The organism is Nostoc sp. UHCC 0870, assembly GCF_022063185.1.
Lineage (GTDB): Bacteria > Cyanobacteriota > Cyanobacteriia > Cyanobacteriales > Nostocaceae > Trichormus.
Genome location: NZ_CP091913.1, coordinates 6149871 through 6265213 on the forward strand (window position 1 = coordinate 6149871; position 115343 = coordinate 6265213).

Below are 115343 nucleotides of genomic sequence, written 5' to 3' on the forward strand. Positions count from 1 at the left end.
TATATAAGGTTTGCTCACCTTCTATAGTGACGACATTAGCAACTAAAAGTCCGTCGGGGCGTAATGCTTGCCAACAAATGTCAAATAATCCATCGGCTGTGACTCCACCACCAATAAAGATAGCGTCTGGTTGGGGTAAGTCTTTCAGGGCTGATGGTGCTTTCCCCGCAACGATTTTTAAATTGGGAGTACCCAAAGCGGCGGCATTATCAGCAATATATTGCAGTCTAGTAGAATTTTGTTCAATAGCGATCGCCTGACATCTAGGATGAGTTCGCATCCATTCTATCGATATCGAGCCACAACCCGCCCCTACATCCCAAAGTAATTGTCCTGGTGTGGGTGCGAGGGTAGAAAGAGTAACAGCCCTAACTTCCCGTTTCGTTAGCTGTCCATCATGGTGATAAGCGTCATCTGGTAATCCTGGTAGCCTAGATAAAGGTATAATTCCAGCATCAGCAAGACAATGTACTGCGATCGCATTTAAATCTGCAATATCTCCTGTCTCCAATTTTGCGGCTGTCCCTGTGATTATCCTTTCATGAACACCACCCATCCGTTCCAAAACAGTGATTTGACTGCTACCAAAACCGCGCTGTCTGAGAATTTCAGCCACAACCCCCGGCGTATCTTTCCCTGCACTCAAAATTAACAACCGCGCACCAGGATATATATAATACTGAAGCAAAGCCGGCGGACGACCGCATAAACTCAAAGTTTCCACCTCAGTTAAAGACCATCCCAACCTAGAACAAGCGAGACTAAAAGCTGAAGGTGCAGGGATAATCGTCATTTCCGAAATGGGAATATGTCGTATCAAAGTAGCACCCACCCCATAACAGAGAGGATCACCACTAGCCAAAACACAAACCGACCTACCGCGACGCTGGATAATTGCGTCTATAGAACTACTAATAGGAGAAGACCAAGATATTTTCTCCCGTTCATCATCAGTAGGTAACATAGCCAAATGGCGATCGCCTCCCACAATTATCTCAGCACCAGCCACCAGAGAACAAGCGATCGCACCCAATCCCGCCAACCCATCCTCACCAATACCCACAACAGCCAGCCATTTCCCCCTCACGTCGCTTCGCTCCGAATTCAAAATTCAAAATTCAAAATTAATGACCCTCATAAATAAATTTAGGGGTTTACATCCTTTTTGCGGTCATAACCTCCTCTTAGCGCACCTCCGCGTTAACCTCCGCGCACCTTTGCGTTTCAACCCCCACCATATCATGGTAGACTAGCAAGGCTTGAGGTTGGGAAACTCTGGTGAGATTCCGGGACTGTGCCGCAGCTGTAATAAAAACACAAAAAAGTTTTTGAGTCAGAATGCCAACTTCAAGATAATTCGTAATTCGTAATTCGTAATTCGTAATTAAAGGGTTTGAATCCCCAACTAATTCGATTACTAATTATTTCAAGAGATCGTCGTCTACTCCCTGCGTCGCACGGGGAAGGAGTTGGAGTCTTGCTGTCTGGTTCTACACCTTGTCCTGGTTTATTTTATGCCACACCTGCCCAAGATGGAATACTATCTCGCATTAGAATACCAGGTGGAATAATTAATAGTAAACAATGTCAGGCGATCGCAGATATCGCCGACAAATACGGTGGTGGCTACATAGACGTAACCAACCGCGCCAACCTGCAAATCCGAGAAATTCGCGAAGGGATAGAACCTGAAGTCCTCCAACAACTCCAGGACTTAGGATTAGGTTCTAACAACAGTGGTGTAGACCAAATCCGCAATATTATGACCAGTCCCACAGCTGGTATTGACCCTCAAGAACTCATCGATACCCGTCCCTTTGTTCAAAACTGGGACAACTACATTACCCAACATTCCACCTTATCAGGACTATCCGCAAAATTTAGCGTTTGTTTTGATGGTGGTGGTTTAGTTTCCGTTTGCGATCGCCCCAACGATATCACATTAGCAGCGATCGCCATAGACAACAAAACCTACTTTCGCCTCTATCTCAGCGCAGGCGCAAAAGGAAAACCCCCCACCGACACCAGAATTATCTTACCCCCCGAACACTCCCTAAAAGTCCTAGCCGCCTTCACTCAAATCTATCTAACTCACTCTCATCCTCTCTGCGCCTCTGCGCCTCTGCGTGAAAAAATCAATCCCCATACTCAACGCAAACCAAGACTAAGAGAAGTAATCAATCACCTAGGCTTAGATAATTATCTCCAAGAAGTCGAGCAGAGATTACCATTTTACTGGAAGAGAAAAGACCTCACCCCAGAACAAAGGTCAAATACCCAATATCACCACATTGGCATCCATCCCCAACACCAACCAGAGTTATATTACATCGGCATAGTCTTACCCCTAGGTCGCCTAGAAACGCAGCAACTACGCGGTTTAGCCGACTTATCCGAAAAATACAGTCATGGAACACTCCGACTTACCCCCTGGCAGAATTTACTACTAACAGACATTCCCCAACAAAAACTTACTGAGGTTCAAAGAGAAATTACTGATTTAAAATTAGATGCCTCACCAACTAACATTAAAAGTGCCTTAGTAGCTTGTTCTGGAAATCAGGGGTGTGCAGCTGCGGCGACAGATACCAAAACTCACGCCCTAGCATTAGCAGACTATCTCCAATCCCACGTCACCTTAGAACATCCCGTAAATATCCACCTAAGCGGCTGTGAAAAATCCTGCGCCCAGCATGGTAAAAGTGATATTGCTTTACTCGGTGTCAGTGAGGAACGCTATCAAGTCTATGTGGGAGACAGTAACCAAAAATTTGGACGTGAACTCTATGATGATGTAAGCTTTACCGACTTACCCGCTCTCATGGAGCAGATGTTAAATGTGTATAAAAACAAACGCTTAAATCCCGCCGAATCTTTTGGGGAATTTGCCAACCGCTACCCACACACCCAACTACAACAGTTATTCTCTCATCCCAACTCCATGCCTGAATACATCCGTGATGCCAATGAAATCTACCGTAATTCCTTCGCCATCATTCGTTCGGAAGCCAATCTAGATATACTACCCGCAGATGTAGCTAAAGTTGCAGTGCGTCTCATTCATGCCTGTGGAATGACGGATATCGTCACAGACCTAGGATATTCAGCAACGGCGGTACAGTCAGCCAGGGAAGCACTAGCAGCAGGCGCACCGATTTTGTGTGATTGTCGTATGGTAGCTGACGGAGTAACGAGGAAACGTTTATCTGCCAATAACCAAGTAATCTGCACCCTCAACGAGCCAGAAGTCCCAGAATTAGCGAAAAAATTGGGTAATACTAGGTCGGCGGCGGCTTTGGAATTATGGCAACCTTACCTAGCAGGGGCAGTAGTCGCCATTGGTAACGCACCCACAGCATTATTTAGATTACTAGAAATGTTAGATCAAGGATGTCCTAAACCGGCAGTGATTTTAGGTTTTCCCGTGGGATTTGTGGGTGCAGCCGAATCAAAAGCCGCATTGGCAGCAGATAGCCGCAATGTACCATTTTTAACTTTACATGGTCGGCGCGGTGGCAGTGCGATCGCCGCCGCCGCAGTTAACGCCCTCGCAACGGAGGAAGAATAATCATGACAGATAAAGGTCGTCTATATGGAGTTGGTGTAGGGCCAGGAGATCCAGAACTATTGACCCTGAAAGCCTTGCGGCTATTGCGTGCTGCACCCGTGATTGCCTATCAGTCAGCCACAGATAAAGAGAGTATAGCGCGAGCGATCGTTTCCCAATATCTCACAGGGGAACAAATCGAAGTAGCCTATCACCTCCCCCGCGCCTTAGAACCAGAAAAAGCCCAGGAAATTTACGACCAAGAAGTTGCACCCATCGCCGCACATCTAGCAGCCGGACGGGATGTAGTAGTAGTGTGTGAAGGCGACCCGTTTTTTTACGGTTCATTTATGTATGTATTTACACGCCTATCTGAACACTACGAAACGGAAGTCGTCCCCGGAGTATCTTCATTAATGGCGTGTGCTGTGTCCTTGGGTGTACCGTTCACCTACTACAACGATGTTCTCACAGTTTTACCTGCACCCCTCCCAGCCGAAGAACTCACCACAAAATTACTGACAACCGATGCAGCCGCCATTATGAAACTCGGTCGCCACTTTACCAAAGTGCGAGATATCCTGCATAAATTAGGACTAGCATCACGGGCGTTATATATTGAACGGGCAACAACAGCACACCAAAGGATTGTACCCATAGATGAGGTTGATCCGGCTGAAGTACCTTATTTTGCCATGATTGTCATACCTAGTAAGAATAGGTTATAGAAGTTTCAGTAAAAATTAATTTCTACAGCCTGTTTGATCAACTAAGTAGAACGACTTGAAAAAACCAAACTATGTAAAGTAATGTAATGTAAAAAAATTGTATTTAGTTCGTAGTAAGGACTTTAGTCCTCTCTGCGAGACGCTGCTCGAACACTACAAACCTTTAATTATTTACACCGTTCTACTTAATACCAGCGAAAAATATTTAGTATTTTTGTACTATGTAATAGCAATTATTTGTTAATATAGTATGTATACGCGCTAATATGAGATTTATTTGCTATGTTAGTGAGCTTGATTCAGTTTGCGGGTCTGACCTATGATTAATTGTCTAGATGTAGCTCGCTACTTTATTGTGAGAGCCTACGAAGATGGTATAGAAGCAGAAATGACAAATATGAAAGTTCAAAAGCTTCTGTACTATTCACAAAGCTTGCATTTAGCCTTGTATAATCAGCCATTGTTTGATGAAGAAATCCAAGCATGGCGATATGGGCCTGTGTGTCCGCCAGCTTACAGATTTTACAGTGAATTTGAGGCTCAACAATTACCCATACCTAGTCAAGAATTTTTATCCCAGATTCCTCATGAGCAGAAAAAGCTTTTAGCAGAAGTTTGGGAATATTTTGGTGGTTATCATGCTTATCGACTTAGTGGTATGACTCATTTGGAATTTCCTTGGAAGAAAGCGCGTAAGGGTTTACCTGATGATGCTGGTTCAACAGAGCCAATTTTGTTGGAAGATATGAAGGCATTAGGTTGTAAAAAGCTTGATTTAATAGAGCGTGAAAATCCTGCTTATGAATTTGTAATGTCTAAAGTGTTGGAAGACAGTTGTAATTCAGAATCCTCAACTCGTATTGCTAAAGGAGAAGTGCGTGACTGGCTCAACTCCCTTCTCGATTGAGAAATCTGATAATTTTCAGCGTTCTTTTAAAAAACTTGCAAAGTTTCATGGAACTGGTTTTGTAGAATTAGTCGCCCAGGTTTTGGAAGATTTGCTAGAAGACTCCTATCCCTACAACTGCCGTCAAGAACCTTTACCTGGAAAGATTCGACTACCTGAAGAATGGACATTTCATAAGTTAGAACTGAGATTTTCCAAAGGAGCTTCAGGACAAATTAGATTGATGTATTTGGTTAATGCTACTACTTCTACAATCAAGCTTGTTTGGATTTATAGTCATGAGCAGTTTACAAAACGTCCTGGTGATGCAGATTTGAAAAGTGTTATTCAAGAAATACTAGACTGCTAAAACTATTAACTAAAATATAAATTCCAAAGCTCAATAACTTTCATGAACAAGGTTGCACCTGCTGTTATAGTCTTAAGTCAAAATAGTGTTACACTAGCCCGCAAAATCATCACCGTCTTACCAGGAGCAACACTCTACGGGTTAGCAGGACGTACCTGTGATGTTGATATCAGCTTCACTAATTTCGGCGACACACTGCGGGAATTGTTCGCCCAAGGTACACCCCTAATTGGGATTTGTGCGGCGGGTATTCTTATCAGAACCCTAGCACCCCTGATTTCCGACAAACGCCAAGAACCGCCAGTGTTAGCTGTAGCTGAGGATGGTAGCGCGGTTGTCCCGCTTTTGGGGGGACTCAATGGAGTCAATGATTTAGCGCGGCGCATTGCTGAGGTCTTAGATACCCAAGCAGCAATTACCACTACAGGCGATATCCGTTTCCGCACTGCGTTGTTATCTCCTCCCCCTGAGTATCATTTAGCTAACCCAGAGGATGCTAAAACATTTATCTCTGATTTATTAGCAGGGGAGCAGGTAAAGTTGGAAGGAACTGCACCTTGGTTAAGTAATAGTCAGTTACCCATTGACCCCAAAGGCAATTTAACCATCCAAGTCACAGAACGCTGTGTGATTCCTACAGCTAACTGTTTGGTTTATCATCCTAAAAATATTGCGATCGCCATTACTCACCCTGATGTTACTCTAGACTTAGTACAAGCATTACTAGCCAACGCAGACATCGCCAGCGCAGCCATCGCCGGCATATTTGCACCCATCACCATTGCCGCCTATGCAAACATACACACCATAGCCGACTTCTACGGTGTGCCGACGCGGTTCTTCCGTGAAGACTTAGCAGCAGAAGCATTAGCCTTAACAGCGACAGGTAGAGATGGTAAATTACTTAACTCATTATCGCAGATAGCGATCGCCTACGATGGGCGGTATGCGATCGCTATTTCTCCCCAACCCATAGACCCCAACACCATCGGTCAACCCCAGGGAAGGTTAGCAATTATCGGTACAGGCCCCGGTAGTTCTCAATGGATGTCACCGGAAGTCAAAGAAATTCTCAAATCTGCCACTGACTTAGTAGGCTACAAAACTTATCTAGATTTAGTCGGTTCTCTCGCAGCAGGAAAACAACGCCATGAGTCAGACAACCGCGAAGAAATTGCACGGGCGACAATGGCCTTAGATTTAGCAGCTAATGGACGCTATGTAGTCGTAGTTTCTTCCGGCGACCCTGGCATCTATGCAATGGCTACGGCTGTATTTGAAGTTTTCGACCACCACCACAAACCGGAATGGGACAGTATTGATATTCACGTCGCACCCGGAATTTCCGCCATGCAAGCCGCCGCCGCCGCCGTTGGCGCACCCTTGGGACATGATTTTTGTACGATTTCCTTATCGGACATTTTAAAACCTTGGTCAATTATTACACAACGGATTGCGGCTGCTGCTGAAGCTGACTTTGCTATTGCCTTCTATAATCCTGTTTCTAAAGACCGGACTTGGCAATTAGCTGATGCCAGAGATATTTTACTCCGTTACAGAACCCCCAACACTCCCGTAATTTTAGCGCGAAATCTCGGCAGGCCAGGACAGACGGTAAAAGTAATTACCCTTGACCAGTTAACACCAGATGTTGCAGATATGCGGACAGTGATTATTGTTGGTTCTAGCCAAACTAAAATCATCAACCGCATTGATGGTAGTGTTAGCGTCTATACACCCAGGCGGTATTACAAATAATTCGTAATTCGTAATGGACTTCTCTACGAGACGCTACGCGAACGTCCCGCTACGCTCTAAGCGTAGCTATGCCGCAGGCTTTACGTAATTCGTAATTAAACACCAATGCCCTATGCCCCATGCCCAAAATTGTTTAATTTTGAATTTTGAATTTTGAATTTTGAATTGATTAGCCCCATGCCCATATTAAAATTTTATGTATTAAATAATGCACAGATGCGTAACAATGAAATTATAAATCAAAACAATGTAACACGATAATTCATTATAAATTCTTTTGGGCTAGGTGTTGGTTATCGTCAAGGCTTTTCAGCATCACTATGACACACATCTTACACATATAGATTAATAATAACTGTTTTAGGGTAGGCATTGTTACTTTTAGGTTGTTGGCAATGCTTACTTTACCCTGAACTGAAACATTAACACAGCTTAATTATAGTAATTTTGCTCTATTTCTGGCATAGATTGCCTTAATAAATTCTGATTTTTACCAGTTAATTATCAATTAATTAGAGGCTTTGTAGCTAACCATAAATTACATTACAAGCCTTTCTCCATAGCTATAAAATACAATATTTATGTTACTTTTTCATACGAACAAATATTGAATTTAATAAAATAATCCGCAATTATAGTCATGGGAAGAGAGAAATAAAGCTCAATTTTCCATCAACATAACTTTACTAACAAGGAATTAATCCAATGGCTGAAATTAAAATCAACCAACTAAACATTGAAAATAATCCAGAAATAATTGACCTGAAAGCAGAAGCTGCACAAGGTAATTCCGCAGCTATTGTTGCTTTCAAAAGCTTACGTGGAGGTCTTGCTACTCGTAAGGCTTGTTGGTGTGTTCAACATGTGTTCTAAGAGTTTGTATCGAAGAATATTTGATACAGTTTTGAGAACCATAAAAATGGAACTCATTTTCTAAAACAACATTAATTTTATCCACAATAGCAATTTTTAGAGCTGTTGTGGATAAATTTCATCAAAATCACTAATTAAGCCAGGATGTAGTTTTTTGCCATAAGTAACATATTTTAGGTTTTTTAAATTTTTATTGTGGAGGAAATTTTACTATGTTGATGCTGAATAGGTTACCTGTAAATTGGTTAAATCGACCATATATTGATTTAGGTGACTTTAATATTGGTGCATTTCATCTCTATGGAATTGAGTTTAATTATCGTAATTTAGTTAGTGAAAAACCTATTAGCACAGGGCCATTTCAGCATAATGTTCAGGTTAATCTTCCTCCATCCTTTAGAGACAGTTTGTTAAGAGAAACTGGCTTATTACAGTATCAAGTTAAAAATCCTTTAGAACTAAGCACTGAGTTACGCACAGAAAGATGGCATAAGCTATGTGAATATTTGACACACTATCAAGAACTACCAACCGTGATGAAGTTCAGAGTTATCAGTCTGTTAAAAGGTCTATGTTTAGATGAGGCGGTATTAGAATATGTACCGGAGATGTCAGCTTCAGAAATAGCGCAAGATCCTATATTAGCAGCCTTGGCTTTTTCCCGATCCATGTGCAGTTTAATGATTAATCTTGATTCTGGCACAGTTCAAAACTTAAGTGAATTGGAACTGATTGCTAATTATGCTCCATCTGGAACTCAAACAAAATTTGGTGCGGCTCTTCAGTTGGTAGTGCAGTATGCAAAAACATTTAGGAATTTAGCACAGGCGGAATATTGGAGGGAAATAGCTACCCAAGAACTGAAGAATTTAAAATCGTCTTTGGATGAGTTTACCTATACTCGCCTACTGAGTATTTATTACAGAGCCGTGGTTTTTGTACCGCTTATCAAGAATGATCAACAACAAGTTATTCAGGAAATGGATCTGAGTGAATCTTATGGAAATAGATTAATTTTAATTGCTAGTAATGACAATGAAAAAATAGTAGCTGATGAAAATCTCAATATAGTTTTTGAGAGTAGAACGAAAGAAGCCTTGTGGCTTGGTGATATAGATTTAGCCGAAGAGCGATCGCAAAAACTCACCCAGATGGATAAATTAGATCCTAGATACCGTCTAGAGTTGGGAGAAATTTACATCAAGCAGGGTAAAATAGCAGCAGCTGCTCAGATGTATCGTTCCGCAGCCAGACTAGGGCCACCAGGAACAGAGATAGCTTGGTTTATGGCAGGTCAATGTCATGAGCAACTAGGTGAAATAGATATAGCTTGTGATTGTTACCTCGCTGCTATACAGATGGATTCATTAGCTATTTCTGCTGTAGAGCGACTTAATCTTTTAGCTCCGCGTTTGGGGGATTTAGCTCTTACCCAATGGAGCAATATCCGCTTATCAGAATTACGAGAACAGCAAGAAATTATAGCCAATCAACCCACAACTTCTTACATACCAGAAGCCTCTTCTGAGTTGAAGAAAGCCGCAGAAAAAATCATGGTTTAGTCATTTTGTAATATATCTGCCTAACATAGCTCAATACGGTTCGGATTAACCCAAAATTCTCATGTAGAGACGCGATTTATCGCGTCTTTTAACACTAATTATCTACACTAATAAACCTTAAAGGTCAAAAAAATATCCAAAATGTAGTGGCGTGACCAGACTAAAATGTTGCAATAGAAATTAGTTTTATCCGCGTTCATTGGCGTTTATCTGCGGTTAATTTTTCCAATCTAATGCACTATTTTAGCCTAGACAAGCCACTACTAGCAGTCACTAATCAAGCTGAAGAGTAAGTTCAACTTGCTCACTTTGGGTTTTAAGCCATTCATAATACAACTGTGCAGAAATTTCTTGACGTAACTTTTCATCTAGTTGTCTTTGCACAATCTCCTCTACAAAAATTAAATGCACACCTTTAGCTGTCACAATAGGCTTTAAAAGCTGTGGGGGTTTAGCTGCAAACACAGCAGTAGAAACTTCCACACTTAAATCTTGACGATGAACTAACCCTATATACCCACATTTACGCCGTAATTCTACATCTTGAATATATTTGTGGGCAACATCAAAGAAGCTCGTTTCATCTTCTTTAATTGCATAAAAAAGTTCCCAAGCTAAATCTTCATCATCTAACATCACCTCATACATAACTGCACCCTGATAATCTAGTTGACGCTCATAAAAGTATGGTTCAGCTTGATTTGTAAATAAATGAGCGGACAACTTACTAGAAAGTAAATTTATATAGACAATATGTTCAAAATCATCTAAAGATAAATGATTTTTTTCTAGCCATTTCCAAGTCTCTTCAGCATTGAGAAGATTATTCATCAATCGCATTTGATCTGCTGCTTTTTGTAGTTCTTCTGTTTCAATTTTGATACCTAATTCAGCCGCAGACTTTTCAATAATTGTTCGCGTGATAATCTGCTGAATAATATCAGGTATATGACCTAATATTTTTATTTGCTGCACAAGATCATTATTGGTGATATTAATAGATTGTGACATAATATTTTTCCACATTTTATCAATGAAAGTTTACAAAAAGTCTTTGATTGGATATCTTACCCATAGATAAATTGATGGTCTTCTATGGGTTTCATTGTCAGTCAACATTCAACACAAATATTAGTGAGGAATCAATTAAAATTTCAAACCACCTGCTTGTAATTGTCTGAATGGGTCAAGTAGAAAATCAATAATTCGTCTTTGACGCACAATTACTTCTGCCCTTGCTGTCTCTCCTGGACGAAGAGGAATGCACTTATTATCACTCTTAATACAATGCTGTTTGAGAGCAATTTCTAAGTTATAAGCTGCAACTTTTCCATTAGCAGTATCCACTTCTGTAGTAGTAGGAGAAATACTAATTAATTCTCCTACTACTACACCATACTTTTGGAAAGGATAAGCATCAAATTTGAGTTTGACTGGTAATCCTTTCCGCAAAGAACCACTTTCTGTAGTTGGCATTTGCGCCCGAATTATTAATGCTGAACCAACAGGCGCAATTTCTGCTATCATTGTTCCCGGTTCAACTACAGCACCAGCTTTAGCAATAGGTAATTGAAATATACTTCCGCTCTCTGGTGCTTTCAATTCCCGTTGTGCTAATTGAATATTTAAGCCTTCAATCTGTCTTTGAGTTTGGGCAATTTCTGCATTGAGTGTGGTAATTTCTGTTTGGAGATTTTTTTGTTGTTCCTCAATTCGTAACAAGGCTAACTGAGCCGAACGAGTTAAGGTTTGATAACTGCGTTGTTGTTCATTCAGGCGTAATTGTGCTTGGGTAATATCCGCCTTTCCTTGTTTGACAACTCGCTCATAACTACTCTGCTGTTCTGCTACACGTAGCTTGGCTTGTTGAATATCTGACTGACTTTGTGCAAACAATTTTTGCTTTTCTTTCGCTAGTTCTTGCTTTTCCACAAAGTTAACTTCGGGGATGACTCCTTCTTGATAAAGTTTACGATATCTGGCTTGTTCTTGTTGTGCGATCGCCAAACTACTCTGCATTAAATTACTTGCTGTTTTACTATGCCCAAAATTTTGTTTAGCCTGATTTACCTGAGTCATTTTTTCGGATTTTTGTAACTCATAGGCATTAGTTAAAGCAATTAAATTTTGACTTGCTTGGTCTATTTGGGACTGCTTTTCTAATGCTTGAGATTGATTTTGTTGCTGCTGAGTAGTGAAAGCAACTACCAACTGATTCTGAGAAGATTTTAACTGTGATCGCCTGTTTAATTGCCCCTCTAATTTATCTTGTATTTGTCGTAATTCTGCTTGAATTAAATCTGTATCTAACAACAGTAAAGTCTGTCCTTGATTAACTACCTCACCCTCTCTGACTCGAATTTCCTTCACAGTTCCAGAAACCGCACTATCTAATCTAATTGTTTTACCTTGAGGTTCAACTCTACCCGCAGCCGTTCCTGTTTCATCCACCTGAGATAACATCGCCCAAGGTAAAACCACAGACACAAACACCACCAAAAAATACAGTAAACCCCTAGTCCAAACCTGCGGTACACTATCCAATAAATCCTTAGTAGCAAAAGACCAATCTGTATTAGCCTCCACTATCGATGCAGATATTACCTCTTCCTGCTCAACTTCATCTGTCACTCTACCATTCCATAAATTCGCCATAATCTCTCCTAAAAAACTCTCTACCCCTGCTTCCCTACCTGCCGATTCTTACTCCTTACCTCCAAACTGCTGCTGATTGAGGTAGAAATAATGTCCACGCTTCGCCATCAACTCCTCATGATTACCACTTTCAATCAACATACCTCTATCTAAAACCAAAATCAAATCTGCATTTTTGATAGTAGACAGACGATGGGCAATTACTAAAGAAGTTCTTCCTTGAAGAATAGTTTTCAAATTCTGTTGGATAATTCTCTCTGACTCAGTATCAAGATGGGAAGTAGCTTCATCTAAAATCAACAGTCGAGGATTACCTAACAAAGCCCGTGCGATCGCAATTCTTTGCCTTTGCCCACCAGATAACAACCCACCACCTTCACCAATTTGAGTTTCATAACCCATAGGTAACTTTTCAATAAACTCATCTGCACCAGCTAACTTAGCGGCCTCTATAATCTCAGCTAAACTTGCTTGAGGATGTGCCAAACTAATATTTTCTCTGATTGTATTTCCAAACAAAAAAGTATCTTGATCAACTACTCCCACCTGCTGACGTAGGGAATGTAAAGAGATATTATTCATATCATGACCATCAATTAAAATTCTGCCCTCTGTAGGTGGATATAAACCTAAAACTAACTTAGAAATTGTCGTTTTTCCAGAACCACTACGCCCTACCAAAGCAGCCATCTGTCCCGGTTTAATTGTGAAACTCAGATTTTCTAAAATATTTATATCACTTTCTGCATGATAACGAAATGTGACATATTCAAAGCAAATATTCCCTTGAATTATCGGTAAATTTTGCTTTATTTCTATTCTTAAATCCTCTTCTAACTCTGTATCTAACACATCATTAATGCGTTCAGCAGCAATAATCACTTCCTGTAACTCATTCCACAGCACAGTTAATCTTTGAAAAGGGCGAATAATATTACCCAGCAACATATTAAATGCTACTAATTGCCCAATGGTTAATTGCTGTTCAATGACTAAATATGCTCCATACCACAATAAGGCAGTAGATACAACAGCTTCAATCGTATTACTAAAAATTTGCAATCGATTGCCAATCATTTGTCCAGAAAAACTGGTTTTCACTGACTTTTGTAACAACTCTTCCCAATGCCAACGGACAGTTTGCTCCACTGCTGTCGATTTGACTGTACTTATACCAGTCAGTGCTTCAATTAAATAACTGCTTTCTTTCGCTACCGCCTGAAATATTTCTCTAGAAATCCTTTGTAAAAATGGTGTAGCTATCAACGCTAATAAGAAAAATGGCGGCACAATTATCAAAGATAGCAAAGCCATGCGCCAACTGTACCAAAACATTAATCCTAGATAAATTACAACAGTAATTAAATCGAGGACAATTGATAATGCCTCCCCAGAAAGAAATCTTTTGATTTTACTGTTTTCTTGTAAACGAGAAATAATATCTCCTACATAACGGGTTTCAAAAAAATTCAACCGTAGCTGCAAAACGTGCCGAATAAATGCTACCACTAAGGCAACATCTATCCTATTAGCAGTGTGGTCTAGAAGATATTGCCTTAAGCCAATTATGGCTACACGAAAGAGACTAAAAATCATCAAACCCAACCCTACTGCCGTTAAGGTGAGTTGTGAACCTTGTACTACTACGCTATCTAAAATTAACTGGGTAAATAGCGGGGTAATCAGTCCAAATATCTGAATAAAAATGGAAGCAATAAAAACTTCCAAAATCACCACATAATGGGGCTTGACTAACTCAAAAAATTGCCAGAATGGTGTGGTAATTTCTTGAGCATCTTTAAATAAAGCTGTAGGTTCTAATAACAGTGCATAACCAGTCCAGTCTGCTTGGAATTGTCGATGTGTCAGAGTGCGCTGACCAATAGCAGGATCGGCAACAATTACGTGTTTACTGTTAATTTCATAGACAACGATATAGTGCTTCCCTTCCCAATGGACAATAGCAGGTAGTTTTTGCTTTGCCAATTGATTAAAACTAGCTTTCACAGGCCTAGTATTCAAGCCTAAACTTTCCGCAGCTACTGTTAACCCGCGCAGAGATGCCCCATTCCGGTCAACATTAGCAATATCTCGCAAGCGGTTCACACTAAATTGCTTACCCCAATAACGCGCCACCATCACCAGACAAGCTGCGCCACAGTCAGAAGAACTCTGTTGGGCAAAAAAAGGAAAGCGTCGAGTTACTCGTTGTAATAGATGACGAACTCTTTGGGTAGGAGTTGGAAAGTAAGCCTTGTTAATCTTTTTCTCTAGTTTGCTCTTAGTTATAGATGGTGCTGGTGTCGGTAATATTTTCTGTTGGTCTTCTTCATTAGACTTGACCAATAAAGAATTTACAGCTTGGGCTTGAGTTTTTAAATATTGATTGATTTCGGGATATTTCCCCGTCAAATGAGCAACAATTTCACCTGGAATCAAACACAGGTGGAGATTTTTACTGGCCCTAGCTGTGTAAGGAATAAAGTTGTCATCAGGAAACAAGGTAAAATGCCCAAATACTCCTCCAATTTCTAAGGTACTAATTAATTCTCCCGTCTCATCTAATAACCTAACTTTGCCAGATAAAACTATATAAAGACCACTATTAACCTCACTTCCTGGAAAAAATTTCCCTATTGTCGGTTCTAAATATTGAAATTTCTCTTCATAGGTTTGTAATTCTACTTCTGAAACAGGATAACCAAGGGTATTTCTCAGCAGTTCTAAGGAAACGCTGGTCATAGATGAATTTTGCACCATACAGTTAGGATTTAAGTAGAACGATTTGAAAACAGGAAAATATGGTAAGTAATGTAAGAAGATTGGCCTTGAGTTTCTAATAAGGACTTCAGTCCTTATTAGAAACCTTTAATTATTTATGCCGTTCTACTTAGTCTCGAATTTTATGAAGTGAATTGGTAATATTTCACCGATATCTAGAAGATTTTCAGAGGAAATATCTGTAATAAAAATTTGTGAACTTTGAGCGTTTGGTATTGTATTATCTGGTAAATTTCTGGTTTTTGGTTTGGTTGATAATCCCATTTGTTTGAGTAAGCGTTTGATATGACAATCACTGACTTTTACTCCAAACTCTTGGGTTAAATGTTTGTTTAACCAGTTCGCTGTCCAGCGTCGAAAACCATAACCATAATCACGAGGATCAGCATTTACTAGCTCTTTTAAACGTTCTAAGTATTCTTCATTAACCGCTTTAGGACGACCAATTCGTGAAGTTTCCCATTGGTGTGCCATACCACTACGGGCAATATGTATCCAATGTCTTGCTGTAGCTGCACAGCATCCTAATGTACGACAAATTTCTGTTTGTGATTTTCCTTCATCAGCCAGCAACATAATTTGGATACGCTGGCGATATAACTCAGGTAAATCTTCTTCCAGATTTTTTAACAATAGCTTGCGTTGAAATGGAGTTAAAAATTTACCAGACATACTTTAGCCAAAAAAAATTAGATGTTATTTCTACTAATCAGTAGCTATGCGAGAATTTACGCAAACTGCAATGAAAATTAAAGCTTGATGAAGATGTTTTACTCCACCACAGGCGATGATCTACAAGATACTGCATAAACGCATAAATCTATGTATAACAACGTGAGGTGAATCCTATGCGGCTAATGACGCAAAAAATACGTTATTGTTGCCTAAATTTGCAATCATTACTGACTAGAAGCAATTTTTATTTAGCATGAAATGACATCAAAGGATCGATAAACTCCACAATACAGAGTACAAAAAGTGTAGTAATTTTGCATTCGCCTTTTATGCTCATCAAAATGCACCATTCATAACTTTCTAGTAGATATTTATGTAATAAATATTGCAGAAAACTGCATCATGAATCATGATGAAACATTTATGTATGCAGAGGATTAGAGGCGTAATTATTTGTATATTTTCTTGGATGATATGGTATCTTTTGAATGTAATAGTGTACTTATCTTTGTAAGTACACTAAGGCTAGCGATCCTATCGATGCAACTCATGCACAGGAAAACTGATATCAAATTACTATGTTTAATCAGTACTAAATATGTGCAATTAAATCTCATAACCGTTTAACAAATCCTGACAACCCATCAATTATCTCTAACCGCCCACCTTTTCCCTGTGTTTCTGGAAAATAGCTGACAGGGGGTGTGTTACCCGCTAGGAGTGAAAGCAACATTTTTTCTTCTTCTACACCCCACTCCCTAGTACCGCTACGCGGAAGTCAAAAGTCAAAAATCAAAAGTCAAAAGCTCTATATCTTAAGGCTTTGAACGATTGATAATGGTCTGTTTATTTACGCCGTGCTGTACTAGTTGTCTTGCAACTGACTTCTACATAAAAACTTATATAAACAATAGATTTTTATATGGAAATAAAATACTAATTTATATTTAATGATTTTTCAATTTGGTATATGTTATTTATCATTCAAATCAGGTATAGCAACTAGTAAACAAAGCTTTGTAACCCTGGGATAATCTGTAATTCAATTAAGTGTTAAATGCTAGATTAAATTTCTACTATTCCCAATTTTTTATTTTCCATCCCCCAGGATGATCCTAATTGGAGATAATAGAGTTAAGCTAGATTACGCTACTATTGTTGCCAAAATGTTTTTTGTAACTTAAATAACAAAAAAAGTACATGATACTAGTACCGCAAGGCGGAATTCAAAATTCAAAATTCAAAATTCAAAATGAATACAGCGTAAGCGTTTCATTGATTTGGAATGGTCTGTTTATTTCCGCCGTGTTGTACTAGTCAAATTCGGTAGATGGCTGTTGATAATTATATATATTCTTTTTAACAGCGTCTCTACATAAGGGTTTTTGGCTTATCTCAACTGTATTGAAACATAAGCCTGATGACTGATAACTAGTTTAAATAATACTCTCTATGAGCTATTACCGCGCATTGCTATTAGTAAATCGTCATGCCCGCCAGGGACAAAAAAGTCTCTTGGAAGCAATTAATTGCCTGCAAACATTTGGCTTGGAATTAATTGAAGAATCTACAGAAAATCCCAAACATTTGGCTCATATTATACACAAATATAAAAATCATGTAGATTTAGTCATTGTTGGTGGTGGTGATGGTACTCTTAATGCCGTAGTAGATGCTTTAGTAGAGACTCAGTTACCTTTAGGAATATTACCTTTAGGAACTGCCAATGATTTAGCGAAAACTTTAGGGATTTCTAACTCTCTACCAGAAGCTTGTCAAACAATTGCCTCTGGGGAATTACGGCGGATTGATTTAGGATGGGTCAATGGTAAACACTTTTTTAATGTTGCCAGTTTAGGATTGAGTGTAAAAATTACCCAAAAACTGACCAAAGAATTGAAACGACGCTGGGGAATTTTGGCGTATGCAGCTACAGCATTACAGGTAATTTGGGAATCTCGACCCTTTAGCGCAGAAATTAGGGTGCAAGATAGATGCTTTCGAGTAAAAACGGTGCAAATTGCTGTGGGTAATGGTCGTTATTACGGTGGTGGTATGGCTATAGTTCACGATGCCAAAATTGACGACCAAAGATTAGACCTTTATAGTTTAGAAATTAAACATTGGTGGCAAATGATTCCGTTGCTACCTGCGATGCGAAATGGGAGACATATTCATCGGCAAAATGTCCGCGCCTTGTATGGACAAGAAATGGAAGTTTATACTCGCAAACCCCGGCCGATTAACACTGATGGAGAAATTACTACATACACTCCTGCTAAGTTCCGTGTTATTCCTAAAGCTGTAGCTGTTTTCGTACCGCCAGTTTAGGGAGACAAGGGAAAGGGCGATATTTATCCCAATGCCTAATAACTATGTCTGCGGTAGATAGCTAAAAGAAAATCTGATATGCTGAGGAATTATAAGGAATGATGACGGGTGCATTTGTATTTCAACTTAATTCTCGTTTAGCTATCTATAGCGGGGTATTGTGGCAACTCACATCAACTCACGCCAACTTCATGTGAGATTTTCTCAAGAGATTAAATTACTACTACAAAAATTAGCCGAACAGCATTTGAGTCTCGGTGATATTCTAGCGGAGACTTCCGAAAGGGGTTTTAGCTTAGTCATAGCTTTATTAGTTTTACCCTTTTTATTCCCCATGCCGCCGGGTTTAGCAGGGCCTTTTGGTGCTGCGTGTTTACTGTTATCTATACAGATGATACTTGGTAGGCGATCGCCTTGGCTACCTAAAAGAATCGCCCGCTATAAATTCCCTCGCCCTTTTGCCCAGTTAATTTTACAAAACCTCCGCCGTGTCACCAAAATATTAGAGAAAATTACTCGCCCTCGTTTGACTAAAATCGCTGAACATCCCTTGACTTGGCGAATTAATGGGTTCTGTATCTCTTGGTTGACACTGTTACTCATGTCACCAGTTCCGTTTACTAATCCCATTCCTACCGTTGGCATTTTACTGTTGGCAGTAGCTACTATTGAATCCGATGGGTTACTGATTTGCGTGAGTTATGGCATCACTATTTTAATTACCATACTATTTGGATTTATTTGTTATGCCTTGTGGTTAGCACCTAGTTGGCTACCATTTTTATTACCAAAATAAAAGCCCCCAGCCAAAGACCGAGGGGCTTGCTTTTAATTAAGGTGCATCTACTGATTTAATATCCATCTGGTTGTTTGCAGTATCGGGAAAAAATGCTGACAATCGAGAAATATTACTTATTTTGATCGAAATCTACTCATAAAATATTCTTACTTTAAGGGGATTTTCGCTTTTTGAAATACCTGTTCAGCTGTAAATTGCAATTCTGGTAATAAAGAATCTTTAATTAGTTCATCTCCCATATAAGTCTTTGGTGCTGCATCTGGATAAAAAACAGTAATGCTTCTGGCTTTGCTGTCTAAGACCCACACTCGCAGCACATTGGCATTTAGATAGTGTTGCGCTTTAGCCGCCATTTTTCCAAAGGTTTGTCCAGGAGAGATAATTTCAATCACTAAATCAGGAGGTACAGGACAAGCTTCATCTTCGTTCCAGTCAGCAGGTAAACGTTCATGAGAAATGTAGACAATATCAGGTACTGGAATCCAATCTATTCCCTGCTTTTTTAATAAAACAGCCCATTCAGGACAAACGATTCCCTTTTCCTGAGTTAATTCCTCAATTAAAGAGAGAATGACGTGAGTAAGCTTGGCATGAAAAAACTTTGGAGACATTTTAGGAATTGATTTACCATCAACGAGTTCGTAGGTGGTATCTCCCTCACCTGGGGGGAGATTTAAGAACTCTTGTAAGGTCAATTGATTGTCAGCTTGGAGAAGCATAGCAAAAACCAGAGGGCGGCTAATTTTAATTTTAATGTGGTAATCTACGTTGCCTCTAAAACTTGGCGAATGATCTCTGTTGGTACTTCGTCGGTAATTGTGACTACACCTAGCTGGGTGGGTAGAATAAACCGCACTTTACCATTTTTAACTTTTTTATCTAGTTGCAGTGCATCAATAATACCTTCAATATCTAAACCTTCTGGTAACTTTGTCGGTAAGCCTGCTTTTTGAATCAGGGCATTTTGACGTTCTGTGTCTTCCTGTTGCCACATTCCCAATTTCACAGCAATTTGTCCGGCTGCTATCATGCCAATAGCGACAGCTTCACCGTGATTGACTAACCGATAACCAGTCAAGCTTTCTACAGCGTGACCAATGGTGTGTCCATAGTTAAGAATTGCCCGTAGTCCGCCTTCTTTTTCATCTTTGCCCACAACTTCGGCTTTAGCTTGACACGAACGGGTGAGAATAGCATTGATTAATTCTGGTTTGATGTAGCGCAATTGATTGAGGTGTTTACTGGCTTCCATTTGGGCAAATAACTCCGCATCCCAAATTACACCGTACTTAATTACTTCTGCCATCCCTGCCCGAAATTCTCGCATGGGAAGGGTTTTTAGCACATCTGGGTCAACTAATACTAAACGTGGCTGATGGAATGCCCCAATCAAGTTTTTGCCGTGGGGATGATTTACGCCTGTTTTACCACCAATTGCCGAATCTACCATTGCTAGGAGGGTTGTAGGCACTTGTACAACGTTAATTCCTCGTAGCCAACTAGCAGCAGCAAAGCCAGTCATATCACCAATTACGCCTCCCCCCAAAGCTACCATCGTAGAGGAACGTTCTAGGCGATTTTCTAGGGCGATATCATAGAGTTTTTGAATAGAATTGAGGGTTTTGTAGCGTTCTCCGGCTGGTAGGCAATAGCTAGCCACTTGAAACCCAGCAGATTCTAGAGAATTTATGGCTCTTTCACCATAATGCTTAAATATAGTGGGATTAGAAACCAGCAATACTTTTTTGCCTAGTTTCAAATCAGACATCTGTTGACCAAGTTGTTCTAAACTTCCAGATGCGATCGCAATCTCATAAGACTGCTGTGGTAGATTTACATTAATTACAGAAGTCATTACCCAAACCCTAACAAGCACAGTGGGCTGTATTTTACCGCATTTTGGAAGAGTGCTGAGTTGTGGCTTGTGACTTGTGTCAACTCCAGATTTTGGTTAAATCCAATACAAACCCAGGTAAAACATCCTCCCCTGACAAACTCACAGGATGATTTAGCACTTCCACATCTTGACCTGGGCGATAAATTTCTACCTGTTGATTTTTGCGATCGATTAACCAACCTAAACGCGCACCATTATCTATGTATTCTCTCATCTTGGCGCGTAACTTTTCTATAGAATCATTTTTAGACCGTAGTTCTAACACGAAGTCAGGACAGATGGGGGCAAAGGTTTCCTGCTGTTCTATACTGAGAGCATCCCATCTGTCTTGACGTATCCATGCAGCATCAGGAGAGCGATCGCTATCATTAGGTAGATGAAAACCACTTGAAGAGTCAAATGCTACACCTAATTTAGTCTGGCGATTCCACAACCACAGTTGTCCAGCAATATCCAAGTTTCTGTATCCTGTATCGCTGCCGGTTGGCGGCATAACAATTAACTCTCCCGTAGCAGTTCGTTCTAATTGTAAATCTCTGTTAGCCAGTGCTAACTGCACAAACTGCTCATGCGAGACTGTCAGTGTCAGCGTAGGTGGAATATTAACCGCAAGGGTTGGGGATAAGTTAGTTTTTGTCATTTGAGGGTAGGAAGCAGTGGTTTGACAAGCTCACCAACCAGGCAGGAGGGAATATAGTTTTAGTGTAGTTTATCTTCCTTCTAAAATCGTTTCTCCTTCGGAGACGCTCCGCGAATGTGCCGCTTCCCTCTCAGGTCTAAAGACCCTGATTTTCCCTCATCCCGCGAAGTCTTATGATTCAATATAGTTAGTGAAGTATTGTGGAGAAACATAAATGTTAGCAGTAGTATCTTATATCCTCTTCTTGGCTTTGTTCATGGGCATAGCTGTGGGAATGCTGTTCGGTCTGCGTTCTGCGAAGATTCTTTAAGAATTAAGGGTATAGGGGTATAGGGGTATAGGGGTGTAGGGGTATAGGGGAAAGAACAAATATAAAGAATTTCTCCATTACACCTTTACACCCTTACACCCTTACACCCTTACACCCTTACACCCTTACACCCCTATTTGACTAGCTACCCGATTTGCTCTTTGGGACGGGGGACGCATTTCTAAGCCGAATAAATTCAGCATTTCTTGGTCTGCATCGTAGTCTGGACAGGGGGTAGTGACTGTTAACATCTTGTTGTCGTCGCTGGAAAAGATGGAGTTAGCCCCCGCCATGAAGCAGAAGGCTTGTTCTACTTGAGACAGTCTCGCCCTACCAGCACTTAAGCGCACGTCGGAAGTTGGCATAACTATCCGGGCTGTGGCTATCATCCTGACAATATCCCAAATGGGGACATCTGGTTGGTTTTCTAAGGGCGTACCTGCTACTTGGGAGAGAATATTAATTGGTACTGATTCTGGATGAGGATGGAGGTTAGCCAGGGTGTGTAACATGGAAACACGATCCTCGACGGTTTCGCCTAAACCAAGGATACCGCCGGAACATACGGTAACATTGGTTTGCCGGACATTTTCGATGGTATTTAGGCGATCGCTATAAGTTCTACTAGTGATAATTGTGCTGTAATATTCTTCAGAAGTATCTAAGTTATGGTTGTAAGCATACAGTCCAGCTGTTTCTAATCGTTTGGCTTGGTTTGCTGTTAGCATCCCCAAGGTACAGCACACTTCTAAACCCATGTCAGTGACATCTTTGACCATATCTAGGACTTGATCAAATTGAGAATTGTCGCGCACTTCCCGCCATGCTGCACCCATGCACACACGACTAACACCTTTTTCTTTAGCATTTTGGGCGATGTTAAGGACTGTTTCTTTATCTAACAGTGCTTGGGGTTTGACTTCGGTTTGATAACGGGAAGATTGGGCGCAGTAGCTACAATCTTCTGGACACCCACCGGTTTTAATGGATATCAGCTTACAGACTTGGATTTGTTTGGGGTTGTGATATTGACGATGAACGCTAGCAGCTTGATAAATTAGCTCTAGCAATGGTGTATTATAGATTTCCCGAATCTCTACTTCTTGCCAATCGTAGCGTATTCCCGACATTAGCATCCTTCTTCTCGACTGGATTGATTAACAGCTGTCTTCTTGTTATATCCCCTAACGGACATCTTTTGGAGTAAGGGATGGGCTACAGCAATCGCCAGCAATATCCATAGCCAAGATTTGAGATATTTGATCAACCAGAATAAGGAATGCCGAGAAAATTTCTGTAACCTCAGTGACAATATATCTTAAATTTTGTAACCAAATATGAAATCAGAACTACCCATAATTACCAGCGATCGCCTACTATTGCGAATAGGTATTCAAGAAGATATACCCAAAATTCTCAATTATTTTATAGAAAATAAAGATTTTCTCACCCCATTTTATCCTACTTGGGCAGATCATTTCTTCACAGACGAATATTGGGAATATCAACTAGAAAATAACTTTTTAGAGTTTATTCACGACCAGTCTTTAAAACTATTTCTTTTTCCCAAAAAACAACCCACAGAAGTTATTGGCACTATCAACTTTAATAATTTTATCAGGGGTGCTGCCCATTTTTGCCATGTGGGTTATAGTCTAGCAGAGACTGCCCAGGGTCAGGGTTATATGACCGAAGGATTACGGGCATCAACTGACTATATTTTTCAAGAATTCAATTTTCACCGCATCATGGCGAACTATATGCCCCACAATCAGCGCAGTGGAAACGTTCTAAAAAGACTAGGCTTTATTGTAGAAGGTTATGCCAGAGACTATTTATTAATTAACGGTACGTGGCAAGACCATATTTTGACTAGTCTAATCAATCCTTACTGGCAACCAAATGAGTATTAAAGCAATTCGCAATTACGAATTACGAATTGCAAATTTATTAATGGTCTGTTTTATCTGGACGACCGTTATTTAAAGGTTTTTTTCTACTTTTGTTTGTTTGAGTTACTTTTTTATTGGATGGTTGCTTGGGATTAGGTTGTTGGCTAGACATAGGTAGAATAGTGTAATTTATGACAAGTTTATCTACATCTAGGATACGATTGTTTCCAGAAGATTGTCAAAAATTTTACACAATAAAATAGAGACGTAAACTTAATTACGTCTCTAAATTGAAGAAAACCCATTACCGTAAATCTTGTTTAGTTGGAGAAGATTGAGGAAGATACTCAAACCGTTGATTAACTTTCTATGGAAGAACTACAACAGAGTTACTGAGGTTTCCAGAAATCAAAATAATTGATTTAAAATTTTATATCAAGCGAAGGAAGAAAAATCTAAATTGGGCGGTATATCTTGAATACGTCCTGGCCCGATCGCCTGCAATGCTTCTCTTAAAGAAATATCACCAGTATACAAGGCACGCCCGACAATTACCCCTGTAACGCCTTGAGGTTCTAAAGCCAACAAACTTAATAAATCGGTGACAGAACTGACTCCCCCAGAAGCAATCACTGGAATGGAAATTGCGCCAGCGAGTTCACGCAAAGCTTCCATGTTAGGCCCTTCTAGAGTTCCATCGCGGTGAATATCAGTGTAAATAATAGCTGCTGCACCTAGTTCTTGCATTTGTACAGCCAGTTGGGTAGCTAAAACCTGTGAAGTTTCTAACCAACCGCGAGTTGCTACTAGTCCGTTACGGGCATCAATACCAATAATAATTTTTTCGGGAAACTCTTGACAGAGTTGTTGTACTAGTTGCGGTTGTTCTACAGCGACAGTACCGAGAATTGCCCACTGTACACCTAGATTAAACACTTGTTGCACACTAGCTTGATCGCGTAAACCACCGCCAATTTCAATTGGTACAGAAATTGCTTGAGCGATCGCTTCAATTGCCCCCAGATTTACTACTTTACCTGCTTTTGCACCATCTAAATCTACTATGTGCAGTCTTGTCGCACCTTGATCCGCCCATTGTTTAGCCACATCAACAGGATTCTCGCTAAAAACCTGTGAGCGATCGTAGTCTCCCTGATAAAGTCGCACACAGCGACCATCTAGTAAATCAATCGCTGGAATTACATCCATATAAATTCGCCCCTGTTTAATTAATAATTATTGGGTACTGGGTATTGGGTATTGGGTACTGGGTACTGGGGGGATGCTTAACACTTCTTCCTGTCCCCTGTCCCCTGTCACCTGTCCCCTGTCACCTGTCACCTGTCCCCTGTCACCTGTCACCTGTCCCCTGTCACCTATCCCCTGTCACCTGTCCCTGTAATTGCTTAATTGCTTGCCGAAAACCCAGGACAATCAAAATATTAGAAAGCGTCAAAAAAACTTCCGCGCCACCGTGTAGCCAATCTATGTTAGCTAAAGCTTCGTGGTAATGGATTTTGGCATATATTCCTGCCGGAATCGTCACAGCCACAAAAACCAGAGTGCCGTAAAATCCATATAATGCTAGACGGGGCATTTGCGGACTGCGGCTGATAAACCACAAGAAACCCAAGTAAGGAAACAGTGACAGGGCAAATAGGGTGTCTTTAGATATCATTGCTCTGATTTAATAGGTTTTGATTCAAAAGAATTAGCTACTGTCTTGGGAATACGGGAAGAACGCCAAATCAACACAGCCGCAGCCCAAAGTGTAAAATTACCAACTAAAGTCATGGTAGCTTGCAGCGTTACCAACCATTCTAAAGAGTCTGGATTGTCGAAATAATGCCAGGTGCAAGCACACATAGCACTTATCAAAGCTGGTAACATTGCCAAAGACAATCCCCACCAACTGCGGTTTCCTGAAAGTTCGCCATAAGTCCAGATTAACCAAATCGCGGCAATCCACTCAATAACGCTAGAAATATGAATAATCCAAGTAGGAATTGAAAGAGCATTCATAAATAAAATCAATAGTCAATGGTCATTAGTCATTAGACTGTAACTCAGCACCGGCTAAACGCCGCGCTACCGCTAACAGCACTCCTGACTCCTCACTCAGCACTCAGCACTCAGCACTCATCTCATCTTCTCACACGCCAATTCAACTTTTTGTACCAAGATTACTGACATCTCATCAACTAGGGAGAAAAAGTTGATAACCTTAAATCCAACAGCCAAAATTTGCAATGGGAACGATGCGATCGCTATTATCTGGGTATTACGGCAAAGGTAACGGTGGTGATGAAGCTTTATTAGCCACACTTCTGCAAATGCTACCATCTCATGTTACACCTGTGGTGCTTTCTGGTAATCCAGAGGAAACGCGCGATCGCTATAATGTGGAAGCGCACGATCGCATGGCTATTGTACCCGTACTCCAAGCTTTACGTTCCTGTGATGCTTTGATTTGGGGTGGTGGTAGTTTAATTCAGGATGTTACCAGCACCATCAGTCCTTTTTATTATGGGGGATTGATGGGGTTAGCGCAGAAAATGGGTTTGAAAACTATTGCTTGGGCGCAAGGTATTGGCCCTTTGGTACGTCCGCAAACGCGCTGGATGGCAAGGCAAAATTTTGCTGGTTGTACTAAAGTTAGTGTACGCGATCGCGCCAGTGCTGCTTTATTGTCTGATTGGCAAATTCCCCACATCCTTGCACCTGATCCGGTTTGGGCTTTAGCATCTAAGCCTTTACCAGAACTTGAGAATTTACCTACGCCTAGAGTAGCGGTGACTTTAAGACAGCATCCCCAATTAACTCCTACACGCCTCACTAATTTAACTCGTGCTTTGGTCGATTTCCAAAAAGCGACTCAGGCTTTCATTTTATTACTGCCATTCCAAAAAAGTGAGGATTTAGGAATTGCTCAAGCCATACAACCACACCTTGCAGATGTCAGCCAGATTTTGTGTCTCGAAGATCCGCAGATATTAAAAGGTGTGTTTCGCGGTGTCGAGATGGCAATTGGAATGCGGCTACATAGTTTAATTATGGCTGCGGCGGAAGGATGTTGCTGTTTTGCTCTGAGTTATGATCCCAAAGTCAACCGCCTCATGGAAGATTTGACAATACCTGGTTGGGATTTGGCAACTTTACCAGATGATCCCCATTTTATTAGTCAAACTTGGTTAGAACATTACACAAATAGTCAGCGAATTTCACCAGAAAAAATTCAATTTTTAATAGATGGTGCATTAACACATCGTGATTTGTTGCACCAGGTTTTTACTTAGCACCGCTTTGGCTAAAATCTTTGTGAATTGAGGGGTGAAGTTTAAACGCAGAGGGGCGCGGAGGTAGGCGCGGAGGTACGCAGGGAATTAGCTACTAATTGATGAAATGCTGTACTTGGTAATTGTATTTTGGAAAAGTTTTACTGGTGCGTAAAATGTCAGCCTTTCGCATTTTACGCAACCAGCGATAAACTTGGGCAATATTTAATCAATTGTTATTGACTGAGGGCCAGTAGCTTTACCGTTATGAGCTTCCGTTGTTTGGGTAGAATTACTGTTAGCACCTACTTGTTTATCTAACCAACTTTTAACGGGATCATCTGCAAGGTTGAGTCGCAGCACACCAGAGACAAACCCCCCAAAAAAGGAAGCTGGGTGTTGAACCAGTTGCTTGAATATTGGTGACAATTCATCTATGAACATTCAGACTCTCCTGCAATTTTTGCGAAAATTAGCATTTATTCACTAATCGTAACGTGTAAATTTTGCTTTGTTTCAGAGCATCTTATGATTTGCTGAATAGTAAAGCTGATGTAAAGCTCCTACTCTGTCTTGAGTGTGCGGTAACGGCTGTGGGCGTGGTGGTTTCGGGGCTGTGGAACTTTGAGGAAGACTGTTCTAGTAAAGAATAAGGAGCTAGAATGCTCCTTAAGGCTTAGTTATGGCTTAATTCTTTCGTCATTTGGTGGCTCTAAAGATTTTTGTTCTGGGACAGGACGACTATCTCTTATTGATACATTCTGAGGAATAAGTTTTGACGACAGAAAAATCAATAAAACGATAGCTGTTACCACAATTTCTACCCACAGCAAAATTTTATCCGCACGGTAAACCCCTCTTTTGGTGGCGGTTACACAATTCCTATTTTGCTCTAAATTTACCAAAACATCCTCGTTTCTAAACGCTTCTAAAACTTCTCTGTTCATTAAAGCTTTCAAGGTATCCGTTGGTAAGTATTGCTGAATTTCAATTGTGTAATAAATAACGCCTTTTTCCCATCTTTTATCCGTAAGGGAATAAACGATTGCTTCTCTGGGTTTACGAAATAAGTAGGGGCGCATTTCTCCAACCTCTAGTCCATTTAGATCAGTGTCGTCACTGTTTAACAGTCTCTTAATATACTCGTAGACAGATTTGAAATCGGGGTTTTGGTCAATTTGAGAAGATACATTGACCTGGACGTTTGAATTTAACGATCTAGTCATACAATGTTTGTGATTGATAATTTGCTGCTTAGATTTCTAGGCAGTATTTTTTTAGATGTGCCTAGAAGTGACTATATTGATTGAAAACTTCTTTGGCAAAGTTAAACAGTGTTGTGTACTCGCCACCACCTACGAAAAGTGCAAAGTCGAATTTCTTAGTGCAATTTATCTTGTTGCTGCCGTGATTTGCACTCACGCTGATAGAAGTAAAGTTTCCTAGAGTGTACCTTTGAAAGCAGTGGCATAAAATTTGCATACCACTGCTAGGGTTAGATTAATTAGGACTTTGTTCAGGCATCATGCACTTATCAGAGTCACAGCCTGCGGGGCCGACTTCCATTAAATCGCCGAAGTCGTAGCGACTTAAAACAGTGTAGAAATCATCGGTTTTGCGGCGTGATGCTACTGCTTGCAACATCTGCTCATACTCCTGTTTGGAGATTGGCTCAAATGGCAAACGGGGAAAGGTTTGATGATCATCAAATCTAGCCAGTAGTGCCGCACTCATGTAACCTTCATCGTTGTGAATTGCTTCCCAAATGCGAGTTCCTAGAGTTTCTACTTCGTGTTCTCGCAACTCGATAGTTGCAGAGGTGTTGTGAGTGACGTAGAATTTCTGCACCTGCATATAGAAATCCATTTGGGCGATCGCATTAAATTTGCTGATATCAATTACATCAGCACCAGGTAAATCAGCCCAAGATACAGCCACAGGGATTTCTACTAGCCATTCAGTCACCCGTGGATCAAACGGATCATCCAGTAAATTCCCCTTTTCATCTTTATCTGATTGGGAGGGAATGATACTGTAACCGTATTCCAGACAAGCTAAAGCCACTGGGTCATTTTTACGGCAAGTGATGCGGCGAATAAACCGTTGCGCTTTGGGGGGATGCCATCCGGGACTAGCACCAGTTAACAGCGATTTTGTGCCACTGGGTTGGACAGTTGTACAGCGATTTGGGCGTTTGATATTATGGCGATCGCAATAATCCCAAACCACACGCTGCACAATCTCTTTCCAATCAGTTAAGTATTTTGCTTCTTTGTATTTAAATTCCAATCCTTGCGGTGTTTCCGGTCTACCTGCTTCCCACCACCGCAACCAATCCACACCAAAAGCATGGACAAAAAAATCAAATAAACCAGTGAAAGAAACCCCAACAATTGGGTCTAATTCCCGACTATATTGATAGCGTGGTTCTTGGAATTGATGATTTAAAAGTGCTGCTACAGATAATGCCCCAGCCGTGAAAGCTTCCTCTTGTTCTTTATGGTTTAATGGGTCAATTTGATTGAGATGTATCTCAGCCAAGTTGCAGTGGAAGTCCGCTCCAATTATCTCACCACAATTATGAGCAACGATACCATTAGCATCAAATTGAGAAGCCCCTGGGACAGTACAATCATAAACTGCTTCTAACCCATCAGATACAATTTGCTTAACTTTAATAGCAAATCTCTCTTTATTTAATTTTCTTTTGTACCCACCCAACAATTCCTGTAAGCGCGTGACTTTTTGAGGTTCTTGAAATCCCACAATCTGCTCAAAGAAATAAAGATTATCGTTGGAGATTACAAGCTCATGCTGTGCTTTACAGGCATACAATTCTAGTTCACGATTACTATTTGGAAGAAGACGATAAGCTTCAGGACGACGTTCTTGATAAATAGCAGAGATAATTCCTAAGCGTGCCAGCATTCTCTGGACAATCTGCAAAGTTTTCAGATTACTTTGTGCTAGTCTGACACTCACACCTTTTTGTTGATTACCTTGAACGCTACCATCAGCATCAAACAAACCACGTAAAAAACCACGATAAAATTCATAGCTAGCTTGCTCGATTTTATCGGTTGGCATCTTGTGTTCTAAAGTTACACCATAATTAGCTGCCAATTTCGCTAAACCAGATGAGTTAATAACTCGATGTTTTAGCTGTTTATGGTAGCAACCAGAATCAGTATTACCTGAATAATTTACTGCATTTTTGAGTAAGGTAACGGCATATTTTCCCATTTCCTCTTGACTATCTTGCCAATATCTCAAATAGGCTGTTTTACCCCATTGTGTTGACGCAATGCTGCCGTCACCAATCAGATTACCAATTAACCAGCCTTCATCAAAAGTTCCGAAACTATCCCAAGGTTGTACACCACGATGGTTATGAACCAAAATATAGTCACCAGGGGATAAATTTTGAGCTTCTACCCACTCTGTATACTGTTTTTTCTGAGTTTGGGCTGTCACTTTAAGTAGCTGATGATTTTCTGTTAAACGTAATTCATAGCCCTCCTGAGTAATCACTTTGAAAATAGGTTTGACTCCAGTCAACCAAAAGCCATCATTTGTAGTGCTGAATAATTCTCCGTTGACATAGACACTCAACTGTTTACCTATCAAGTCTTTAACTTGTCGCGCACCTTCTTCTGTATGAATCCAAGTGTCAGCAGTAATACAGGGATTTAATCCGTATCTACTTAAACGGTGTTCTAGCTCTTTTTCATCAAGATGAGGGTGTCGTTTTTGTAACCAGTCTTTAGCTGTCCCTTGTTCGTAAGCTTTTAAGAAATCAACTTTCAAAGCTTGTGTAGTTAACAAATCACAGTTAGCTCTAGCAACAGCTTCACCAGCCCACTGAATTGCGCCTTCACCACTGTAATATTGTTTACGAACAGCATCAACACACTCTTCTAATGTTGGCTTGCGGTGAAAAACTCTTGTGTGGTTCGCCATCCGTAAAGAATCACGCTCAGGGTCAATGCGCCAGTGTCCATTCTCATCTTGTTGCCATAGGTTATCTTTGGCAGATGCCCCTAATTGATCTTCAGATATGAACTGACGCATACCCGCGCTTCTACGGATATTGCCAGCAACAATTGTTACAGCAGCTTCGTCAATCAACAAACAGCATTCTACAGAATTTAATTGTCTACCGACAGCTTTGTTGAGAATGGCAGCACAACGCTGATATAATCCGGGTAATTTCACAGGATTCGCCACACCACCGAAACCTTTCAAGGTTTCCCCGGCTTGACGTACATCACTAACATCAACCGTTACTTGGACTTCATCAGTAAATCTTTCATCTGTGGAGAGTTCTAAGATAGTTTGGTAGGATGCCACCCAACCTTCCCGGCTATCTCCCACATGGATCGTAACGCTGTCACCTTCTATATGGGTTTGTGTATATTCACGACGTAAATCTTTAGTTGTATTACCAACATCTCCCTGTACAATCACATGAAGACGATTACGGATGGGGGGCAGTTGATTAATATATTGCGGTTCTATGACTGCTCCCGTCCCGCAGCCCATCATGGCTAGATTCATCATCAACCCGAAGGCTTTCCAATCCTGGAGATTGGTAGAGGTGCAATTATACGCACCAGAAAAGTTTTTTGGTTTGGTGATCCAATCTGTACCCCCTACCCACAACCAGCGACCACTGGGTAAAGATTTAAGTTGGCGTTGTGTTTTTTCTAAAGTTCTGGCTTCTTCTGGAGTCAGTTTACCTAACTCCACTAAACCTTGGATAGTGCGATCGCACACTTCATCCCAAGTTTCTCTTAAACCTGCCGTTGTGCGGCGGCTATAAGTTCTAAAAAATACAGGATTAGCTGCTGGTGCAGTTTCGGGAAACTTTGCACCCTGACGTTTAATTTCCAGCTCTCGAACCATATCAAAAGTGTTGTTGCTTGTGAACAGATTACGACTATACGCCAAGTGGATGGAGGATAAAAGCTTGAAAATTTTTCCACTTTACGCTATGTCATGACTGTAGAAATTGCCACATATATTTATGGTGTATAATGACTTTTCCTACCCAGAAAGCTTATATACTGAGTTGCAATTATTAACAGTATTGAAATATAAAAATCATGGGTATGGGAAAAATTTAGCTTGTCCGCGATCGCAATTCAAATCAACAATTGGGAATATCAAACAATTAGATTCAACTAAAAGATTGCCAATTGTCCGACTTTGCGCTAAATCTTGGTCTGGATCAATTGCAACAAAACTTAATCATGTCACTAGCTCCTTGGCGAAGTGCGATCGCCCACGCCCTCCACCGCAACCGTAGCCTTGTTTACGCCCGTTATCTGCAACTAGCAACAGTCAAAGCTAACGGTCGTCCAGCTAATCGTACCGTCGTCTTTCGTGGTTTCTTGGCAGAAAGCAATCAGCTAAAATTTATTAGCGATCGCCGTAGTGATAAAATTGACCAGATACAGCAGAACCCTTGGGCAGAGGCTTGTTGGTATTTTCCTAACACGCGAGAACAATTTCGGCTTGCGGGTAACTTGACTTTGGTGAGCAGTGATGAATCTGATCCACATCTACAAGCAGCCCGGATTGCTATGTGGCAAGAATTAAGTGATGCTGCACGTTTGCAATTTGCTTGGCCTGATCCGGGTGAACCCAAAGCAGAAAAAGCCGCCTTTGAACCGCCACAACCTGATCGTGATCAACCAGTATCCAATTTTTGCCTACTTTTACTAGACCCCATACAAGTAGACCACCTAGAATTACGTGGCGAACCTCAAAACCGTCGTATTTATGACTGTGATGAAAATCAAGCATGGTCTACCCAGGAAGTTAATCCGTGAAGTACTCCGGCTTGCTTTGCTGAAGCGTATCGCTCAATAAAACAACCATCATCGTTTCGCGTCTCATTCGCCGTTGCCACGTTGGGTATATCACAAAGATATTCGGGACTAAACCCGATAATGGTCTTACACAGCGTCTCTCGGTTTGCACCGTTTATCTCCTCATGGGGAGAACCCGCGCAGCCGTCCGCCTCCCGCAGACAGTTTGATTACTTTCTCGTACACCTCTGTATGGCTTATCTTTTACGGCAGAACGTAATCACGCCAACCAGTGACCGAGGTCTTTCCCCCTTTCTCTCGCTCTTAGACTTGGTAAGCATATTACTGCTACTGTGACCGTTTGTTATGAGTCGAGTGGGTGGGTCAACAACCACTATAATGGTAGCATATCTATATTGTATTTGCTACCATGACACAGATTAGCTTGAGGTTATCTCAAAGAGAAAAAGAGCATCTAGAAAAATATTGTGAATTGACCGAAAGAAATCAAACAGAGATATTGCGCGACATGATAAGAAGATTGTCAATCAACGGGGTATTGAACCCCCTTGATTGACCTGCTATCCATCCCCACCTCATAGGAGGATGGGGAATTCCGCAGAACTTGTTAAATGGAGGTAAGGCAGCAGAGCCGCAGTAAGTCTTTGCCGTTCCCGCAGGGTGGAGCAGAAGAGCAGAGGAGATTTGACCCAATACCTAATTAACCATTTTGAATTACGAATTACGAATTACGAATTACGAATTACGAATTGTTTAAATCCCTGCTCCATCAAAAAACTGCTGTATTGCTTTATCTCTGAGGCTACATACAGGAGCGGCTTGTAATGCTTCACCGTCTTTAACTATGTAACTTACCAATACAGGAGTTTTAGCCGTAGATTGTTGACGCTGTAGAGTTTGTATTTGGTCTTCCAGTGCTTCTATGCGATCAACCAAAGCGCGGATGACTTCTGCTTCAGAATCTGGTAAATTGCTGTGTTCTAGAGGTGCAACACGGACTCCTGAACGATAAACAATCCGACCAGGTATCCCTACAACTGTGCAATCTGAAGGAACATCTCGCAAAACAACAGACCCAGCACCAATGCGGACATTATTACCGATGAGAATATTGCCTAATACTTTAGCACCTGCGCCGACAACAACATTTTCGCCCAAGGTAGGGTGACGCTTGCCGCTTTCTTTACCCGTTCCTCCCAAGGTGACACCTTGATAAATCAGGGCATAATCACCGATGATGGCTGTCTCACCGATTACTACTCCCATACCGTGGTCGATAAATACACCCTGTCCGATAGTTGCACCTGGGTGAATTTCAATACCAGTCAAAAACCGAGCTATGTGAGAAATGAGACGGGGAATAAAAGGAAGAGCAATGCTGTGCAGCCCGTGAGCGAAGCGATGAAACATCAGGGCTTGTAAACCGGGGTAACAAAACAAGACCTCCAGCCAGTTACGGGCAGCCGGGTCACGTTCAAAGATAATACGAAAATCGGCACGTAGTGTAGAGAGCATCGGGATAGTACCCTCGGAAAGTACAACAAGCTACTTTCCCATCATATCGTTCTAGATGTCCAGTCTTATCATGTTATGTTTACCTATTACATTCCCATTTTCCTGTCAATATCACTTGCTCTAAACACAGCGATCGCGTCAGAATAGTAATTAAAATCGCTTAACTTCTCTTCACAATGGTGCTAACACAGCTTAATCAAACAAGTTCCCCTCAACCGACACCGCCAGAACTGCGGGGATATGATTATGACTTGGTAATTGTCGGCGGTGGAATTGTCGGCTTAACTTTGGCTTCGGCTTTAAAAGATTCTGGCTTAAATATCCTGTTGATTGAAGCTAAAGTCGCATCACTAGCAGTCACCAAAGGGCAAGCCTACGCAGTTCATATGCTATCGGCGTTAATTTACCAAGGCATCGGCATTTGGGATAAAATACTGCCTCAAATTGCTAAATACCGCCAAGTACGGCTTTCTGATGCTGATTATCCTGATGTAGTAGAGTTCGCAACTACCGACATTAGTCAGGACACACCAGAATTAGGTTATGTAGCAGAACACCAAGCACTGTTAGAACCTTTGCAGGAGTTTGTCCAAAATTGCCCGAATGTAACTTATTTGTGTCCGGCTGAGGTAGTGAGTACAAAGTACCAGGCGGACGAGGTAGTCATAAATATTAAAATTGGTGAACAAGTAAAAACAGTTAAGAGTAAATTACTTGTAGCAGCTGATGGATCGCGATCGCCTATTCGCCAAGCAGTTGGAATTAAAACTCACGGCTGGAAGTATTGGCAGTCTTGCATTGTAGCCTTTGTTAAACCAGAAAAATCGCACAATGATACTGCCTATGAAAGATTTTGGACGAGTGGCCCCTTTGCCATTTTACCCTTACCAGGGAATCGTTGCCGGATCGTCTGGACAGCCCCCCATGCAGAAGCCAAAGCCTTGTGTGCTTTAGATGACGAGCAATTTTTACAAGAACTCAGCCGCAGGTTTGGCCAGCATATGGGCAAATTAGAATTATTAGGCGATCGCTTTGTGTTTCCAGTACAACTCATGCAAAGCGATCGTTATGTCCTACCTCGCTTGGCTTTAGTAGGTGATGCTGCACACAATTGTCATCCTGTAGGTGGACAGGGGCTAAATTTAGGCATTCGGGATGCAGCCGCCTTAGCGCAAGTCATCCAAGCAGCGCATCAAGCAGGTGCAGATATTGGTAATCTTCAGATACTCAAGCAGTATGAACGTTGGCGACAAAAGGAGAATCTGACGATTTTAGGCTTTACGGATTTGTTAGATCGGATGTTTTCTAATCAATTTCCGCCAGTAGTGTTTGTGCGTCGCTTGGGTTTATGGTTTTTGCAACGTGTACCTATACTGAAAGTCTTTATGCTCAAATTGATGATTGGGTTAAAAGGAAAGACTCCAGAAATAGCCAAACAATCAAATTAACTGCCAAGCCGATTTTTGCAACTGAGCCTCAATCATATTGTGCCAGTGCTGCAATTTTTCCATAAATGAGGGCTGTTGTAAATCCGAAAGCCAAAGAATCAAGGCATCTTCACCGTTGTCTTGGTAATAACGCCGTCGCCGCCCTGCTGTTTTGAACCCAAATTTTTGGTATAAAGAGATTGCTGCTTCGTTAGAAGCTCGGACTTCCAGAGTAGCTAGTTCTAAATTGCGATCGCTAGCTGTTTTCAGCAAAGCATAAATTAAAGCCTGCCCCAAACCCTGACGTTGATATTGGGGATGAACTGCCACAATTGTAATGTGGGCTTCCTCTAAAATCGACCAGAAGCACCCCATACCCAGCAGTGTTTTGCTGGAGTGGGGCGCGAATATTCCCAGTAAATCACTATTGGGACTATCTAGTTCTCTTTGGTAGCCTTCCAGTGTCCAAAGTCCCCCAAAACAGGCTTGATCTAATTCTAAAATTGCACTTAGATCCTCTGAGGTCAATGATTTGAGTTTTAAGTTAGAAGATAAAATCACTTTTATTGGGATAAGAATACAAACCCTTTGTAAACTGGGATCGGGAGACTTACTCACGCCCATAATTTAAACAAGGACAATCTATATAAATATGGTATCGACTCACCCTGCTGGGGTTCAATATGCTGGAACGCAGTATTTACCTCAAAGCCAGAGCATAAATACAAATACTTCGCCCAACCAAGAACTGTTACCTCTAACTGCCACAGTTAATAGTGATGGTTGCTTGGAAATCGGTGGGTGTGATGTCACAACCCTAGTTCAGCAGTTTGGCTCACCTTTGTATATTTTAGATGAGGAAACCCTCAGAACAGCCTGTCAACAATATCGAGATAGCTTTCAAAAATATTATCAAGGCGAATCTCAGGTACTATATGCTTCCAAAGCCTGGAATTGTCTGGCTGTTGATGCGATTATCGCCTCGGAAGGGTTAGGAATTGATGTCGTTTCTGGTGGTGAACTTTATACAGCTCTAACTGCTGGGATTAGTCCTGAAAAAATTTACCTCCACGGTAATAATAAATCCCGTGAAGAACTGACTTTTGCTATTGAGTCTGGTGTGACAATTGTTGCCGATAACTGGTATGAATTACATACCTTGGTGGAGATGTTGCACGCAATGTCTATACCACCAATCCGGCTCATGTTGCGGCTGACACCAGGGATTGAATGTCATACCCACGAATACATCCGTACAGGACACCTAGATAGTAAGTTCGGTTTTGATCCCAACGATTTAAATCAGGTGTTTGAGTTCGTTAGCCAACAACCAAATTTAAACTGTGTAGGCTTACACGCTCATATTGGTTCGCAAATTTTTGAGCGTCAACCCCATCAAGATTTAGCGGCTGTAATGGTGCAGTGGTTAAGAGATGCGGGTAAATACGGTTTAAATATCACCGAATTAAATGTTGGTGGCGGTTTGGGCATTAAATACGTAGAATCAGATGATCCACCAAGCATTGACGAGTGGGTAAAGGCAATTTGTGAAGTTGTGCAAGCAGCTTGTGCAGTCGAAAATCTCCCTTTACCAAAGTTACTCTCAGAACCAGGGCGATCGCTTATTGCTCCAGCCTGTGTGACTGCCTACACCATCGGTTCATCTAAAACAATACCGGAAATTCGTACCTACGTCGCCATAGATGGAGGTATGTCTGATAATCCCCGTCCTATTACCTACCAGTCAGTTTATCGCGCAGTCGTTGCCAACAAATTGTCTGCGCCTATCACAGAAACAGTCACAATCGCTGGTAAACATTGTGAATCAGGGGATATTTTAATCAAAAATGCCCAACTGCCAAAAACTCAACCTGGGGATATTCTCCTAGTTATGGGAACTGGTGCGTACAATTACAGTATGGCATCCAACTATAACCGTTTACCCAGACCGGCAGCAGTTGTAGTCACAAATGGCGAAGCAAACTTAATTTTGCAACGGGAAACTTATCAAGATTTAATTCGACAAGATTGCTTACCGGAAAGATTGAAGTGTTAGTGATTAGTCATTAGTTATTTAGTCATTAGTTAAGTCAAGGGTTTATGGGATTTTTCCCGGAATAACTGGCTTTTAACTTAAAATTTCTTTGATTATTCTGGAGAAGCAAGCTAAACAAAATGTCCCAACCAGAAGAAAAAAGTTAAGAAACAGTGTGTGAAAGTTCATGAGTTAATAAATATTGACTAATGACTATTGACTAATGACTATTGACTAATGACTATTAACTAAAAGTATTAAGAGTAATCCAGATGTCATGAGAGATTGGTGGAAGCAATGGCTGGCAAACCTAGGATGGTCTCAGTCCTTGCTGCTGGGGACTCTGGATATTGTATTGGTGCTGGCGTTGACTTACGTGATACTAGTTATTATTAGTGAGCGTCGCACACTGTGGATGGTGCGGGGTTTCATTGTTTTAATGCTAGCCTCAGCACTAAGCGGCAGGTTTGGTCTACCACTCTTAAATTTTGTTCTAGAAAAGTTAGTGATTGGCTGTGCTGTAGCAATGGCAGTTGCTCTTCAGTCAGAATTTCGCCGATTTTTAGAACAATTGGGACGAGGTGAATTCCGGCAATTGTTTCAACCATCTAATCTGACCATTCCTAAGTCTGATAGTGTAATAGATGAAATTGTGGAAGCGGTTAAAGAACTCTCTAAAAACCGAATTGGAGCTTTACTAATTTTGGAAACAACTGGCCCCATTGACGAACGGGATTTTTCTGTACCTGGTGTCAAGCTCAATGCGGATGTTTCTAAGGAACTGATACACACAATTTTTCAGCCGAAGACCCTGTTGCACGATGGCGCAACATTAATCCGTGGTTCACGGATTGTATCTTCGGGTATAATATTACCGCTTTCGGGACGCACAGCCTCGCGCCAATTGGGTACACGCCACCGGGCGGCGATGGGAATTACTGAGCGCGTCGAAAATTGTATTTGTGTCGTTGTATCAGAAGAAACTGGTTCTATTTCCCTAGCGGAAAGGGGAACTCTAAATAGGCCATTGACAATTAGGAAGCTCAAAGAGTCTTTAGAGGCTCGATTGTCCCCAACTGTAGATCGGGAAGCGGTAGCTCCCGGTTTGTTAAGCTTGGGTCTTCAGATTGGTAATAAGGCACTAAAACTAGCTTCACGTTTACTTGGATTACCCTCGACCGCTTCTCAAGACAAAAAATGACAATACAACAAACTGAACTGCAAGAATTGCCCCTGGACTTGAAACGAGAACTACTGCCCAAACACGTTGCAGTAATTATGGATGGCAATGGTCGATGGGCTAAACGTCAAGGTCTACCGCGAATTATGGGTCATAAGCGCGGAGTTGATGCCCTCAAGGATTTACTACGTTGTTGTAAAGATTGGGGGATTCAGGCACTAACAGCTTATGCCTTTTCCACAGAAAACTGGAAAAGACCCCAAGAAGAAGTAGATTTCTTGATGACGCTGTTTCAGAGAGTGTTACGTCAAGAGTTGCGAGAAATGGTTGAAGAAAACGTCCAGATTCAGTTTGTAGGCAATTTAGCAGCCTTACCGCGATCGCTACAAGCGGAAATTTCCCGTTCAATGGAAGAAACCAAGCATAATCGCGCTATCCGGTTTTCTGTGGCGACCAATTACGGCGGAAGACAGGAGATTTTACAAGCCTGTCGGGCGATCGCCCAGAAAGTCCAGCAAGGTCTCCTCCAGCCCGATGAAATCTCTGAAGAAGTATTTGAACGCCACCTATACACAGCCGGAATTTCCGACCCAGATTTGCTAATCCGCACTAGTGGAGAAATGCGCCTCTCCAATTTCCTCCTCTGGCAAATGGCCTATGGAGAAATTTACATTACTGATGCCCTCTGGCCAGATTTTGACCGCACTGAATTTCACCGCGCCTTGTGTGCTTATCAGCAAAGGGAGCGAAGATTTGGTAAGGTTTAGAGATAGGTGATAGGTGACAGGTGACAGGTGACAGGTGACAGGTGACAGGTTTAGAGATAGGTGATAGGTGACAGGTGACAGGTGACAGGTGATAGGTGACAGGTGACAGGGTTGACAATGTAGCATATTGACTTATGTTCCCACTCAGCACTCACTACTCACTACTCACTACTCAGCACTCAGCACTCAGCACTCAGCACTCAGCACTCACTACTGCTAAGGGCCAGAAAACACGGCTTGTTCGATATCTTCTCGACTCAGGGAGTATTTGAACGCGCGTTGGATATCTTGTCCATTTTCCCCAGCTTGAATATATCGCACGATAATTTGCTCGATATCCAGCCAGAGTTCAGCTTGCCAACTAGGTCGTTGTATGCGCCAGCAATGTAGTTGTGTATCATCTTGTTGACAGCCTTGCTCTTTTAACCACTGCTCAATTTGTGGCAGAGGATGACTGTATAAAGGCGTATCTGAGGGAAGTATAGACATAAAAATTCAAAATTGTTTATTAGTCAATAGTCATTAGTTACTTTACCAGTCCCCATTGCCCCTTATCCCCAGAGGGGGACCCGAGTTCCCCAGTCCCCAGTCCCCATTACCCCTTATCCCCAGAGGGGGCCCCGAGTTCCCCAGTCCCCATTCCCCAGAGAAGAAATCGGTTGTTGTAGTGTAACTGTGGGTTGTGGTATCTGGGTTTGTAAAGCTTGATCACCACGAGTTAGGCCAATAGTGACTGCTAGCAGTAAACAACCTACCAAAGTCACAGCTAAAATAAATAAAGCAAAAATTTCGCCAGATGAAAGGGGGCGATCGCTGGCATCTAAGTAAGCTGATTTTGAGTAATCATAAGCAGAAGAGACAGGATGATGCAAATCAGGCGGTGCTTGAATCACCCCAAACCGAGAATAACCTATCTTGATGTCATAATTTAAACGCCTTTCGGGATTACTCAGGGTGGCGTAGGCTTCGTTAATTTGCTGAAATTTTGGGGTAGCGACAGCAGGAGGTAATTCTGTGCTATCGGGATGATAGCGTTTACTCAGTTCCCGATAAGCGCGACGAATATCGATAACTGATGCTGAGGGATGCAGCCCTAGCATAGAGTAATAGCTGGGTTTATTGCTTTGCGGCATTGCCCCATGTTGATTCACAGCTGTTTGATTCACCTTGCAATCAAGTTTCTTAATATTGTAAACCTGCCACTCTCACTAAGTTACGATAAATTTTAATGACTGAACTGAGTGTATCAACTACCCGATGACTAAATCCGCAGATGTCAGCACCAAAAAATTAATCAGCCTTGCACCCGACAATTGGGTAAGATGGGTAACTCAAATGCCTGATATCGTTGCGGGAGAAATTCTCAATTCCGAATTTCAGTGGATTAGCCGAGAGAGTGATATTTTAGTCCGTGTCACCAGTTCTGAACACGGTGAATTTCTGGTTCTCAACGAATTGCAATTACGCTACCAACGCCAAATGCCACGCCGAATGCGTGCTTATGCAGCATTGGCGGAAGAAAAATATAATTTACCTACTTACCCGGTTTTAATCAATATTCTCAAAACGAGTAACGAAGAAATACCTACAAGCTTTACATCAAATCTGGCAGGGTTGCGAGCAATCCAAGATTATCGGGTGATTAACCTTTGGGAAGTTGATGTGAATATTGCCTTGAAACAACCCTTACCATGCTTATTGCCATTTGTTCCCATTCTCAAAGGTGGTGAGGATGAGTCTCTCATTCGAGAAGCATTGCAAATTCTCCGTGCAGATGAACAGTTAAACCAATTAGAAACAGTCTTAGCTTTTTTTGCTACGTTTGTTTTAGAGAGTTCCTTAGTTCAAGAAATTATGAGGTGGGATATGACTGTATTACGTGAATCACCCTGGTATCAAGAAATTTTGCGTGAAGGTGAAGCACGAGGTGAAGCACGTGGGGAAGCACGAGGCGAAGCACGCGGTGAAGCACGCGGTGAACGGCGTGGAATAATATCTAGTATCGAAATTAATTTAGAGGCGAAATTTGGCGAGGATGGCTTGCAATTGCTGCCACAAATCAATCAAGTTAGTGACGTAGCACAATTGAAAGAAATTTTACGCCATGTTATTACAGCAATCACAATTGAGGAATTACGTCAACTGCTGTAGTACAATTTAACAGGTGAATTTTTCAAAGCACAATCTTAACCTAATAAATCAGCGCGGGGTTTAAAGGTTTCAATTTGCCGTAGCTTTTCGTATAGTTCTCGTTCTTCCTGGCTAATGTTTTTCGGGGTAACTATTTGGATTTCGACCAATTGATCACCACGTTTACCATCTTCGGTGGGATAACCTTTATTAGCCAAGCGGAATCTTTGACCAGACCTGACGCCTGGAGGGATGGTCATTTTCACAGGGCCATCTAGAGTGGGTGCTTCTACCTGTCCACCTAAGACTGCTTCAGTGGGAGTTACTGGCACTTGGCAAGATATGTTAGAACCTTCAACTTTAAATAATGGATGAGGCTCGACGGTAATTTTTAAGTAGAGGTCGCCGCCACCGATGCCTTGATTTCGCAGGCGGACACTTTGCCCTGTCACCATACCGGGGGGCATATTAACTTCTAGCGATCGCCCGTCTTCTAGTCTAATGCGTTCTGTTCCACCTTGATACGCTTTTTCTAATGGTAGGGTTAACCTAGCTTCGATATCCCGACGAGTGGGACGCGGTGGGTTTTTAGGAACTGTGTATTGAACTTTACTTTTTGGGGTACGGAAGGGATCAGTATTAGTGCTGCTACTTGCCCCATTTCTAGTGTCTTGGCGAACACCAACACCCACAACTTGATTAATAAAGTCCTCAAAATTAGCAAACTGGCTAGGATCTACATTTTGATTGGGACTGCGTTCTGCTGTCCGTTCCCAAGCTTTAGGTTTTGGTGTTTGTTTGCTAAAGCCTTTTTGCTTCCAGTAGCGGCTAAATTGGTCGTACTGCGCTCGTTTAGCGGTGTCGGAAAGAACTTCGTAAGCTTCCCCAATATCTTTAAATTTGTCTTCTGCTGCTTTGTTGCCTGGGTTGAGATCAGGGTGATATTGTCTAGCTAACCGCCGATAATTCTTTTTAATGTCCTCATTGGTAGCATCTTTATCTACCCCTAAAATTTCGTAGTAATCTCGAAAATTCTGCAAATTCTGCATATTCATTTAATTAACTTTTAAATTTTAGATTTTAGTAATCGTTAACTAGTAATGGATAATATCAATTACTAATTACCGATTACCAATTACTAAATCCGAATTCAGGAAATAGGGGTGTAGGGGTGTAGGGGTGTAGGGGGCAATGTAGATTATATGTTCCATGCCCAATGCCCCATTCTCCATTCTCCATTCCCTTTATAACCAATCATCATCTTCATCCCAATTATCTTGGTAACTTGGCCGGGCAGAACGACGTGGAGGGGGACTACTATCGTAGGTAGAACGGCGATCGCGTTCATAATCTCTGTTATAGTCTCGCTTGTAAGAGTCGCGTTCAGAGTAGCTGTCTCGATAATTATCTCTAGAAACGTCGCGATCGCGTTCTTTGTCTTTATCCCCTGTAAAGATGTCCCGAATTGTGCCGAATAAATCGTCGTCTTCGTCCTCAGCATAATACTCGCGGACTTCCCGATTCAGTTCATACAAAGCATCTTGCAAGTCAACATAGGCTTGATCGATGCCGCGATCGTCATCTTCTTTGAGACTTTCCCGCAGTTCTCGGCTAATATTATCAATGCGTTGACGACGGTTGCGGGCAAACTGCATTCCAAATTCTAAGGCGACTTCTCTTAGCTGTCGTTCGCCTTGCAGAATCAATGCTTCAGAACGGGTGCGCTTTTCTACCCTTTCTTTGCGTTCCCGGTCAACATCAGCATATTTTTGAGCATCCTGAATCATCCGATTGACTTCTGATTCACTCAAGGTAGAAGCACCTTGAATCGTGATACTCTGTTCTCTGCCGGTGGTTCTATCTAAGGCTGTCACCTGTAAAATCCCGTTAGCATCAATATCTAAGGACACTTGAATTTGCGGGATACCTCGTGGCGCAGGTGGAATACCGTAGAGTTTAAACCTTCCCAAAGATTTATTATCAGCTGCCATGTCCCGTTCACCTTGGACAACGTGGATTTCCACGCTATTTTGGTTATTTTCTGAGGTGGAGAAAATATCAGAACGGCGGACTGGGATAGTGGTGTTGCGGGGAATCAGCTTTTTCATTACGCCGCCAATGGTTTCTAAGCCCAAAGATAAAGGCGTAACATCCAATAGCAGCACATCTTTAAATTCCCCAGCCAGGATACCTGCTTGAATGGCTGCACCCATCGCCACGACTTCATCAGGGTTGACATTTTCGCTGGGTTCAATGCCAATCATATCCCGCACTAGTTGTTTCACCATTGGCATTCGTGTAGAACCACCAACTAACACGACTTCTTCAATGTCGTCTGGACGCAAGCCTGCATCTTTTAAAGCCCGTTTAACTGGGGTGCGGATACGTCCTAATAAGTCAGCACACAAACCTTCAAACTGGGAACGTGTGAGGCGGGTTTCTAGATGTTTAGGGCCGTCTTCCGTAGCTGTGATGAAGGGTAAGTTAATATCCGTGACGCTAACGGCAGAAAGTTCGATTTTGGCTTTTTCTGCGGCTTCCATCAAACGTTGCAAAGCTTGGCGATCGCGTCTTAAGTCTACACCTTCGGCTTCTAAAAACTGCTCTGCTAACCAATCAACTACTTTTTTATCAAAGTCATTGCCACCTAGTTGGGTATCACCACTGGTAGATTTAACTTCAAACACCCCATCGCCTACTTCCAGAATTGATACGTCAAATGTTCCACCACCCAGGTCAAATACTAAGATGGTTTCTGTGTAACCCCGATCTAAACCATAAGCTAGGGATGCGGCTGTCGGTTCGTTGAGAATCCGCAACACTTCCAACCCAGCAATCCTACCTGCATCGCGGGTTGCCTGCCTTTGGGAATCATTAAAATAAGCCGGAACTGTAATTACTGCCCCTGTGACTTGTGCGCCTAAGTAGGTGCTGGCATCGTCTGCCAATTTTTTCAGCACCATTGCCGAAATTTCCTCTGCGGCAAAGTCTTTATTGAGGCGGGGACAGGCAATCTTGATATTACCTATGTCGTCTTTACGAATAGTGTAGGGTACACGCTTCGAGTCTGGGTTTAGTTCGCCGTACTTGCGCCCAATAAAGCGTTTAACTGCAAAATAAGTATTTTGTGGATTGAGGACTGTTTGCCGTCTTGCCATTTGCCCAACCACCCGTTCGCCTTCTTTGCTGAAGCCAACTACGGAGGGGGTTGTTCGCATTCCTTCTGCATTGGCAATCACCACCGGCTTGCCACCCTCCATTACGGCGACTACTGAGTTGGTTGTACCCAAGTCGATGCCGACTACCTTGCCCATGCGTTACTCTTCTCCTAGTGTGACTTATACATATATATATTATGATTGGGCGGAACTACCTCTAGCTTAGTGCTATGGGGTAAAATTGCCTCAATGGTATAATTAAAGATCATCGAAGCAAAAATTGGAGGAATTAAAGCTTGAGGAGTTAGTTGCAAGACTAGGATAGCATTCACCATGCTGAGTATGTCCTAGAACCCTGAAATCTTGTAGTCCATTGACTTAACTTCATTGCCGCTTTAAGTTGGGAAATCCGCCCTATAAGTATTTCTTTTTTGTTTTATCCCTACATCTTGACACTCCCCAGCCTAAAGGCGTGGGGATTCTACATTCACAGACTCGCCGTTAGACGACAGGCCTCGGCCAATCGCCCAAGAGGGCAAATCTCCTGTAGCGTAAGTTCCGGTATGCCCTACCGTACTGAGTCCTAATCTCAAAATATTGATTGCTGCGTTGATGTCTCTGTCTTCCACATATCCGCAATGTGGACAAACATGAGTCCTTGTAGACAGAGATTTCTGCACTTTCTCGCCACAGTTAGAGCAATTTTGACTCGTATTATAGGGAGGAACAGCAACTGTTACTTTCCCATATTTCTGACCAAAATATTCTAACCACAGGCGGAAAGTTGACCAACCAGCATCACTAATTGATTTAGCTAGATGTCGATTACGTACCAACCCTTTGACATTTAAATCTAGCCTTCGGCAACGGCTTCGCCGAACATAGGCTACCAAATCATTAGATTGGATAACGGAGTACGCTAATCTCTTGCAATACTCTTTTCGTTGCCTACTTACTTTCAAATGTTTACGGGCATATCTATTTCTAGCTTTGTGGTAATTGTTGGATTGCCTTGCGCGAGCTTTCTTCTTTTCTTTGCTGAACTTTTGAGACTTTTTGCGATTTGCACGGTTTAACTGTTTTTCTGACTTGCGGTAAAACTGGGGGGATGGTTCTACATTGCCTTTATTATCAGCAATGAAATACTTCAATCCCAAGTCAATACCCACTAATTGATGTGAGGGTTGAGTTTCTATCCTGGCATCAACGTCAACTGCAAATTGGGCGTAATAGCCATCTCTACGAGACGCTACGCGAACAGCACGACGTACCAAACGGACACGCTTAATCTGCTTGATGTCGTAGTAATTCAGGTCGTAAGTCCCTTTTAGCTTCAGAGTACCAATCCCTTTCTTATCTGAGAAAGTGATCGACTTACGAGTAAGAGTTAGCTTCCATCCCGTTGATTTATATTCAACTGAACGGCAGTTTTTCTTGAATTTAGGAAACCCCTTTTTACCTTTGACCTTCTTTTTACAGTTATCGTAAAACCGAGAAATTGCACTCCAAGAACGTTCGGCCGCCGATTGTCTCGCCATTGAGTTAAGTTCGTCAGCAAAAGGAAATTCCGCAGCTAATACAGCACAATATTTATTCAAAGCATACTTATCTACCTTTGAATCCTTGTTATCCATCCAATAGCGCAAGCACTTATTTTGAATGAATTGGCTGGTACGGATTGCTTCGTTTATTGCCTGATATTGCTTTTCTTTACCTTTAACTTTAAACTCGTAAACAATCATGGCTTTCTCCTGGCAAAGACGCTCCGCGTAGATTGCTTTGCTACACAACGCTACTGCGAACCACAAAATGGTACGACCAATTAACCACACTCTTATGCTACCATAAAAAGATAAAGCCGTCGTAGATGGTTACTGAGCCTGTCGAAGTAACGACGGGGTTTTCAACCCAAATTTTCGATAAAATTTGAGATTAAAACTCTTCTAAACACTTGAATTTACAAGAGAGATTACATAATTACCTCCGAGAGATAGCGCGAGAACGCGATCCTTATATGGCGACTGCGGGACATTTCTTTGTCCAAGAATACATCCGTCGAGAATTTTCTCAATGGGGAAGTGTGGAAATCCACACCTTTGCTGTCAACAATAGAAATTTTCATAATCTCATTCTTAATCTACCTGCCCAATCTACACCCAAAAAACAGAATTTACCTCCAATTTTAATTGGCGCGCATTATGATGCTGTACCGGGAACGTCAGGGGCTGATGATAATGCTACAGGTGTGGCGGTTCTGCTGGAATTAGCGAGGAAGTTTGCAGCACAGCCAGCTAAATATCCTTTGCGCCTGGTGGCTTTTGATATGGAGGAATATGGTTTGTTGGGTAGTGCTGACTATGCAGCCTTACTGCGACAACAAAAGCAACCTTTACGCTTGATGATATCTCTAGAAATGTTGGGATATCGTGATTTTACCCCTGGCAGCCAAAGTTATCCCCCTCCTTTAGAACGCTTTTATCCAGATACTGGTGATTTTATTGCTTTAATTGGCAATTTACGCACAATTCCTGATTTAATCGGCATGAGTCGCAGTATTCGCCAAGCTGGGATATCAAGTCAGTGGCTACCAGTGCCAAACAGAGGTTTGATAGTCCGTCAAACCAGATTAAGCGATCATGCACCGTTTTGGGATGAAGGTTATCCAGCCATGATGGTGACAGATACAGCTTTTTTGAGAAATCCTCACTATCATCAACGTAGCGATACAATTGCTACGTTAGATTTTGATTTTCTCGTGGGTGTCTGCGAAGGGTTGGAACTGGCTATTAGGAGGGTGTAGGGGTGTAGTGGTGTAGGGGTGTAGGGGTGTAGGGGTGTAGGGGTGTAGGGGTGTAGGGGTGTAGGGGTGTAGGGGTGTAGGGGTGTAGGGGTGTAGGGGTGTAGGGGTGTAGGGGTGTAGGGGTGTAGGGGTGTAGGGGTGTAGGGGTGTAGGGGTGTAGGGGTGTAGGGGTGTAGGGGTGTAGGGGTGTAGGGGTGTAGGGGATACAAGGGAGAAATATTTACCCCATCAAAATTTTTGAATTTTGAATTTTGAATTGATTAGCCCAATGCCGATTTACAATTCAGGAGGTAGAAGGGATAATTGGGGATCTTCGGGCGATCGCACATTCAAAGATAAACTGATTAAATCATCAATATTGCGTTTCATGGTCTGACAAATTGCATCTAACGGCAAATCATTGGCATCATAACCAAAGGGGTTTTCTATTTCTAAGCCAATGGCTTCAATCCCAAATAAAGTAAAACTCACTAACGCTACAACTGCGCCTGTCCACCATTCTAAACTCTGTACCATCTGAAATGGTAAAAGCAAGCAATACAGTAATAATAATTGCTTCAAATGAATGGAGTAAGCTAGAGGCATGGGTGTTTTTAAAATCCGTTCACAACCCCCCAAACTATCTACTAAATTGTTTAATAATTCTTGTATTGATATTAATTGATATGAGTTGAGGCAATTTCGACTATGCTGTCTTTGTAAATAATCTCCAATCCAAAAAGCGATTTCTAAGGGCGGATTATTCATATTTATAAGTTTAAAATATTTAGAGGATGACATTAATTCTTCTAACTCATTATTTACTGGTTCGCTACGTAAATGTAATTTGGTAGCTACAGCAAAAGCCACTAATAAATATAAAATCCCAATTTTATTTTCTTTATCTTTTGGAGATAGTTCCTCAACAGATACTAAAATTTGCCTTGATAGATTACGGACGTTATTTACTATAGATCCCCAAAATTTTCTACCTTCCCAAAATCGATCGTAAGCTGTATTGGTACGAAAAACTAATAATAAACCTAAAACAATACTAGGAATAATAGTTCCTAAAATTGGTTGAGACACAGGTAATTTTAAATAATAAAGTATGGAAACTAAAACTCCAAATAAGCCACAGCCCATAACACGTTTATATATTGATGAAATAACTGAACCTTTAAACTGAGTAGCTATTTGCAACCATTGCATTTTTTCAAACTTCATGAGATATATAGGACTCATATTTGATTTTTGAACAGATACGTAGGGGAGCTAGTTGTGTCATAAATTATCCCTGGAAGCTTATCGGTCAAGAATAGCGACGTGTGCGGAGGATGTCAACGTCCTAAAATTATATCTGAAGACTATTGCTTGACCTAAATGAATACCCAAAAAAGTTCCCACTCTCCAGATATTTACTCGATTTTGAGTCAAACTCAACGCTTGCGAGTTAGCGATGGAGAGATTAAACCCGTTTTAGATGGTTGGTCGAATACTTCACAGTTGCTCGTACTTATTTGGTCGCAGTTGGGAGATTTTGATAATTTAGAATACGCTTGGTGGCTACGAAGAGAACAAAAAAAGATCGCAGCAAGAGGAATCACAATTCGCGCTATTGGAATTGGAAACCGCAATTCTGGGGTCAAGTTTTGTAACTATACGGGATTTCCTCAAGAATGGTTGTTTGTGGATACCAAAGCAGAAATACACGCTTTGTTAGGTCTTTATCACGGTTTATCTATACAATTCCCTATGCTATCAACGTCACAAAAAGCTTGGCTGAATTTAATGCTCATGTGTGCTGGGATTGGTAGTCCCGGAACTCTGAAGGAAGTTTTTCGGGGTTATAAGGGTGATAAGAAAGCTCCTCAGTTAATTGCTGATGAGGAAGTTGTGAGCGGTACTCCCTTACCACCAATGAAAGGTTCTTTTTTCAAAGCTGCTGGAGGAAAAGGCTTTCAGCGTCCTTTTGAACTAGCAACCCTGCGCCTGAGAAACATGACCGAAGTTTTGAGTAACTGGAATACTTATGTACCAGATTCATCTTATTTGACACAACGGGGAGGAACTTTTCTATTTGATTCTCAAGGAAAATTAATATATGAACATCGCGATTGCGGTATTCTTGGTTTTGCTGAAAACATGAGCAATCCCTTATCTTTTTTGTTTGATACCTGAATAGTATGGGAAAGATGGTAGCTACGTTTCCTATACTATTCAGGTGTGTGGCAAATAATACACCATGACTACGCTTTCTTCATTCTAGTGCGATCGCAATTTTCGGATGCAGATACCCACAAGAACTAATACTGGTTAAAACAATACGACTCATACCAATTTTAGATTTGAGTTTCTGGATTAAAAGTCAGTAAAAAGCGATACCTTCAGTAAGCTACGCTAAGACACTTTACCGAAGATATCGCTTTGCTTATATCCTTTTAAACCTTGGTGCGATCGGTCAAAATTTCATAACCAGTTTCAGTTACTAAAACGGTATGCTCAAACTGTGCTGACAATGAATTATCCACAGTTACGGCTGTCCATCTGTCTGATAAAGTGCGGGTGTGTTTAGAACCAGCATTCAAAATTGGCTCAATCGCCAACGTCATCCCGGCACGTAGTTTAACGTTGGGCATTTCCCGTGTACGGTAGTTAAATACTGAGGGTTCTTCGTGTAAGTTCCGTCCTACACCATGTCCGGTAAATTCTTCAACTACGCTAAAGCCATTAACTTTGACATGATCTTCAATTGCGCCGGCTAAATCAAGCAGATATGCACCTGCTTTGACTTGTTCTATACCTTTATAAAGGGCTTCTTCAGCAACGCTAATTAGTTTAGCAGCGTCTGGGGTAACTTCACCCACGGCAATTGTAATGCAGGAATCACCATGAAACCCTTGATAATAAGCACCTGTATCTACTTTTAATACATCCCCAGCACGAATGACTTTTTTGGGACTGGGGATACCATGCACCACTTCATTATTAATGCTGGAACAGATAGAACCAGTAAAACCATGATATCCCTTAAAGCTTGGTGTCGCGTCCATTTCTCGGATGCGTTTTTCTGCATAAGCATCCAAGTCGGCTGTTGTCATTCCTGGCTTGACTAATTCCGAAATTTCTTTGAGGACAGTAGCAACAATTTTTGCTGATTGCCGCATAATATCAACTTCACGCGGTGATTTAATTTCAATCCCTCGGCGTTGTTTACTGGATTGTGTAGGCTTAGGTGCTTGAGAAAGCAAGTTGGTGAAAATGTTCATGGGAAATTAATAATTACTTGCGCTTTGCCGCTAAATTTGTAGTGTTTATCTAAAGTTTAGTTGAGAAATAATATCTATATTTAAGTTAGCTTATTTTTTGTTGCCACTATTGTCTATTTACCAGCGATCGCAATTTCCCCTGTCATCCCTGCTTCTGTGTGTCCAGGGATAGAACAACGCAAGCTATATTTTCCTGGTTTCATTGGCACAAACACCCATTCAGCTACAGCACCAGGCTTGAGTTCCAGTTCATGAATTGCGCCTTTAATTTCTACTTTTCCCGCTTCGACTTTTTGCGTCCAGATAACATCAGCAAAATCTTTGGCTGTAAAGTAGTGTTTCATTTGACTAGGATTAGTTAGCTTGAGTTGATAACGTTTCCCGGCTACAAAGTCCAAGTGATTTGGCTCAAATTTGAGTTCGTTAGCAGAATTGCCTAAACTCACTGTAATTTCTGTAGCTGGTATTTTCAGCAAATCACCAGTAAGATTTGCCGCGATCGCCAGATTAACATGACTAAAAAGCAACCCTAGAAGCAATACCAAAATTACACAGCCACGCTGAATTAATCTCAACCCAGTATAAAAAATCTTCATCAACATTATGAACAAAATAATATAGGGACGAGGCAAAAGTTCTTTAATTACGAATTACGAATTACGAATTACGAATTACGAATTGATTTCCATTATCTAACACTTTGGTTAGCCAACATAGCAGGCCCGGCGGTAACTACTACAATTTGGTCAGGGTGCAGTAACTCACGGGCGGCTTGATTAACTTCATCGAGAGTAACTTGCTGAATTTTTTGCGTGTAAGTATGTAACTCTGTTTTATCCAAACCATACACCTGATTCATCAAGATGTTACTAGTTAACTCTTCTGGGTCTGCCAGAGAAACATTATATGTGCCAATGAGGGTACGTTTAGCCATCTCTAATTCTGTGGTTGTAACACCGTGCTGATGGATTTGTTGGAGTAATTGACGGGTGCTAGCGATCGCTTGATTTGCATCTTCTGGACTGGTTTGCATTTCAATCCAAAATGTCCCAAAGTCTCTTTCGGCTTGGAAATGACTATAAATTCCGTAGGTTAAGCCTTGGCGATCGCGCACTTCTGCACCTAGGCGACTCGATAGGGTGTCTCCTCCTAAAATTTGATTTAAAACCAAAGCTTTGTAAAATCTGGGGTCTTGGCGTTTGATACCTGTATAACCCATGTAAGTAATAGCTTGTGTTTTACCGGGGACAATTGGGTTTACCCGGACAAGACTGCTGGGGTTTGAGACTTGGGGATATTCTATGCTGGGTGTTTGACCACTCACGCGCCAATTACCAAACTCTGCTTGAATGAGCGATCGCACTTTGTCTGGGTCAAAATCTCCCACGACTACTAACACCATGGTATCTGGACGATAGTATTTACTTTGGAAAGCAACAATATCTTTACGTTTAATGCGTCGCAGAGTCTCCTGTGTCGGAAACTTGTGTAGGGGATGTTTTTTCGGGTAAATCGATTGTAAAAATATTCTTTTGGCTACTTCCGCCGGATTATCTAAGTCCGATTTGAGGTCTGTTAAAGCTTGTTGGAGATTCAATTCCAACTCTTTTTGCGGAAATGTACTATTTTGAACGGCATCTGCTAAGGTTTTGATTAAAACAGGTAAGTCTTCAGCCAGACTATTGCCCTCAATCTCCACACCATTGCGGTAAGCTGCAAAGTCCAAAGTCGCTCCTCTGTCTTCCAAAGCTTTGGCTAAGGTGGAAGCATTTTTAGTTTTAGTCCCACTCATCAAGCCATCGGCTACCAGCATGGCTAATCCAGCTTGTTCACCTGGGTCAAATTCTGTACCTGCTTGGATATGACTACTTAAGGTAATGGTGGGTGTACTGCGATCGCTTAATAATAATACCTGTAGGCCGTTAGCTAAGGTAAATTGCTGTGGTAATTGGAGGGGAGTGTTTTGAGCATCAGTCTGATCAGTATCTATGACTGGTAGATACTGCATCATTTCGGCGGGTGGAACAGGTGAATTACCAGATAAATTCTCTCTTGTGTGTGGCGGTGACTGTTTTGTGCCAATTTCTTTGGCTTGAGTCACAACTGGTTGAAAAATACCCACTGTTCGGGCAGATTTTGCCAGATATTTGTTTAATACACCCACAACATCTGCGGCGGTGACTTGACGAACGGCTGCTAAATAGTGATCTGTAAAGCGATAATCACCCGTAGTTGTCTGATCATTACCTAACTGCATAGCTTGATCAGTGATATTACGGTTACTCAAGATTATGGCAGCTTCTAACTGTCTTTTGGCTCTAGCTAATTCTGTGGCTGTTATACCTTTTTGGGTTAACTTGGCGATCGCATTATTCAACACCGAATCAATTTTTGTCAAATCTTGGTCAGGATCGGCTGTGACTAACAACTCATACCAACCTGCTTTATGTAAGCTAACCACTGAACCTGAAATATCATTTGCTAATCCCGATTCCACCAACGCTTGATAAAGTCGGGAATTTCTTCCTTCTGTCAAAATGTAGTCAGCAATCTCTAAAGCTGGTATATCTTGGTGATTTGCCTGTGGTAGTGGATATACAGCTTGTAATAATGTGGCTGACCCTGGTTCTCGCAGGACGATTGGCGATTGGGGACTTTTAACTGCATCTGAAACAGTCATTTCTTGACCTAACCCCCTAACCCCCTTCCCTACATTCGCGGAGCGTGTCGCAGACAGGGAAGGGGGAATATGTAGAGACGTTGCATGCAACGTCTCTACAGTTGTAGGAGAAGGGTTTGAGATATTCTGACTTTTAGGAATATTGCCGAAGATTTCTTTGACTGTAGCTAGGGTTTTTTCGGCTTGACAATCGCCAACAATGACTAAGACTGCATTGTCAGGATGATAAAACTGGCGATAATACTGTCGTACTTCCTCAGCCTGGAATTTTTCCACATCTGCCTTAGTCCCACCTACGGGCAAACCATAAGCATGATTGGGAAATACTGACCGTAGGATAGCACGATTGAGGCGATATTCTGGGCTATTTTCGTACCCCTGCAACTCGGAAATGACTACCCGCTTCTCTTTTGCTAGGTGTTCAGCATCCATCAGCGCATTTTTCATTCTATCTGCTTCTAAAACTAGCATTGCTTTCAGCTTGTTCCGTTCTACAGTTCCGTAATAAGCTGTTTGGTCATAACTCGTAAAAGCGTTTGAGTCACTACCTAAAGCACTAAACAACCAACCAAATTGAGTCGGACGGCTGGTTGTACCTTTAAACATCATATGTTCTAGTTGGTGGGCAATGCCGTTAACTCCTGATGCTTCATGGCGTGAACCGAACTTGTACCACACCTGCACACTCACCACTGGTGCTGTATGTACTTCTTTGATAAATACAGTTAGACCATTGTCTAATACTGTCTGATGAACATTTTCTGTTAATTTCAAATCTTGAGGATTTTTGGTTACTAATGTTACTTGGTGATTCACTCGATTAGAAGTAGTTATATTTTGACTCTCAGCAGGTGTATTGCCAAGAAATAATACCGCAACTAATGAAATACCCAACAACAAAAAATAGGAACGGTATTTATAGCACGCAGATAAGACAGACATTTAGTTTGGTAGATGTACTGAAATTAATTAATTTATTTTTAATGCCGAGAATCTTCTAATTCTCTTGAGAATATGTTACCTCGGCAATATGAATAATGTATATAAAAAGACAAAATAAACAACACAAACTAATTAAGTTGGGTTAAAAATCGGATGAATTCCAAGGGTAAGCCATCCGTATCAGCAATAAATGCTACTTCCAAGATGCGATCGCCTATTTGCTGCTGAGTCGGTTCTAAAAGAATTTTTAACGGTGGTAATTCTGCTGTCAATCCTACACGTTCTTGTAAATTTTTCAACCATCCCGGTAAATCTGGGGTAATTTCCGTTAAATCAAATGACAGGTGATAGTATCCCACATAATGTTCATCACCAAAGGCATCCGGGGCTGGTTTTGGTTGGGGAATTTGAATCAGTTCAATTCTGCCGCCCAAGCCTTCCATCCAGCACGCTAGGGTGTAGCCTGTAGTGAAGCGTTCACAGACACTAAAGCCTAGTATTTCATAAAAAGCGATCGCTTGATGGATATTCGCAGTCCGAATAGAAGCGTGGTGCATTTCAATTCAAAATTCAAAAACTACTAGTGATTAAGGATAGGGAAGGGGAAATTACAAAATCAATTTCACCCCTACACCCCTACACCCCTACACCCTTACCCCTCAAATTTACTCAAATAATCTGAAATAAGGGTAGCGCACGGGAACACCGGGTTCTTTGTCTAAATCGAAATTAATCACTTCCCAGCAATCATCTTCGGCTGGTTCGGGACTAAATTCTACAGGTAAGCCGTATAGTCGTGCAGATGATGCTTCCTGCTGTCCAGAACGCCAAGGTGTGCTGCGTTCTAGATAGCCACTCATCAACTCCTGATAACGTCTGGCGATGATCACTCGTGTTGCTCGATAGCCTTGGGTGTATAACTTATCTAAGGCTTCGTGGATTTCAAACCGAATGCCATCAGGATGAGTGTGCTGTCTATACCATTCGTTGTTCCACCGTCGCCAATGTCGCCCAGATTGTAGATGAACTAACTCTCCAGTTTTGGGGTTAGCTTCAAATGCGCCATGACGGGGGCATAAATAGGTATCAGTCAGTGTCAATGCCGGAATGGTTTGGCGACAATGGGGACACTGTATGTCAGCACCAAACATAGGGTACTGCAAGCCTGGATTCATCATGAAGTGCGTACAAACATAGTTTCGTCTTCACCAGCACCAGAGGGTTGGATTTTACACTTCGGCTCTACCAACCTGAGAGTTTTATTCACTGCTGCACATGAACGATGTGAAACAAGAACAATTTTCACTTTTGTCTTCCTCCACTTGGATGATTGACACTGTGATATTCTGGTTTTGCAACCAGGCTCTCAGAATGGAGTTTCTCCAGTGTTCCTGGGTACCATATTCCTATTCTATCGTGTCTATCTCTTCTTACTGGCCTTCTCCCGATTTTTCTCAAGCCGCCTTCATTGCATCCAATGCTGTTGTTATGGGTTCGGTTAACATAGCAGCCGGAGTCAGCATTTGGTATGCAGCAGTAGTGAGGGCAGATGTAGAACGCATTGACATTGGCGAATGCACAAATATTCAAGACGGGGCAATTTTACACGGTGATCCTGGTTTGCCCACGATTTTAGAAGATCATGTGACTATAGGACATCGTGCTGTAGTCCATTCTGCCCACATTGAACGCGGCTGTTTAATTGGCATCGGCGCAGTGGTTTTAGATGGAGTTAGAGTAGGATCTGGTAGCATCATTGGTGCTGGTGCAGTAGTAACCAAGAATATACCCCCCTTATCTTTAGTTGTGGGCATTCCCGGCAAAGTTTTACGTCCAGTTACACCAGCCGAAGCCGCAGGACTCATTGAACACGCCGAACGTTACAAAAAGTTAGCCTTAGTACACGCTGGGAAGGGAACGGATATTGGGTTTAATTCGTAAGGGTTTAGAGGTGTCAGTACAATTCGCAATTCGCAATTCGCAATTAATGCCCACGGATAAATCCGGGGGCTTGAACCAATCAAAGTTTAAAATGTTTCTATCCATAAATAAATTTAGGGGCTTGTACCATCAAGGAATAATTGGTCAGGGTGAAGGAAAATCCCATTCCCAATGCCCAATTCCCATTGATTTTTGACTAACTACTTAAACTTTCTTTACAAAAGTAGCTAGCAAAATTGCCCACTTCAGCTAAAAATAAAAATGAGGGTAGTTGACAAAACTTTAATTTCTACTTGATAGAGGGGTACTAAAAATGGATAATCTTGATTTTCGTGTAGTGGTTGTTTTAGCACCAATCGCTGTTGCTGGTGGCTGGGCTGCATTTAATATTGGTGCTGCGGCTATCAGACAAGTGCAAAACTTTTTGAATAGAGAAGCCTAAACTCTAGTTTAAGATAACCAATTTAACCGACTGTTATCTTCACGGAAACAGTCGGTTTTGTTGATTTTGGGGACTGGGGACTGGTGTTACTTGTTGTACTTAAAATACTGGATTAGCTGTACCAATTCAGTGATACAATCTAAAGAAACTGCAAAAACCTAGCTTATGGTAGCCCAAATCACGCCACTAGACATTTGTTGGCAACCATTGCCTGATGATTTTCAGCTAGAGGATGAACCAGTGGAAAATACAGGTCAGCCAATCCTGGCTGGTGCTTTGCGTGAAAGCTTAGAAATTAGTGGGTTCATCCAAGAGCAAATGTTAATCGCATCGAATTTTGCGATTTGTGCCACAGTCAATGGGCAATTTATTGCTAAAGCACCAGATTGGGTGTATACTCCCCGTGTAAATCAAATAGTGGGCGATCGCACCAGCTATACTCCTTACTTAGAAGGAGAAATCCCGGCGATAGTCATGGAATTTTTATCCCAGACGGAAGGGGAAGAGTATTCATCAAAGCGCACCTACCCGCCGGGGAAGTGGTTTTTCTACGAACAAATTTTACAAGTTCCCATTTACATCATTTTTGATCCAGATGGTGGATTGTTGGAGTTTCATCAACTAGAAAATGGACGCTATGAGTTAAAGCAACCAGATGAAAATGGTCGCCATTGGATAGCGACTATGGGATTATTTTTAGGAACTTGGCGCGGGACGAAAGAGGGGAGAACTGGTTATTGGTTGAGATGGTGGGATGAATCGGGTAATTTGTTACCTTGGGCTGTAGAGATGCTGGAACAAGAACGCCAGCGTGCGGAACAAGAACGCCAGCGTGCGGAACAGGAACGACAACGTGCTGAACAGGAACGCCTGCAAAAAGAACGCTTAATAGCCTATTTACAATCGCAAGGGATTGATCCTAATAGTTTACTCACTGATGGAACAGAAGGTTAGGCTGTTGTTAATTCATCAGGGACTTCCAGATAAAAAAATATCCAAACTGTAGGGTGCGTCAGTGCAATAGAACCTAACTATACTCAGAAATTATTCATACTGACGCACCCTAGCCAACTATCAATTGCGGATAATTTATTTTTTGGTGTTCCCTAATCGTGAATATAGATTCTCTACTGCAACCATTTCAACATTTTGGCGTTAACCTGGGACTTTCGCGCATTAACAGACTCTTAGCTAATTTGGGCAATCCCCATCACCAAGTCAGTGTGATTCATGTTGCTGGGACAAATGGTAAAGGTTCAGTTTGTGCTTATTTGTCCTCTGTGCTGACTCAAGCAGGTTATCGTACAGGACGCTACACCTCTCCCCATCTAGTGAATTGGACAGAACGTATCTGTCTGAATGAACAGCAAATTTCTGCTGAGGAGTTTTACGAATTATTACTAAAAGTAACGGCTGCTGCAAAGTTAGATAGTGAGTACCCAACTCTATTTGAAGTTGTTACGGCAGCAGCTTGGTTATATTTTGCCCAGCAACAAGTTGATATAGCGGTGGTAGAAGTGGGACTGGGGGGACGCTTGGATGCTACTAATGTGATATCTGAGCCGCTTGTGACGGTGATTACTTCCATTAGCCGGGAACATTGGCAGCAGTTAGGTAATACTATTGCTGAGATTGCAGGGGAAAAAGCGGGTATTCTTAAGCCTGGATGTCCTGCTGTGGTTGGAAAATTGCCACCGGATGCAGAAGATGTGGTGCGATCGCTCGCTCAAGAATTACAATGTCTATTAATTACGCCTCAACCCGCGAGTGAAATACATCCAGGATGGGCGGAGTATCAATCAATTCACAATTCAAAATTAATTAAATATCCTTTACCTTTACAGGGGCAAATTCAGTTAAATAATTCTGCTTTGGCTTTAGCTACTTTAGAAATATTGCAACAAAAAGGTTGGCAGATTTCAGAGGAAGCAATTATCAACGGGATGGCTAAAACTAAATGGCCAGGGCGGATGCAATGGGTTAATTGGCACAACCATAAATTATTAATTGATGGCGCACATAATCCAGCCGCCGCTCAAGTTTTACGTAATTATGTAGATACTCTGAATACTCAAAATATAACTTGGGTAATGGGGATGCTATCTACTAAAGACCATGCCGATATTTTTAAATTTTTATTAAAACCAAATGACAGATTATATTTAGTCCCAGTACCAGATAATAGTTCAGCCAATCCCATAGAATTAGCCAAGTTAGCTAATGATATCTGCCCAGATTTACAAGATTGTCAGATTTATCCAGATTTAATATCATCACTAACAATAGCTGTTTCGGCAACAGATAGTTTAGTGGTTTTGTGTGGTTCTCTTTATTTAATAGGGCATTTTTTAGGAAAAACATAACTTCTAGCTGAATTGATATTTGTGTCAATCACCCTGCTTTATAACCCCAATGTCTGGAAGAAAGCGGGGTTGTTAACTCTTATCAATGATTAATAAATATTTGCCCCTCATACCGTTTCTTAACGAAGATGAGCTTTATTCTGGACTGTAGAGACGTTGTATGCAACGTCTCTACATCATTTTTTTGTGCAACTTCATATGATAATTGGTATCTCCTTACCCCGATATTCAAATTACGATGAAGTAAAGATGGCTAATCAACGCATAGCTTTATTAAAAATTTGTATTAGCCGTGTTCATCTCCCATGATTTTTGGGAAACCTGAGCTTAGTAGTAGAAATGGAAAAGTAGAAATTTGGAGGGGTTGCAACTAATAGGTATCTTTTAATGTAATTACCAACATAGCGAGTATTACGGCAAGATTAAAAATAGACCTCTTGCATAAATGCTTAACTTGTCATGTTGAGCGAAGCGAAACATCTCAAAGAGTCTACATTTCATTCAGAATGACACATCTAATTTTCGTACTTTTGCAAGAGGTTTAATCATAAGTCAGAATTAACCCAAGCTTTATCTCTGAATACATACTCTAAATTCTGCCTTAAATGTAGGATTTAACTCAATAATATTTTGATTAATTAAGAGGATAAAAAATGCTAAAAATTATTCTTGGACATAGTGATGACCCTGATGCTCAAGGAGCAATTGAAGAAGTTTTAGAACAATGTGTTAGTGATTTAAGTAATTTAGCAGACATTCCACCCAAAGCGGGTATTTTGTTTGCAGCTATTGATTTTGATCATGCTTTGATTCTTCAAGAAATTAACCAAGTATTTCCAGGAATTGACTTAATAGGTTGTACTACAGATGGTGAAATATCTTCAATTTTAGGGTTTCAACAAGATTCTTTAACATTGATGCTTTTTTGCTCCGACACTGTAGAAATTCGTGCTGGTGTGGGATATGGAGCAAAAGAAAACCCTTTGACTGCGGCTCACCAAGCTGTGCAACAAGCAACTGAGAACTGCACAACAGCCGCTAAATTATGTATACCTCTACCAGCTAGCTATCTAATAGATGGTTCAACGACTAATGGCGGGTTAATTCTCGAAGGATTGAAGTTGGCTTTGGGTTCTCAGATACCAATTTTAGGTGGGACAGCCGGAGATCAATTTAGATTTCAAACTACTTATCAATTTTTCCGCAACGAAGTTTTGACAGATGCTTTACCTATTCTGATTTTTTCTGGAGATATTCTCTTATCATATGGTACTGGCTGCGGCTGGCAACCAATTGGACGCAAGAGTATTGTTACGAAAGCTCAGGGAACAGTCCTTTACGAAATTGATGGTGTATCAGCACTAGAATTTTATCAGCGATATTTAGGCGATCGCCAGCCAACGGCGGAAAATCCTTTAGCAGTGTATGAAGGCGATAGCGATCGCTATTATATGCGAGTCCCGAATACAGTTGATTCTCAAACTGGCAGCATCAATTTTTTGGGAGATGTACCAGAACAAGCCATAGTTCAGATGACAGACTTCAATCGCGATGAAATTCTTCATGGCGTTGAGACTTCACTTCAAACTGCCTTAGAACGGTATCCTGGAACAGAACCAGATGCCATCTTGCTATTTTCCTGTTGCTGTCGTCGTTGGTTATTAGGCACAAAAGCTAAAGAAGAATATCAACGTGTAAAAACAGAACTCGCCAAAGCAATACCTATTTGTGGATTCTATACCTACGGTGAATTTGCACCCCTAGAAGCACAGGGTTCAACTTACTATCACCAAGAGACCTTTGTTACCCTGCTGCTAGGAACAAAATAAAGGATTATGTCAGAGATAGACTACGAGAGCAGACTTAAGGAATTAGAAAAAACTGTTCGGATTCTGAAAAAAAAACTAGACCGTTCTGAGGCTGATCGTGAACAATTGGAGAATGCCAGTGAATTGAGAGAAGCAGTTCTCAAAAATGTCATTCGAGAGTTGGAAGAATCACAAACTGCTTTAGAAAATCGGAGTAAAGAGCTAGAAACCACTCTTGGTAATCTTAAAGCTTTACAACTCAAACTAGTGGAATCTGAGAAAATGTCTGCTCTCGGAGTTTTAGTTGCCGGAATTGCTCACGAAATTAATAACCCAGTCAGTTTTATTTACGGTAATTTGAATTATGCTAATGATTATTTTCAAGATTTACTAAGTTTAGTAGAACTTTATCAGCAGTATTACCCCGAACCAGTAGCTGCGATTGAACAAAAAATCCTCGCAATTGAGCTTGATTTTCTTAAAGAAGATTCAGAAAAACTTTTCCAATCTATGACGGGAGGCGCAGAACGCATCTGCGAGATTGTTAAATCACTACGGACATTCTCTCGCCTAGATGAAGCCGATTTTAAAGCAGTCAATATTCATGATGGTATTGACAGTACATTAGTAATTTTAAATAACCGTCTCAAACCATCACCTGATAATTTATATGGTATTGAAATTATTCGCAATTATGGGAAATTACCATTAATAGAATGTTATGCTGGACAACTTAATCAAGTATTTATGAATATCCTGGCTAATGCAACTGATGCTTTAGAAGAGCAAGTTATCAAGCACAAACAAAAGCATAATCAAGATTTATTAACTCCTAAAATTAATATTTGTACTAAAGTTATTGATCATGATTGGATAGAGATTAGTATTGCTGATAATGGTCTAGGCATTGACGAGCAAGTGCAGGCAAAATTATTTGATCCATTCTTTACAACTAAAGATGTTGGTAAAGGTACAGGGTTAGGTTTATCTATTAGCTATCGTATTATTATTGAATTGCATGGTGGTAAATTAAAATGCCATTCCCAACCAGGAGAAGGAGCAAAATTTATCATTCAAATTCCTATTCGACAATCTACACTCCAGTAAATAGAATGACGTAATTAAATATAAGATAGACCTAACCCCCAACCCCTTCCCTTGTAGGGAAGGGGGAATATATAGAGACCGCCAACATTCCATTTCCTAACCTACGGGAACGCTGGCGCGAACGCTTTGCTCAGGACTGCATACTCTTACAGAGTTCGCGGTAGCGTTGCGTAGCAAAGCAAGCTACAACATGACATCGAACAAACCTTTTCAAACAACATCTTACAATTCACAACTTAACTCACCGGCTTTTTGGCTAAAGCGGCTGTTTTCTCTGTAGTCTACAGGGCAATCAATGACGGCAGGAACGTCTTGGGCTAAGGCTTCTTTGAGTATAGGAATTAAATCTAAAGCTGATTCAACTCGATAACCTTTTAAGCCCATACTTTCGGCTAATTTGACAAAATCTGGGTTGCCAAAATGCACAAAAGATGATTGTCCTTTACCAAATTGATTCTCTTGTTTCCACTCAATTAAACCGTAGCCGCCATCATTAAAAATTAAGGTGACAAATGGTGTACCAACACGCAAGGCTGTTTCTAATTCTTGGCAATTCATCATAAAGCCACCGTCGCCGGTTGCTGCTACAACTTTGCGGTTAGGATGCACAAGTTTTGCCGCTAAAGCACCAGGAATTGCTATCCCCATTGCAGCGAAGCCATTAGAAATTAAGCAAGTATTGGGACTATGACAATGATAATGGCGAGCAATCCACATTTTATGCGCGCCTACATCAGAAATTACAATATCATCTGGCCCCATGACTTGCCGCAAGTCATAAATTAATTTTTGCGGTTTAATGGGATATCCTTCATCGTTGGCATATTGTTCGTAATCAGCCCGAATTTCTTCCCGTAAACTAATGGCGTAGGGTTTGGGTTTTCCTTGACGATCTGCTACTTTTAAAATCTCAGCGAGGGAATCAGAAATATCCCCAATTATTTCTACATTGGGAATATAACTGCTATCAATTTCGGCGGAACTTGCCCCAATATGGATGATGGGAATATTCCCTTCTGGATTCCATTTTTTGGGTGAAAATTCAATTAAATCATAGCCGATCGCAATGACTAAATCTGTATTATCAAAACCACAGGTAATAAAATCTCTTTGTTGTAATCCTACTGACCATAAAGCCAAAGGATGAGTATAGGGAATCACACCTTTACCCATGAAGGTATTAGCAACAGGGATATTCATCTGGGTAGCAAATTGCGTGACAGCATCACTAGCTTGAGCGCGAATTGCTCCATTTCCGACTAAAATTAGGGGGTTAACTGCCTGAGAAATCGCGGCTGCGGCTGCCCGAATACTAGCAAAAGAAGCGTAGGTTTTCTCGATATTATCTTTACGCAATGGTTTGCCCTCTACGGGCATTGCGGCAATATTTTCTGGTAAATCTATATGCACTGCACCGGGTTTTTCTGTTTGCGATCGCTTGAAGGCTTTCCGCACAACTTCTGGTGTAATACTCGGTCTGACTATCTGTTTATTCCACTTAGTTACAGGGGCAAACATTGCCACTAAATCTAAGTATTGGTGGGATTCAATGTGCATTCTATCTGTTCCCACCTGTCCAGTAATTGCCACCAATGGCGCACCGTCTAGATTTGCATCTGCTACACCAGTCATTAAATTTGTTGCCCCAGGCCCAAGTGTAGAAAGACACACTCCAGCTTTTCCTGTCAATCGTCCGTAGACATCGGCCATGAAGGCCGCACCCTGTTCATGACGTGTGGTAATAAATTTAATAGATGAATGTTTAAGTGCTTCTAAAACGTGCAAATTCTCTTCGCCAGGGAGTCCAAAAACATACTGTACCCCTTCATTTTCCAAACACTGTACTAATAGTTCTGCCGTATTCATTTTACATTCCTCATGTGGTTGGGGACTGGGGACTGGGAACTGGGGATTGGGAAGAAAAAGCAATACGTAATCCCCAGTACCTAATACCTAATCCCTATTTGACCCAAACTGTTTTAACATTTACGAACTCATGTATGCCTTGAATGCTTAGTTCTCGTCCATACCCAGAACGCTTAATGCCACCAAATGGTAGTCGGGGGTCGGATTTAACTAAGCTGTTAATAAATACTGCGCCTGCTTCTATTTCTGTAATTAAGCGATCGCGTTCTTGGTCGTTGGTTGTCCAAGCACTTGCACCTAAACCAAAGGGTGTAGCATTTGCTAGTTTAATCGCAGTATCTATATCTGGCACACGGAATAATAAAGCTACTGGCCCAAAAAATTCTTCTTGGGCAATCTGTGAGTCAACAGGGATATCTATGATAATGGTTGGTGGATAAAAGTTGCCAGGCATATCTGCTAAAGGATGCCCACCTGTTAAGACTTTTCCCCCACTTTTGACAGCAACTTGTACTTGTTGGTGTAAATCTTGGAGAAGATCAGGTGTTGCTAAAGGGCCTAAGTCGGTGTCGGGAAGCATGGGATCACCAACTTTTAAGGCTGTGAATTTTTCTAACAGTAGTTTCTCAAATTTATCTGCGATCGCCTCGGCGACAATAAAGCGTTTGGCTGCAATACAAGATTGACCATTATTTAACATCCGTGCGGCTGTCGCGGCGGTTACTGCTGTTTCTAAATCAGCACTTTCTAAGACAATAAATGGGTCACTTCCTCCCAATTCCAAAACTGTTTTTTTAATCTGTTTTCCTGCCGCCGCCGCTAGGGATGCACCGGCTGGTTCGCTTCCGGTTAAAGTAGCGGCTTTTACCCGGTCATCTGCCATTAAATCAGCAACTTTAGCTGCACCGATTAATAAAGTCTGAAATGCACCTTCAGGAAAACCCGCCCGTTGCATGATATCTGCAATAGCTAAAGCGCACTGTGGCACATTAGAAGCGTGTTTGAGTAAGCCGACATTACCCGCCATCAGTGTCGGCGCGGCAAACCTGAACACCTGCCAGAAGGGGAAATTCCACGGCATAACGGCGAGAATTATACCCAATGGTTGGTAGCGGACAAAACTATGACTAGCATCAGTTTTTACCGAGACATCAGCCATAAAATCGGCAGCATTTTCAGCGTAGTAACGGCAAACTAAAGCGCATTTTTCGACTTCTGCGATCGCAGCTTTGTAAGGCTTGCCCATTTCTAGAGTCATGATTTTAGCGAAATCAGCCTTGTCTTGCTCTAGAATTGACGCAGCTGCATTTAACCACTGCGATCGCTGTGTAAAACTCGTCTGACGGTACTGTATAAAAGCCTGTTGTGCCAAATCTAATTTAGTGGCAATTTCTGCATCATTGAGTGGCTCAAAGGTTTTGAGCGTTTCCCCAGTAGCGGGATTGATAGTGGCGATCGCCATTGCCTGACCTCCCGTTTTAAAATAGCTTGAGGTAGCTTCTTAGTTTTACACACATCTCTTGAGGAAGCCACCACCCAAATTCTAGTCTTTTGGCAAAGGCTTAGTCTCTCCAACTTAAAATCTCGCAATTAAAATTACACTAATTTTCTCAGTAATAATCTAATATCTTCTCTGTGTTTCTGTGTCTCTGTGTTAAAAAAATTCTCTTTTCACCACAGAGACACAGAGACACAGAGATAAATAGTTAAAATACTTAACCCTAAATCATCGGACTAATGATTAATAATTGCCGTTAAATTATGCAATTTTGTTTGATAAATTTTGACTGATCTATCAATACCTTTAAAGCGATAATCTCCCATTTCTTGGAAGTCTTCAGGTTGTGAAAGTAATTGATAGGTAGCTTCACTAATAACACATTCACTAGGAGGACAAACTGCTTCCATTCTTGCGGCTAGGTTAATAGTAGCACCTAATGCTGTGTATTCTACCCTTTGGGAACTCCCGACATCTCCTACAACTGCTTTACCACTGTTAATCGCAATGCGTAATTGTAAGGGTTCATGCCAGAAACCGTTGGTATTGAGATGTTCTAGGCGAATTAGCATACCTTTAGCGGTGGCTGTGGCGCGATCGGCGTGATCGGCTTGCGGTTCGGGTGCGCCAAAAAATGCCATGATACAATCACCGATGTATTTATCTAAAGTGCCGCCACAAGCAAACACTTCTTGTAGCATTTCTTCAAATAAATTATTTAATAATTGCGCGATCGCAGTTGGTGTTAATTTCTCAGAAATAGCAGTAAAACCAACTAAATCTGCAAACAAAATACTAATTTCACTTTCCGCAGGTGATAAACGACCATCTGGTAAACCACCGACAGAAATCAAATGCTGCACAACTGCCGGTGAATGATAGCGTTCTAAGCGATGACGAATTACTTCTTCAGTTTTGAGTTTTTCTACAAGTAACCAACGTTGTACACTCGATGCTACAAGATTAGCTAAAGCCGAAAAAAAGCTGAGTTCTTCTTCACCATCTTTTTCCCAATGATAAGAAGACAAATGAGCATCAGCATAAAGTACACCCACTACTTTATTTTCATCCCATAAAGGGACAGCCATAGCACTACGAATACCTTTGAGTAAAATGCTTTGTTCACCAGAAAATCTTTCATCTTTTTGGGTATCAGCAGTTTGAATTACTACTTTTTCTTCAAAGACTTTTTGGCAGATACTCCGACTAATCCAACTACCATCGGCTAAGAGATATTGCTGTTGAGTTTGGTTTCTAGTACCAGCATTGATTAACTCTAAATTACCGCAACCATGTACATCAATTAATAAAGCCAATCTATCAATACTACTAAGGTAGCGAAATACAACTTGTTGAACTTGAGAAAAAATTTCTTCTATAGATGCAGCTGCACAAAGGTTTTTGGCTATATCTACTAAGTCTTTGAGCCTGGCAATAGTTTTATTTTTATCGCTAATATCACCATCATTACTATTCGCTTCTATCCACTGCTGTTGTAGTTGTTTGACGTTACGAAAAATCGTTCTTTGCTCAGAATTATCTGAAATAGTTACTGGTTTAAATGGTGGCGGGGGAAGCGGCGAGTTAAATAATACCACCAAATTTACATTACCCAACCAAATTACATCACCATGTTGTAACTTTTGGGCTTGGCTGACAACTGTTTGATTAACCTGTGTGCCGTTTTTACTACCCAAATCCTCAACTATCCATGTACCATCAGCCGTTTTTACGAGTTGGGCGTGCTTGCGGGAAACCCCCCCAAAAGGTAGATATAAGTTACATTCTGGCAAACGACCTATTGTGAATACATCTTGATTCACGGTGACAGTTGTTTCTATATCTCCCTGTTTTAAGTGTAAAGTCAGTTCAGTCATGGGTGTGATTTGTCTATTTTGGGGTTGGGAGCGCAAACATATCTGGTTTGCAGGATATTTATGAACTCTTTACCATTTCTTTATGGCATTGTTCATGGCGATCGACAAGTCTTGGTATTAAATTTTACATATATATCTGTTCTTTTCAGGATTTTTTGGATAATAACCCCGGTTTCTTAAAGAAGTCGGAGTTCTGTATTGACTTACACAATTTTTCCCACTCACTCAACTGAATCTTCATTATTTGCCAAAATAAATGTATATTTACATTTTCTTCGTAATATCTTTACACAAAAAATATATATAATTAGGGCGAAATATAAATGGGTGAATAATATTAGAAAAGCACCATCTATTTTGCGTCTCTATCAAGCATTTTATATAAGACTCATGTTTGATTTTTAAACAGATAAATAGTTCAGTAGGGTGTGTTAGCGACAGCGTAACCCACCTTCCCCAACGCCTTCGGTGCGTTACGGCTTACGCCTAACACACCCTACTTCTACTTAGATTGTTTCATTAATCAAATCGGATTCCTATATGCTCATTATTGATAATTAATAGCCAAGCATTAATTCACACATCGCTTACTGCTCAACAGATATTGAAAGATGAATCATCAGCAGAAATATTTACAACAATATAATTGGCTAATGTGCAGTATTAGTATTTTAGCTGTATTGCTAGCTACACTTTATCCATTTGATTTTTCAGGTGTAGATAATTTTTCGTTAACTGAACTTATTCTCAGTTTTAATAACTCTAGCTCTTTTCAAGATCAGGTAAATAATATTTTGTTATTTATGCCTTTAGGTTTTAGTTTAGCCAGGCTATTACAAAATCTGAAAACGAAAAGTCTATTACAAGTTTTATTCGTTATATTAGCAAGTTTTAGTTTGTCATTGACAGTAGAGGTATTACAAATCTTTTTACCTTCTAGAATGCCGACACCTGCGGATTTGCTCAATAATAGCCTAGGAGGATTTTTTGGTTTTATTTGCTTTTACTTGTGGAATAGAAAAAGTTTTAATATGACCGTGGAGAGAATAAAAACTAGTCGAGTTAGTCAATCTAATCAGCAAATATTAGGATTTTTTGGAGGATATCTCTTTGTAACTTTGTTGATTTCACTATTATGGCAAAGCACCACTAATTTAAGTAATTGGGATGTTAATTATCCACTAGTAATTGGTAATGAAAGAACTGGTGATAAACCGTGGGAAGGATATATAGCTGAAATTCATATTGCTGATCAAGCTCTATCAAGGAATCAAATAGGACAGGTTTTAACAAACACCAATTATTTTGATCATATTGGCGATTCCTTATTAGCTCACTATCAATTCACTGGGAAATGTTGTAATCAAGACCAAACGGGACAACTACCTAAATTAATTTGGCAAGGTGACTCTATAAATCAAGATGAAAGTCAAGGTGTATTTTTGAGCAACAATCATTGGCTAAAAACATCTGCACCTGTTACAGAACTAAGCAAAAAAATCAGTCAAACCTCAGAGGTGACTATTAGTGCTATTGTGGCGACAGCGCATACAGAACAGGATGGTCCAGCCAGAATTATTTCTATTTCTGATAATTCCTTCCAACGTAATTTAACTGTAGGACAAGAGGGTAATAGCCTAGATTTTCGGATAAGAACACCCATTACTGGAGAGAATGGGTCAGAGCTAAACTTGAATATACCTAATGTTTTTGTGGACAGCAAACCACATCATCTAGTTATTACTTATGCTAGAGGAACTATTCAAGTTTATATAGATAACCTACAGAATGTTCACTCTTTTAACTTACTAGAGTTAATTCCCAAACAACAAAGAATTTTCTACTATGCACTAACTTTTATACCCCTAGGGATCGGCTTAACTATCCTCACTTTCTTAACACAAAGAAGATTCATCTTTTCTAAAGTTGTTTATAGTGGAATATTATTCCCTTCTTTAATCCTAGAAGTTGTTTTAGTCAGTGAAAGTGGTAAACATTTTAGTATTAAAAACTTGTTAATGGGAATAACATTTACAGCAGGAACGATGCTGTTCTTGAAAGCAAGAGCCTCTCAAGTAAAATTGAAAAACTAACCGTCTGTACAAGAACCCCACCCCCAACCCCCTCCCCGCAAGCAAGGAGGGGGCTATGATATACCTCATCTGATTAAGAAACGCTATATAGGTTGGGCGGTAATTCCAAAGGTAGTGTTCCTAGTAAACCCTTGCGATAATCTGTTAAAAGTTCCCTAGCAGTTCTTTCTACATCACCTTTATGACGATATTCGGCTAAGGCGTGTAAGTAAGCTTCTCCTGTGTGGGGGATGGGGTCGAGTTCGTAACGAGAGTACAAGGGTGATCTTGGTAATAATTCACCCGCTTGCTCTGCTAAGGAATTTAGTAAATCTACGAATGCTGCGGCTACTAGCTGATTATCGTAAGCGGCTTGACCAATATCATCGCAAATTGCCAATTTTATGGCTGCTTCTTGATTACCCATCTTCAGAGGGATGACTCCAGGTGCATCTAATAATTCCAACTGATCGGAAATTCGCACCCAGCGTAGTTGACGCGTCACCCCAGGACGAGCCGCGCTTTCGACAACGCGCTTTCCTAATAAACGGTTGATTAAAGCTGACTTACCAACATTAGGAAAACCAATCACCACAGCGCGCACAGGACGGGGTAACATTCCGCGATCGCGTCTTCTTTGGTTGAGTTCTACCCCTGCTACTTGGGCAGCTTTAGCAACTCCAGTCACACCTTGACCGTGTTGAGCATTGGTACAATAGGGTTCTTCTCCCCGATTTTTAAAGTAATTTATCCACAGCGATCGCACTTGGGGCGGTATCATATCCAAGCGATTCAACACCAAAACTCGCGCCTTGTTTCCCACCCACTCATCAATTTGGGGGTGGTGTGTCGCCAAAGGAATCCTTGCGTCTCGTACCTCAAAGACCACATCTACCCGCGATAGGTGTTCTTTGAGATTCTTTTCCGCCTTGGCAATATGACCCGGATACCACTGGATCAAATTTAATTTATAGTTATTTGTTAAGCCCATAGTTGAGGGATTGGGGATTAGGGATTGGGGATTAGGGATTGGGCATGGGAATAAAAATTTCTCCTCTATGCCTCTACTTATCTACTGATTATCGTAGATTCAAAGGTTTAAGACCCATACGTCTACAGGTAGCATATTTCTAGTGGGGGTTTAAATCCCCAACGGAAAATTCTTTAATTTTGAATTTTGAATTTTGAATTTTTATTATCCCTTATGGCTTTGATGCAAAATCAGACGATTACCATCGGGGTCATAGGCGTAAATTTCCCTACCGTGGGAGGCGATCGCAATTTCTCCTGGTGGGGGATAACCTAAATCTGTGAGGTGGGCGATCGCGTCTTCTAAGTTATTTACCTCTAAACACATACTCATTTTACTTGTAGCTGAGTGTTGAAATTCAGACTCGTGTGTTTTTTTGGGCTGAAAAATCCCTACTCTTATACCAGTAAGTTGGAACTCAGCATATACATTTGGTATAAAAGTGATTGGTTTTTGTGTCAATAAATTAGTATAAAAATTGGCTAATTTATCTAGATTTAGGGTTGCTATAGTTAATAGTGCATCCTGATAGGAAAAACTCATATTTGTTAATTATCCAAAATTATCACGTTTTCACCCTGATGTAAGCTGATAAAAACTCCAGTCTTTAAAAGAGTAAATTATCGCAAAATCTTCCGAAAGATAGCCTAGACAAGTTGTAAATATAAAAGTTACAGGCCTTTTTTGTGTTATAAAACTCACAGAAAATTATATTATTGGCAGGCTACTCTATGGAACTAGAAAAAATAGGACGTTTTAAAGAGTACGGCGAACTTATACTTGAAAAAATTGATTCTGTTCCTCAAAATCCTTCTAAACAAGAAGATTGGATTCCTACTAGCTTAGATGAATGTATTTTACGTCTCCGGGAAGCTGCGGAGAAAACTGTAGGTCTTGCTACTTCGCCTGTAAAAATTGGCGTGATGGGAGAGTTTAGTAGTGGCAAAACTTTACTTTTAGGCAGCTTAATTGGCTATGGCGATGCTTTACCCATTAGTGAGAATCCCACTACAGGTAACGTCACCGCTATTCATATCATCCCCCAAGCGGGCTTCTCAACAACACAGGTGGGTAACTTTACTGTGGAATATTTGAGTCGGGAAGGGGTGAATGAGTGCTTGCGCTTCATGCTGGGGGAGGCTAACCGCCGCACAACAGCAGCCGGACTTCCCCCCATACCACCGGCTAAACTCAACTCTGGGAAAGACATTCTTAGCTGGTGTGAGGAAACTTGGAATATCAGCAATAATTTGGAATTACGTTACCTGCTGCGGGAGTTGGTGGTTTTTCTCCGCGCCTACAGTTCCTATGAGGCGTTGTGTGGTAGACGCTACGAAATTGATGCAGCTACGGCACGGGATGGGTTACAGTTAGCAGAACAGCCAATGGCTATCCAAACTCTTAGCTTTGAAGAGTTACCGCCAGCGCATATTCGTTTACCGAGTCCACCGCAAAACTTACCCACCAAGTTATTACAAAATAGTTTTCCCTTAATTCGGCGTATTGATATTGAAGTGAGAATTTCCCAAGAAATTTGGGATGTTACAGGTGCTGATAAATTTATTCTGTTAGATTTTCCGGGTTTGGGTGCGGCGAATTCTGGCGCGAGGGATACCTTTTTATCACTGCGAGAATTGGCGGAAGTGCAGACAATTTTGGTACTCCTGAATGGTAAATCACCGGGGAGTGATCGCGCGAATAAAATTTTTACGATGATGCAACAACAGCGTCCTGGACAAGACCTCAAGGATTTAATTCTGGTGGGGGTGGGACGTTTTGACCAGTTACCTTTAGAAAGTGAAGGCGGTGAACGGGAATTAGACTCACTAATTAATGACAGCCAAACCCCCCACCTCACAGCCGATATGGTGTTGCAAAAACTCAAAGTTTTGCAAACCACTATTGACGGCGCGAGTGCTTTTACCATCAACAAAGACCGCATCGTTTTGCTATCCCCCCTATTGGGACTTGCGGAGTTAGCCAAGCGTTCTAGTAGTGTGAAAGCAGGTTCAACAGAGTTTTTGGCAAACTTAGATTATCCTGAATATCTGGAGAGATCGAAGCGACTGCAACAAAAATGGCGGCGGTTGAGCGATCGCCTGTTAGAATCAGATGCACGTCACCATTTAGGGCGTAAGTTGGGTTACTTTGCTCAAGATGGGGGTATCGCCAAGCTGCGGGAATTAATTCAAAATCACGTTGCGAATCATGGACTGAAGCAACTGTATGAAGATACCCGTCGCGCGGCTGAGAATTTACAATTACAACAAGAGAACCTCAAAGGTATTATTGCCGAAATTCACGCCCAAGGTATTCCTATTGGTGACTCTCAGGCTTTAGTTGATTTTAGAAATGCGATTGAAAATTTAGATAAAACCTATCGTAATTTCCAGAAAGATTTAGGTACACAACCACTCAAAGACCGTCGGGGAACAGTGGTTAGTGATGTAGTCAAAGACGAACTGACTTTTAGAGTTATTAGTTGGAGTCAGTGGACTTTATTATTTAACAAAGTCAACAATGGCATGATTACATTAACAGAATCTAAGGGTGCAGCAGGTAAATTATTTGACCGAGGTAATAGAACAAATAATAGCATCCCGACCAAAAGCGATGACTTTTATCCAGCCTTTGCGAAGACTGTGCAAGAAGTTGAAGAATTTGCCCGCGATCGCATCCGTCAGGCTGTAGTAGACTTACTCAGTAAATTATCTCACCAAATTGCCCCAGAGCGCGATCGCCTCTTGGCAATTTTGACACCAGAAATGGAACAAGAAATTGAAGCGAAATTTGGGACAGAAGAAGCTGATTTATTTTACCAATTACTGTTAGGATGCGACCCCAATAAATGGCAAGACGTAATTTTAGAGGAGATTAATCAACAAGATAAATCTCTCATTCCTGAAGTTATGTTTCCTCTGGCGCGTCAGGATGAAAAACACAATATTGGTCAAATCTTTGATTGGTCGCCAGAAAAAAATCAAGGTCTACCTAGGTCAGCTAATCACCAGTTATTTGTATTAAGATTGCGTGATGAAATTACAGCGAGTGCTAGCTTACATCTTGTACAGTATGTCAGCGAAGTTAATCAACAAGTTAATGCTGAATTAGAGGGGATTTTGGATCAAATTATTCCCACTTTGCAAAACATCTCCAAAAAAGATAGCTTGCTAAGATTTATCGCGGCTGGTGACACCCAATCAGGTGTAGCAGTCCCTACTTGGCTACAGAATCTCACAGAAATTGCTAACATTTCTGATTCCCTAATGGCTAATCAGTAAACAGTAATCAGGAGTTATTTACAACCCTGATATAAAGCTGGTTTTATTCTGATTTCTGTTACCATTCTTAATTCTTAATTTTGAATTTTGAATTTTGAATTTTGAATTGGTAAGTTCCGCCTTTTAAGGAAGATAAAAAATGCCTGTAGAGATTCAACTTGTGCCTCGCTTTCAAGTGCGGGTTAATCATAAGAAGTATTTAGAATTACCAAGTATTCAATTACTTGGTTCTGGAAACAACGTACCTCATATTTCCCGAATCAACTGCACAGTTAAAGGCATACCAGGCGAATTAGCAACCAAAATTCAACAAGCGTATAAAAAGTTTGATTCTGATATTCCCAAAATCTCCCAAATTGGTCAATTAGAACAGTATCCTTGTAAATTAGATCAACCTCTTACCAAAGAAATCAATTGTCATTTACGGGTAATGGTGGAATATTTTGATTCTGACAATTCAGGAAATCCACTGTTATCTGTACGGCAAAAAGTAGCAGCTTATTGTCATCTGTGGTCACTACCTATGGAACAAAAAACACCAAATAATCTGGGGTCAAATCCGTTTGAACTTCCTAGTCCAATATATAGCGAAAAACCTACCAACGTTAAACCCAAAAAACGCTTTCCTGGATGGTTGGCGTTAGATTTCGGTACATCAAATTCTACTGTGACACTTTTTGACCCCATTGAAGTCCCCATTGCGGAGGTTTTACCAAAAGAACAGGAAATCAGATTACGCGATCGCCTGTCACAATGGTTGAGTTCTCCCGCTTCCATTGCTTTACCAGAGGTAAACGAAAGTGAATGGGAAAAATTTATTGTTGATATTAGTAAAAATCTCGAAATCGAACCCAGTAATTTAAGTGAAGTTTTTAGTAGTGATAATAAAGGTAGATTTTTAGAAGCAATTCGCCAAATCGAACTATGTTTAGGTAATAGCGATAGATTCCGCCACGCCGTCAGCAAAAAACTTTACCAGATATATCATGAGGTCTTCCGCGTCCCGACTTTAGAATCACAGAATTTAATCCCGGTAGTTTTAGATATTGACCGCCGAGATACAGAGATACCCAGTGAGTTAGAAGTTTCCAGTTTAGAAAATTTAAAACTGCGGATGGGGAGAGAAGCTAGGGATAATCGAAAAAAGGCGATCGCGCAAGGTACTAGCAGTTCATTAAAAGAAATTATCAGCAGATTTCACCATTCCCCCAAGCGTTATTTTGGACAGGATCGGAATTTTTCCGTGATGTTGGATGGAGAAGAAGATATTATTAATGTTAACCAACTCATCCAAGCAGCATGGGCGCATTTAATCGAATTAACGGAAGATTATCGTCAACGCGCCAGACGCAGATTTTCGGAAGGGGAATTTTTAACAGCAGTTGTAACTTACCCCACCGTTGCACCTCCTGTAGTTAGGAAGGAAGTCAAAGAATTAGTCGAACAGTTGGGGATTGATGATGTTCAAACCGCCTATGATGAAGCTGTATCTGTAGCTATCTTCTTTTTATGGCGAGAATTTGGCGGAAATCTCAACATTGGGATTGAATCTTTTAAAACCCGTTGTCGCCAAGAAAATAATAAATGGTCACAAAATGTTCTAGTTTTAGATATTGGTGGCGGAACAACAGACTTAGCATTAATTGAACTCACCTTAGAAGATAAAACCCCCTACTTTGCCAATAATGAAGACCGAGGTTTAGGGGGACGTTATTATAAACTGACTCCGAAATTGTTGGGTTCTTCTGGACACTTACAGTTAGGTGGTGAGTTAATTACACTCAGGGTGTTTAGATTATTGAAAATTGCGATCGCTGATTTTTTATTAACAGCAGTCACCAGAGGCGACATCGAAAGCGACAAACTAGAAGATTTAATCAACGCCGAATTAAACGAACGCTTTTTAGAACAAGGTAAATTTAAAAGCGGAAGTTTATTAAAATGTGTCGATAAAGAAAACCCCGAAGGTGACGCAGCCTATAAAGATGCGTTAGATACCGCCGAAAAAGTCATCCCCACCCGTTGGCAACAAGCACCCCAACGCCTGCAAAGCTTTTACACCCTTTGGGATCATGCGGAAACTGCTAAACTCAAACTGGGGCAGAAACCAGCAATTGAAAATTCCCTATTAACCTTCACAATTTCCGAACAGCAAATTGCCGAACTCCTTACCCAAAGCGCGATTAAATTCCAGGTAAAAGACTCAGAAAATATTTGCGTCACCTTAGACAGCCAGCAATTTGAACGCGCCGCCGCCTCAGCCATCAAAGAAGCGATCGGAATTGCAAAAGGCTTAATGGAAAGCCGATTACGTCCCGACGACAACAATATAGATCCCTGGAATACCCATAAAGTTGACTGGTTAATCCTCTCCGGTAAAACCTGCAATCTTGACCTAGTACAACGCCAAATTTACCAAGAATTTAGCAAATCCCCCTATTTTGTTTGGAATCCCGAACGTATTACCTTTGTTTTGGAGTACACCAAACTAGCCACCTCCGCCGGTGCTTGTTACGCCGAGAAACTGCGGAGACTGCGATTTGACCCCGAAGAATCGAAAGGATTGCTACGAAAAGGCGCAAACCAGCTAGAAATAGACGTTAAAAACCTATTTTATTATCTACCTTGCAACTTCAAACGCAAAACCCAAAGTAACGACCTCCTCACAGTCTTCAAAGCTGGACAAGAACTCTATCAACTTTCACCCTCAGAAAACGTCGCCAAAGTTCGCACAAATTGGGTAGGGACACAGTTAACAAACATCATTTATCGCCAAGACTACGAAGCCGGAGATTTACGCCTGTGGGGTAGCTTCGACGGTAAAAACCTCATGGGACAACTGGGGATGGAAGAAGCGGAATTTCTCAGAAAAATCAAAGTCCAGTTTGAGATTGACCAAACCCTGCAATTTAACATCCTACTGTGTCAAGGAAATCCCCACTATTTAATAGATGTCCCCGGAATTGATATCGGCGCAGCATTATCACAGTTGTCAGAAACATCATTATTTGCTGACGGTAAATTGAAATGGAACATCGCCGTCGAACGTCCTGATAAAGACTTAAGCGATGGTGATATCGCCGTCAACGTCATCGAATCAGCCACAGTAGATCAACCAGAGGCTTATCATTTGGTCTTTGAAGTAGACAAAGACGGTAACAAACCCCTGCAACAATTCCATTATCTGCGCGATGGTACATCCCAACCAGGAAACGGTTTAATCAGTAACCCCCTACCCCCCTTCCCCCACGCTAGCCAGCACACCTTTTATATGTACCAAACCGATGTCCAAACCAACACCAAAAAATGGATACGCATCGGCGCATTGCGTAAACCCGATGTCAACACAGATTACCCTTGTCAATATCGCGTCACTATTGATAATCGAGGTATTTTGCGTATTCATGCTGGTGACGTACCTTACTGGACATCACCTCATTTAGAATGTCTCACACACGAAGGATGTGTTTATATCGCTGAACTGGACTTACAACCCAATGAAGTTGATAAAGAACGTGATCCCTTTTGCGGTATACATTAGGAATTATTTCGCGCAAAGGCGCAAAGGCGCAAAGGGTTTCTTGGCGGCTTTGCGTGGGATAAAAAAAGGTAATACTTATGCAGTATCTCTACAAGTTATTAGCAATAGAAAATTCAGAGTTAGCCCAGTTATTGCGGTACAGTCTGTATGGACTCGAAGCTTCGCTAAAACAAGCGCAAGCAGAATATCCCCATGACCCTGGTGCTAAGGTGTGCGATGAGGTGCTGCAAGAAATTCATCATCTGCTACAAGTAAAGGAAGCGGCGATACCTGTGGTAGGCTGCGTTAACGCACTCAACTCAACAGAATCAAAGTTGGATTATCTCCGCGCCGCATTTGAATCTGACTCAGAACTCAGCTTATATCTAGGAGACGCACCCCTATACAGTCAAACAGATTCTGACTTGTGGAACGAAATCCATCGCAAACTGTTGCGAGTTCCCGAAGATTTGGCGGAATTTTGGCGACAACGCGCTTTAGACTTAGCGCAAGAAGTGGGTGCGTTAGCGCAGTTTACCGGAGGTATCGATAATTCTCAACTCTATCATTTACCCTTCATCAGAGACGAAATCATCTACCCCGGACTCAGTGGTACGGTGATTTCCCCAGGATTATGCTTGTCTCAAAAAGCCCTTGAGCAGACTAAAATTATCCCAGAATATGCTTCTGAGGAATTAACTTTACTAGCGAGTTTCCTAGTTTTATTAGTTAAATTTATTGAAATTGAACCAGAGTTACATCATGCTTTAAAGAGTGTATTTAGCTTTGACGTGATTCCTCTACATTCCCAGCCAGAACAAAAAATACAATATCTTGAAGCTTTAGGCGATCGCTTCCACCGCACCAAAAAAGCCGAAGAAACTACCGATCCCTTGCTAATGCTACGCGCCTGGATTGACATGGATGAAGCCATCCACTCCTTAATCTTCGTCCCCCCAGCCGAACGTTATTCTTGGTGGGGTAAACTGCAACAAGAATCAAGACGCGCTTTAAAAAAAGTTGTGGCGATCGCAACTAATGCAGGTTACGAAGTGCGAATCCGTCAACTAACAGGAATCTATGCTGACATTTGTGCATTAACCAAAGATGACTTACAACTAGACTGCGGCGGAATCCCCGGTGAAGTGTTAACCTGTCTGCGAGTCTATGCCAGAATTAACAACGAAGAAATTCCCGGACGCGTCATCTTTCGTTCATCACGCTAGAAAAATTTATACTATTGCACTAGGATTAACGGCAGTAATTTCTGAATAACGGGTAATTGTTTCAATTTCTTCTCTATGAACTTTTTCTAACTCACTCTCCAAAAACCTTGATTGACTGTTCATAAACTTTGCGTTCCTCCGCGTGAACTCTGCGCCCCTCTGCGTTTAAAAATAATACCCTCAACCCCCAGCAAGCAAAGGTAAAATAAACGCCGCCACAATTCCCAATAACACCATTACCTCAACAACCCTCAAAAGCAAATTATTCCCCGTCCCAAAATTAGCCGATAAATTACCCCACCAACCACGCAAACCATTCAACCAATGACTAGGGGTATCTTCTGTGCGTACCTTCAACAAAAACATCGAAACTAATAAAGGTACACCACCCACCTTACTAGACATCAAAACATGAATAGCCAAACAGAAAATTATCACAACCCAAGCAATCAGATGCAGATAATACCAACTGTGATTTAACTCTCCTGTAGGTAGCCATTCTTCCTTCATCATTCTGCCAGAAATCAAAGCTAAAACAGAAGCTATCAACATGAGAGTATTAGCGATTCTGTGCAAACTCACCCACCAAATCGGTCTACCAAACTCAGTTAACTTTTGTAAAGAATCTTGTTGTAATAGTCGTTTGTTCCCAGCATGAAAACTATAGAGTGCGATCGCCGGAAAAACTACCAAGAAAAAAACTGCCAATGTACCGTGAATATCTATAATGGCATTGATGCGAGGAATTAGGATTTTACCAAATCTGCCATCAAAAGTATTGTAAACCAAAAATCCTGTAATCATGGCGGCGATCGCTAAAATGCCAGTTAAACCATGCAGAATACGTAACAACAATGGTTGGTAGGGGGTAGAACGAGACATATAAACTATTTAAATACCGATGAAATTAATATACATTTATTTAAATATTTGTCAATTTATGCTTAAAAGCCCTCTCCGCTATCCTGGCGGTAAATCAAAAGCTATCAATCAGATAGTTGAATACCTCCCAGAAAGTTTTGCTGAATTTCGTGAACCATTTATAGGTGGTGGTTCAGTCTTTATTTACTTAAAACAAAAGTTTCCTCATCTGAAATTTTGGATTAATGATTTGAATCAAGAGTTATTTCTATTCTGGAAAATTGCTCAATCTGATATATCTCGATTAGTTGCAGAAGTACATCAAATTAAAGCTAAATATAGAGATGGTAAATTATTATTTAAAGAATTAACCAGTGTTGATGTTAATAGCCTATCTGATTTAGAAAGAGCCGTCCGCTTTTTTGTACTTAATAGAATTACTTTTTCGGGAACTGTAGAATCAGGGGGATTTTCTCAAGAAGCTTTTCATAAAAGGTTTACTTATTCTTCTATAGAAAGGTTAGAAAAATTAGCAAGTATTTTAACCCCAGATATTCAAATCACTAATTTGGATTACAGCGAAGTAATAAATGCAGATGGTAAAAATATATTTTTATTTTTAGATCCGCCATATTTTAGTGCTACCAAATCTAAACTATATGGTAGGGATGGTGATTTACATACATCTTTTGATCATCATAGATTTGCGGAAATTTTACAAAAATCTCACCATCAATGGTTAATCACTTATGATGATTCACCACGAATTAGAGATAACTTTAAAGATGCTCATATCTACGAATGGGAGTTACAATATGGCATGAATAATTATAAGCAAGGACGAGCAGCCAAGGGCAAAGAGTTATTTATTAATAACTATAAAATTGTCAATAAAAATAGCATTAATAATTCAGCTTTACAATTGCAACTTGATATTTTGACTTAACGTTCCCCCTGCGGTCTTTCCGGGAAAGTGATTAAAAAAGAAAAAAGGTAAAAGAATAATTTCTTTTACCTTTTAAATTTCCGTGTTTACTTTGAGGATTTAGTCGTCGTCATATTCGTCATCGTCATCTTCTTCTTCTTCCTCATAGTCGTCGCCTTGGTCATCTTCTATGAGATCATGAATTTCATCTGCGATTAAGTCATCATCATCTAGAATTGCCCGACGATTGGTAAATCCAGTATCCAAACCAGGCGTATCTAAATTGTAGGCACGAGCTGTGCGGTCATCTAGCACCATATCCAGTGGATCATCAGTTTCATCTAAAACACTGGTGGTATCTAAAGTCGCGTAATCATCAATCATACCGGGTTCATCGTAGGTATTGTAACCAGTTCCCGCCGGAATCAATCGACCGATAATTACGTTTTCTTTCAAGCCACGTAACCAATCAGATTTACCTTCAATCGCCGCTTCCGTGAGAACCCGTGTGGTTTCTTGGAAGGATGCAGCAGAAATAAAGCTATCAGTATTCAATGATGCTTTAGTTATCCCTAACAATACTGGGGTGTATTCCGCCCTAGCACCGCCAGTAATAGCCATAGCTTCATTTACCTGTTCAACTTGGCGTAATTCCACCAACTCACCAGGAAGCATAGTAGTGTCACCACCATCATCAATCCTGACTTTGTTGGTCATTTGGCGCACAATGACTTCGATGTGTTTATCGGCAATATCAATCCCTTGGGATTGGTAAACCATCTGCACTTCGTTCACTAAGAATGTCTGTACCTTTTGTAAGGCGTGGCTGGCGCAAGCATAAATTCCGTCTTCTGAACCTAGGCTAAAGAAGACTTCGAGAATTTCATGGGGGTTAGAAGGCCCATCACACAATGGTTGTCCAACAGTCACAGGAGAACCATCTGGCATGGCTAAATTTTGTCCAGGGCCTAGGGGGTAATCGGTAACTACACCATTGGCTTCTACGACTTTAACAGCGATCGCTTCATCGCCATCACCGTAAACTACCTTGACTTCCCCACTGCGTTTTGCCAAGATACAAGCTTCTTTGGGTTTCCGGGCTTCTAGCAGTTCTTCAATCCGAGGCAAACCTTGAATGATGTCCCCGGTTTTCGCCCGTTCAAACACCAACAGCACTAAGTTATCGCCCCGTTGTACCAAGTCGCCGTCTTCTATCTGCAACACTGCACCAGGACTGACTCGATAAGGACGACCCACGCGGATAGTCACCGCATAGTTTTGGGTGCTGAGGGCTGAGTCTTGAGTTGTGGAAGTGGCGGCGGCATTTTTGACTGAGACAACTTGCCCAGATTCTTCAGCTAAAACTCCAGGGGCAATTTCTGTCCCCGCGACGATTAAGCTACCCGCTTTTACTTTGGGTTGGACGCTGGTATTCACTGTGATCATGTCACTGTGACGCAGTACCAAACAACGACGCACAGCTTCAGTGCCTTTCTGCACACCCCGCACAATCCCACCTTCTTTGGACAGGATTTGGGTACTTGCTACCACAGAACCAGGTGCGATCGTGTCGCCATCTTTTACTTGTAAGGTAGTGTGGGTACTACCTTGGGTGGCATCAGCCGCAATATCACGACGGATGACCAATGATTCCAAAATTACCAACTGCAAGCGTTGAATTTCTGCGTTTTCAGCATCAGAGACTAATTCAATATCTGCTGCTAGGGGAGAAGCATTATGTTCTTGTTCGCCATCCTGCTCAATTTCCAAAACTAATTGGGTACGTAGCAGTTCCACACCTTCTACAGACTTAACGCGTTCAGAATCTTTGTAAGGCAAACGCTGTACTGCCCGCAACTGAATCGAACGTCCTGTTTGTTGGCTAACAGAGGTAGTGGATGGCACATCAGGATTATTCGGTACAGCAAACTCCACAACTGGACGGCTTAATAATGCCGGGCCTTCTGGTGACTCCACATACTGGATGTAACGTAGTTCCGTGAAAATTCGTCCCAACAATTCTTCACCAGCCGGCAGAAATGTGTCATCACGCCCAACCACTGCTTCTGGATCATCTACCATCAGCAATTCCCCTGGCTTCACCACCACTTCCCGCAAAATGTCATTTTTCTGGGTGACTTCAACTACACCATTGTTTTGACAGAAGATGTCTTTCACGACCTCAGTGCCAGCTTCGACATACTGACCATCTTCTACCAACAGCAAGGAGATGTCTTTGTTGACTTCGTGGGTTTCTTCGGGAATCCACAACATTGTGCCGCCCTGTACCACTTCATAGCCCAGCTTGGCTTTACCTTTCTTCTGGACTTCTACACCTGCAAATTTCAAGAAGCCGCCTGTGGTGGTACGGTAGTGATCATCAATCAACTCAGCTACCACTTGACCATTTTGAACTTTTGTGCCTGGTGTGGCCCGCAAGTTAAATACTTGGTTATTGGCAGTGGTGACTAAGTAATTATTGCGCCCCTGGGAACTTTGAACGGTAACTGTAGCTTGGTCTAAAACCACAGAAGCCGTGATAATCTCTATTTCCCTGGTACTCTTACCTGGAGTAGCTTCTGGTAAACGGACGACACCACCGTGTATAGTTGTTAATTTAGTTGCTGCCAAAACGCCGTTAGTTTCTACTGCGTCGCCGTTTTTGACTGCCAATTCTGCCCCTGGTGGTAAGTTATAAACTTCCCCAGACAAAATCCAAATCAAACCACCTCTGGCGGCTGTGATGGTGGTGTTGCCTTGACGGTCTGTTTTTTGTTCAGGAACTACTTCCGCAAACTTCACTTCCCCAGCCAAATCAGAAGCCACATCTTTCACGGCTTTTTCTGTATTGGTACGGGTAGTACGTGCGCCTAGGGCAACTTCTGCCAGTAACTGACCAGTTTTTATTGACTGCCCATCAAATAGATATAGTGTAGAACCTTGGGTAAGATTAACTTCTTGGGGTACTGGGGTTTCAGACCCTTCCTTACGTGGTTCTAAAATCAGAATCCCGTTACTTTCCACGTACAAGGCATCTTCCCCGTGGCGGGTACGATAGGGTCTTGTCCGCAATTTTTTTGGCAGCTTAACAGTACCATCAACCTTGGAACGCACTTGTTGCGCTACTTCCCCCGTGAACACACCGCCAGTGTGGAATGTCCGCATGGTTAACTGTGTTCCAGGTTCACCGATACTTTGAGCCGCGATAATCCCCACCGCTTCACCCAAGTCTACCATCTTAGCGTGAGCCAAACTCCACCCGTAGCAGTGTTGACAGACGGAACGGGCTGCTTCACAAGTTAGCGGCGATCGCACCACAACTTGTGTCACCCCAGCTTTTTCAATCTCTTTGGCTAAGTCGTCAGAAATTGGAGTATTGCGGGGTGCAATTACTGCTTTTGTCGTAGGATGTATGACATCTTCTCCTATGACCCGTCCTAGTAAGCGTGTAGATAGCTTGATTAGGGTTTTGCTACCTTCGGTCATCGCCCGGACGGGAATCCCTCTAGTCGTGCCACAGTCAATTTCCCGAATGATCACATCCTGAGATACGTCAACTAGACGGCGGGTCAGATAACCAGAGTCGGCGGTACGTAAAGCTGTGTCTACCAAGCCTTTTCTCGCACCGTAAGACGAAATAATATATTCCGTTACAGTTAGACCTTCGCGGAAGTTGGTTTTGATAGGTAAGTCAATAATTTCCCCTTGAGGATCTGCCATCAGTCCCCGCATCCCTACCAATTGCCGTACCTGAGAGATATTACCCCGCGCCCCAGAGAAGGCCATCATATACACGGAGTTGAGGGGATTAGTCTTTTTAAAGTGGACAACTACTTCATCTTTCAGGGCTTCACTAGTACCGTTCCAGGTATCAATTACCTTTTGGAAGCGTTCTACTTCTGTAATTTCTCCCCGTTGGTAACGAGCTTCGGTCGCCAGAATTTCTTCCTCAGCCGCCTCCAACAGCCTCTTCTTACTAGGCGGAATCATCAAATCATCAACACTGATGGAAACCCCGGCTCTAGTAGCGTAGCGAAATCCTAAATCTTTTAGTTTATCCGCCATCACCGCAGTTCGCGCCGTCCCATGATGGGTAAACGCCCAAGAAATCAAATTTCTCAGTTGACCTTTGTCAACGACGCGATTGCGAAAAATCATTTTTTCGTTAGTCATTAGTCATTAGTCCTTAGTCTTGAGTCCTGAGTTATGAGTCCTGGGTGCTGAGTAAAAAACACTCAGCACTCAGCACTCAGCACTCGTTACTAACTGGCAAGTGCTTCTTGAATCGCTTTATTGTAAATAACGCGACCTGGAGTTGTGCGTATATACTGAGAAAGTAAATTTCCCTGGGCATCTTGTCTAACGCGGCGGAACTTGTACATTACAGTCCGAGTACCATCTTCGTTATTTGTAATTTCCAGAGGTTCTGTATCTGGTTCGTCAGATTCTAGTTCACCATCAAACCGCACATAGATATAAGCGTGCAGGTCAATTTGCTCTTGCTGGAAGGCCATAATTACGTCATCCAGCGAAGCAAAGTATTTACCTGCGCCCTTAGTAGCATTGGGGTTTTCCGCAGTTAGGTAATATGCCCCCAATACCATATCTTGGCTAGGTGTGATAATGGGTCTACCCGTGGCTGGTGACAAAATGTTGTTAGAAGCCAGCATTAATAGCCGCGCCTCAGCCTGACTTTCCAAAGACAGTGGTACGTGTACCGCCATTTGGTCACCGTCAAAGTCGGCGTTAAAGGCTGGACATACCAAAGGATGTAGTTGAATCGCTCTCCCTTCCACCAAAATCGGCTCAAAAGCCTGAATACCCAAACGGTGCAGCGTTGGCGCACGGTTGAGCATGACGGGGTGTCCTTCAATTACCTCTTCCAAGACATCCCAAACACTGGGGTCATTGCGAGATATCAACTTTTTCGCAGCTTTGATATTATTCACCATGCCACTGCGAATCAGGCGATTAATCACAAATGGTTGAAATAGCTCAATGGCCATTTCTCTGGGCAACCCGCACTGGTGAATCTTCAGCTTTGGCCCGACCACAATTACAGAACGGCCAGAGTAGTCAACCCGTTTACCCAACAAGTTTTGCCGGAAACGTCCTTGCTTACCCTCAATAATGTCAGACAAGGATTTCAGGGGTCGGTTGTTTGCCCCGACTACGGTACGTCCCCGCCGACCGTTGTCAATCAAAGCGTCTACCGCTTCTTGCAGCATCCGCTTTTCGTTCCGCACAATAATTTCCGGTGCGAGAATTTCTTGCAGTCGTGCTAAACGATTATTCCGGTTAATAACGCGGCGATATAAATCATTCAAATCGCTGGTAGCAAATCGTCCGCCATCCAGCTGCACCATTGGGCGCAAATCTGGAGGAATTACGGGAATGACTGTCATCACCATCCACTCTGGCTTTGAACCAGTAGCAATGAAGTTGTCAATCACCCGCAGGCGTTTAATCAGTTTTGCCCGCTTTTGCCCTTTGGCATTGCCAATTTCTTCCCGGAGGTTTTCGGCTTCCTGTTCTAAATTAATGTCAGCCAACAAGCGCAATAATGCTTCCGCACCAATGCCTACTTCTACACCTTGCAACAGAGAATCTTCGCTATAAATTTGGTCTTCAATTTCTAACCACTGGTCTTCACTCAGTAGCTGTTTATAGGTTAAAGTTTCAGCGTTGCCAGGACTCAAGACAACATAAGAGTTGAAATAGACAATTTGTTCCACATCCCGCAAGGGCATATCTAGCAGGATGGAAATATAACTGGGAATACCTTTGAGATACCAAACATGGGCTACTGGGGCAGCAAGTTTAATGTATCCCATGCGATGGCGGCGCACCCGTGATTCGGTGACTTCTACACCACAACGCTCACAGACAATACCCCTATGGCGGACTCTCTTATACTTACCACAGTGACATTCCCAATCTTTCGCAGGGCCAAAGATGCGCTCACAAAATAAGCCATCCATTTCTGGCTTGAGGGTGCGGTAATTAATCGTCTCTGGTTTGGTGACTTCACCGACTACCTGTCCATTGGGTAATGTCCTCTCACCCCATTGGCGAATCCGTTCTGGTGATGCCAAGCCGATTTTTACGTAGTCAAACTGATTAGTTTGGGCAGGTCTCATACTTAAGTGCTGAGTTTTGAGTAGATTATTCAATTAAAAGGTGTGAGTTCAGAGATATCTAAGTTCTGGATGCTGAGTATTAAAAACTCAGCACTCAGCACTCAGCACTCAGCACTCACTACTCGTCATCTTCCAAAGACTCGCGGGAAAGCGATTCGTAGGTTGGTCTAGGTGGTGTTCTTCTGTTGGCTTGGTCTGCCATCAAATCGACTTCTACATCCAAGGAACTACCATCAGCTTGGGTCTCTACTTTATGTACAGCAATGTCTAATCCCAAGGATTGCAGCTCTCGCATCAACACCTTAAAGGACTCTGGTGTTCCAGGTCTGGGAATCGCTTTACCTTTAACGATCGCATTTAAAGCTTCGTTGCGCCCCTGCATATCGTCAGATTTTACTGTCAACAACTCTTGCAAGGTATACGCTGCACCGAAGGCTTCCAATGCCCATACTTCCATTTCCCCAAATCGCTGACCACCTTGTTGAGCTTTACCACCCAAGGGTTGCTGGGTTACTAGTGAGTAGGGGCCTGTAGAACGGGCGTGAATCTTATCATCTACTAGGTGTACTAGTTTCAGCATATAAGCCACGCCTATAGTCACTGGGCGGTCAAAGGCTTCACCTGTCCGACCGTCGTAGACCATAATTTTGCCTGGATCATCTGGGTTATACACCCAATCTCTCCCGGTTTCATCCCGTGCTTCTTGCAATTTGCCATGCACAATTTTCCGAGATGATTCTTCGCCATACATTTCATCGAAGGGAGTAATCTTAAAGCGCACTCCCAAAGTATGACCAGCCCAACCTAAAAGACATTCAAATACTTGTCCGACATTCATCCGGCTGGGTACACCAAGGGGGTTGAGGACGATATCAACGGTTGAACCATCAGGCAAATAAGGCATATCTTCCATCGGTAAGATGCGGGAAATAATTCCTTTATTCCCGTGGCGACCTGCCATCTTGTCACCGACTTGGATTTTCCGCTTCTGAGCTACATACACCCGGACTACCATGTTAGCCCCTGGTGGTAACTCATCCCCTTGTTCACGGGTAAATAAGCGCACATCAACTACCCGACCTTTTTCACCGTTGGGTACACGGAGGGAGTTGTCTCGTACATCCCGCGCTTTTTCGCCGAAAATCGCCCTTAATAGTTTTTCTTCTGGCGGTTGGTCGGATTCTCCTTTCGGTGTAACTTTACCTACAAGGATATCGCCAGCTTCTACCCAAGCCCCAATGCGAATGATTCCCTGTTCATCTAACTGACGTAGGGCATCTTCCCCGACGTTGGGAATTTCTCTGGTGATTTCTTCTGGGCCTAGCTTGGTTTGCCGTGCCTCAATTTCATATTTTTCGATGTGAATTGAGGTGTAAATATCATCTTGGATCAATCGCTCAGAAATCAAAATCGCGTCTTCGTAGTTGTAGCCTTCCCAAGGCATATAAGCAACGACGATATTTTGTCCCAGTGCCAATTCTCCACCTTCGGTAGAAGAGCCGTCAGCTAAGACTTGACCCGCTACTACACGTTCACCAATCCGCACCAAGGGTTTTTGGTTGAGACAGGTATCTTGGTTAGAACGCTGGTACTTGGAAAGGGTGTACTTGATTTCTGGGGCGTTAGGTTTGGGACGGACACGAATTTCTGTCGCGTCTGCATAGGTGACATCACCGTCAGTCCGGGAGATGATTACCATCCCTGAGTCTCTCGCACCTTGAGCTTCTAAGCCTGTACCGACTAAGGGACGCTCTGGTTTCAGTAGGGGTACTGCTTGGCGTTGCATATTAGAACCCATGAGGGCGCGGTTAGCGTCGTCATGTTCTAAGAAGGGAATCATGCTGGTAGCTACCGATACAATTTGTACCGGAGATACTGCCACATAGTCTACTTGTTCTGGCGTGGTGGTGGAAAATTCTTGGCGATAACGCACTGGCACTTGCGGCCCAATAATGTAGCCATTTTCATCAACAGGAATATCTCCTGGGGCTACCCGCAGGTCGTCTTCTTCGTCGGCGGTCATGTACACTGGCTGCACGTCAAATTTTACCCGTGCATTTTCCACCGGTCTAAAGGGAGTTTCTAAGAAGCCGTACTGGTTAACCCGTGCGTGGGTAGCCAAAGAACCAATCAACCCAGCGTTAGGGCCTTCTGGTGTCTCAATAGGACAGATTCGCCCGTAGTGGGAGGGGTGAATATCTCGCACGGCAAAACCTGCCCGTTCTCTGGTTAAACCACCAGGTCCTAGGGCTGACAGACGGCGTTTGTGGGTCAGTTCTGCTAAGGGATTGGTTTGATCCATGAACTGACTTAATTGGCTAGAGCCAAAGAATTCTTTAATGGCTGCTACTAATGGTTTGGGGTTGACTAGAGATGCAGGGGTTAGAGCTTCTGCATCGGATACAGTCATCCGTTCCCGAATGATCCTTTCTAGGCGGTTCAAACCTACCCTTACTTGGTTTTGCAGCAATTCACCGACGCTTCTTACCCGACGGTTGCCTAAGTGGTCAATGTCGTCAATACTACCGATATCATATTCTAGGTTGATCAGGTAATCGACGGCTGCCAAGATGTCTTGGGGGGTGAGAACGCGTAAGGTGTCGGGAACTGACAACCGCAATTTTTTGTTGAGTTTGTATCTACCTACGCGACCTAAGTCATACCGTTTGGGGTCGAAAAATCGGGAGTCTAGCAGTTGTTGTCCGCCTAATACGGTTGGTGGTTCACCAGGACGGAGTTTGCGATATAACTCCATCAGGGCTTCTTCTTCCGAAAACTGCCCTTCTTTTTCGATGGTTTTTTGGAAATATTCGGGGTGACGGAGGGCATCAAAGATTTCGTTATCAGATAACCCTAGGGCTTTTAAAAGTACCTGGGCTGAAAGTTTCCGGGTTTTATCGATGCGTACCCACACCAAATCGTTACGGTCTGTTTCAAATTTCAGCCATGCTCCCCGGTTGGGAATGAGCGAAGCTGAATAGGTACGTCGCCCGTTTTTATCGATTTCTGATTTATAGTAAACTCCAGGCGATCGCACAATTTGATTAACAATGACCCGCTCTGCTCCGTTAATAATAAACGTGCCGCGATCGGTCATCAAAGGCAGATCCCCGATAAATACTTCTTGTTCTTTAATATCCCCAGTTTCTTTATTCAACAGGCGGGTGGGGACATACATTTGTACGGCATAGGTGCTATCCCGCCGCTTGGATTCTTCTACGCTGTACTTTGGCTCCTTGAGCTTGTAGTTCTGTCCTAAAAAGTGCAGTTCTAGTTTGCCCGTGTAGTCTGTAATCGGACTAAAGGAGTTAAGTTCTTCAATCAGCCCTTCTTCTAAAAACCAGCGAAAGCTTGAACGCTGGATTTCAATCAAGTCGGGCAACAAAAAGGCGGGTTCAATATAATTTTCGGTAATCATGCCTCTACCTTTGTCAACCTGGTTAAATTTTTAGAGGACAAAGCTTTGTTACTGCTGTTGTCCTTAGCCGTTGGGAAACTTATCCTTCAATGTCACCTGACTATTTACAGGTGTAGGTGAACGCCGCAATTGAAACTGGAGAGGGAGATTTTGGCAAGGGGGTTATAGCCCCTGAACACTCTTCACCGCTACGAAGATACAGCTATTTGAATGATTCTTCAATAGCCGTAGTCTGAGATATGCCTGAGTTTGTTTTTTTGCCTCATTTCCTCTCCTCAAAGCGCGTTTACCAATTTACGCAGCTCTATATTTGGTCTGCACTACACCATTTATACTCACGGTAATAGTCTCAAATTGAGGAATCGAGCTACATTTTGTATGTTCTGGATCAAAATGACGGGATTTTGCTGGATTATAATCACAAGACAATTTCTTTTAACAATTTTCTATAGGTTGAATAAAAGGCCAGTCTATCTCAATGTTGGTTGCCAGGTTTTATCACGCATTCAGAGCATCCGCTTGTAGAGATGTGAGGATGGTCAAGTTGATAACTTTACAAAATCAAGCTTACGAGTTCTCTGTTCCTTTATTTATCATTATGGCGCACAAAAAATGTTTTGGAGGGATTAATAATAGCACATTTTTGTCCTCCTAGCGTTTTATTTTTTAACTGCATCCTACAAAATGAATAAACAAACTTTATATTGCGAGATTAAATAATTCACAGGCATTTTGGGTGGTTTGAGCAGAAATGGCCTCTAATGTTTCTTGGCGTATTTGAGCTACTTGCTCTGCTACGTAGCGGACATAAGCAGGCTCGTTACGTTTTTCACCTCTCTTTGGTACTGGGGCTAAAAAAGGACAGTCGGTTTCTACCAGCAGGCGATCGCTTTTCACCATCGCGGCTGAGGCTTGTATAGCTTTAGCATTTTTGAATGTGACAGTACCGCTAAAACTAATATAAAAGCCTAAGTCTAGAAACCATTGAGTTTCTTCTGGTGTACCACCCCAACAGTGCATCACACCCTTGATCTGATTATTTGCCCGTTCTTGCCATTTTTGCAATATTTCTCTAACTGCAACGGCGGCATCCCGACAATGAATAATTACAGGTAAATTGAGTTCAGAGGCGATCGCTAGTTGTGCCTCAAATACTATTTGCTGTTGCTCATAGTTATCAGCTTTGTAGAAATCCAGTCCCATCTCCCCAATTGCTACTATCTTTGAGTCAGAACTTGCTAAAGATAATATTTCCTTTGCTGTCTCATTTTGCCATTTTTCGGCATCTAAGGGATGCAGTCCTACAGCAAAACTCACTTCAGGAAACTGGTGCGCTATGGCTTGAATACTGGAAAACTCTGCTGGCTCGACGCAAGAATGTACTAGATGTACTACTCCTGCTTCTTGCCATCGCGATCGCACTGCTGCCAAATCTGGCTGGAAATTATCGAAGTTGAGATGAACGTGGGTATCAATCAGCTGCATTTTTTAGTCATTAGTCATTGGTCATTAGGCATTGGTCATTAGCTATTGATTAATAACTAATGACTAAAAATTATTATGCTGGTTGCGTGATTGGCTTGAGTTTTTTAGCCAATCTTGATTTTTTTCTTGCCCCATTATTGGGATGAAGAACTCCCCTTTTCACGGCTTTGTCGATTTTGCTGAAAGCTTCCGACAGCCGTGCGTCCACCTCTTGTTTTAACTCTGGGGTGGGGTTAGCGGCATAGACATCTACCGCATTTAGGTACTTTTTCATCAGCGTTTTAGCTGATGATTTGTAGTTTTTATTACGCAGCCGATTGCGTTCTGCGATTTGGGCGCGCTTAAGAGCAGACTTTGTATTCGCCACAGTCAATTCCAAAAAGACTATTAATTATTGTACACACACTACTAGACTTACTAATATAGCATCTATATTGCCAATGTTAGGGTTTCTGAAAAAAATTTAGTTATTGGGGATTGAGATTACTTTTTGAATTGTTCAGACCTTGAGAGTATCAAAAAAATCCAGGTTAAGCTAGAGAGGAGAATCAGCGTCAGCTCTGCACCTTTTTTGGGAAAGGGTAAACCTAATTCTCAGGTGGGAATATTCTAAAATTTTGGCATTGTCCTTACTCCATGCTGCGAATCATTACTCAGCAGGCAGATGTAAAAGCAGAATTGCAACGGCTCTGCGATCGCACCCATGATGACCAAGTGCTTCATAAGGAAGCCACGGTGCGGGAAGTGTTGCAAGCAGTGAAACGCCAAGGCGATAAAGCTGTGCTACATTATACTGCCGAATTTGACAATCAAATTCTCAAACCAGAAGAACTGCTGGTGAAAGGTTCGGAATTGGATGCTGCCTACCAACAGGTATCATCAGAACTGTTGGCAGCAATTAGGCTGGCTTGTCGCCAAATTGAAGCATTCCATCGTCAGCGAGTCCCGAAAAGCTGGGTACACTTTGGGGATGATGACGTAGTTTTAGGCAAACGTTACACCCCCGTGGACAAAGCAGGCTTATACGTTCCTGGTGGTCGTGCAGCCTATCCCAGTTCAGTGCTGATGAATGTGATTCCAGCCAAGGTAGCAGGTGTACCGCGTATAGTTATGGTGACACCACCAGGCACGGAAAAAGTAATTAACCCGGTAGTATTGGTAGCTGCTCAAGAAGCAGGGGTGAAAGAAATTTATCGGGTAGGAGGAGCGCAAGCGATCGCGGCTTTAGCTTATGGTACAGAAACCATCCCCAAGGTAGATGTAATTACAGGCCCTGGTAATGTCTATGTCACTTTAGCCAAAAAGTTAGTCTATGGTACGGTGGGAATTGATTGTTTAGCCGGGCCTAGCGAAGTGTTGATTATTGCTGATCACACAGCCAATCCTATCCATGTGGCGACTGATATGCTAGCGCAAGCTGAACATGATCCGATGGCGGCGGCGATTTTGTTAACCACAGATCCAGCCTTGGCTAAAAATGTGCAAGTAGCAGTAGAAAGACAGTTGGTGGATCACCCCCGGCGGATAGATACCGAAAAAGCGATCGCGCATTATGGTTTAATTGTCCTCGTGGAATCATTGGAAGCCGCCGCCGAACTTTCTAATGAATTTGCACCGGAACATTTAGAATTAGAAATAAAAGACCCCTGGGCATTACTCCCCCTGATTCGTCATGCAGGAACGATATTTTTAGGCTACTCTACCCCAGAAGCAGTAGGAGATTACTTAGCGGGGCCTAACCATATATTGCCTACTTCTGGTGCTGCTCGTTATGCCTCGGCTTTAGGAGTGGAAACTTTCCTGAAGCATTCCAATATTATTCAATATTCCCAGACTGCTCTACAAAAAGTTGCTGGTGCAATTGATACACTAGCAAATGCTGAAGGTTTACCCTCTCATGCTGATTCAGTCCGTCGTCGCCTGCAACAAGATGAATGATAAGGAATGCTTAAGTTTTTCCTATACTTTTTCTAAAAGATCCTCTGTGGCTACAAACTAAAAGTCTAGGTAGTTATACCTTATGTAAAGTGCTGAGTGCTGTTAGCTGTAGAGGGGCGTTTAGCCTGTGCTGAGTTCTGTAGGGAGAATTAGGAGTGAAAGCACGATACCAATACCGATTCTACCCAACAGACCAACAACGAATGAGTTTAGCTCAGTTGTTTGGTTGCGTTAGGGTCGTTTGGAATGACGCGTTAGCTTTATGTAAACAGTCCCAGAAGCTACCTAGTAATGGAGATTTGCAAAAATTAGTATTAACCCAAGCAAAAAAGACAGAACAACGCTCATGGCTTAGTAGTGTAGCTAGTATTGCCTTGCAGCAATCGGTAGCAGATTTGGGTATTGCATACAAGAACTTTTTTGATTCTCTCAAAGGAAAACGGAAAGGAAAGAAACTGGGCAGTCCTAAATTTAAAAAGAAAAGCAATCAGCAATCTGCAAGGTTAACTCGTGGTGGGTTTTCAATTCTTCATGAGACGGTTTATTTAGCCAAAATTGGTAACGTAAACCCGATATGGTCAAGAAAACTGCCTTCTGAACCTAGCTCGGTAACTATCATTAAAGACGCTGCTCATCGCTATTTTCTCAGCTTTGTAGTAGAAGTTGAACCAATCAATATTAATGCTAAAAACAAAAGCATTGGTATTGACTTAGGGATAAAGACTTTTGCTGTAATGAGTGATGGCGAAAAAGCTGAGAGTCCTAATTATTCAAGATTAGACAAGCGGTTGAGACGAAAACAAAAACAGCTTGCCCGTCAGATCAAAGATTCTAAGCGTAGATCCAAAACTCGGATTCAAATAGCAAAACTACACAATAAAATTACGGATACCCGTAAAGACTTCCTGCACAAGCTATCTACCAAGATTGTTAGTGAAAATCAAACTATCATCTTAGAAGACTTGAATGTGTCAGCAATGGTTAAAAATCGTAAGCTTTCTAGAGCTATTAGTCTTCAGGGTTGGAGAGAATTTAGAACATTAAGCGAGGCTAAATCTCAGAAATACAACCGTGAGTTTGTGGTCATTAGCCGATGGGAACCAACAAGTCAGGTTTGCTCTGAATGTGGGTATAAGTGGGGCAAGCTTGATTTAAAAGTTCGGACAGTTCAATGCTTGAATTGTGGCACTGAACACGACCGAGATGATAATGCAGCTAAAAATATAAATAAAGTCGGGATAGGGCATTGCCACGACTCTAAATGCACGTCGAGACAGAGTAAGACTAGCAACGGTTAGCGTCAGTCATTGAAGCGTGAAGAATCACCGCTCCTTTAGGACGGTGAGTATGTCAATTGTATCAGGGGTCTACATCAGAGGAGATAAATACCGTGCTAAAAAATATTTTAGTAGCTCTAGATGGTTCGGAAAATGCCACACGAGTTATTCAGTGTTTAGATGATTTGATGTTATCAACAGACACGAAGATAATATTGTGTCATGTTTATTCGACAGCAGAATCAGAGATGGAATTACCAGCAGATCGTCCTCAGCCTGATTCTTCTAGATTTTCATCTTTTCAAATTGAACAACAACTGCAATCTTTTCAAGAACAGTTATCAGTTAAAAGTCAATTAGAAATGGTATGTGGTAATCCAGCCGAAGAAATTATTCGCCTGGCAAATATTCACAAAACTGATTTAATTATTATTGGTAGTCGCGGTTTAACAGGTATGAAGCGGATTGTTTTGGGTTCTGTGAGCAATCAAGTAGTGGAAGAAGCCAGTTGTTCTGTATGGGTGGTCAAGCCAAATTAACACGGAGTATCCACTTTTGAAAAAAATCTCTGGCGATGGGAAATCGCAGCTATACGAACGAGTGCGTAACCTTTCCTAGAGAAGTCCGCTTTTTTTCTGTTATGCAAGGTAGTACGTCTGTATAAATAAAGTTAGAGTAATGTTACTCTAGCTTTTAGTGGAATTAACAAGAAACTGACGCAAACTCAATAAACTGAAGGTTTGCCCTAAATTTAAGGGTAGTAATGATATTCCCTCGACGCGAGATTGTACCCAGCCGTCTCCCCAATACCATTCATGAAACCCATCAATACCGCCACTAAGTAATAAACGTAGACAATTGGATTTGGCTACATCTACCCGATGATAAATTGCGATCGCTCCAGTCCAGGTAGTAAAATCCACTCCTGGGGTCAGTTCATCTGGTATTCCTGGCGCAAATCGTTGCCCTATCAGCCATTTTCCTAGTTGCTCGGTGCGTAATAGACTATCATGTATGGCATTGGCTGATGCTTCTATTTCTATTCGCAGTTGGGTGTGTTGAAAAGTACCTAGCATTTGTAGAAGCTCGATGACGGAAGTTTCTTTACTTATCCTAAATCATAGGTGCAAAAGTCAGGGAGATAGAATGAGTTAGGCGTTTATTAGCCTGCTATTAAAATACTATACAAAAGCAAATTTAGAAAATTAACGTTTCTAACTTTGCTTGCACTTCTTCTATTAAATCTGTGGAAACTGTTTCAACAAATTTTACTTTTCTAGCTTTCCAGTCAAGTGTTTTAATTTGATCAGCTAGCACAACTCCTTCTGTTTTCATGTCTTCAGTAAGCGGGACTTCAAATTTAAGTCCTTTTGATTTACTAGTTATGGGACACGCCAAAACTAGAGAAGACATTTGATTGTATCTAATTGGAGATATAACGAGAACAGGGCGGTAGCCCTGTTGTTCGCGTCCTTGTTGTTGAAGCTCATTATTCAGCGTGATAGCAATGTCTTCAAATGACATTCCAGCTTTGTGAAGGGCAAATGCACGCTGAATTGAATCAACAGTAAACTGTTTCTCTGCTCCAAATTCTAACTTGATAATATCTCCTCTTTCAGGAAAATATGGTTTAACTACCAATCTTCATTCCCCACAGCATTGCCAGTTTCAAATTCAGAATGAAAATTCTCAGGAGTCATCCCTTCCAATAACTCATCAAGAGTATATTTTCTTCTTTTTTGTGGCGTGATAATAATTCTGTTTCCTTCTACGGAAAAATCTATACCGATGCCTTCAGTTACGTGTGCTTGTTCAGCTACCGATTTTGGAATCCTGATAGCTAAACTATTTCCCCATTTAGCAATAACAGATGTCATAGTTAGCTCCAAAATAATTTCGTGAAAACCTATACGTTTAGGCTTCAGCTTTCTTAGTCAAAGCAAAATGCTGTTATATGTCTGACGTATATACTTTGAAGATACACATGAATCTACAGGGTGTCAACACCCTGTAGATTCATGATAACTTTTAGTATATAATAATACTGGAATGCCACATTTAGCAGCGATCGCGCAATAGAGATACTCAGTCCCACCAGCCGAAACCCTTGTACATCAAACTTGTAAATGAATAAAGAACCGAGATTTTCCTACTTTTTTCTTACTTAGGATGGTTGACTTCAAACTATCAACAGAAAATTATGAAAAGTCTCTGTTTCTAATAGATATACTTACGTAATTTTTGTATAAGTTAAGTTTTGTTATACTAAATATGACTTTTAACCCGACGCTGAAGAGCAAGGGCTTTTGTTGAGAAATTATTATTGGTAAAGTTTTCATGGCGGATCAATTAATTCGCGCCACAGCAGCCGACGGTGGAATTCGTGCAGTGGGTGTGATCACTACGCGCTTAACAGAAGATGCACGGCAACGCCACAAGCTTTCTTACGTAGCAACGGCGGCTCTGGGGCGGACGATGGCAGCAGGTTTGTTGATGGCTTCTAGTATGAAGCGTTCTGGCTCTAGGGTTAATGTCCGGGTCAAGGGTGATGGGCCGTTGGGCGGTATATTAGTGGATGCTGGTTTAGATGGGACAGTGCGGGGCTATGTGGGCAATCCATCTGTGGAATTGCCTCCCAATGCTAAGGGCAAACTAGATGTTGGGGGTGCAGTTGGTGATGGTTATCTCTATGTGGTCAAAGATATCGGTTACGGCTACCCTTACTCTAGTACAGTCGAACTAGTTTCTGGGGAAATTGGCGATGATGTGGCGCACTACCTCGTAAATTCTGAGCAAACCCCTTCAGCATTGGTTTTAGGTGTGTTTGTTGGTGCTGGTGGGGTGACAGCATCTGGCGGATTGTTAATACAGGTGTTGCCTAAAGCTTCCAGAGATGAAGAATTAGTGGCAAAATTGGAATCGCGGGTAGCAGGGTTATCAGGGTTCACGCCGTTATTGCAAGCTGGTAAGACTTTGCCAGAAATCTTTAATGATCTATTAGGCGATATGGGGTTAAATATCTTCCCGGAAAGCCAAATTTTGCGCTTCCACTGTGGATGCTCGTTTGACCGAGTGTTAGGAGCATTAAAAATGTTGGGAGAAGCCGAGTTGCAAGATATGATTGTTAAAGATGATGGGGCGGAAGCAACTTGTGACTTTTGTGGTAGCGTTTATCAAGCTAGTAGTGATCATCTAGCTCAACTAATTGTGGATTTGCAAACTGAATCTTCGGTTTCAGGATAAGGTATACAAGGACGCTGAATCTCAGAATTATTAATGCTATCTGTGGGGATTGATTATGTAACAAGTAGCTTTTTAAATATGAGAAAGTTACTCTGGCGAAAATCGAATTATCATTCTAAAACAGATAGCTATTCAACTATTTTGGTGTGAGAGATGACAGAGCGGGATATCCCAGAAAGTTGGCATCCAACCAGAGGAATAAATCCAGATGATCAGGAAAAATCATCCCGAACCCAAAAGGTCGGTGATCACCAAGCATCTGGTATCCCAGCTACTGGTTCTTATGATTCAGTCAAGCAGCGAACAGAGCATAATACCGAAGGATTACCTGTAAAGGATCAATCGGACGCAACTCAGAGAAGCAAGAAAAGTTATGTTAAGATGCCACGCTGGATGAAAAGCTGGGTGGCATGGGCTTTGTTGTTAACGCTCATTCCAGGCGGCGTGGCATTTATGGCGACGGCGATACTACTGAAGTTACCATCTGCCCCCAATTGCCCGGCAATCTTTTGGCCTCTGGCTAGTGCTTCGGTGCGGCTACATTGCGCCCAGTTAGCCGCTTCTAAACAAACAGTTAACGATTTACTACAAGCGATCGCTTTAGTTAATCAACTTCCTCCAGATCACCCACTGCGGGGAGAAATTGATCGTTTGTTAGAGGTTTGGTCACAGGATATTTTAAAACTGGCTGATGGGAGTTTTCAAGCCGGCAAAATAGAAGAAGCGATCGCCACTGCTCGTAAAATACCCGAAGACCTACCAACTTATAAAGTAGTAGATGAACAAATTTCCAAGTGGGAAACCATTTGGGCTAAAGCAGAAGGTATATACAAGGATGCAGAAGAGGAACTGCGTCAACAGCGTTGGCAATCGGCGTTTATGGTGTCATCGAAGCTGCTGCGTGTAGATAATAAATACTGGTCAAGCGTTAAATACGACGAATTAAATGGCATTATTACCTCAGCTAAAGAAGATGTTGATAAGTTAGCCAAAGCTGAAACCTTAGCGAATAGTAAGGTAGTTGATAATTTTCTAGAAGCAATTAAATTAGCTGAGTCAATAGGCAAAAATAGTTACTTGTATCAAAAAGCCCAAGAACTAATTCCCGCCTATGGTCGCAAGATGCTAGAGTTAGCCCAGGCAAAAATGGATCAACGGGATGCAGATACAGCCTTAGACATTGCCAGACAAATTCCTCAAGTCACAGGGTTGCAAATAGAAGTGGAAGACTTCATTGCCTTGGGTGACGCGAAAAGGAGTGCATGGATAGGTAATGTGGCTGGTTTGGAAACAGCAATTACCCAGGCACAACAAATAGATCCATCACGGCCAGTCTATGACCAAGCCCAACAACTAATCTCCCAATGGCAGCTAGAAATAGAAGACGTAGCCCGTCTAGAAAAAGCGCGGATGCTGGCAAATCAAGGCACAATTAACGATTTAAGTGCAGCTATTGCCGAAGCACAGCTAATACCTACAAGTAATCCCCGTGGTTCAGAAGCTAGACAAGACATCAACCGTTGGCAAGGACAGGTAGAAACTATTGAAGACAGGCCATATTTAGACAGGGCTGAACAAATAGCCTTTTTAGGTGATATTAATTCTTTACAAGCAGCGATCGCCGAAGCTAGTCAAATTCGTCAGGGTCGGGCATTGTATCCAGAAGCACGCCGCAGAATTAGGACTTGGGTAGGGAGAGTACAGCGCATCCAAGACCAGCCATTATTAGATCAAGCGCGAGACTTAGCACAAACTGGAGATTTGGGGGCGGCGATTAACGCTGCTAGACCTCTGGCATCTTCCGGGCGATCGCTTTCTGGGGAAGCGCAAACAGCCATAGAAGATTGGCAAGGACAAATTCGTGCTAGGGAAAACTGGTCACAAGCTAAGGCTGTAGCACAGACTGGTACACCCGAAGCTTTGGTTGAAGCAATCCGAATAGCTGATAAAGTTTCAAGTAGGAGCATCTTGCGGATGGATGCAAATATAGGTATTGATCAATGGAGTCAGCAAATATTAGATATTGCCCGTACTCAAGGTAGTGCGGATATAGCCAAAGGCATTGATATTGCCCGGTTAGTTCCACGCGGTACTTCTGCATATAGTGCAGCGCAAGAACAAATTAAAACGTGGCAGCAATTTCTCAATCCTCAACCTGAGCAATTGATACCTTCGATTATTAATACTCCGTGATAGGGGACAGGGGACAGGTGACAGGGGACAGGGGGCTACGGTGTATACACAAGTTATCGAATCACTATCAGCACTCGAATTACCCCACCCTAACCCTCCCCTTGGAAAGGGGAGGGAACTGGATTTTCTGGTTTCCCCCCTTTCCAAGGGGGGATTAAGGGGGGTAATTCGACTTGTGTGTACACCATAGGGGACAGGGTGAGAGTAATTCATCCCTCTTTCCTTACGCGCAGGATTTGTTCAATCATGCGATTAGCTTGGGAAGCATAACCACCACCAAATAAATTGAAGTGATTCAAAATGTGATACAGGTTATACAGGGTTTTGCGAGTTTCATAGCCTGCATCTAAAGGGAAGACTTCCTTATAACCTTGGTAAAAAGCGGTTGGAAACCCGCCGAAAAGTTCTGTCATCGCAATATCAACTTCGCGATCGCCAAAATAAGTGGCTGGATCAAATATCACTGGTTCACCCGCAACTGTACACCCAGCATTCCCACCCCACAAGTCACCGTGTACTAAGGAAGGTTGGACTTGATGATCTGCTAATAAATCAGGAATAGCTGCTAGTAATTCATCTTGTTTGGGAAAGCTACCACCGCGCCGCCTTGCTAATTGGAACTGATAGCCGAGACGGTGTTTCGTATAAAATTCTACCCAGTCTGCTGTCCAAGTGTTGATTTGAGGTGTAGAACCGATAGTGTTATTCATCTCCCAGCCGAAACCTTTCTGGCTGGTAGCTTTGTGCATTGCTGCTAATCTGCGTCCCATTTCTGACCAGGATTTGCTGTTACTTCCTCCCATTTCTAACCATTCCAGGACGATGTAACCAGAGTTCCCAGCTATACCCCAGCAAATCGGTTTTGGCACGCGAATTGTATTAGTATCGTACATCTGCTGTAACCCCAGCATCTCCGCCTCAAACATGGCAACTAGAGATGCTTGGTTGAGCTTGACAAAGTACGTCATCTGACCATCAGAGACAGCGTAACCTTGGTTAATACAACCACCACTAAGCGATCGCCTGTGCTGACTCTGAAATTTTTCGCCAGTTACACGGCTTATATCGGCATCGATTTCAGTCCACATCTTAAAAATTCAAAATACCCTACGGGAAGGCTTGCGCCTACAAAATTCAAAATTAAAGAATTGCTGAGTGATGAGAGGTAAAAAGTGGAAAATTTAGTATGTATTCTCTCATACTTTACTCAGCACTGCTTATTCCCTCAATTATGCTGGTTTGATTACAACTACACCATAAGCCTCTGGGCAAAGGTATTGATTAGCTGCTAAGAGTAAATCTTGGGCGGCTTGGGCTTGAATATGGGCTGGGTAGTTGAAAGCTGGTTCTAAATCTCCTACCAAGGAATGATAGAAACCATATAAGCCGGTGCGATCGCTTGGGGTTTCGTTGGCGAAAATAAATCTGTTAGCTACACGCTTTTGTACACGGGCGATTTCTTTTTCTGTGACTAATTCTGTTTGTAACCTGCGGATGTGTTTTGCGATCGCTTCTTCTACAGCTTGTAAATTTTCTACTTCACACTTAGCAGAAATATAAAACGTCCCTTGTAGGCGATTACTCATATTACTTACGCCAATAGAAGAAACTAATCCCCGTTCTTCCCGTAAGTCCTGAACTAATCTTGATGTTCTTCCGTGCGCCAAAATCCCTGCTAACACATCCAAACCATACGTTTGCTCTAGCTGATTCATCCCTGGAACTCGCCACAGCATGACTAATCTCGCTTGCTGGAGGCTTTCATCAATAAATTCTTGACGAACAATTTCGGTAAATGCAGGTTCGAGATTAAGGGACTGAGGACTGGGGACTGGGTAATGGGTACGGGGATTGTTTTGGGTGAATCCTTCTGTGATAATTTCGATTAATTCTTCTTCAGGTAAATTACCAACAGCTACAGCAGTCATCGAGCGGGGTTGATACCAAGTTTGGTGAAAATCTCGCATCTGCTGGGCTTTCAGTTGGGAAATCACAGATTCCGGCCCCAAAACTGGACGGCGATAAGGTAACTCTGCAAAAGCTGCTTCCATCGACCGGCGGAAGGTGCGGCGGCGGGGGTTATCTTCAGAACGTCTGATTTCTTCCAAAACTACCAATCGTTCCCGTTCAAATGCTTCATCGGGAATACTAGCATTTAATACTACATCCATTTGCAGGGGAGCTAGTGCAGCAAAATCCTTGGGAGCAGTGGTTATGTAGTAATGTGTGTAATCTTGACTCGTGGCGGCGTTGGTGACAGCACCACGTTCTTCTATTTGTCGTTCAAACTCACCGCTAGCAATTCGCTCAGTTCCCTTAAAAATCATATGCTCTAAAAAGTGAGCCATGCCGTTAATTTCATCAGACTCCACTGCTGAACCAATATTGATCCACAAGTTGAGGTTTACAGCTTCCACCGGCATTTGTTCAACTATGATGGTCAAGCCATTGGGTAACTGATGTATTTTGGGGGCGTTAAGACGCGGAAATTTTAACAGGGTTGAGGTCATGGGTAGTGGTGAGTGAAGATAGCTCTTACTTCTATATCTTAAGTTGCCCGAATAAACCAAGTGAAGCTTTAGGGGAACTTAAGGATAAATGATGCACATTTCTTAAATATATTTAATTGAAAATTGTAGCTTTATATACTAAATTACTATCCCAAATTAAGTGATTGGGAAGGGATAATACAGATCCTTTCTACTTCATGCCCTTGAGTTTCTATCTGGGGAGCTAGCTGAAGCCAGTTTTGAAAGCTCATGCCTATTTTTTGGATAATTTGCACTTCTAGTAGATAAGCTTCAAAACGATTGTAAGTTTCAATTATTTGTTCAATATTTTCTACTACTTGAACTAAATTTTGGGAATTAATTTCTTCTTTCATAGTAAAACTAGGCTCATCTTTTACAGCTTTATTTTCTGTAGAAAAAAATGCCTCTATAGTTTTATCCATAACAAATTTTCCAATCATTATTGGTAATGGTAATATAGGAAATAACGCCGCAACAGCAACTGGACTTGAATACAATTCTGTATTTATTTCATAGTGAAGAAACCTGACTAAATTTTTTCCTTGTGCCTCAAACAATATAGATTTGTCATCTAAAATGTTGTTTAATTCTGGTTCAAGCCATTTGCAAATCTGAGCTAGTCTATTTAGCTCGATAGGACTTTCTAAAGTCGTTCCTAAACCCAATATTACAAAATTATGTCCAACTGTCTTTGCAACTACTCTTGCTATTAGTTGAGATGTCAGGAGATTTTTTACATATTTCTCTACATGAAAACGAAGGACTTCAGCACCTTCTTTCAAGCAAAGAACAGCATTGTTAATTTCATCTAATTCCAAATAGCAACGCGCTCTAGCCACATATGTTAATAATAAAGATAGGATATATTTATCAGCAACCTTGATATTTTCATTAATCGAAATATCTACATAGTTACTGTAAATATGTTGAGATTCCAAAAATCTATTAATAGCTAATGTAGCAGCATTTTTGCGGTTTTCCGGCTGAATCATTGTAGTAGCATCACGCGCTAAATCAAGAGCAGCACGAAAATTAGCATAAACAGAAATATCTAATTTACGGTGTAGCTTATCTATATTTTCTTGAATTTGATTTAAATTTTCTTCAAGACTTTTTTCAATTGCTTTCAAACGTTTTAGTATTAGGGCAAATCCTATTACCGACACACCTAAATTAATTATTGATACACCTAAATTAAGAAAGCTAGCAACTGACCCAGCTTGAGTAAGTAATGTTGATGCTTGTGAAATATCAGGTGCTATTTCACGTAACATTGCAATTATATGTTTTGTTTTCGCGTCACGAATAACACCGCCAATTCGTATATAATCTTGACTTTCTAAACCTTGTACTATCCAATTAGGAATTTCAAATGTAGTGTGAAACTTTATCATATTTTCTGAACCTTACTTAAAAAATCCACCTGTTAGTTAGGTGGATTTTAATAGTTACAAGTAGCATTCAAGCTACAAATTGCAAATTAGTCTAAATCACTTAACTGACAGTCGTAAATTATTATTCTGATATCCATTTCCAGAGTTTATAAGCACCAAAGCCGACAGCCGCAGCCGCAGCCGCAGGTGCTGCAACCGTAATAGCAACACCTGCTACCATTCCACCTCCAACTGTTGCCCCAACTGCTGCTAATCCAGAAGTTATTCCAGCCGCGCTCAAACCGGCAACACTTCCAGCCGCAGCCACTGTACCAACAGCTCCAGCAGTACCAGCTAATGCACCTACAGTTGTCATGTTTCTTCCAACAGAACGAGCTTCACGTTCATCATCAGGAAGGCTTTCATCATCCATCAACACCTGACTCATCGCTATTTTTGTCACAGTAGCAGGAGCTAAACCAAGCGCAGCAATACCTATAACTGCACCACCACCAACGACTCCGCCTACTGTAGCTAGGCCTGACATAATCCCCGCTCCACTTAACCCGGCGGCTGCTCCAGCAGCACCAACAACACCGATACTACCTGCAACAGCTGCCCCACTTCCAGATGCTCCCACTCCAACTGCGCCTGCATTTTTTACTTGTTCACTTGCGTGTAGACCCGTTTTGCACCATGTAGCAAAGTGTTCGCAATTATTATCAAATAGGTCGTAAGTATTTTCCTCTAATCTGCTTTCAGCACGCCAAACTACAATATCTGGTGTATCGCATTGACCATACTTTTTTACAACAACGGTCACTCCAGATGCAAAATCAGCCCAAGAAATACGAGAAATTTTTCCTAGACTTTTGGTGTAGTGAATGACTGTACCATCACCACAGTTGATACCATGATGGCTGTAAGCACCACAATTATAGTAAACGTGATCTCCGCGCATACCGTGATCGCCTTTAATACTAGATTTAATTGATGGCAGCAGAATTAGAAACTGCTTATAAAGCTATTTATGGCACAAAATTTTTCTGGATACCTACAGTATTTAAACTGAGTTATCTTAAAGTTTGTCTATAAGAAAACTCAATTTCCCCTTCATCTACAGAAGTGCCGGAAAAAATTTTATACTTCCCTAAAGCTTTCAAATTTAGTTAATTTATTACCTATTTTCTATAGATTGTACTTAGAGACTATTTAAATAAATATGTTCTCTGTTTGGGTAACAAACCAAACTTGACTGCAAACTTCCTGCGGTGAATCGCAACTTCAGATACATTAGTTGATGGGCTGCAATCATTGGAGAGGAAAATGACAGAAGAAACACAATCAAAACGAGTGGTAGTTGTGGGTGCTGGTTGGGCTGGTTTAGGCGCAACCTACCATTTAGCAAAACAAGGTTATGATGTGACGCTTCTGGAAGCAGGCCCCTATCCTGGTGGACTGGTAGCAGGTTGGCAAACAACCGCAGGTAAATCTGTAGAAGCAGGAATTCACGGTTTTTGGTATCCCTATAGAAACATTTTCGCCCTTATCAACGAATTAGAAATTAACCCCTTCACTACCTGGACACGTTCCGCCCAATATTCTCCGGCTGGGTTGGAAGTAGAATCACCAATTTTTCAAGACTTACCCAGACTACCGTCACCGTTCGGTACTTTGGTATATACAAAATTTGAACGTCTACCATTAATTGACCGTCTCAGTGCTTTACCTTTACTTTATACTCTAGTTGACTTTGATAATTCGGATGAGGCTTGGCGACGTTATGACTATGTAACAGCGCGAGAATTATTCAAATCTTTTGGTGTGTCAGCGCGACTGTATAAAGAAGCATTTGAACCAATGTTATTAGTCGGGTTATTTGCTCCCGGTGAACAATGTTCAGCCGCCGCAACATTGGGAATGTTGTACTTTTTTATTTTGGCTCACCAATCTGATTTTGATGTGGTTTGGTGTCGGGGAACTGTTGGGGAGAAAATTTTCCGTCCCTGGGTTGAACGCATAGAAAAAGCAGGTGCGAAAGTATTACCCAAGCACCGCGTTACCGACTTAATTATTGATAGTAATAATCAAGCAACTGGTGTAGTTTGCGGTGATGAAGTATTTGCAGCTGATGCGGTGATTTTTGCTGTGGGTGTGACTGGGATGAAGAAAATTGTCTCCAGTAGTCCTAGCTTGCAAAGTCGTGAAGAATTTCGTAATTTGCAGAATTTAGGAGCAATTGATGTATTAGCAACGCGGTTATGGTTTGACCGTAAAATTGATGTTCCCCGTGCTTCTAATGCTTGTTTTGGGTTTGATGATACGACAGGTTGGACATTCTTTGATTTGAATGCTTTACATGATGAATATAAAAACGCAGAAGGCACAGTTATTGAAGCTGATTTTTATCACGCTAATCAGTTTTTGAATTGGAGTGATGAAGAGATTATAGCGACAGTACAGCGATATTTAACTACTTGTGTACCAGGATTTCGAGAAACCAAGGTAATTGATAGTAGTGTAATTCGCTTACATCAGGCGGTGACTCATTTTGCACCCGGTAGCTATCGCCATATGTTGCCAGCTAATACTAGTTTTGGCAATGTATTTATGAGTGGTGATTGGATTGTTAACCGTCATGGTTCTTGGTCACAGGAAAAAGCCTATGTGACAGGTTTAGAGGCGGCAAATTTAGTGATTTCTCGGTTGGGAGATGGTACAAATGCCGAGATTTTAGCTATTGAGGAAGATGAAGCACATATACAAGTGGCGAGAACGATTAATCAAACAGTACGCAATTTGAGTAAATCGATTCTGCCTAATTTTTGGTTGCCGTAGGAGAGTAGGGTTGAAGCTATGTTTAATCGTATTTTGCAACGCAGAGGTGTGCGGAAGTTTACGCTATAGCGGTTCTCGCTTTAGTGAGGTACAAGAACCCCACCCCCAACCCCTCCCCGCAAGCAAGGAGGGGGCGTATACCTCATGTGATTAGGAAACGCTATAAGAGGCTGTTTGAAAAGTTTTGTCAGGTATCCTTTGTCATTCTGAGTGGAGCTTTGCGGAAGGAAGAATCCGCGTTTTCACCGTTATACTGGGATGCTTCCTTCGTCAGCATGACATAAAAGAGGACTTTTCAAACACCCTCTAAGGGACGCAGAATTTTTGAAGTTTTGCTGCGGGGGGATATAAATACGGAAACTAATGTTAAAAAAAAACATCTCAAAGATGTAAAGCTGAGATTAATTTAGATATGAAAAAAACACTTGCTTTATTTTCCTTGGGTTTGGGAATTAATCTGTTTAACCCGTTACCGATAGCTTTTAGTCAAGTGTCGCCAACACCACCACCAGCAGCTTTAAAACTGGTTGATATTGGCACAAACTGTAAACCTGCGCGTGCTTGCTTGGGTTGGGATGAACAACTGTTTTTAGGTCATGGCGGTTTAAAAAGCGATCGCCAATCTCTATTAAAATCAATTGATAATAGTTTAAGTTATTTACAAACACCAAAAGCGATCGCAGTCTACAATGATTACCCCATTAAAGAAATTACCCTCGACCGAGTGCGTCGCAGTTTAAGACGGTTTCGCCAATTGGTGGCTACAGCTAAATCACCTGCACAACTGCAAGCATCTGTCAAGCGAGAGTTTGCTTTTTATAAGTCGGTGGGTGATGATAATCAGGGTAAGGTGAAGTTTACGGCGTACTACGCACCTATTTATCAAGCCAGTCGCACACGTACTGCACAATACAAATATCCCATTTATCGCGTACCCTCAGATTTTGAACAATGGACTAAACCCCACCCCAAACGAGTTGAATTAGAAGGGGTAGACGGACTATTGGGTAATAAAAGCCGATTAAACGGGTTGGAAATGTTTTGGTTACGCGATCGCTTCCAAGCATACATGATTCATATCCAAGGTTCAGCAAAACTTAACTTGACTGATGGGACTCAAACTAGTGTCGGTTTTGTACGCGGTACAGATTACCCTTGGACTAGTATCGGTAGATTACTGTTTCAAGATGGCAAACTCTCTAAAGAAGAGTTAAATATGCCAGGAATTATGCGTTATTTCCAGAAAAACCCTAAATCAATGGATAATTACCTACCACGCTGGGAACGCTTCATCTTTTTCAAAGAAACCAAAGGTGAACCAGCTACAGGTAGTATTAGCGTCCCTCTAGTACCAGAACGTTCCATTGCTACAGATAAAGCTTTGATGCCTCCAGGTGCATTAGCTGTAATTAATGGTTCATTTCCCTATCCCGATCGCAGTGGTAAATTGGTAAACCGTCAAGTTAGCCGTTTTGTTCTTGACCAAGATACAGGTAGTGCGATTAAAGGCCCTGGTAGAGTAGATTATTTCTTAGGTTATGGCGACTTAGCAGGCGATCGCGCCGGGATTACAGTTGCCACTGGTTCTATATATTACTTACTCTTGAAATGATTTCTAATTCGTAATTTGTAGTTAGTAATTTTATTACGAATTACGAATTACGAATTATTAACCCTACATTGCTCTTTGCCCCATATGTTGACTGTCCAGCCCTTGCTTAATCCATTTCAGGCATTCATATTCTGATTTAAATAATCTTGGTGCAGCAATGTTGTTTAACAACTCTGGGGGGTAATGATCGTAAAAATACTTGTCATTTTCATGAAAGAGAATAATTAAATTTTTACGATAAACATATCGAGATTGAAAAATGTCACGTTGACTAACAAAATCTGCATTTTGATCTATATGTTCTTTGGCAATCTCAACAATATTACTAGTGCTATTGCCATAGATTTTTGCAGGATTATCTGCTTTATGAAACTGACTTTTTCGTCCCACTTCTGACAAGAGTTTATACGAATAAATTTCGTACTGGTCTGCTTTGCCAAAAACAAATGGAATGATGAGATATCCTTTATATGAAACCGAATTTTCATAAAGAAGATGACTCATCTTAACCTCCTTTGATATAAAAGCTTTAACAGCGATTACCTCAACAATCAGCATGAGTATTGAACCCATTTTTATGAGTTAATTGTCAGCATTGTTGAACAACCTTTTGGCAATTTTGACAAGAGGGGTATCACCCCTTATTTTGAAGATGATACTGGATAAGTTCTGATCAAAAAAGGATTGCAATCACCATTATCTCTTTTTTTTAAATTAGTCTTGATGAGATATATTGCAAAAGTCAAAAAATCATGAATTTAAGTATGTCGATAGATATCTAGAGAGGGAATAAGATAGTGCCAAAAGTGGTGGATAAAATGGGATTGCGCTGGACGGCTGTTGTTTTGGGATTAACTGTATTCTTAATATTAAGTATATTTGCTGAGATTAAACCTACTCAAAGCAAAGTACCCCAGTTAAGTAATGCCGAATCTGTGTCAGACAAATTGGAAATAGTCAAAAAACGTGCTGATTTAATTCGTCTCAATGGTCAGAAGGTCAAACTGATTGGACTTTATAAATCAAAAACTTGGAAACCAGACCCAAGATTTACAGGAATTCCAGATTTTCCAGGACTTTATACAAAATCGCAAATTGTGCTTGAGGATCGGACTGAGGTGAGCATTTTTCCATCTTGGAACAAACAATCTTTGCGATCGCCAGATGAGGTAGAGAAATATAATAATCAAATCGTTGCTGCGATCGGAGTGGTGCAGTTTGAAGCCGCACTCTATCCAAATTCCCAAACACGCGAATCTTTCATTAACTTAGGTAGAATAGACAACCACCCTCATTTCTGAGTTCTCCTCTCATCACCAAAGACTAAGTTGATTAGGTGGAGAGTCTAGCTGATTCCAAGGTAAAGGCGGAACTGCAACAGCATTTTGTTCTAATAGCTGTTGAAAGTGACGAGCCGTGTTAGGCGATCGCTCTTCTAGGGGACAATGAACAAAGAAATAAATTTTGACTCCTGAGTTTAACCATTGCTGAATCTGGCTCAACCATTCTTCCATAAACGGCTGATTCACTGACAAATCTGGATGAGAAATAAATCGAATCAGACTAAAAGGTGCAGTGACGCTGAATTGTAAAGGAACTTTGGGTTTGCGTCGTTCTGATTGCAATTGGGGGTCATCATCTCCAGAGTAGATGGGGCGGGAATCTAAAAGCACTCTTCCCACACCCAAAGTTTCTAAAAGCTGTGTCAAATTACTGGTGTGTGGTTCTCTAAACCAGTCGGGATGTCTTACCTCTAGTGCTAGTGGTGATTCTTGACGTGGCCATGCTTCTAGAAACCTAGCCAAATCATCAATTGATGCAGGGGAGTAACTTGGCGGTAACTGGGCAAATATAGGGCCAAGATGCTTACCCAAAGGACGCATTTCTGCTAAAAAGTCTAAAGCCGCCGGAATATAGGGTGCTAGTAAACCTTGGTGAGTAATATCCCGTGGTAATTTCAAACAAAACTCAAAGCCTGGGGGTGTTTCCGTCGCCCATCGGTTGACAGTTTCTACATTAGGTATGGCATAGAAAGTGGTATTACCTTCTACACAGGTAAAGCGACGACTGTAGAGGCGCAGAAATTCTGTTGCACGAGTACCTTGGGGATACAGTTCCCCTAACCAACCTTTATATGCCCAAACAGCACAACCAATAAAGAAGTTCACAAGTTTTTATAAAAATAAATTCAGGAAAACTTTGAGTGTTCCTACTTAATTGTAAGTGCTGTTAGGATTAGCGGGGCATTGATCAGCGTGCTGAATAAGCAAGTCAAAGTCCTAAATCCACAGCGATACGATGGGCGCAAGCAAAGCCCGAAAACGCCACTGCATTCAAACCCTGACCCGGAAATGTACTGTCTCCCACACAATAAAGCCCTGGAATAGATGTGCGATTAAAGGGCATTCCCAATAAACCCCATAACTTGCGCCGGGGTATCGGCCCGTAAGTCCCATCTACGCGCCCTAAAAAACGGCGATGGGTACGCGGTGTCCCCACTTCCAGATAGTCTAAGCTTGCATCTAAACCTGGAAAAATCTTCTCTAGTCGGTCAATAATTCGCCAAGCAACCGCTTCTTTCTTGGCTTCGTAGTCCCTAGCAGACATTCCCTGCCAATCATCAATCCAGTGGGGTGTGAAGGCATGAATGATATGATATCCCTTTGGAGCTAAATCTGGGTCAAGCAATGTGGGAATGGACACAAACAGCGTGCCTTCCGGTGTCATCATATTTTGCCAATCTTCCAAAATAATATGATGGCATTCCGTCCCAGCAGGCAAAACTGACTCTTTGACCCCTATGTGCAAACTCAAAAAGCTAGGAGATTTCTGATAACGTTTTTGCCAAACTTTCTCATTATGTGGTATTTTATCCACGGGTAGTAATTTTTCAAATGTATCCCAACGTGTAGCATTAGAAACTATCCGTTTACCTTGGTAAATTTCACCACTAGCTAATTGCACACCAACAGCACGCCCTTTTTGGGTGAGGATTTTTGTTACCTTGGCTTGGTACTTAATCTGACCGCCTGTATTTTCTAAACCTTGTACCAGCTTTTGAGCAATTTGTCCTACGCCGCCTTTGGGATAGTTCACGCCGCCGTAATGTCTATCAGAAAAGACCATCCCCGCATTAATCATGGGTGTCATGTTGGCTGGAACTACAGACCAGCAGTAACATTCCATATCAATAAATTGCAATAATTGGGGGTCTTTAATATAACGTCGCGCTACATCTCCAGCATTTTGAGGTAGGTATTTGGCTAAACCAAGACACGCTAAAGGATGCTGCAAAAACACCCGCAGGAGATACCGAGGTTCTTCTAGAGACAGTAAATCTATGTTGTTAAGACAATTAAATACCCGCCAACATTCGTTATAAAAGCGACGAATCCCTTTAGCTTCATGAGGAAAGTAAGCAATAAGACTTTGCAAAAAGTTCTCATAAAGTCTATCAACTTTCAGGTCTAAACCTTCGGGTAGATGGTAATGAATCTGGACGCGATCGCTGATTGTTTCTAGGCTAGTATTTACAGCTTTCAGGGCGCGGGTAAGTAAATTTGTAGTACCTTTGTTTCCCAATCCAAAGATCATCGATGCTCCCACATCAAATCGATAACCTTCACACTCAAAGTAGCCAGCACTACCCCCAGGAATTAAATAACTCTCCAGTACCAGCACTTTAGCTCCTTTGGCTGCTAATTGGGTTGCTGTTACTAAGCCGCCAATGCCAGAACCAATTACAATTACGTCAAATAAAGATGGTGTACTGCTGAGAGTGGGAGACATGGGGACAGCCGATACAAGAAATTAACTAAGACATTCGTATTCTATATTACTTTTATTCATGGGCTGTCTTCACTTGATTGATCTGGCTGAATTTCAACCGGGAAAAAACTGATAAGGATATCTTTGGCTAGTTGTTTTGAGTAGCTAAAAACATAAAAAAGAGGGACGAGTCTGCTACCGCCGACCAATCCCGTCTGCCGATCCTTAAAGAGAGGAGAACACTGATAATAATATAACCATGATTGAGAATACTTGTCAACTATTAATGAAAATATATTGCAATAGGTGTGGGGTGTGGGGTGTGGGGATTGGGGATTGGGGACAAGGCTCAATAACTAACTAATGACTGATTTAATTTTGAATTTTGAATTTTGAATTTTGAATTCCCCGAAGGGGATTGTCCAGGAAAGAGTATGATGATGTTGCAGTTCTTGTAGAATAAAAAGCGGCTATTTTGAGCTATGGCGGTACAACTGCGTGTTTATGTTCCTCCTCATCCTTTAATCAAGCATTGGCTGGCAGTTGCCCGTGATGCAGCTACACCCTCAGTATTGTTTCGTAGTGCTATGACTGAGTTAGGTCGGTGGCTAACTTATGAAGCAGCGCGGGAATGGTTGCCGACGCAAGAGATTATGGTACAAAGTCCCTTGGATAACTGCCCTGGTACTGTAGTTAATCCCCAAGTTCCTATGGCAGTTGTGCCGATTTTACGGGCAGGTTTGGGGTTATTAGAAGGGGCGCAAACTTTACTACCCTTAGCGTCGATTTATCATCTGGGTCTGGTGCGAAATGAGGAAACCTTAGAACCTTCTTGTTATCTGAACAAATTGCCAGAAAAATTTGACCCCCAAACCAGGGTATTAATTACTGATCCGATGTTGGCTACAGGTGGTTCAATTATGACAGCGATGTCAGAATTAATCCGGCGGGGTGTAGATCCAGCTTTAACACGGATTGTTTGTGTAGTAGCTGCGCCGCCAGCTTTACAAAAATTGAGTCAGACTTATCCTGAGCTAATAATTTACACTGCCACGATTGATGAAACAGTCAATAGTCAAGGGTTTATTGTACCGGGACTAGGAGATGCAGGCGATCGCATTTTTGGCACTTAAGTTAGTATGCAGCTAGGGAAGGAAAATAACTCAACTGATCTAAAAGTTGCCAAGTTTCTTCAAAGGGATAAAGTTATGAGTCAGCGCGATGGTTTTGCTAGTGGTTTTTTCGCAGGGGCGATATTTGGTGGCGTAGTCGGGGGGATTGTAGGTGCTGTCATTGCTTCTCGCCGGGATGAAGAAATAGTGGAAGAAGGTACAGAACTGATTAATACCCCAAAAGAAAATAAGAAAGTATCAAGCAAACGCCGTCAAATGATATCTTCAGAGAATGAAGGGATAGAAATGGAAACAACAAGGCGATCGCTAGAAGATAAGATTGCCCAGTTGAATGCCACCATCGATGAAGTCAGGAAGCATCTGGGGAACGTCAACGGCGGTTCTACTCAATCTGTGAGCGATCGTTCTCTCAGCCAAGATTCTTAAAGCGGGTGTAGGGGTACAAGGGTGTAGAAATCTATAACCTACATTTGTCAAATCCCCACTGATGGCGGTTAATGCGGTAACTATCCGCATACGTCATGACATGGACTAAATTAAAATCTATAGTAGGACTGCTTTTAACACTTAGTAGGAAACGAAACCATCCATGTATTTACTGATTACTACGTTAGTTACTTTCTTAACCATTTACAGCTACTTGCTAATTACGCGGGTTTTGTTGACTTGGTTTCCCCAAATCAACTGGTATAACCAACCATTTGCAGCCTTGAGCCAAGTCACAGACCCCTATCTCAATTTATTCCGTTCAATTATTCCCCCTTTGGGTGGTATGGATTTTTCCCCCATTCTCGCCTTCGTAGCGTTGAATTTAGTCACTAACCTTTTAAGCAATCCTTATCTTTTACGTTTGTTCGGAGCATTTTAACTCTGCAAACGGTTGAATTTAGTGGGGGTGTATTTGCTCACTCCACTAAATTCAAAATTCAAAAATAACTTCTACTTACGGATTTGTGCGCTAAACCCCGAAGCTTTAAACTGCTTCAACTGCAAAGGTAACGGCTGATTTGCAGGTACAGAAATTCTTAATTCAAAATCACTAGTGCCTGGTGGAACTTCCGCAATAGAACCAAGACGATTACGATTTTGTAATATGGGGTCATTGTTGGCATCATAAATACGCCCATAAATATCTGCATCGTAGACGGTTTTATAAGTGCCATTTTTGGCTTTGCCAGTAACAATAAAGCAACTAGCAGCCGCACTACCACTACTGCTGACAGTCCCTTGAGCCAATTCTGGTGGACAATCCTTGTAAGATAAGTCAGAGAGTTTAATCTGTGTCAACGCTACAGCCACAGGAGTCCATACCCATGATATTAATGCCATGACACAGGAAATCAAGATGGCTGTAATAAGTTTTGAGTAATTGAAGTTAAGTGTTATTCTGATTTTCTTTTCCATAACTGTATAAGGTAACAAGGAAACTTGGGGACTGGGGATTGGGGATTGGGGACTGGGGATTGGGGCGACAGACTATATTTGCAATGTCCAATTAGAAATGACTAGAAACTTCTATTTAACTTTTGTAATAATTATTGAATTAGACCCTTGATCATTATTAAATTATGACACCAGATGAGATAACAACAGCTTTGCACACAGCTTTTAATCGTTGTGATGCAGCCAGCTGTCCTCTCACTGACATACAAAAAGAGATTTTATTACAATTGGTCGAGGAAATTCACAAGCAATCTAAGTCTGAGAAATTAGATACTCCCAATCCTTTAGATGAACTCACTCCAGAGGAACTGGAGATATTTTTAGAGTTCGTCAAGACAGAGGAACAACAAAACCGCACTTGGAAGGTGCAGTTACTAAACGACTGGCTGCATCACAACGACTCAGGCAAAGTGCAATTTATTCGCGATCGCTATGGTTT

96 protein-coding genes, 1 pseudogene and 1 riboswitch (2 of these 98 cut by a window edge) are annotated in these 115343 nt (G+C 41.7%); of the genes and pseudogenes, 46 read left to right on the forward strand and 51 right to left on the reverse strand.

Going from position 1 to position 115343, the window contains the following annotated elements; all coding sequences use genetic code 11:
- Positions 1-1087, reverse strand: the 5' portion of a protein-coding gene (gene cbiE, locus L6494_RS26065; protein WP_237996286.1) for a precorrin-6y C5,15-methyltransferase (decarboxylating) subunit CbiE. The gene continues 125 nt to the left of window position 1, outside the view; 1087 of the gene's 1212 nt are visible here — the first part of the coding sequence; it begins with the start codon at positions 1085-1087; its stop codon lies beyond the left edge, outside the window.
- A gap of 171 nt (positions 1088-1258) precedes the next feature.
- Positions 1259-1352: riboswitch (adenosylcobalamin-variant (AdoCbl-variant) riboswitch) on the forward strand.
- 125 nt (positions 1353-1477) lie between these two features.
- Between cbiE and cobG the strand changes: the two are divergent.
- The 8 genes and pseudogenes from cobG to L6494_RS26100 all read left to right on the forward strand — a co-directional run.
- Positions 1478-2788 (forward strand): annotated as a pseudogene (cobG, locus tag L6494_RS31005) (precorrin-3B synthase); the annotation flags it as partial.
- 153 nt (positions 2789-2941) lie between these two features.
- Entirely contained in the window at positions 2942-3568 is a 627-nt protein-coding gene (locus tag L6494_RS31010) for a precorrin-8X methylmutase (RefSeq protein WP_330911090.1), read from the forward strand.
- Positions 3569-3570: 2 nt separating this feature from the next.
- Complete coding sequence (locus L6494_RS26075) at positions 3571-4275, forward strand: precorrin-2 C(20)-methyltransferase (protein ID WP_237990664.1); 705 nt, start codon at positions 3571-3573, stop codon at positions 4273-4275.
- A 319-nt stretch (positions 4276-4594) separates the two neighbouring features.
- A complete protein-coding gene (locus tag L6494_RS26080; RefSeq protein ID WP_237990665.1) occupies positions 4595-5182 on the forward strand; it encodes a Panacea domain-containing protein in 588 nt (195 codons plus the stop codon).
- A complete protein-coding gene (locus L6494_RS26085) occupies positions 5154-5531 on the forward strand; it encodes a hypothetical protein (protein ID WP_237990666.1) in 378 nt (125 codons plus the stop codon). The genes L6494_RS26080 and L6494_RS26085 overlap by 29 nt, the downstream gene beginning before the upstream one ends.
- A gap of 42 nt (positions 5532-5573) precedes the next feature.
- Complete coding sequence (cobJ, locus tag L6494_RS26090; RefSeq protein ID WP_237990667.1) at positions 5574-7289, forward strand: precorrin-3B C(17)-methyltransferase; 1716 nt, start codon at positions 5574-5576, stop codon at positions 7287-7289.
- 705 nt (positions 7290-7994) lie between these two features.
- The gene (locus L6494_RS26095; protein ID WP_237990668.1) at positions 7995-8162 is read left to right on the forward strand and encodes a hypothetical protein; all 168 of its coding nucleotides are present in this window, start codon (positions 7995-7997) and stop codon (positions 8160-8162) included.
- Between the two features lie 212 nt (positions 8163-8374).
- Entirely contained in the window at positions 8375-9724 is a 1350-nt protein-coding gene (locus tag L6494_RS26100) for a tetratricopeptide repeat protein (protein WP_237990669.1), read from the forward strand.
- A 273-nt stretch (positions 9725-9997) separates the two neighbouring features.
- On the opposite strand, the gene L6494_RS26105 is transcribed toward L6494_RS26100, so the two are convergent.
- From L6494_RS26105 to L6494_RS26120, 4 genes are all read right to left on the reverse strand, one after another.
- Entirely contained in the window at positions 9998-10735 is a 738-nt protein-coding gene (locus tag L6494_RS26105; RefSeq protein ID WP_237990670.1) for a peptidylprolyl isomerase, read from the reverse strand.
- A 135-nt stretch (positions 10736-10870) separates the two neighbouring features.
- A complete protein-coding gene (locus tag L6494_RS26110) occupies positions 10871-12379 on the reverse strand; it encodes an HlyD family efflux transporter periplasmic adaptor subunit (RefSeq protein WP_237990671.1) in 1509 nt (502 codons plus the stop codon).
- Positions 12380-12427: 48 nt separating this feature from the next.
- Positions 12428-15121: a peptidase domain-containing ABC transporter gene (locus L6494_RS26115; RefSeq protein ID WP_442946973.1), complete on the reverse strand. Its 2694-nt coding sequence runs from the start codon at positions 15119-15121 to the stop codon at positions 12428-12430.
- A 144-nt stretch (positions 15122-15265) separates the two neighbouring features.
- Positions 15266-15832: a helix-turn-helix domain-containing protein gene (locus L6494_RS26120; protein WP_237990673.1), complete on the reverse strand. Its 567-nt coding sequence runs from the start codon at positions 15830-15832 to the stop codon at positions 15266-15268.
- Between the two features lie 1455 nt (positions 15833-17287).
- Here L6494_RS26120 and L6494_RS26125 point away from each other — a divergent pair.
- Positions 17288-18166, forward strand: coding sequence for a lipid kinase (locus L6494_RS26125; protein WP_237990674.1), 879 nt, complete (start codon positions 17288-17290; stop codon positions 18164-18166).
- Positions 18167-18326: 160 nt separating this feature from the next.
- Positions 18327-18962, forward strand: a complete 636-nt coding sequence (locus L6494_RS26130; protein ID WP_237990675.1) for an exopolysaccharide biosynthesis protein — start codon at positions 18327-18329, stop codon at positions 18960-18962.
- Positions 18963-19111: 149 nt separating this feature from the next.
- Here L6494_RS26130 and L6494_RS26135 read toward each other — a convergent pair whose 3' ends face one another.
- From L6494_RS26135 to L6494_RS26145, 3 genes are all read right to left on the reverse strand, one after another.
- The gene (locus L6494_RS26135) at positions 19112-19684 is read right to left on the reverse strand and encodes a Uma2 family endonuclease (protein WP_237990676.1); all 573 of its coding nucleotides are present in this window, start codon (positions 19682-19684) and stop codon (positions 19112-19114) included.
- A gap of 44 nt (positions 19685-19728) precedes the next feature.
- Positions 19729-20820: a 3-dehydroquinate synthase gene (gene aroB, locus L6494_RS26140; RefSeq protein WP_237990677.1), complete on the reverse strand. Its 1092-nt coding sequence runs from the start codon at positions 20818-20820 to the stop codon at positions 19729-19731.
- Positions 20821-20899: 79 nt separating this feature from the next.
- On the reverse strand, positions 20900-21502 hold the full coding sequence (locus L6494_RS26145; protein ID WP_237990678.1) for a Uma2 family endonuclease: 603 nt from the start codon (positions 21500-21502) through the stop codon (positions 20900-20902).
- Positions 21503-21716: 214 nt separating this feature from the next.
- Between L6494_RS26145 and petL the strand changes: the two genes are divergently transcribed.
- Complete coding sequence (gene petL, locus L6494_RS26150; protein ID WP_237990679.1) at positions 21717-21812, forward strand: cytochrome b6-f complex subunit PetL; 96 nt, start codon at positions 21717-21719, stop codon at positions 21810-21812.
- 125 nt (positions 21813-21937) lie between these two features.
- Here petL and bioB read toward each other — a convergent pair whose 3' ends face one another.
- The gene (bioB, locus tag L6494_RS26155) at positions 21938-22948 is read right to left on the reverse strand and encodes a biotin synthase BioB (protein WP_237990680.1); all 1011 of its coding nucleotides are present in this window, start codon (positions 22946-22948) and stop codon (positions 21938-21940) included.
- A 201-nt stretch (positions 22949-23149) separates the two neighbouring features.
- On the opposite strand from bioB, the gene L6494_RS26160 reads away from it, so the two are divergent.
- Positions 23150-23725: a GNAT family N-acetyltransferase gene (locus tag L6494_RS26160; protein ID WP_237990681.1), complete on the forward strand. Its 576-nt coding sequence runs from the start codon at positions 23150-23152 to the stop codon at positions 23723-23725.
- Positions 23726-24139: 414 nt separating this feature from the next.
- Here the strand turns inward: L6494_RS26160 and hisA are convergent, their stop codons facing one another.
- The 3 genes from hisA to L6494_RS26175 form a co-directional block, all read right to left on the reverse strand.
- Positions 24140-24913 (reverse strand): 1-(5-phosphoribosyl)-5-[(5-phosphoribosylamino)methylideneamino]imidazole-4-carboxamide isomerase, encoded by a 774-nt coding sequence (hisA, locus tag L6494_RS26165; protein ID WP_237990682.1) that lies wholly within the window; start codon positions 24911-24913, stop codon positions 24140-24142.
- 163 nt (positions 24914-25076) lie between these two features.
- Entirely contained in the window at positions 25077-25382 is a 306-nt protein-coding gene (locus L6494_RS26170) for a DUF3593 domain-containing protein (protein ID WP_237990683.1), read from the reverse strand.
- Complete coding sequence (locus L6494_RS26175) at positions 25379-25726, reverse strand: DUF2499 domain-containing protein (protein WP_237990684.1); 348 nt, start codon at positions 25724-25726, stop codon at positions 25379-25381. Before L6494_RS26175 ends, L6494_RS26170 begins: the two co-directional genes overlap by 4 nt.
- Before the next feature lie 236 nt (positions 25727-25962).
- Between L6494_RS26175 and csaB the strand changes: the two genes are divergently transcribed.
- Positions 25963-27000, forward strand: coding sequence for a polysaccharide pyruvyl transferase CsaB (gene csaB / locus L6494_RS26180; protein WP_237990685.1), 1038 nt, complete (start codon positions 25963-25965; stop codon positions 26998-27000).
- A 204-nt stretch (positions 27001-27204) separates the two neighbouring features.
- On the opposite strand, the gene L6494_RS26185 is transcribed toward csaB, so the two are convergent.
- The 3 genes from L6494_RS26185 to nrdJ form a co-directional block, all read right to left on the reverse strand.
- Positions 27205-27423 (reverse strand): hypothetical protein, encoded by a 219-nt coding sequence (locus L6494_RS26185; protein ID WP_237990686.1) that lies wholly within the window; start codon positions 27421-27423, stop codon positions 27205-27207.
- Positions 27424-27659: 236 nt separating this feature from the next.
- Positions 27660-28205: a hypothetical protein gene (locus L6494_RS26190; RefSeq protein WP_237990687.1), complete on the reverse strand. Its 546-nt coding sequence runs from the start codon at positions 28203-28205 to the stop codon at positions 27660-27662.
- 274 nt (positions 28206-28479) lie between these two features.
- Complete coding sequence (gene nrdJ, locus L6494_RS26195; RefSeq protein WP_237990688.1) at positions 28480-31884, reverse strand: ribonucleoside-triphosphate reductase, adenosylcobalamin-dependent; 3405 nt, start codon at positions 31882-31884, stop codon at positions 28480-28482.
- Between the two features lie 121 nt (positions 31885-32005).
- Between nrdJ and L6494_RS26200 the strand changes: the two genes are divergently transcribed.
- The 3 genes from L6494_RS26200 to L6494_RS26210 all read left to right on the forward strand — a co-directional run bounded on the left by L6494_RS26200 (position 32006) and on the right by L6494_RS26210 (position 33369).
- On the forward strand, positions 32006-32287 hold the full coding sequence (locus tag L6494_RS26200; RefSeq protein ID WP_237990689.1) for a hypothetical protein: 282 nt from the start codon (positions 32006-32008) through the stop codon (positions 32285-32287).
- Complete coding sequence (locus L6494_RS26205) at positions 32232-32813, forward strand: Npun_F5749 family FMN-dependent PPOX-type flavoprotein (RefSeq protein WP_237990690.1); 582 nt, start codon at positions 32232-32234, stop codon at positions 32811-32813. The genes L6494_RS26200 and L6494_RS26205 overlap by 56 nt, the downstream gene beginning before the upstream one ends.
- A 409-nt stretch (positions 32814-33222) precedes the next feature.
- On the forward strand, positions 33223-33369 hold the full coding sequence (locus L6494_RS26210; RefSeq protein ID WP_237990691.1) for a ribbon-helix-helix protein, CopG family: 147 nt from the start codon (positions 33223-33225) through the stop codon (positions 33367-33369).
- A gap of 197 nt (positions 33370-33566) precedes the next feature.
- Here the strand turns inward: L6494_RS26210 and cysE are convergent, their stop codons facing one another.
- Positions 33567-34328 (reverse strand): serine O-acetyltransferase, encoded by a 762-nt coding sequence (cysE, locus tag L6494_RS26215; RefSeq protein WP_237990692.1) that lies wholly within the window; start codon positions 34326-34328, stop codon positions 33567-33569.
- Positions 34329-34504: 176 nt separating this feature from the next.
- Here cysE and L6494_RS26220 point away from each other — a divergent pair, with 176 nt between their 5' ends.
- On the forward strand, positions 34505-35776 hold the full coding sequence (locus L6494_RS26220; protein ID WP_237990693.1) for an FAD-dependent hydroxylase: 1272 nt from the start codon (positions 34505-34507) through the stop codon (positions 35774-35776).
- Here L6494_RS26220 and rimI read toward each other — a convergent pair.
- The gene (rimI, locus tag L6494_RS26225; RefSeq protein ID WP_237996289.1) at positions 35768-36313 is read right to left on the reverse strand and encodes a ribosomal protein S18-alanine N-acetyltransferase; all 546 of its coding nucleotides are present in this window, start codon (positions 36311-36313) and stop codon (positions 35768-35770) included. The two genes, L6494_RS26220 and rimI, sit on opposite strands and share 9 nt — an antisense overlap.
- Before the next feature lie 94 nt (positions 36314-36407).
- Between rimI and lysA the strand changes: the two genes are divergently transcribed.
- From lysA to L6494_RS26240, 3 genes are all read left to right on the forward strand, one after another.
- Positions 36408-37811, forward strand: a complete 1404-nt coding sequence (gene lysA, locus L6494_RS26230; RefSeq protein WP_237990694.1) for a diaminopimelate decarboxylase — start codon at positions 36408-36410, stop codon at positions 37809-37811.
- Positions 37812-38067: 256 nt separating this feature from the next.
- A complete protein-coding gene (gene cdaA / locus L6494_RS26235; protein WP_237990695.1) occupies positions 38068-38991 on the forward strand; it encodes a diadenylate cyclase CdaA in 924 nt (307 codons plus the stop codon).
- The gene (locus tag L6494_RS26240; RefSeq protein WP_237990696.1) at positions 38988-39737 is read left to right on the forward strand and encodes an isoprenyl transferase; all 750 of its coding nucleotides are present in this window, start codon (positions 38988-38990) and stop codon (positions 39735-39737) included. Before cdaA ends, L6494_RS26240 begins: the two co-directional genes overlap by 4 nt.
- Before the next feature lie 216 nt (positions 39738-39953).
- Here L6494_RS26240 and L6494_RS26245 read toward each other — a convergent pair whose 3' ends face one another.
- Entirely contained in the window at positions 39954-40226 is a 273-nt protein-coding gene (locus L6494_RS26245; RefSeq protein WP_237990697.1) for a DUF3143 domain-containing protein, read from the reverse strand.
- A 113-nt stretch (positions 40227-40339) separates the two neighbouring features.
- Positions 40340-40870 carry a J domain-containing protein gene (locus tag L6494_RS26250; RefSeq protein ID WP_237996291.1) on the reverse strand — a complete coding sequence of 177 codons (531 nt, stop codon included), beginning with the start codon at positions 40868-40870 and terminating at the stop codon, positions 40340-40342.
- A gap of 124 nt (positions 40871-40994) precedes the next feature.
- Here L6494_RS26250 and L6494_RS26255 point away from each other — a divergent pair, with 124 nt between their 5' ends.
- Positions 40995-41888: an Rpn family recombination-promoting nuclease/putative transposase gene (locus L6494_RS26255; protein ID WP_237990698.1), complete on the forward strand. Its 894-nt coding sequence runs from the start codon at positions 40995-40997 to the stop codon at positions 41886-41888.
- A 35-nt stretch (positions 41889-41923) separates the two neighbouring features.
- On the opposite strand, the gene L6494_RS26260 is transcribed toward L6494_RS26255, so the two are convergent.
- From L6494_RS26260 to L6494_RS26270, 3 genes are all read right to left on the reverse strand, one after another.
- Positions 41924-42916: a DnaJ C-terminal domain-containing protein gene (locus L6494_RS26260; RefSeq protein WP_237996293.1), complete on the reverse strand. Its 993-nt coding sequence runs from the start codon at positions 42914-42916 to the stop codon at positions 41924-41926.
- Positions 42917-43111: 195 nt separating this feature from the next.
- Positions 43112-45181: a molecular chaperone DnaK gene (gene dnaK, locus L6494_RS26265; RefSeq protein WP_237990699.1), complete on the reverse strand. Its 2070-nt coding sequence runs from the start codon at positions 45179-45181 to the stop codon at positions 43112-43114.
- Between the two features lie 308 nt (positions 45182-45489).
- Positions 45490-46767: an RNA-guided endonuclease InsQ/TnpB family protein gene (locus L6494_RS26270; RefSeq protein WP_237990700.1), complete on the reverse strand. Its 1278-nt coding sequence runs from the start codon at positions 46765-46767 to the stop codon at positions 45490-45492.
- A gap of 209 nt (positions 46768-46976) precedes the next feature.
- Here L6494_RS26270 and L6494_RS26275 point away from each other — a divergent pair, with 209 nt between their 5' ends.
- Positions 46977-47825, forward strand: coding sequence for a M28 family peptidase (locus L6494_RS26275; protein ID WP_237990701.1), 849 nt, complete (start codon positions 46977-46979; stop codon positions 47823-47825).
- Here L6494_RS26275 and L6494_RS26280 read toward each other — a convergent pair.
- The gene (locus tag L6494_RS26280; protein ID WP_237990702.1) at positions 47738-48034 is read right to left on the reverse strand and encodes a hypothetical protein; all 297 of its coding nucleotides are present in this window, start codon (positions 48032-48034) and stop codon (positions 47738-47740) included. The genes L6494_RS26275 and L6494_RS26280 overlap by 88 nt on opposite strands.
- A 67-nt stretch (positions 48035-48101) precedes the next feature.
- A complete protein-coding gene (locus L6494_RS26285) occupies positions 48102-49031 on the reverse strand; it encodes a bestrophin family protein (protein ID WP_237996295.1) in 930 nt (309 codons plus the stop codon).
- A gap of 156 nt (positions 49032-49187) precedes the next feature.
- On the opposite strand from L6494_RS26285, the gene L6494_RS26290 reads away from it, so the two are divergent.
- A complete protein-coding gene (locus L6494_RS26290; RefSeq protein WP_237990703.1) occupies positions 49188-49985 on the forward strand; it encodes a peroxiredoxin-like family protein in 798 nt (265 codons plus the stop codon).
- A 260-nt stretch (positions 49986-50245) separates the two neighbouring features.
- Here L6494_RS26290 and map read toward each other — a convergent pair whose 3' ends face one another.
- The 5 genes from map to L6494_RS26315 form a co-directional block, all read right to left on the reverse strand.
- Entirely contained in the window at positions 50246-51073 is an 828-nt protein-coding gene (map, locus tag L6494_RS26295; protein WP_237990704.1) for a type I methionyl aminopeptidase, read from the reverse strand.
- Between the two features lie 113 nt (positions 51074-51186).
- Entirely contained in the window at positions 51187-51675 is a 489-nt protein-coding gene (locus L6494_RS26300; protein ID WP_442946974.1) for a plastocyanin/azurin family copper-binding protein, read from the reverse strand.
- An 86-nt stretch (positions 51676-51761) separates the two neighbouring features.
- Positions 51762-54695: a M16 family metallopeptidase gene (locus tag L6494_RS26305; protein WP_237990706.1), complete on the reverse strand. Its 2934-nt coding sequence runs from the start codon at positions 54693-54695 to the stop codon at positions 51762-51764.
- A gap of 128 nt (positions 54696-54823) precedes the next feature.
- Complete coding sequence (locus tag L6494_RS26310) at positions 54824-55252, reverse strand: VOC family protein (protein ID WP_237990707.1); 429 nt, start codon at positions 55250-55252, stop codon at positions 54824-54826.
- 108 nt (positions 55253-55360) lie between these two features.
- Positions 55361-55873 (reverse strand): TIGR02652 family protein, encoded by a 513-nt coding sequence (locus L6494_RS26315; RefSeq protein ID WP_237990708.1) that lies wholly within the window; start codon positions 55871-55873, stop codon positions 55361-55363.
- Positions 55874-56111: 238 nt separating this feature from the next.
- Between L6494_RS26315 and L6494_RS26320 the strand changes: the two genes are divergently transcribed.
- The 6 genes from L6494_RS26320 to L6494_RS26345 all read left to right on the forward strand — a co-directional run bounded on the left by L6494_RS26320 (position 56112) and on the right by L6494_RS26345 (position 62356).
- On the forward strand, positions 56112-56636 hold the full coding sequence (locus tag L6494_RS26320) for a gamma carbonic anhydrase family protein (RefSeq protein WP_237990709.1): 525 nt from the start codon (positions 56112-56114) through the stop codon (positions 56634-56636).
- Between the two features lie 313 nt (positions 56637-56949).
- A complete protein-coding gene (locus L6494_RS26325; RefSeq protein ID WP_190699786.1) occupies positions 56950-57078 on the forward strand; it encodes a photosystem II protein Y in 129 nt (42 codons plus the stop codon).
- A gap of 165 nt (positions 57079-57243) precedes the next feature.
- Positions 57244-58032, forward strand: coding sequence for a Uma2 family endonuclease (locus tag L6494_RS26330; protein WP_237990710.1), 789 nt, complete (start codon positions 57244-57246; stop codon positions 58030-58032).
- A gap of 158 nt (positions 58033-58190) precedes the next feature.
- Positions 58191-59441, forward strand: a complete 1251-nt coding sequence (locus L6494_RS26335) for a bifunctional folylpolyglutamate synthase/dihydrofolate synthase (RefSeq protein WP_237990711.1) — start codon at positions 58191-58193, stop codon at positions 59439-59441.
- Between the two features lie 653 nt (positions 59442-60094).
- On the forward strand, positions 60095-61270 hold the full coding sequence (locus tag L6494_RS26340) for an FIST signal transduction protein (RefSeq protein WP_237990712.1): 1176 nt from the start codon (positions 60095-60097) through the stop codon (positions 61268-61270).
- A gap of 6 nt (positions 61271-61276) precedes the next feature.
- On the forward strand, positions 61277-62356 hold the full coding sequence (locus L6494_RS26345; protein ID WP_237990713.1) for a sensor histidine kinase: 1080 nt from the start codon (positions 61277-61279) through the stop codon (positions 62354-62356).
- 222 nt (positions 62357-62578) lie between these two features.
- Here the strand turns inward: L6494_RS26345 and L6494_RS26350 are convergent, their stop codons facing one another.
- The 3 genes from L6494_RS26350 to L6494_RS26360 all read right to left on the reverse strand — a co-directional run bounded on the left by L6494_RS26350 (position 62579) and on the right by L6494_RS26360 (position 67597).
- A complete protein-coding gene (locus L6494_RS26350; RefSeq protein WP_237990714.1) occupies positions 62579-64222 on the reverse strand; it encodes an acetolactate synthase large subunit in 1644 nt (547 codons plus the stop codon).
- Positions 64223-64316: 94 nt separating this feature from the next.
- The gene (locus tag L6494_RS26355; protein WP_237990715.1) at positions 64317-65684 is read right to left on the reverse strand and encodes an NAD-dependent succinate-semialdehyde dehydrogenase; all 1368 of its coding nucleotides are present in this window, start codon (positions 65682-65684) and stop codon (positions 64317-64319) included.
- A gap of 272 nt (positions 65685-65956) precedes the next feature.
- Positions 65957-67597: an adenylate/guanylate cyclase domain-containing protein gene (locus L6494_RS26360; protein ID WP_237990716.1), complete on the reverse strand. Its 1641-nt coding sequence runs from the start codon at positions 67595-67597 to the stop codon at positions 65957-65959.
- Positions 67598-68208: 611 nt separating this feature from the next.
- Between L6494_RS26360 and L6494_RS26365 the strand changes: the two genes are divergently transcribed.
- Positions 68209-69690 carry a VanZ family protein gene (locus L6494_RS26365; RefSeq protein ID WP_237990717.1) on the forward strand — a complete coding sequence of 494 codons (1482 nt, stop codon included), beginning with the start codon at positions 68209-68211 and terminating at the stop codon, positions 69688-69690.
- A gap of 73 nt (positions 69691-69763) precedes the next feature.
- Here L6494_RS26365 and ylqF read toward each other — a convergent pair whose 3' ends face one another.
- Both ylqF and L6494_RS26375 read right to left on the reverse strand, forming a co-directional pair.
- A complete protein-coding gene (ylqF, locus tag L6494_RS26370; protein ID WP_237990718.1) occupies positions 69764-70660 on the reverse strand; it encodes a ribosome biogenesis GTPase YlqF in 897 nt (298 codons plus the stop codon).
- A gap of 204 nt (positions 70661-70864) precedes the next feature.
- A complete protein-coding gene (locus L6494_RS26375; protein ID WP_237990719.1) occupies positions 70865-71242 on the reverse strand; it encodes a VOC family protein in 378 nt (125 codons plus the stop codon).
- A gap of 188 nt (positions 71243-71430) precedes the next feature.
- On the opposite strand from L6494_RS26375, the gene L6494_RS26380 reads away from it, so the two are divergent.
- The 3 genes from L6494_RS26380 (at position 71431) to L6494_RS26390 (ending at position 78726) form a co-directional block, all read left to right on the forward strand.
- Entirely contained in the window at positions 71431-73980 is a 2550-nt protein-coding gene (locus L6494_RS26380; RefSeq protein ID WP_237990720.1) for a dynamin family protein, read from the forward strand.
- A gap of 139 nt (positions 73981-74119) precedes the next feature.
- Positions 74120-77521, forward strand: a complete 3402-nt coding sequence (locus L6494_RS26385; RefSeq protein WP_237990721.1) for a molecular chaperone — start codon at positions 74120-74122, stop codon at positions 77519-77521.
- Positions 77522-77598: 77 nt separating this feature from the next.
- Positions 77599-78726: a hypothetical protein gene (locus L6494_RS26390; protein ID WP_237990722.1), complete on the forward strand. Its 1128-nt coding sequence runs from the start codon at positions 77599-77601 to the stop codon at positions 78724-78726.
- Positions 78727-78906: 180 nt separating this feature from the next.
- Here L6494_RS26390 and L6494_RS26395 read toward each other — a convergent pair whose 3' ends face one another.
- A complete protein-coding gene (locus L6494_RS26395) occupies positions 78907-79608 on the reverse strand; it encodes a cytochrome b/b6 domain-containing protein (protein WP_237990723.1) in 702 nt (233 codons plus the stop codon).
- Between the two features lie 58 nt (positions 79609-79666).
- Here L6494_RS26395 and L6494_RS26400 point away from each other — a divergent pair, with 58 nt between their 5' ends.
- On the forward strand, positions 79667-80533 hold the full coding sequence (locus tag L6494_RS26400) for a DNA adenine methylase (RefSeq protein ID WP_237990724.1): 867 nt from the start codon (positions 79667-79669) through the stop codon (positions 80531-80533).
- A gap of 99 nt (positions 80534-80632) precedes the next feature.
- On the opposite strand, the gene L6494_RS26405 is transcribed toward L6494_RS26400, so the two are convergent.
- The 5 genes from L6494_RS26405 to rpsT form a co-directional block, all read right to left on the reverse strand.
- Positions 80633-84685, reverse strand: a complete 4053-nt coding sequence (locus tag L6494_RS26405; RefSeq protein ID WP_269139276.1) for a DNA-directed RNA polymerase subunit beta'' — start codon at positions 84683-84685, stop codon at positions 80633-80635.
- Between the two features lie 89 nt (positions 84686-84774).
- Positions 84775-86652 carry a DNA-directed RNA polymerase subunit gamma gene (locus L6494_RS30915; protein WP_190704442.1) on the reverse strand — a complete coding sequence of 626 codons (1878 nt, stop codon included), beginning with the start codon at positions 86650-86652 and terminating at the stop codon, positions 84775-84777.
- Positions 86653-86770: 118 nt separating this feature from the next.
- Positions 86771-90070, reverse strand: coding sequence for a DNA-directed RNA polymerase subunit beta (rpoB, locus tag L6494_RS26410; protein ID WP_237990725.1), 3300 nt, complete (start codon positions 90068-90070; stop codon positions 86771-86773).
- Positions 90071-90769: 699 nt separating this feature from the next.
- Entirely contained in the window at positions 90770-91555 is a 786-nt protein-coding gene (locus tag L6494_RS26415; protein WP_237990726.1) for a TatD family hydrolase, read from the reverse strand.
- A gap of 73 nt (positions 91556-91628) precedes the next feature.
- Positions 91629-91922: a 30S ribosomal protein S20 gene (rpsT, locus tag L6494_RS26420; RefSeq protein WP_237990727.1), complete on the reverse strand. Its 294-nt coding sequence runs from the start codon at positions 91920-91922 to the stop codon at positions 91629-91631.
- A 269-nt stretch (positions 91923-92191) separates the two neighbouring features.
- Here rpsT and hisD point away from each other — a divergent pair, with 269 nt between their 5' ends.
- The 3 genes from hisD (at position 92192) to L6494_RS26435 (ending at position 95309) form a co-directional block, all read left to right on the forward strand.
- The gene (gene hisD / locus L6494_RS26425; RefSeq protein ID WP_237990728.1) at positions 92192-93493 is read left to right on the forward strand and encodes a histidinol dehydrogenase; all 1302 of its coding nucleotides are present in this window, start codon (positions 92192-92194) and stop codon (positions 93491-93493) included.
- Positions 93494-93648: 155 nt separating this feature from the next.
- Positions 93649-94791, forward strand: coding sequence for an RNA-guided endonuclease InsQ/TnpB family protein (locus tag L6494_RS26430; protein ID WP_237990729.1), 1143 nt, complete (start codon positions 93649-93651; stop codon positions 94789-94791).
- Between the two features lie 92 nt (positions 94792-94883).
- On the forward strand, positions 94884-95309 hold the full coding sequence (locus L6494_RS26435) for a universal stress protein (RefSeq protein ID WP_237990730.1): 426 nt from the start codon (positions 94884-94886) through the stop codon (positions 95307-95309).
- Positions 95310-95456: 147 nt separating this feature from the next.
- On the opposite strand, the gene L6494_RS26440 is transcribed toward L6494_RS26435, so the two are convergent.
- From L6494_RS26440 to L6494_RS26450, 3 genes are all read right to left on the reverse strand, one after another.
- Positions 95457-95846, reverse strand: coding sequence for a hypothetical protein (locus tag L6494_RS26440; RefSeq protein ID WP_237990731.1), 390 nt, complete (start codon positions 95844-95846; stop codon positions 95457-95459).
- A 121-nt stretch (positions 95847-95967) separates the two neighbouring features.
- On the reverse strand, positions 95968-96411 hold the full coding sequence (locus tag L6494_RS26445; RefSeq protein ID WP_237990732.1) for a type II toxin-antitoxin system PemK/MazF family toxin: 444 nt from the start codon (positions 96409-96411) through the stop codon (positions 95968-95970).
- Positions 96405-96647, reverse strand: coding sequence for an AbrB/MazE/SpoVT family DNA-binding domain-containing protein (locus tag L6494_RS26450; protein ID WP_237990733.1), 243 nt, complete (start codon positions 96645-96647; stop codon positions 96405-96407). The genes L6494_RS26445 and L6494_RS26450 overlap by 7 nt, the downstream gene beginning before the upstream one ends.
- A gap of 460 nt (positions 96648-97107) precedes the next feature.
- On the opposite strand from L6494_RS26450, the gene hslO reads away from it, so the two are divergent.
- Positions 97108-98013: an Hsp33 family molecular chaperone HslO gene (hslO, locus tag L6494_RS26455; RefSeq protein ID WP_237990734.1), complete on the forward strand. Its 906-nt coding sequence runs from the start codon at positions 97108-97110 to the stop codon at positions 98011-98013.
- 153 nt (positions 98014-98166) lie between these two features.
- Positions 98167-100206: a chromosome segregation ATPase gene (locus L6494_RS26460; protein ID WP_237990735.1), complete on the forward strand. Its 2040-nt coding sequence runs from the start codon at positions 98167-98169 to the stop codon at positions 100204-100206.
- Between the two features lie 209 nt (positions 100207-100415).
- On the opposite strand, the gene L6494_RS26465 is transcribed toward L6494_RS26460, so the two are convergent.
- The 4 genes from L6494_RS26465 to L6494_RS26480 form a co-directional block, all read right to left on the reverse strand.
- A complete protein-coding gene (locus L6494_RS26465) occupies positions 100416-101294 on the reverse strand; it encodes a fructosamine kinase family protein (RefSeq protein WP_237990736.1) in 879 nt (292 codons plus the stop codon).
- Between the two features lie 141 nt (positions 101295-101435).
- Positions 101436-102716 carry a M16 family metallopeptidase gene (locus L6494_RS26470; protein ID WP_237990737.1) on the reverse strand — a complete coding sequence of 427 codons (1281 nt, stop codon included), beginning with the start codon at positions 102714-102716 and terminating at the stop codon, positions 101436-101438.
- A 146-nt stretch (positions 102717-102862) separates the two neighbouring features.
- On the reverse strand, positions 102863-104131 hold the full coding sequence (locus L6494_RS26475; RefSeq protein WP_237990738.1) for a hypothetical protein: 1269 nt from the start codon (positions 104129-104131) through the stop codon (positions 102863-102865).
- 121 nt (positions 104132-104252) lie between these two features.
- The gene (locus tag L6494_RS26480; protein WP_237990739.1) at positions 104253-105071 is read right to left on the reverse strand and encodes a lecithin retinol acyltransferase family protein; all 819 of its coding nucleotides are present in this window, start codon (positions 105069-105071) and stop codon (positions 104253-104255) included.
- A gap of 365 nt (positions 105072-105436) precedes the next feature.
- Here L6494_RS26480 and L6494_RS26485 point away from each other — a divergent pair, with 365 nt between their 5' ends.
- The gene (locus tag L6494_RS26485) at positions 105437-106948 is read left to right on the forward strand and encodes a hydroxysqualene dehydroxylase (protein WP_237990740.1); all 1512 of its coding nucleotides are present in this window, start codon (positions 105437-105439) and stop codon (positions 106946-106948) included.
- 412 nt (positions 106949-107360) lie between these two features.
- A complete protein-coding gene (gene mltA, locus L6494_RS26490; RefSeq protein ID WP_237990741.1) occupies positions 107361-108560 on the forward strand; it encodes a murein transglycosylase A in 1200 nt (399 codons plus the stop codon).
- A gap of 63 nt (positions 108561-108623) precedes the next feature.
- On the opposite strand, the gene L6494_RS26495 is transcribed toward mltA, so the two are convergent.
- The gene (locus tag L6494_RS26495; protein WP_237996297.1) at positions 108624-109064 is read right to left on the reverse strand and encodes a hypothetical protein; all 441 of its coding nucleotides are present in this window, start codon (positions 109062-109064) and stop codon (positions 108624-108626) included.
- Positions 109065-109357: 293 nt separating this feature from the next.
- Between L6494_RS26495 and L6494_RS26500 the strand changes: the two genes are divergently transcribed.
- Entirely contained in the window at positions 109358-109861 is a 504-nt protein-coding gene (locus L6494_RS26500; protein WP_237990742.1) for a hypothetical protein, read from the forward strand.
- A gap of 12 nt (positions 109862-109873) precedes the next feature.
- On the opposite strand, the gene L6494_RS26505 is transcribed toward L6494_RS26500, so the two are convergent.
- Entirely contained in the window at positions 109874-110728 is an 855-nt protein-coding gene (locus tag L6494_RS26505) for a DUF72 domain-containing protein (RefSeq protein WP_237990743.1), read from the reverse strand.
- Positions 110729-110831: 103 nt separating this feature from the next.
- Positions 110832-112349 (reverse strand): carotenoid isomerase, encoded by a 1518-nt coding sequence (gene crtH / locus L6494_RS26510; protein WP_237990744.1) that lies wholly within the window; start codon positions 112347-112349, stop codon positions 110832-110834.
- Positions 112350-112810: 461 nt separating this feature from the next.
- Here crtH and upp point away from each other — a divergent pair, with 461 nt between their 5' ends.
- From upp to L6494_RS26525, 3 genes are all read left to right on the forward strand, one after another.
- The gene (upp, locus tag L6494_RS26515; RefSeq protein ID WP_237990745.1) at positions 112811-113461 is read left to right on the forward strand and encodes a uracil phosphoribosyltransferase; all 651 of its coding nucleotides are present in this window, start codon (positions 112811-112813) and stop codon (positions 113459-113461) included.
- Positions 113462-113536: 75 nt separating this feature from the next.
- A complete protein-coding gene (locus L6494_RS26520; RefSeq protein WP_237990746.1) occupies positions 113537-113887 on the forward strand; it encodes a hypothetical protein in 351 nt (116 codons plus the stop codon).
- Between the two features lie 163 nt (positions 113888-114050).
- The gene (locus L6494_RS26525; RefSeq protein ID WP_237990747.1) at positions 114051-114329 is read left to right on the forward strand and encodes a YggT family protein; all 279 of its coding nucleotides are present in this window, start codon (positions 114051-114053) and stop codon (positions 114327-114329) included.
- Positions 114330-114400: 71 nt separating this feature from the next.
- Here L6494_RS26525 and L6494_RS26530 read toward each other — a convergent pair whose 3' ends face one another.
- Positions 114401-114865: a biotin carboxylase gene (locus L6494_RS26530; protein WP_237990748.1), complete on the reverse strand. Its 465-nt coding sequence runs from the start codon at positions 114863-114865 to the stop codon at positions 114401-114403.
- 164 nt (positions 114866-115029) lie between these two features.
- Between L6494_RS26530 and L6494_RS26535 the strand changes: the two genes are divergently transcribed.
- Positions 115030-115343 carry the 5' portion of a hypothetical protein gene (locus L6494_RS26535; RefSeq protein ID WP_237990749.1) on the forward strand. 301 nt of this gene lie beyond the right edge of the window, so 314 of the gene's 615 nt are visible here — the first part of the coding sequence; its start codon is at positions 115030-115032; its stop codon lies off the right edge, out of view.

Coding starts and splice junctions, on each gene's coding strand:
- L6494_RS26255 (WP_237990698.1), top strand. CDS start 40,995: ATGACTAAATCCGCAGATGTCAGCACCAAAAAATTAATCAGCCTTGCA.
- L6494_RS26525 (WP_237990747.1), top strand. CDS start 114,051: ATGTATTTACTGATTACTACGTTAGTTACTTTCTTAACCATTTACAGC.
- L6494_RS26325 (WP_190699786.1), top strand. CDS start 56,950: ATGGATAATCTTGATTTTCGTGTAGTGGTTGTTTTAGCACCAATCGCT.
- nrdJ (WP_237990688.1), bottom strand. CDS start 31,884: ATGGTTCGAGAGCTGGAAATTAAACGTCAGGGTGCAAAGTTTCCCGAA.
- L6494_RS26465 (WP_237990736.1), bottom strand. CDS start 101,294: ATGTGGACTGAAATCGATGCCGATATAAGCCGTGTAACTGGCGAAAAA.
- L6494_RS26075 (WP_237990664.1), top strand. CDS start 3,571: ATGACAGATAAAGGTCGTCTATATGGAGTTGGTGTAGGGCCAGGAGAT.
- L6494_RS30915 (WP_190704442.1), bottom strand. CDS start 86,652: ATGAGACCTGCCCAAACTAATCAGTTTGACTACGTAAAAATCGGCTTG.
- mltA (WP_237990741.1), top strand. CDS start 107,361: ATGAAAAAAACACTTGCTTTATTTTCCTTGGGTTTGGGAATTAATCTG.
- aroB (WP_237990677.1), bottom strand. CDS start 20,820: ATGACTTCTGTAATTAATGTAAATCTACCACAGCAGTCTTATGAGATT.
- L6494_RS26285 (WP_237996295.1), bottom strand. CDS start 49,031: ATGAAGTTTGAAAAAATGCAATGGTTGCAAATAGCTACTCAGTTTAAA.
- cysE (WP_237990692.1), bottom strand. CDS start 34,328: ATGCTCTCTACACTACGTGCCGATTTTCGTATTATCTTTGAACGTGAC.
- crtH (WP_237990744.1), bottom strand. CDS start 112,349: ATGTCTCCCACTCTCAGCAGTACACCATCTTTATTTGACGTAATTGTA.
- L6494_RS26105 (WP_237990670.1), bottom strand. CDS start 10,735: ATGTCACAATCTATTAATATCACCAATAATGATCTTGTGCAGCAAATA.
- L6494_RS26340 (WP_237990712.1), top strand. CDS start 60,095: ATGCTAAAAATTATTCTTGGACATAGTGATGACCCTGATGCTCAAGGA.
- L6494_RS26355 (WP_237990715.1), bottom strand. CDS start 65,684: ATGGCGATCGCCACTATCAATCCCGCTACTGGGGAAACGCTCAAAACC.
- hisA (WP_237990682.1), bottom strand. CDS start 24,913: ATGGATGTAATTCCAGCGATTGATTTACTAGATGGTCGCTGTGTGCGA.
- L6494_RS26125 (WP_237990674.1), top strand. CDS start 17,288: ATGAGCTATTACCGCGCATTGCTATTAGTAAATCGTCATGCCCGCCAG.
- L6494_RS26300 (WP_442946974.1), bottom strand. CDS start 51,675: ATGTTGATGAAGATTTTTTATACTGGGTTGAGATTAATTCAGCGTGGC.
- L6494_RS26390 (WP_237990722.1), top strand. CDS start 77,599: ATGCAGTATCTCTACAAGTTATTAGCAATAGAAAATTCAGAGTTAGCC.
- L6494_RS26475 (WP_237990738.1), bottom strand. CDS start 104,131: ATGATAAAGTTTCACACTACATTTGAAATTCCTAATTGGATAGTACAA.
- L6494_RS26450 (WP_237990733.1), bottom strand. CDS start 96,647: ATGACATCTGTTATTGCTAAATGGGGAAATAGTTTAGCTATCAGGATT.
- L6494_RS26520 (WP_237990746.1), top strand. CDS start 113,537: ATGAGTCAGCGCGATGGTTTTGCTAGTGGTTTTTTCGCAGGGGCGATA.
- L6494_RS26440 (WP_237990731.1), bottom strand. CDS start 95,846: ATGCTAGGTACTTTTCAACACACCCAACTGCGAATAGAAATAGAAGCA.
- L6494_RS26380 (WP_237990720.1), top strand. CDS start 71,431: ATGGAACTAGAAAAAATAGGACGTTTTAAAGAGTACGGCGAACTTATA.
- L6494_RS26175 (WP_237990684.1), bottom strand. CDS start 25,726: ATGAATGCTCTTTCAATTCCTACTTGGATTATTCATATTTCTAGCGTT.
- ylqF (WP_237990718.1), bottom strand. CDS start 70,660: ATGGGCTTAACAAATAACTATAAATTAAATTTGATCCAGTGGTATCCG.
- csaB (WP_237990685.1), top strand. CDS start 25,963: ATGCGATCGCTATTATCTGGGTATTACGGCAAAGGTAACGGTGGTGAT.
- L6494_RS26145 (WP_237990678.1), bottom strand. CDS start 21,502: ATGACAAAAACTAACTTATCCCCAACCCTTGCGGTTAATATTCCACCT.
- L6494_RS26220 (WP_237990693.1), top strand. CDS start 34,505: ATGGTGCTAACACAGCTTAATCAAACAAGTTCCCCTCAACCGACACCG.
- L6494_RS26395 (WP_237990723.1), bottom strand. CDS start 79,608: ATGTCTCGTTCTACCCCCTACCAACCATTGTTGTTACGTATTCTGCAT.
- L6494_RS26240 (WP_237990696.1), top strand. CDS start 38,988: ATGACAATACAACAAACTGAACTGCAAGAATTGCCCCTGGACTTGAAA.
- L6494_RS26365 (WP_237990717.1), top strand. CDS start 68,209: ATGAATCATCAGCAGAAATATTTACAACAATATAATTGGCTAATGTGC.
- L6494_RS26185 (WP_237990686.1), bottom strand. CDS start 27,423: ATGTTCATAGATGAATTGTCACCAATATTCAAGCAACTGGTTCAACAC.
- hslO (WP_237990734.1), top strand. CDS start 97,108: ATGGCGGATCAATTAATTCGCGCCACAGCAGCCGACGGTGGAATTCGT.
- bioB (WP_237990680.1), bottom strand. CDS start 22,948: ATGCTAATGTCGGGAATACGCTACGATTGGCAAGAAGTAGAGATTCGG.
- L6494_RS31010 (WP_330911090.1), top strand. CDS start 2,942: ATGCCTGAATACATCCGTGATGCCAATGAAATCTACCGTAATTCCTTC.
- L6494_RS26345 (WP_237990713.1), top strand. CDS start 61,277: ATGTCAGAGATAGACTACGAGAGCAGACTTAAGGAATTAGAAAAAACT.
- L6494_RS26495 (WP_237996297.1), bottom strand. CDS start 109,064: ATGAGTCATCTTCTTTATGAAAATTCGGTTTCATATAAAGGATATCTC.
- L6494_RS26460 (WP_237990735.1), top strand. CDS start 98,167: ATGACAGAGCGGGATATCCCAGAAAGTTGGCATCCAACCAGAGGAATA.
- rpoB (WP_237990725.1), bottom strand. CDS start 90,070: ATGATTACCGAAAATTATATTGAACCCGCCTTTTTGTTGCCCGACTTG.
- L6494_RS26350 (WP_237990714.1), bottom strand. CDS start 64,222: ATGAATACGGCAGAACTATTAGTACAGTGTTTGGAAAATGAAGGGGTA.
- cdaA (WP_237990695.1), top strand. CDS start 38,068: ATGAGAGATTGGTGGAAGCAATGGCTGGCAAACCTAGGATGGTCTCAG.
- L6494_RS26400 (WP_237990724.1), top strand. CDS start 79,667: ATGCTTAAAAGCCCTCTCCGCTATCCTGGCGGTAAATCAAAAGCTATC.
- L6494_RS26200 (WP_237990689.1), top strand. CDS start 32,006: ATGGTGTATAATGACTTTTCCTACCCAGAAAGCTTATATACTGAGTTG.
- L6494_RS26100 (WP_237990669.1), top strand. CDS start 8,375: ATGTTGATGCTGAATAGGTTACCTGTAAATTGGTTAAATCGACCATAT.
- L6494_RS26530 (WP_237990748.1), bottom strand. CDS start 114,865: ATGGAAAAGAAAATCAGAATAACACTTAACTTCAATTACTCAAAACTT.
- L6494_RS26095 (WP_237990668.1), top strand. CDS start 7,995: ATGGCTGAAATTAAAATCAACCAACTAAACATTGAAAATAATCCAGAA.
- L6494_RS26360 (WP_237990716.1), bottom strand. CDS start 67,597: ATGACTGAACTGACTTTACACTTAAAACAGGGAGATATAGAAACAACT.
- L6494_RS26190 (WP_237990687.1), bottom strand. CDS start 28,205: ATGACTAGATCGTTAAATTCAAACGTCCAGGTCAATGTATCTTCTCAA.
- L6494_RS26270 (WP_237990700.1), bottom strand. CDS start 46,767: ATGATTGTTTACGAGTTTAAAGTTAAAGGTAAAGAAAAGCAATATCAG.
- dnaK (WP_237990699.1), bottom strand. CDS start 45,181: ATGGGCAAGGTAGTCGGCATCGACTTGGGTACAACCAACTCAGTAGTC.
- L6494_RS26245 (WP_237990697.1), bottom strand. CDS start 40,226: ATGTCTATACTTCCCTCAGATACGCCTTTATACAGTCATCCTCTGCCA.
- L6494_RS26310 (WP_237990707.1), bottom strand. CDS start 55,252: ATGCACCACGCTTCTATTCGGACTGCGAATATCCATCAAGCGATCGCT.
- L6494_RS26385 (WP_237990721.1), top strand. CDS start 74,120: ATGCCTGTAGAGATTCAACTTGTGCCTCGCTTTCAAGTGCGGGTTAAT.
- map (WP_237990704.1), bottom strand. CDS start 51,073: ATGAACATTTTCACCAACTTGCTTTCTCAAGCACCTAAGCCTACACAA.
- L6494_RS26260 (WP_237996293.1), bottom strand. CDS start 42,916: ATGCAGAATTTGCAGAATTTTCGAGATTACTACGAAATTTTAGGGGTA.
- L6494_RS26305 (WP_237990706.1), bottom strand. CDS start 54,695: ATGTCTGTCTTATCTGCGTGCTATAAATACCGTTCCTATTTTTTGTTG.
- lysA (WP_237990694.1), top strand. CDS start 36,408: ATGGTATCGACTCACCCTGCTGGGGTTCAATATGCTGGAACGCAGTAT.
- L6494_RS26405 (WP_269139276.1), bottom strand. CDS start 84,685: ATGACTAACGAAAAAATGATTTTTCGCAATCGCGTCGTTGACAAAGGT.
- upp (WP_237990745.1), top strand. CDS start 112,811: ATGGCGGTACAACTGCGTGTTTATGTTCCTCCTCATCCTTTAATCAAG.
- hisD (WP_237990728.1), top strand. CDS start 92,192: ATGCTGCGAATCATTACTCAGCAGGCAGATGTAAAAGCAGAATTGCAA.
- L6494_RS26480 (WP_237990739.1), bottom strand. CDS start 105,071: ATGCGCGGAGATCACGTTTACTATAATTGTGGTGCTTACAGCCATCAT.
- L6494_RS26210 (WP_237990691.1), top strand. CDS start 33,223: ATGACACAGATTAGCTTGAGGTTATCTCAAAGAGAAAAAGAGCATCTA.
- L6494_RS26415 (WP_237990726.1), bottom strand. CDS start 91,555: ATGCAGCTGATTGATACCCACGTTCATCTCAACTTCGATAATTTCCAG.
- petL (WP_237990679.1), top strand. CDS start 21,717: ATGTTAGCAGTAGTATCTTATATCCTCTTCTTGGCTTTGTTCATGGGC.
- L6494_RS26120 (WP_237990673.1), bottom strand. CDS start 15,832: ATGTCTGGTAAATTTTTAACTCCATTTCAACGCAAGCTATTGTTAAAA.
- L6494_RS26470 (WP_237990737.1), bottom strand. CDS start 102,716: ATGACCTCAACCCTGTTAAAATTTCCGCGTCTTAACGCCCCCAAAATA.
- L6494_RS26485 (WP_237990740.1), top strand. CDS start 105,437: ATGACAGAAGAAACACAATCAAAACGAGTGGTAGTTGTGGGTGCTGGT.
- L6494_RS26330 (WP_237990710.1), top strand. CDS start 57,244: ATGGTAGCCCAAATCACGCCACTAGACATTTGTTGGCAACCATTGCCT.
- L6494_RS26135 (WP_237990676.1), bottom strand. CDS start 19,684: ATGCTTCTCCAAGCTGACAATCAATTGACCTTACAAGAGTTCTTAAAT.
- L6494_RS26250 (WP_237996291.1), bottom strand. CDS start 40,870: ATGCCGCAAAGCAATAAACCCAGCTATTACTCTATGCTAGGGCTGCAT.
- L6494_RS26110 (WP_237990671.1), bottom strand. CDS start 12,379: ATGGCGAATTTATGGAATGGTAGAGTGACAGATGAAGTTGAGCAGGAA.
- L6494_RS26160 (WP_237990681.1), top strand. CDS start 23,150: ATGAAATCAGAACTACCCATAATTACCAGCGATCGCCTACTATTGCGA.
- L6494_RS26170 (WP_237990683.1), bottom strand. CDS start 25,382: ATGATATCTAAAGACACCCTATTTGCCCTGTCACTGTTTCCTTACTTG.
- cobJ (WP_237990667.1), top strand. CDS start 5,574: ATGAACAAGGTTGCACCTGCTGTTATAGTCTTAAGTCAAAATAGTGTT.
- L6494_RS26315 (WP_237990708.1), bottom strand. CDS start 55,873: ATGATGAATCCAGGCTTGCAGTACCCTATGTTTGGTGCTGACATACAG.
- L6494_RS26290 (WP_237990703.1), top strand. CDS start 49,188: ATGAATACCCAAAAAAGTTCCCACTCTCCAGATATTTACTCGATTTTG.
- L6494_RS26080 (WP_237990665.1), top strand. CDS start 4,595: ATGATTAATTGTCTAGATGTAGCTCGCTACTTTATTGTGAGAGCCTAC.
- L6494_RS26205 (WP_237990690.1), top strand. CDS start 32,232: ATGTCACTAGCTCCTTGGCGAAGTGCGATCGCCCACGCCCTCCACCGC.
- L6494_RS26375 (WP_237990719.1), bottom strand. CDS start 71,242: ATGAGTTTTTCCTATCAGGATGCACTATTAACTATAGCAACCCTAAAT.
- L6494_RS26115 (WP_442946973.1), bottom strand. CDS start 15,121: ATGACCAGCGTTTCCTTAGAACTGCTGAGAAATACCCTTGGTTATCCT.